Origin of the sequence: Butyricicoccus sp. AM32-19 (genome assembly GCF_003480365.1) — a bacterium.
Lineage (GTDB): Bacteria > Bacillota > Clostridia > Oscillospirales > Butyricicoccaceae > Agathobaculum > Agathobaculum butyriciproducens.
This window is the reverse complement of sequence record NZ_QUIX01000001.1, coordinates 1-115,343: the sequence shown is the minus strand read 5'-3', so window position 1 is coordinate 115,343 and position 115,343 is coordinate 1. Positions and strand designations below refer to the sequence as shown.

The following is a 115,343-nucleotide window of genomic DNA, read 5'->3' as shown; positions in this document are numbered from 1 at the left end:
CGGTGTCGATGATGGTGTATGCATAGTCACCCTTGGAACGGTTGCCCATATTCTCGATGTTGCAGCGAACAGCGGAGGTGATGGACGCGATCATATTCGGGATGTTCTTGTGGATCATGCAGATGCGGTAGCCGCCTTCGTACGGAACCTTGAGGTTCGGGAAGTTGACCGAATTGCGGATGGTGCCCTTCTCGAGGTACTCGGTGATCTCGTAAACGGCCATCTTTGCACAGTTGTCCTCGCTCTCCGGCGTGGATGCACCCAGATGCGGGAGCGTGATGGCATTCTCCTGCTCAAGAATCTCGTCGGAAGCAAAATCGGAAACGTATGCTGCAACCTTGCCGCTCTCGAGTGCCTTCGCCATTGCCTTGGTGTCAACCAGCTCGCCGCGCGCAAGGTTGATGACGCGAACGCCGTCCTTCATCTTCTCGATCGCCTCTGCGCTGATGGTGTTCTTGGTATCCGGGGTCAGCGGAACGTGGATGGTGATATAATCACAGTTTGCGAAAATCTCGTCCAGCTCGGTAACGTGCTTGACCGAGCGGTCGAGCTTGAGTGCGCCGTCAACCGACAGGTACGGGTCATAGCCCCAGACCTCCATATCCAGGCCAACAGCTGCGTTTGCAACCTTAACGCCGATCGCACCCAGACCGATGATGCCCAGCTTCTTGCCGGCGATTTCCGGGCCTGCGTAGGTGGCCTTGCCCTTCTCGGCAGCAGGACCGATGTCCGGCGTGCCCTTGAGGCCCTTAACCCAGTTTGCACCCTGTACCACCTTGCGGGAGGCCAGCAGCAGTGCACAGATAACCAGCTCCTTAACAGCGTTAGCGTTTGCACCCGGCGTATTGAAGACTACGATGCCTTCCTCGGAGCAGCGGTCGATCGGAATGTTGTTGACACCGGCGCCTGCACGCGCGATGCAGCGCAGGTTCTTCGGGAACTCGACGTCATGCAGCTTGGCAGAACGAACCAGAACGGCGTCATAATCGGTGAAATCCTCGGAGCAGGTGTACTTTGCCGGATCGAGATCGTCCAGACCTACCTTCGAGATCTTGTTGTAGAGTTTTACGTTATACATGGGATTATCCTCCAATGGAAAATGGAGAATTGAAAATGGAAAATGCCGCTATCCTTGCGCGATACCGCAATTTCCCATTCTCCATTATCAATTCTCAATTATTGTTACTTGTTTTCTTCAGCGAATTTCTTCATGAAGTCGATGAGCTTCTCAACGCCCTCGATCGGCATTGCGTTATAGATGGAAGCACGCATACCGCCTACCGAACGGTGACCCTTCAGATTGGACATGCCGGCTGCCATGGACTCCTTGGCAAACTTTGCGTCCAGTTCGTCGTTGCCGGTGCGGAAGGTTACGTTCATGCGGCTGCGGGAATCTTTTGCGGCTACAGTCTTGTAAAAATCCTGGGAATCGAGGTAATCGTACAGCATGGAGGAACGCTTCTCAGCACGCTCCTGCATAGCCTTTACGCCGCCCATGTCTTCAACCCACTTGGCAACCAGACCGAGTACATAGATGCCGTACGTGGGAGGCGTGTTGTACATGGAATCCTTGTCAGCCATGGTCTTCCAGTCGAGCATAACCGGATATTTCTCGAGCGGATAGTTGCCGAGCAGATCCTCGCGGACGATAACAACGGTAACACCGGCCGGGCCCATGTTCTTCTGTGCGCCGGCGTAGATGACGCCGTACTTGGAAACATCAACCGGCTTAGACAGGATGTTGGAGGACATATCCGCTACCAGCTCAACGCCTGCCGGGGTCTCGGGATCGTACTGATACTCGGTGCCGTAGATGGTGTTGTTGGCGCAGATGTAGAAGTAGTCGGCATCCGGACGGATATCCAGCTCATCCTGCGTCGGAACGTGGTCGAAGTTGGTCTCCTTGGAGGAAAATGCAGCGTGCATGTCGCCGAACTTCTGTGCTTCCTTGTAGGCCTTGGAAGCGAAGCTGCCGGTCAGCGCGTAGTCAGCCTTGCCGGTCTTCAGCAGGTTCATCGGGATCGCTGCAAACTGGGTGGTAGCGCCGCCCTGCAGGAACAGAACCTTGTAGTTATCCGGAATGGAGAGTACGCGACGCAGCGTAGCCTCGGTCTCCTTGATGATGCCGTCATATACCTTTGAACGGTGACTCATCTCCATGACTGACATACCGGAGCCCTGATAGTTCAGCATGTCGGCTGCACAGCGCTCAAGCACCGGAACCGGAAGCATGGAGGGACCTGCGGAAAAATTGTAGATACGATTGTCTGCCATAGTGAATAGCCTGCCTTTCAAATATAAGCGTAAAGACGTTCCCAGTTTACATATCACGGTCTGTCGCGGTGATATTACTTTTATGAATGGAACGTATTATTTATTATAATACAAAGCCCTTCCGTTGGCTACCGAAAAATGTCCCAAAAAATCCGCAATGAATAAACGAATGTCTGCACATTGTGGACAGTTCATGAAAATTAGTAATGCGTAATCAAAAATCAGTAATTTTTTGTGATAGGTAAATGCATACCTGTGAATCACGGCAATTCCTAATTCCTAATTCCTAATTATGTGTTATACTGTATTATAGCACAATAATGTAAGGAGCCAACTCAACTATGCACCACCGCCGACCGGCTGCGCCGCACAGCCACCGTCCCAACCACAGACAGATCAACCGCCTGATGCCGTTCACGACGGCGCCGCTGTTCCATGCTCTGCAGCTGCTCGAGACCGGCGACTCCGCGCGGTTTCACATGCCCGGGCACAAAGGTGAGCCGATTTTCAACACATACGCGGATATTTTTGCCATCGACTTTACCGAAACCTACGGCACCGGCAACCTGTACACCGGCGAAGGTCCTATCCGCGATGCGGAGGTTGCCGCCGCGCGGTATTTCGGCGCGGAGGACTGCTTTTTCCTGACCGGTGGCTCGACGCAGGGCATTCTGGCCATGCTCGGCACAGCGGTCGGACGCGGCGGCGCTGTCCTGCTCGACCGTGAGGTACACAAGTCCGTCTGCTACGGCTGTGCACTGCTCGGCATTACGCCGTATTTCTTTTCTGCACCGCTGATCGAGCCATTCGCGGTTTCCGGTGCGCTTCCGGTCAAGGATGCGGAAGCACAGCTGATCGCGCATCCGGAGATCAAGGCAATCCTTCTGACCTCTCCGACCTATTACGGCATCCGGCGGGCGATTCCCGAGTTTGCCGATCTGTGCCGCGCGCACGGCAAGCTGCTGCTCGTAGACGGAGCACACGGTGCACACTTTCCTGCCGTCGGCCTGCCGACGCCGGTCGCGGAAGGTGCGGATATGGCCGTGCTCTCCATGCACAAAACGCTGCCGTGCATGGGACAGGGCGCCGTTCTGCTCTCCGCGGCAGGCGTGGACCGCCGCGCACTGCGCGAAAACACCATGCTGTTCGGCACATCCAGTCCGTCCTATCCCATTATGGCATCCATTGACCTTGCGCGTGCCTACACCGAGGGGCCCGGTCACGCGGAGTACCGCCGCTCGGCGGAAACCTGCGCCGAACTGCGTACCTATGTGCAGCACCGAACCATGTTCACCGCACTGACCGAGGATCATTTTCCGGCGCTTGACCCATGCCGTCTGACGGTGTGCACCGCCGGAACCGACATCACCGGTCACCAGCTGGCCGATACGCTGTGGAGCGAATGCGGCGTGGCGTGCGAGATGGCGGACGACCGCAATGTTGTGTTCATCCTCACCGGCTCCGACCCGAACGGTGCGATCAGCCGTCTGAAACGCGGTCTGCGGCGCATTTCCAGACGGCGTGAGCTGATTCCCCTGCCGTCCCTGTCCGCACCGTTTCCGCCCGCCGAGCGCGTGATGAGCGTGCGCGACGCATGGTTCTCACAGACCGGTAGAGTCCAGCCTGCCGCTGCCGAGGGTCTGGTCTGCGCCCGTCCGGTCACGCCGTATCCGCCCGGTGTGCCGCTGCTCTGGCCCGGCGAGAAAATTACAGGAGCGCACATTGCACTTATCCGTGAAAGATGGTACAATACAATAGATGAAATAACCGTTGTTGTCCATCAATAACGCGTCTCATCCAAGCAAACGATATGTTTCCGCGCAGCAATGCGAATAGGGGGTTACTATTATGAAAATGGTACTGGCTATCATCAATTACGATGATTCGCAGGATGTTATCTCCAGCCTGATGAAAGCAGGCTTCTCCATCACCAAGCTGGCGACCACCGGCGGTTTCCTCAAAGCAGGCAACGTCACGATCCTGATCGGTCTGGACGAGAGCAAGCTGGATGAGTGCTTTGACATCATCCGCGAGCACTCCTCCTCCCGCAAGCAGATCATGCCGGCAACCGCTGAGCTCGGCATGGGCTTTTTCCCGTCCACGCCGGTGCAGGTCGAAGTCGGCGGCGCAACCGTATTTGTACTCAACGTCGAGCGTTTTGAAAAGCTGTGATTTCATTTGACGCACTTGCAGGCAACAATGCGCTCAAAAACAGCCTGAAGCATGCGCTGAACGAGCGGTTTCCGCAGACTGTGCTGCTGTCCGGTGACGATCCGGCGGCGCTCAAAGCCCTTGCGAATGTGCTTGCAGCCGGTATTTTATGCGAAGGCGCGGGCAGTCATCCGTGCGGAAGCTGTCTGCCGTGCCGCAAGGTGGAGCAGGGTGTGCACCCGGATCTGATGATCGTGGACGAAGGAGAGGCCGAACTCAAGGTCGATCTAGCGCGTCAGATCAAGGCGGAAAACGCCATTATCCCGAATGACGGCGAACGCCGTGTGACAGTCATTCACCATGCGCAGAATCTCAATCCCATGGCGCAGAACGCGCTGCTCAAGGAGCTGGAGGAGCCGCCTGCGTATGCGTTCTTCATTCTGACCGCCGAGCAGCCGGATTCGCTGCTGCAGACCGTGCGCTCGCGCTGCACTAAATTTGCGCTCGAGCCGTCGCATGCGGCGGTGTCGGACGAGGAGGCGGCAAGCCTGCTTGCACCCTATCTCTCTGCGGTTGCCGAACGGCGTGAGGACCGCATGATGCTTGGTGCAATGGGTCTGGAAAAGACGCCGCGCCGTGCACTGTTAGGTGTACTCGGCATTCTGCAGGCCGCTGTCCGGGACGCGATTTTCGTCTCGAAGGCTCTGCCGCAAAAGCCGCTGCAGCTGGCACTCCGCAAGCAGACGCAGGCACTTGCCGGCGCCGTCAGTACGGAACGCCTGCTGGCGGTCTACGATTTTATTGATGTGCTGATCGACCGTGTGTCGCGCAACGCGGCATCCGCGGCTGTCACCTGTGCATTAACAAGCGATATTTACCGCATCTGTTACGCTTCCTAAGCGTTTCCATCATACAGGAGGAAAACTTTTTGACAACAATAATCGGAGTTCGTTTCAAATCGAACGGAAAAATGTATTATTTCGACCCGCAGGGGCTGGAAATCGCACCCGGTACGGGTGTGATCGTCGAGACAGCACGCGGCGTGGAATACGGCGACTGCGTGCAGGGCAACACCGATGTGCCCGATCAGCAGGTCGTGCAGCCGCTCAAGCGCGTGGTCCGTGTGGCAACCGAGGCCGATATGAAAACGCTCGAGCGCAACAAAAAGCGTGCCGACGAGGCGTTTATTATCTGCAAGCAGAAGATCGAGGACCGCGGTCTGGAAATGAACCTTGTCACCGCGGAATGCACCTTTGACATGAACAAGCTGCTGTTTTACTTCACCGCAGACGGTCGTGTGGACTTCCGTGAGCTGGTCAAGGACCTTGCGAGCGTGTTCCGCACCCGCATTGAGCTGCGCCAGATCGGCGTGCGCGATGAGGCAAAGATGATCGGCGGTCTGGGCTGCTGCGGCCGCGAGTTGTGCTGCAGCTCGTATCTCGATGATTTCCATCCGGTCTCCATCAATATGGCAAAGGATCAGAACCTGTCGCTCAATCCGGCGAAGATTTCCGGTGTGTGCGGCCGTCTGATGTGCTGTCTCAAGTATGAGCACGAGGCCTACGCCGAGCTGCAGAAGGTCACGCCGCGTCAAGGCAGCGTGGTCGATACGCCGGAGGGCCGCGGCAAGGTAGTTTCCACCCAGATGCTGCGCGGCACCTGCAAGGTACAGCTGGACGACAGTCCGGAGCACTCGCTGACCGAGTTCCAGTGCACGCAGTGCTGCATGGTAAAGGGTGCGTGCCGCAACCGTCAGAATGCCGCCGCTATGGCCGAGGAACGCCGTAAGCGCGAGGAGCAGGAGGATGCTGCCGCTCCCGCACCCAAAAAGGATGCACCGAAAAAGAGCGAGGCTCCGCATCAGAAGCCGCAGCAGCCGCGTCCGCCGCGCAAGCCTGCCCCGCAGCAGACTGCCGCAGAAGAACTGCCCGAAGATGCTCAGAATGAGCTGTCTCCGGACGGTGAAGGTGCGCCGCGCCGTCGCCGCCGCAGAGGCGGAAGACGCCGCCGCAAGCCGAATGGCGAAAACGGTGCTCCGGAACCGAATTCCGGCGAAGAATGAGAAAAAGAGCGAAACCGCATGGTTTCGCTCTTTTTTTGCGCAAATACAGCCGCTCTCCTGTCTGCAAGCTCAGTGAAGAAAATCGGCTTCAATGAATCACGCTTTCTACCATTCTCCTGCTTATTTTGCCGTGGCAGCGTACTTATCAACCAGCGTCTGTGCCATTTCCATCGCCTTCTCGCCCTTATTCAGACGCAGCGACAGATACGGTGTCGAACCGGCGTTGAGCAGCAGGCGGCCCTTGAATTCACTGTCACCGCAGAGCGCGGACAGGCGCGCGAAATCGGTCTCGGAGAAGGTGAGCAGCAGCCGTCCGTCCTGCTGCTTGATCTCCGCAATCCCCTGCTCGCTGGCCTTAGCATGCAGCAGCGCGATATCCAGCAGCGCGATGGCCTCCGCAGGCGGCTCACCGAAGCGGTCGATCAGCTCATCGAGCATATCACTGCGCTGCTCGTCCGTGCGGATGAGCGCGATACGGCGGTACAGATCGACACGCTGCCCCGCATCCGCAACATAATCGGCGGGAAGGTTGGCAGAAATCAGCAGTTCGGCCGCACAATCGACACGCGGCTTGGGTGTTTCTCCCTTCTCCTCCTGCACAGCCTCTTCGAGCAGCTTGAGGTACAGATCATAGCCGACGCTCATCATGTGGCCGGACTGCTCGGGACCAAGCACATTGCCGGCACCGCGAATTTCCAGATCACGCATGGCAATCTTGAAGCCCGAGCCGAACGCTGCAAACTCACGAATCGCACCGAGCCGCTTCTGCGCGATCTCGCTCAGCGCCTTGCCGTGCCGGTAGCACAGGTAGGCGTAGGCGTGGCGCGACGAGCGGCCTACACGGCCGCGAATCTGGTGCAGCTGCGCCAGACCCATATTGTCTGCGTTCTCGATGATAAGCGTGTTCGCGTTCGGAATATCAATGCCGGTTTCAATAATCGTGGTGCAGACCAGAATATCAATCTCGCCGTCTGCCATCTCGTTCATAACCTTTGCAATCTCTTTCTGACCCATTTTGCCGTGAACGATGCCGATTCGCGCATCCGGAAGCCGCTGCTGCCACATGTTCGCACATCGCTCGATGGACTCCACGCGGTTGTGCAGGTAGTATACCTGTCCGCCGCGTCCCAGCTCACGCCGGATGGCATCAAGCAGCACGCCGTCGTTCTGCTCAAGCACGAACGTCTGCACCGGATGGCGGTTCTGCGGCGGCTCCTCGATGGAGGACATATCGCGGATACCGGACAGCGCCATGTTGAGCGTGCGCGGGATAGGCGTTGCCGACAGCGTGAGCACATCCACGTTTTTGCTCATTTCCTTGAGCGTTTCCTTGTGCCCGACGCCGAACCGCTGTTCCTCGTCCACAACGAGCAGACCGAGATCCTTGAACTTGATCTTTTTGTTGAACAGCTTGTGCGTGCCGATAACCAGATCGACCGAACCCGCCTCCAGCTTTTTGAGCAGCGCAGTCTGCTCCGAGCCGGTCTTGTAACGCGTGAGCAGCTCGATTGTGATGGGGTGACCCTGAAAACGCTGCATCGCAGTCAGGTAATGCTGCCGCGCGAGTACGGTCGTCGGTACGAGGATCGCCGCCTGCTTGCCCGCGAGAATGCACTTCATCACGGCACGCAGCGCGACCTCGGTCTTGCCGAAGCCAACGTCACCGCACAGCAGGCGGTCCATCGGCCGGTCGGACTGCATATCGTCCTTGATCTCGGCAATACAGCGCAGCTGATCATCGGTTTCCTCGTAGGGGAAATCCTCCTCGAACTCGCGCTGCCACGCGTCATCCGGCGGGAAGGCGTAGCCCTTGACCTTGGCGCGCTCGGCATACAGCTTGATGAGACCCTCGGCCAGCTCCTTTGCCGCCGCTTTGGCGCGTGCTTTCGCCTTACTCCAGTCCGCACCGCCGAGCTTGTTCAGCCGCACACGCTCGTTGTCGCCGCCGCCGATGTATTTGGAGATGAGGTCGAGCGAGGTTGCCGGAACATACAGAAAATCCGTTCCCGCAAACGCAATTTTGATGAAATCGCGCTCGGAACCGTCCACCGTCATGCGCTCCATACCGATAAACCGACCGATACCGTGGTGCTCGTGCACGACAAGATCACCCGGTGTCAGGTCAGTGTACGACTTCACCTTATCACGGTTGGACTTCTTGACCTGCGTTTTCTTTCGCCGGGCAAGAACCTGTCCCTCGGTCATGACAACAAGACCGAGATCGGGATACTCAAAACCGGCGGACAGCGTGCCTTCCATGATGTTGACGCAGCCGCCCTTGGGCAGCAGGTCGCTGATTTTTACGTTGAGACCGGTGTCGGTCAGCGCATCCAGCATGTTCCGGCAGCGCAGCGCACTGCCGCACACGACCGCTACCGCGCGTCCCTGCTCGGTGTAGCTGCGGATGTCGGCAGACGCCATGTCGAGGTTGCCGCCGTAGGCGTTCATCTGGTTGGCGATAAAGTTTTCCAGATGCTGCGGTGTCAGCTCGGCCACATTGTTGAGAAAGCTGTCCAGACGCAGAATCTGGCGTTTCATGCTGCATACGCCGACAAAATCGAGCGCATATTCTCCCAGATTCGGCGGCATTTCGCCGCGCTCGAGCAGCGCGGTTACGTCGTCGGCTACACGCGCGTGGAAATCGCGCACCGCGTCACGCAGACGCGGCGTGTCCTCGATGATGACGATGGCATTTTCGGGCAGATAGTCGAACGCGGTCGCCATTTCGGGATAAATGAGCGGCATATACTTATCCGCTGCGGGCAGCGAACCGGTCTCGCGCAGACGTTCTGCGTCCCGTTCAAGGTTAGTCTGCAAATCCGCATGCTGCTTCTTCCGGCGGGTCGAGGTGAGTGCCAGAACAGCCTTTGCCAGTCCTGCCGCACCGCCCTTCGCCAGTGCCGGAATGGATTCCATACACGGCAGACAGCGCAGGCACTCGCACTGCTCCAACCGGCGCTGACTGCCGACGTCGAACGTGGAGATTGAGTCAATCTCATCGTCCCAGAATTCCACGCGGTACGGGTGCTCCGCCTGCGGCGGAAACACATCGAGGATGCCGCCGCGAATGGAAAACTGACCGGTGCCTTCGACCTGTACGCAGCGCTCGTAGCCTGCGCGCGTGAGCGACTGTGCCAGCTCATCCAGCGGCGCGGTTTCACCGGTGGCCAGCGACACGATTGCCGCCTTGAGCGCCTCCGGCGGCATGGTGCGCTGGGCCGCCGCCTGCACGGACGCGACCGCGAAATGCGCATCACGCAGCTCGTCCAGTGCTGCCAGACGGCGCTGCTCGTAGCCGCGCGACACACCGACTACATCCGCCATCACCAGCTCACGAGAGGGCAGCTGTACAATGTCACGCTCGGAAAAACCGCGCAAATCAGCGGCAAATCGATTCGCAGTGTTGTCGTCGTCGGTCAAAACCAGTACCGGACGGCCTGTATCCAGTCCTAACGCCGCCGCCAGATGCGCCTTGTGGATGGCTGATAAGCCAACTGCCAGCACCGGAGTTTTGCCCTCATCAACGGCTTGTTTTAACTGTTTGTATTCTTTTAGAAAAGTTATACTTTTTGTAATTTCGTTCAAGAGGTTCACCTCCCTTTCATAATGGAAAATGGAGGAGTCCGCCTGTAAAGGCGGTTATTGAATCATCGCGCAAAGTGCGATACCAGCGCAGCGCGACTGAAGTCTGCGCAAGGATAGCGCTAATTCTCCATTATTCATTCTTAATTATTGAGACACCAAAAGGGCAGATTTCTCAATCTGCCCTAATGTTATGCGTATTTTTTGCGGAATATGCGTGTTAGTCTGCCTTGTGGCAGGTCTCGCAGTCTGCATCGCAGCCGAGAATCTCGGACGGATCCTTGCCCAGACGCTTGTAATAGTCGGAAATTGCAGAGCGCAGCGCTTCCTCTGCCAGCACGGAGCAGTGCATCTTTACCGGCGGCAGACCGTCCAGAGCCTCAGCAACGGCCTTGTTGGTCAGCTTGAGCGCTTCCTCCAGGCTCTTGCCCTTTACCATCTCGGTAGCCATCGAGCTGGTTGCGATTGCCGCGCCGCAGCCGAAGGTCTTAAACTTAACATCCTCGATGATGCCGTCGTCCGACACCTTGAGGTAAATCTTCATAATATCGCCGCACTTTGCGTTGCCGACCTCACCGACACCGTTTGCGTCCTCAATCTCGCCAACATTGCGCGGATGCGTAAAGTGGTCGAGCACCTTTTCACTGTACTGCATAAAATCTATCTCCTTTTTGTCCAATCAAATGAATATATTGCAGGAAAATCAATCGTAGGGCGTGACGACCCCGGCGCGCCGAGTCGTCGCGCCCTACGGGATACGTTTCCGCTTATCTTAATGTGCGTGCAGCTCGGTTGCAGCGGTCAGGTTAGGATGACCGTTCTCCCAAACCGGGCTCATCGAGCGCAGGGTCTTAACAACATCGGTGACCGTCTCGATGATATAATCAACGTCCTCCTCGGTGTTCTGCTCGCCAAGGGTCAGGCGCAGAGAGCCGTGCGCGATCTCGTGCGGCAGACCGATCGCCATCAGAACGTGAGACGGATCGAGCGAACCGGTGGAGCATGCCGAACCGGTGGAGCCGCATACGCCTGCGTTATCCAATCGCAGGATCAGGCCCTCGCCCTCAATCGCCTCAAAGACGAACGAAGCGGTGCCCGGCAGACGGTTTACCGGATCGCCGGTATAGTGGGAGTACGGAATGTTCTCCATGATGCCCTTAACGAGCTTGTCCGTCAGCTTCTTGACGTAGCCCATCTTCTCGTCCAGACCTTCAACGGCCTCCTTCATCGCTGCTGCCAGACCGATGCAGCCTGCGGTGTTCTCGGTGCCGGAAACCAGACCGCGCTCCTGACCGCCGCCGTATACCAGCGGCTCAAGGGTGATGCCCTTCTTCACATACAGCACGCCGGTGCCGCGCGGACCGCGGAACTTATGACCGGACAGGGACAGCATGTCGATGCCCATCTCCTGCACGTCAATGTGCATATGGCCGACAGCCTGCACCGCATCGGTGTGGAACTTTGCACCGACGGAATGTGCCAGCTCAGCAATCTGCTTGATGGGCTGGATGGTGCCGATCTCATTGTTGGCCGCCATAACGGAAACCAGTGCAGTGTCCTCGGACAGCTCTGCTTTCAGCTGCTCAAGATCTACACGGCCTTCCTTATCCACATTCAGATAGGTAACGCGGTAGCCCTCCTTCTCAAGCGCCTCGCAGGTGTAAAGCACTGCATGATGCTCGATCTTGGAGGTGATGATGTGCTTGCGGCCCTTGGAGGACGGACCGTGCATAAAGCCGCGGATCGCAAGGTTGTCCGCCTGCGAGCCGCCGCCGGTGAATACAATCTCACCCGGTGCATAGTCGTTCTTCTCGTTGACCGGCTCTGCCGCGTTCAGGCACTTGCCGACAACGGTACGCGCATCGTTGAGCGCTTCCTTTGCCGCACGGCCGATGCGATACAGAGAGGACGGGTTGCCGTAGTTCTCGGTCAGCCACGGCTTCATAGCGTTGAACGCAGTTTCGGACATCGGGGTCGTCGCCGCGTTATCCGCATATACAAATCTCTTTTCCATAGTATATCTGCCTTTCTTTGTCCAAAAAGGTTGTCTTAAACACAAGCTGAACAGGCGGTTTTCGACGCGCGAAAACCCGAGCAAAATGATAGGTTCAGCGGGTACTACTAATATACACCCGAAACGGGTATTTTAGCAAGTGAAAAACTGACGAAACAGCACGCGTATCCTGCTGTATTTTGCATTAGTTTGTGCATTTTGTGTAGTTTTATAAGGAGGTTAGCTGTGTTTTACCGGTGCGTGTGCGTATCGAGGCGCTTTTTCAGCCGTTCGAGCACCTCGGTATAACGCTCGGAGCGGGCGGTCGGGTTGCCGCGCAGCAGGCTTTTGCGGGTGCGGCCGAGTGCGGCTGCCCGCTCGTCAAAGCGGCGCTGCAGCTCGTCGAGCTTAGTCTGCAGCTGCTCGCGTGCAGCTTCGGTCTGCGCCCTGCGCTCGTCGGAGCGCATCTCATGCACGGCGGCAAGCTGTTCCTTCGCATCGTCCATTTTCTCGGAGAGCTGCGCTTTCGCGTCGGCAAGCTGCTCCCTGGCATCGTCCACACGCTCGGCAAGCTGTGCCTTCGCCTCGCCCACCTTCTCAGTGAATTCGCCGTGCGCTTCCTCTACACGGTAGGACAGGTTGGTCAGACCGACAAGCGCAGTCTCGGACAGCTGCTGTCGCAGCTCGGCTCCCTGCTCGCGCAGACGGTCGAGTTCCTCGAGCACCTTGGCAAGATCGAGTGCGCTGCGTACGGATACGATCACATCGCTGATAAATGCCGCCGAAAACAGAACGTCGATCACAATCAACCCGATAAACGGCAGACCGAGCACCAGCTTTTCAATCGGCGGATGAATGACGCTCGTCAGGATCAGGCCGAGAAAGCCCCAGCACAGTGACGAGCGCAGGCAGACATAGCCCTGAAACTGGAATCTCTGCTTGGAGTAATCCCAGTATTTTACCTTGAATATCTTTTCCATCACCACGCCGACGATGTATTCAAACACGGTCGCCGCGATCATGCTCGCCAGATACAGCCACACCGGATGCTGCTTTAACGGCAGAGAAACATGCAGCAGGATCACGGCGCCGAAGCCGTAAATCGGCAGCATGGGGCCGCGCAGGAAGCCGCGGTTGACCAGTCTGCGCTGTCCTACCGAGACCACGGTGGACTCAAAGCACCAGCCGAGCATACAGTACAGGTAGAAAACCAGCAGCCACTGGGCGGCGGAATAACTGTAATACACGCTCTCACTCCTCACGATTCGGATTTCGTATTTATCTATTTTATCGAATTTTTTGACTTTTTGCAAGGGGAACGATATAATAGAATCATACTATTTTAATAGGAAGGGCAGGAACGCCTAATGCTGAATTTTAATCTGCACACCACGACTGAGATTGTATTTGGTAAAGATATTGAGGAACAGATCGGCCCGCGTCTGAAAGAGCTGGGAGTGCACCGCATTTTAGTGCACTTCGGCGGCTCGAGCGCACGCACGACCGGTCTGCTGGACCGTGTAGAAAAGAGCCTGTTTGCGGCGGGTCTTGCCTTTGTTGAACTGGGCGGTGTATCGCCGAACCCGAAGGTATCGCTTGTCCGCAAGGGCATTGCACTGGCAGAGCGAGAGGGCATCGACTTTGTACTGGCAGTCGGCGGCGGCTCGGTAATCGACTCGGCAAAGGCCATCGCCATGGGCGTTGCCACCAAAACCGATCCGTGGCAGTTTGCATCCACCGGCACAAAGCCGGATACCACGCTGCCGGTCGGCACTGTGCTGACGCTGGCAGCCTCTGGCTCGGAAAGCAGCAACTCCTGCGTACTCACCAACGAGGAGACCAAGGAGAAGCGCGGTATCACGAGCGAGACCAACCGTCCGCTCATCAGCTTCCTTGATCCGGAGAACACCTATACCGTGTCCAAATTCCAGACCGGCTGCGGCATTGTGGACATCATGATGCACACGCTCGAGCGTTACCTCACGCCGGAAGGCGGCGAAAGCGACATTACCGACCGCATTGCCGAGGGTCTGCTCATTGCCGTGCGCGATGCCGGCCGCCGGGCAATCGCCAATCCGCGCGACTACGAAGCCCGCGCTTCCCTGATGTGGGCGGGCAGCGTTTCACATAACGATTACACCGGCTGCGGCCGCAAGCGCCTGTTCCCGGTGCATAAGCTCGAGCATGAGCTGTCCGCGTTCCGCGATGAGATTGCACACGGTGCCGGTCTGTCCGTGCTGTTCCCGGCCTGGGCGCTGTACGAAATGAAGAACGATTTTCCGCGCTTTGCTCAGCTGGCGAACCGCGTATTTGGCGTGGAGATGGATTTTCATCATCCCGAGCGCACCGCGCGCGAAGGCATCCTGACCATGAAGCGCTTCTTTGAGGAGATCGGCATGCCGACGCATCTGTCGCAGCTGGGCATCAAGCCGGAGAATTACGCACAGCTGGCAGCGAATACCGTCCGCACGGTCAAGGGTCCGGTCAAGAGCTATTCCGCACTCGACGAACAGGCTATCATCGAGATTTATAAGCTGGCGGAGTAAAACCGCCTGTGACAAAGGCAGTGCAATAAGCGTAACAGCTGCGAAGGGAAGGCTGTGCAGCAGCCGCCCCCTGTATCTCATCGCTATCGAGACCAAATGAAAGCAGGGATTTTATGCAAATTGTAGATACCGGCGTACTGACCCCGTCCTTCATGGACTTCTCACTGCCGTCCGAATTTGCGAAAAGTGCGCTGTATTACTGCCCGCAGTTCGGTCAGTTCATCTGTAACAGCGATTACCGGATTGAGCGAAACGGCATTGACCAATACCTGCTGATCTACATCAACAGCGGTTCGCTCTGCATCCGCACAGACGGTATGACCGCTGAGGCGCATGAGGGCGAAATAGCGCTGTTCGACTGCCGCAAGCCGCACTGCTACTGGTGTCCGGACAAGGTTGACTTCTACTGGTTTCACTTCAACGGTGCAAGCAGCAAGCAGTACACCGAATATCTGACCGAGCGCTTTGGCCTTGTGCACGAAAAGCAGCCGATGCTGTCGCTCAAGGACCAGTTCCGCACGGTTGTGCACTCGGCGCAGTACGGCATGAGCACGCAGTTTGCCTCCATGAACGAGCACCAGATTTCCATTGCCGTCCACAGCATTCTGGGCGGTCTGGCATCGCAGACCGTGCGAACCACCGTCATCAGCGAGCTGCTTGCACCGGCACTGGCGTACATTCACGGTCATTTTGCCGATGACATTTCGCTGAACGACCTTGCTGAGATGTGCGGCATCAGCAAATCCCACTTTATCCGCAGCTTCAAGCGATACGTCGGCTGTACGCCGCATGAGTATCTGCTGCAGTACCGTCTGCGTCAGTCCAAGCGTCTGCTGCTGTCCAGTGACCTGACCATTGAGCAGATTGCCGAGGATTGCGGCTTCAACAGTGCGTCGCACTTTGCGCGGGCATTCCGGCAGGAAACGGATATTTCACCAACGGCATTCCGGGCAATTTCCTTCTAAACGCACAAAAAAGACAGACCGCAAAACGGTCTGTCTTTTCTTCTTGTAAATCGTAATTCCGGCTGTCCGCAATGTGCTTCGTGCGGTAGCACGCATTCAATCGAATTTGCGAAGCAAATTCATAAAAAGGCGGGGCGTGTACGCGCAGCGCGACCGAGAAGTCGCGCAAGGATAGCGCCTGCCTTTTTATACAAGGGACGAAAAAATGTGTCCGCAGGACGCGGTTTTTCGTCGAAATTCGATTGAAACCGTGATTTCAATCGAGGCGAAGCCTTTAGCCGCCCAGACCCAGAGGAGAGAACAGCACATAAATGCCAACCAGCAGGATGAACGTAACTGCAATGACCGGCTTGCGGTACTTCCACGGGGTCATATCAACAACCTCAAGATCAGGCAGTACATAGGCTTCCTTGCGCGGTGCAGCCTTGGTCAGAATCGCCATCAGGATCAGGTCAATTACGAATGCGCCTACTTCAAAGTACAGGAAGTGGAACGGCAGAAGGTTCATCATCAGGCCATAGCATACGATATGGACAATGATGGCAGCCTTCGGTGCAAAGCTCGGCATGCGCGGAGCCAGAATACCCATAACAACAATGGCCAGAACCGGAACGCCGTAGTAGCCCCACATCTGATTGAGGAAGGTGCTGATGCCGGCCGGCAGATACAGCAGGAACGGTGCGATAATAGATGAACTGGATAACGCCGGGCGCTACCAGAAAGATCGGGCAGAATACGCAGGTAAGACCGGTCAGCAGAGAGCCCTTCTGTGCTTCCTTCAGGTTCTTAGCGCCGAGTACGCGCTGCATGATGGACTGGTTGGTGCACCAGTAAGAGATGTGGTTGATACCACAGCCAAGTACGATCATCGGCCACGGAATGTACGGCGGCTGTGCGTCAGCAGGCTGGATCGCATTCAGGTGCTCCGGAGAGGATGTAGCGAAAATGCGGATGCCTTCTGCGATGCTGCCGTCGCCCAGTGCGATAAATGCCAGAACCGGGATCAGGATGACCGCGCCGATGATAAAGATGATGCCGTTCAGAGAGTCCGATACGGCTACGGCCTTCAGGCCGCCGAAGATTGCATAGATACCGCCGATTATGCCGAGTGCAACGCACATTACGGTGGTTGCCATGAAACGGTTGCCGCCCATCAGTGCGGTAATGCCGAAGATACGCTCCATCGCTACCGAGCCTGCGTACAGCACCAGCGGCAGCATGGTTACAATATAAGCGACAAGGAAAATGAACGATACAATGACGCGGGTTGCGCGGTCAAAGCGGCTTTCCAGAAATTCCGGGATAGTGGAAATGCCGAGCTTGAAATACTTCTGGATGAAGAACAGTGCCATCAGCGTCAATGCGATCGGGCACATGGTCTCCCATCCCATTGCAGTCATGCCGGCTGCATAGCCCTGACCGTTGCGGCCTACCAGCTGCTCCGCAGAAAGGTTGGTCATCATCAGAGAACCAAAGATAACCAGACCGCTCAGGCTTCGGCCTCCAAGGAAGTAACCGTCTTTGCTGGTCTCGTCCGTTCCCTTGGTTTTAAGCCAGCTTACGAATGCCACCGCTACGGTGACAAGCACAAATGAACCCAGTGTAAATACCATTTTCTTGAAACCCCTCTTGTTTGCTGTGTAAATACGCTGCCATGGGTGTTTGCAGCAGCGTGTCCCTCTTTTTCTCTGCAGCCTGCAGGATAATCTGTACAGAATTGCTAATTTTGTCTATCTCATCCAACTTCATTCCATAGCAATGCCCCCTGATCCCGCTTGGGCAGGAGCAGGGGGCACCACCATATAGAGAAATAGAATGAGAGAAAGGATCTTTGAAATTTGCGTTTATCCATTACGGATTGGCAGAACGTTGGAGCGTTTTCCTGCCGATCCGGAGAGAGTATCTTGCGCATGAACATTATCGCACAATCTGCGTTTGTGCGAAATGCAGTTTTCTTAGTGGAGCTGCGTCTTCAGGGTATCCAGGCGCTCCTGCGCGTTGTCCGGGGTAACTACGTCAGAACCGGAGTCAACGAACTCGTCAACGGTCTCGCCGTCCAGAACCTGAATCATGGTCTCAACAGCCTTGTAGCCCATCTCGTAAGCCATCTGGGCAACAGACATCGTCATCTGGCCGGCCAGGATTGCTTCACAAGCAGCGCGGTCACCATTGAAGCCGAGGAAGATGGTGTTCTTGTATGCGTCATGGCCCTGCGCTGCACGGGCTGCTGCCATAGCCATATCGTCGTTGTTTGCGCAAATGATTGCGATGCCTTCCGGATGTGTCTGCATGATAGCTTCCATAGCGGTGGTAGCGCGGTCAGCAGTTGCGTCTGCGTACTGTACTTCGTCGCTCAGGAAGGTGCCGCCTGCTTCTTCAACGCCAGCCTTGTAGCCGTTCATGCGAGCGGTGTTGGTCTGGTCGCCCTGTACGCCTGCGATCTCAATGCACTTGATATCGGTCCAGCCGGCAGCCTTGGCAGCCTCTACAGCAGCCTCGCCGCCCTTCTTGGCAGCAGCTTCGTTGCCGGTACCTACGAAGGACTTAACCTCCGGTGCCGTGAAGTTGGTGTCGATCGCAACGATCGGCAGCTTGGTGCCGCTGACGAGCTGCGCCGCGGTATCCGACTGCAGCGGAGAAATAACAATGCCGTCATAGCTGCCGGAGCTGAGGTCGGTCTCGATCATGTTCTGCATTTCATCGAAAGCGGTCTCAGAGCTTGGACCCTTAACCTCTACTGTAACCTTGTCCGAATGCTCGGAAGCATAGTCCTCAGCGCCCGACTTTACATACTGCCAGTACTCGGCCGCCAGGGTCTTCAGGATAACGCTGACCTTGTAGCTGCCGCCGGAAGCGGATGCGCCACCGTCATTACTGCTGTCATCGCCCGACGAAGCACTGCCGCCGCCACATGCGGTCATCGACAAAGCCATCGCGCCTGCCAGCAACATCGCTAACACTCTCTTCTTGTTCATAATTTTTCTCCTCTCTTTTTTCCGGGCCCTGCTCTCTCAGCGCCCTTTTACGCTTGTGTATTTCACACTTGCGTGTACTCTTTATCAGCAGTCCCTCTTGATTTTCTGTTGGAGCGGAAATTCAAGAGGGACCGGATAACAAAATAATGAAAACGGGAATAGTGTAGATGCGATTGTAAAATGGGTATTGCGATTACTATTTCATTAGAAACCTGCCTTGCGGAGGTTCTCACGACCGATGGTCGCCTTCTCGAGCGGTACGTCGAAGGACTTTACCGGGAACAGATCCTGCTCTACGACGCACCAGCCGTCGTAGCCGCACTCGTCGAGTGCCTTATGCATTGCAGTGAAGTCGATGCTGCCCTTGCCCGGCTCAACCATGATATCCTCGGTTACAGCCTTGGCAAAAGACCACTTGTTTTCGTCCATCTTAGCCTTGACTGCCAGATCGCAGTCCTTGAAGTGGATGTACGGGATGCGCTTCGCCCACTTCTTGTAGAAGGAAATCGGCTCGCCGCCGCCGTATACATGGTGGCCGGTGTCGAAGCACAGATCTACATTGGTGTCGTTCAGGAAGCGCTCGATCTGCTCCTCAGTCTGAACGTGGCTGTCAACATGCGGGTGGAACAGACCGATAAAGCCGTTCGCTGCGCAGCGGTCCGCGCACTTCTGCACGTTCTTGCAGTAGGTAGCCCACTCCTCGTCGGTCAGCTCCGGGTTCATCTCCAGCTCGCCGGTAGCGAGGTTGGTGTACATCGGAGGCAGCAGAACGATATACTTTGCGCTCGGGAAAGCCTTCAACAGCTTGGAGATATCGTCGATGTCCTTGAGCATGCCTTCAACAGCCGCGTCATCAAGGAAGTTGCCGCCCTCGGTAGCGCCTACCAGAGTCAGGCCGCGCGCGTCCATAGCGTTCTTGAGCACCTTGGGATCATCGTTCGGCATGTAGCCCCACGGACCAATCTCGCAGCCCTCGTAGCCGGCAACCTTCATTTCGTCCAGACAGCGCCACCACTGGGGCTGCTTTGCATTGTTCGGATCACTTGCCGGAAACCAGACGCCCCAGGAGTCCGGTGCAATACCAATCTTGATAGCCATAATTTTATCCTCCCTGTCAAATTATTCAGGAAACTGTCAGCCTTTCCGGTCTCGGCGGAATCACTCCCGCCGGAGACCGTTTCGGCATTATGTTTTAATTGATGTAAACGGGCAACTTACTTAACGTCAACCCACTCGTGAGTCTTGGAGGACTCGATAACAGCAGCTACGGTGCGGTCGATCTTGTAGCCGAACTCGAAGTCGGTTACATAGTCAGCGCCATTGGTGATAGCGTCGAACAGAGCGTGAACCTCGAGGATCTTCATGTCGTTGTAAGCGATGGAGATACCGCCTGCCGGCTGGAATGCGGAGTAGCCCTTCATCAGCGGGTTGAGCAGTACGGTGCGGAAGCCGCGGTCGCGCTCGTTGTCAGACTGGAAGTAAACCTGAACTTCGCCCATGCGCTCCAGATCGTAACGAACAGAACCCTTGGTACCCTGAATCTCGTAGGTCAGGTAGTTCTTGCGGCCGGTAGCAACACGAGAGCAAGCAATCTGGCCGAGAGCGCCGTTAGCATACTCAGCCATGAAGGTCATGATGTCTTCGTTTTCAACGTCAACCATCTCGGTGGAGCCTGCAGACTTCGGACGCTTCGGGAATACGGTGGTAGCAACTGCGTTTACCTTGGTGATGTCGCCCATGATGAACTGAGAGATGGACAACAGGTGGGAACCGAGGTCGCCCAGAGCACCGCAGCCAGCCAGCTTGTTGATGTGGCGCCAGGTGATCGGGAGGGACTCGTCGAGCAGCTGGTCCTGATCGTAGGTGCCGGTAAAGCGCATGATCTTGCCGAGAGCGCCGGACTGAACCAATTCACGAACGTAAGCGTTTGCCGGGTTCTGGGTGTTGTTGAAGCCAACGTAGTTGACTACGCCCTTCTTGGCAGCCAGCTCAGCCAGCTCTCTGGACTCCTCAGCGGAGATGGACAGCGGCTTCTCGCAGTATACGTTCTTGCCGTTCTCCAGGGCAGCCTTAGCAACTGCATAGTGGAAAGCGTTCGGGGTAGCGATATCAACCAGGTCTACGTTCGGGTCGGTAACTACATCGTGCCAATCGGTGGAGATGCGCTTGAAGCCGATCTTCTTCTGAGCGGACTTTGCAGCCTCTTCGTTAGCGTCAGCTACGATCTCGAAGGATGCGGTGCCGTAGTCAGGGCCAAACAGCATCTCAGCGTCAGCCAGTGCAGAGGAATGAGCCTTGCCCATCCAGCCGGAACCTACCAGACCAATACGGATTTCTTTCATGATAATTTCCTCCTTGACATTTAAGTCTTAGACATACTCTTTTCACGATTTACCAGAAGTTTTTGTTTTGTTTTAACTTTCGGTGTTTTCGTTTGTTTGACTATATTATAGCCGCGAATAGGTTATATCACAATGCACTGGGTAACTCTGTTCTATACAAAAATTACTCTTTTATTTCCCCTCTTGTACAGCTTGCACAGAGCCGGATGTGTGCGTTTGCACACCTTGAACGAATACCGATTTAGCGTAGAAAAGTCTTTCAAAATAAGAAAATTTTCACATATGTCCTGTTCCCGCACCAGAGGAAATAATAAAAAAGAGGTGCACCGAAGTGCACCTCTGAGGCTGAAACAGTATGCGGTTTTACTTTGCCTTTACCGCGCCGTCCTTGATGAGATCCCAGTTCTTCTTGAGATAATCATAGCCGGAGTAAATGGTAACCAGCGTTACCACCCAGCCGACGATGGTCAGCAGCAGCGGCATACCATCCGCATGAGGGATGAACATAACAGCGGTAACACCATCGCCGTCCGCGAAGGCGATACCGTTTGCCAGCGCACCCATGATGATATAATACAGATAAATGACGATGATGCCGCCAATCTGCACACAGGTCTTGACCTTGCCCGTCCACGTTGCAGCCATAACAACGCCCTTATTGGCTGCAACCACGCGCAGAGACGTGATGATCAACTCACGCGCGAGGATAACGCAGACCATCCAGCCTGCCATTGCCTTCTGCTCCACGAACAGGATGAGCGCGGAGGCTACGAGCAGCTTATCAGCCAGCGGATCGACAAATTTGCCGAAATCCGTCACCTGATTGTACTTTCGCGCCACATAGCCGTCCAGAAAATCCGTGAACGATGCCACGCAGAACAGCACGAGCGCGATGACCGTGCTGGTCGGGAACGCGGCGAGATACCGGGTCTCATCGATGATCAGCATGGGCTGCGCCGCAAAATAGATGAAAAACGGAATCATCGCAATGCGGGTCAGCGTGATTTTATTTGCGGTTGTCATAGGAAATTATGCCTCCTTCTGACGGACACCGAGTAGGTCGGGTCCAAGGCTTTCGGTGATGAGAACGGACACGAACTCGCCTTCCGCCGGTTCGTTATCCGCCGCGTCAAAGTAGACGTGGCCGTCTACCTCGACCGAATCCGCGTAGGTACGGCCATACCACAGGCCCTGCTCCTCGTCAAAGCCCTCGCAGAGCACCTGCATGACCTCACCGTGGCGGGAGGTATTGTAGTCGTCGAGCACACCGGACTGCAGCTCTTCGACGATCAGACGGCGGTTCTGCTTGGTCTCGTCGTCGATCTGGTCGGGCAGCTCTGCGGCCTCCGTGCCTTCCTCCGGCGAATACTCGAACACACCGACACGCTCAATGCCGACATTCTGCAGGAACTCACACAGCTCGGCAAACTCGTCCTCGGTCTCGCCCGGCAGACCGACGATCAGGCTTGTACGCAGTACAAGACCCGGAATACGCTCGCGCATATCCTCGATCAGCCTGGTAAATTCCGCGCCGTCACCCGGACGGTGCATGGCACGCAGAATGCGCTTAGAGACATGCTGCAGCGGAATATCCAGATACTTTACGATTTTCGGCTCATCCGCAATCACGTCGATCAGCTCGTCCGTAATCTGGTCGGGATAGAGATAGTGCAGACGAATCCAGGTAAAGTCCATCTTGCACAGCTCGCGGAGCAGCTCGGGCAGCAGACGCTTATGCTCGGGCAGGTCCATACCGTACTTGGTGATGTCCTGCGCGATGACGATCAGCTCCTTAACGCCTGCGTCAGAGAGCGCACGCGCTTCCTCGAGCAGCGATGCCATCTCACGGCTGCGGTAACGGCCGCGCAGCTTGGGGATGATACAGTACGCGCAGGTGTTCGAGCAGCCCTCCGCAATCTTAAAGTATGCGGTGTACGAGGGTGTCAGGCGGTCACGGCTGCCGTCGAGTGCAGCAGAGGTCATATCGGCCATGTACGCCGCCTGCTGCCCCTTGAGCGCCGCATTGGCCGCGTCCACGATGTCATCATAGCTGCCCGTTCCGCAGAATACGTCGATCTCGGGCAGCTCAGCGCGCATCTCGTCAGCATAGCGCTGCACCAGACAGCCGGTCACGACCAAGCCCTTCATATTGCCGGTCTGCTTATTCTGGGCGGTCTCCAGAATGGTTTCGATAGCCTCGGTCTTAGCGGCTTCGATGAAGCCGCAGGTGTTGACAACGCCAACGTCTGCTTCGGTCATATCCTCGGTGATCTCCCAGCCTGCGTCCCGCAGCCGGGCCAGCATGTGCTCGCTGTCCACGAGGTTTTTCGCGCAGCCGAGCGAAATAAGTCCTAATTTCGGCATGAGATTCTCCTTCTTGTCCACATTATTATTCTATTTTATTATACCGCACAATTTCGGGTTTGTCACCACTGACTGACGGAAATTTTGGCATAGAAAAAGACGCAGAGCAAACACTCTGCGTCTTTGGAATTGCTTGATTGCAAGCAGTTGGTTCGGTAAGGAAACCTTACTTCAGCTCAACCTTAGCGCCAGCAGCCTCGAGCTTCTCCTTGATCTCGTTAGCCTCAGCCTCCGGAGCAGCCTCCTTGATGGTCTGCGGAGCGGTGTCAACCTTCTCCTTAGCTTCCTTCAGGCCCAGGCCAGTGATCTCGCGAACAGCCTTGATAACGTTGATCTTGGAAGAGCCAGCGTCAACCAGAACTACGTCGAAGTCGGTCTTAGCGTCAGCAGCAGCTGCGCCGTCGCCGCCTGCTACAGCACCTGCAACAGCTACCGGCGTAGCGGATACACCAAATTCTTCCTCGAGAGCCTTTACCAGCTCAGAGAGCTCCATAACCTTGAGCTCTTTTACAGCTTCCATAATCTCAGCAACAGTCATGGGATTAAACCTCCAATTTTAGATAATTTTTAAGTTAAAATGTGTTCCTGACCGAATAAATCAGTCAGTGCGGGGAAATTACTCAGCAGCTTCTTCTGCTGCAGCTTCCTTCGGGGCTACCAGTTCAGCAACCTTCATTTCCTCATTGCCCTCTGCCTTCTTAACGATAGCATCGCAAGCAATAGCGAGCTGCATAATGGGGTAGTTGAAGCTGTACAGTACCTGAGCGATAAGGGTTTCCTTGCTCGGCATAGCAGCCAGCTTCTTGACCTCGTCCTCACCGATGGCCTTACCTTCCAGGTAACCAGCCTTCAGGGTGAAGTTCTCGTGGGTCTTAGCAAAGTCAGCCAGGATCTTCGCCGGAGCGACAACGTCGTCGGTGGTGGAGATTGCCAGAGCGGTGGTACCGTGCAGGCACGCATCCAGCTCGTCAAAACCCAGTTCCTTAGCTGCAAAGCGGATCAGAGTGTTCTTGATGACAGCATACTCAACGCCAGCTTCACGGAGCTGCTTGCGGAGCTTGGTATCATCCTCTACGTTGATGCCCTTGTAGTCGACCAGTACACCTGCCGGAGAATTCTTGATCTTCTCTACCAGGGAAGCGACCAGAGCCTTCTTCTCTTCCAGAATCTTTGCGTTCGGCATCATTTTCACCTCCTGTAAAATAAAAGTACCCTCCCGGTGCAAAGACACAGGGAGGGTACACAGAAAACATAATCAAATATGATAATAAACATGTCTGTGTTGACCTCGGCGGGCGGCGAATAAATCGCCATTTAAGCCTTGCGGCGCCAGCTGTCTTTGACCAAGCTCATTTAGTATAACGCATATAGAGCAGGTTGTCAACACTTTTTTCAAATTTTTTATTAAATATCATTCCTTCAGGATTAGAGGTGCAGTGCCGGCTTTTGATACCCTCTGTTCCGCGGTATTCTCTGCGATATGACCATTGTTTTCAACTGTAATGGTAAATTCATCACCGCACATAAGCCGTTCAACGGGATCGTCCGATACATATTCCTCCGGAGACGCAGCACTGGCCAGTGAAATAATATGAGATTCAAAGGAATGTTCCCCGATAGTCACCGAAACGCTTTCCTGTTTAACGAATTTGGCATACAGCGATCTGACGTGCTCCTTGAATATCGGATTCACTTCCGCATCCGACTTGAAATATAGGATGATACGGTTTTCTTTATAAGATACCTGCGCATCTGTTAATAGGATATCTGCTAAGCTGAGCATTCCCATATAATTATCCTCTGCACAATATAAATAGAGCGGAGAGCACTATACCCTCCACTCCAATTACTAACTACTGATTACTAATTAAAAATCAGTCGTTGATCGGACCGTCATTCCGCTCATCAATATTAACATACTCGATATTCTTCGCAACAGGCTTATACGCCGGACGGATGATCTTACCGCCGGTGGTAACTTCCTCAAGTCGGTGTGCCATCCAGCCGACGATACGCGCGGTAGCGAACAGCGGCGTATACAGCGACTTGGGCAGTCCGAGCATTTTATAAACAAAGCCGGAGTACATATCGACGTTTGCACACATCGGCTTGTCGCTGCCCTTGATTTCGGCAAAGACACCCGGCGTCAGCTTTTCTACCAGCTCGATCAAATCCATCTCGTCCGAATAGCCGGTCTTTTCCGCCAGCGGACGAGCAGCCTTTTTCAGTGCAACGGCACGCGGATCGCTCAAGGTGTAAATTGCATGACCCATGCCGTAGATCAGGCCGGAGCCGTCGCCTGCTTCCTTATTCAGAATCTTGCGCAGATAATTGCCGACCTCGGTCTCGTCCTTCCAGTTGTGGATATTCTCCTTCATCTCCTCAAACTGCTTGACGACGCGCAGGTTTGCACCGCCGTGGCGCGGGCCCTTCAGCGAGGAAACCGCAGCCGCGATCGCCGAATAGGTATCCGTACCGGACGAAGAAGTAACACGCACGGTGAAAGACGAGTTGTTACCGCCGCCATGCTCGGCGTGCAGGATCAGACAGCGGTCGAGCAGCTTAGCCTCGTCATCGTTGAATTCGCCGGTCGGACGGATGAGGTGCAGAATATTCTCTGCAGTCGAACGGTTCGGATCCGGCACATGCAGGAACATGGAATCATTATCAAAGTAGCGGCGTTTTGCCTGATACGCATGCGAAATGATAACCGGGAACTTGGCCATCAGGCTGATACCCTGACGCATAATGTTCTCGACCGTGGTTTCATCCGGGTTCGCATCATAGGAATACAGTGCCAGCGTTGCGCTTGCCAGCTTGTTCATGATGTCGCGGCTCGGTGCACGCATGATCATATCCTCGGTGAAGTTGTCCGGCAGGGCACGCTCCAGACCGATGGTGTGCTGAAATTCCGCCAGCTGACGGCGGCTCGGCAGCTTGCCGCACATAAGCAGATAACCGATCTCCTCAAAGCCGAAGCGGTTTTCTTGCTCCAGACCGTGAATCAGATCGTATACATTATATCCGCGATAGGTCAGGCGGCCTTCGATCGGCTCGCGCTCGCCCTCGTTCAGAATATAGCCGTGTACGTTGCCCAGATGCGATGCGCCGACCAGAACACCGGTACCGTCCGCGTTACGCAAGCCGCGCTTGATGCGGTAACGCGTAAACAGATCAGGTGGGAGCTGGTTGTGCATACAAAAGCTCTCACTCAGTTCATGCAAAAGTTCTTCCTTTACATAATCAGGCTGAATCGTCATTCCGCCTTCTCCTTTCCGTCCCAATAAATCAGATAATGAATATATTGTACCGCAATCCTGCAAAAATGTCAATCAACGACACTTGTATAAACCGACAAAAACCGCTTTTTCGCAGGTTTTCCGCTTGTTCATCCTGATATCACGCAAGATTTTTATTTGCGGCGTGCAAAGATTTTATCAATTTGAAGTGAAAAAGTCGACTGCAGTGTTGCCTTAGCACCGGTTGACCGATACACGCGTGCTGCGTCAGCAAGATGCTCTGCCAGTGCGGAAACACGCAAAAAGTCCTCTATCCACACACGAACAGAGGACTTTCTCTATCAAATAGTCAGGATTTGCGATTTAATTGCGGCTCCACTGCGTGCCCTGACGGGTATCCTTAATGGTAACGCCCATATCAGCCAGCACACCGCGGATACGGTCTGCCTCAGCGAAGTTCTTCTCCTTCTTAGCTGCGGCGCGCTGCGCGATCAGCTCCTCAATCTTCTCTGCGTCCGGATCAACCGCATCGTCGCGGTTCTGCACCAGATTGAGCACACCGGTCAGCTCCATGAACAGGTCATGCGCTGCGGTCAGGAATGCCTTGGTGGCATCCTGATGAGAGCCGTTGTACGCGTTGATCTCGCGGGTCAGCTCGAAGATGGCGGACAGTGCGTCTGCGGTGTTCAGGTCGTCGTCCATTGCGTCGATGAACTTCTGCTTGTAACCCTTCAGAGCCTCCAGCTTCTCGGCCTCCTCGGCAGTCATGGTGTCGCCGGATGCCTTTTCGATGCGGAACTCCATATTATTGCGGGCCTCGTACAGACGGGCAAGGGAGGCCTTGTTCATCTCAAGCGACTCAGCGGAGTAGTTAAGCGGAGTGCGGTAGTGCGCGCTCAGCATGAACATGCGGATGGTCTCATAGCCGAACTGCTTTGCTGCGTCGCGGACCATGAAGAAGTTGCCCTTGGACTTGGACATTTTCTCATTGTCAATGGTCAGGAAGCCGTTGTGCAGCCAATAATGCGCAAAGGTGCAGCCGTTTGCACACTCGGACTGTGCGATCTCGTTCTCGTGATGCGGGAAAATCAGATCAAGACCGCCGGAATGGATGTCGATGGTCTTGCCGAGGTACTTGTTCGCCATAGCCGAGCACTCAATATGCCAGCCCGGACGGCCCTTGCTGCCCCACGGCGTATCCCAAGCCGGCTCACCCGGCTTTGCAGCCTTCCAGACCGCGAAGTCCATCGGATCTTCCTTTACCTCGCCGACCGAGATGCGGGCACCGGCCTGCAGCTCCTCCATCGGCTGGTGGCACAGCTTGCCATACTCAGGGAAGGACTTGGTGCGGAAGTATACGTCGCCGTTCTCAGCAACGTAAGCGTGACCGTTCTCGATCAGGCGCTCAACAATATCAATAATAGCGTCCATGGTCTCGGTCGCACGCGGGTGCACGGTCGCCTTCTTGACGCCCAGACCCTGTGCATCAACGAAATATTCCTTAATATAACGCTCAGCGATGGTGTTGAAGTCCACGCCTTCCTCGTTCGCCTTGTTGATTACCTTGTCGTCAATGTCGGTGAAGTTCTGAACGAACTCAACCTTGTAGCCGCGGTACTCGAAGTAACGGCGCAGCAGATCGAAAATGATGAACGGACGTGCGTTGCCGACATGGAAATAGTTGTATACCGTCGGACCGCAGGAATACATCTTTACCTCGCCCGGCGTGATCGGAACGAATTCCTCCTTCTGACGGGTCAGCGTGTTGTAGAGTTTCATGATTTTTATCTCCTTTTGATGGTTTTCAGGAAAGCTATGCGGAGTTTCGGGAATAAAAAAGCCTCCCAGGGGATATTCTTCCCTCGGGAGGCGTGCAAACGCGGTTCCACTCCGATTTTTCGCTCGTGCAGTGCGGTAACGGGCACTTCCCGCAAGGCGTTTGACCCTGTTGCTCGGCAGGCGCACTTCACCGTTTCCCGCGCAAAGCCCTTTCAGCCGAGGAGCCTCTCTCTTTCGCGCAAGGCGATCCGGTTACTTTTCCTGCGTCATCGCATAAATAACGATTATAATGATTTTATTATAACCATTTTATGAGGAGAAGTCAAGCCGACCGGTGCAGGCCACAGCTTTCCGCAAAATTAAATACACCGCAGAGAGCACCATCTTGACGAACAGCGCTTTCCGCGGTATACTATGGATATACAGGGACACTGTCTATGCAGTCAGCCCTTTATCGAATCAAAAGTTTTATGCTAATGACCGTTCGGGGACCAGCCGAGCGGTCATCGCGCTTTTACGAAGAAAATGTACAGTACAATGACCGCACAAATAAAAAGCTGAAGTGCTTTCTTCTTCATCTGCGCCCACCTCCTTTCCACCGCAGACCGCGGGGAAAGAAAGGGCTGACCGCCATACAAAAACAGCGTGTATATATCCTTAAACAACAGTATAGCAGATTAAGGCGTATTTTGTCTATGCGCTGTATGACTATAAAAACACCGCAGCGTGCACGATTTTAACAGTTCGTGCACCTGCGGTATATTTTTACACATGATGAAACGCGGTCAGAAAATCATACGCATCGAGCAGATTGCCGATATGAAAATCCATAACCTGTGCATCCATCGGCGAGCACCGGCAGTAATCCTTAAGGTTTTCCGGCGCGGTAAGACCATGTGCCTCCAATCGCTCTATACTCTCCTCTCCGGGCGCCGGATTGGAGTCCATATTGCACAGCGCCGCCAGCTCACCGCACATTTTGGCAAGCAGCTGCTCGCAGCCGCGCAGATAGGCGGCCTCCTGCCGTCGGGCGGCAACACGCACGGCATGCTGCCACAGCGCTACCGGCTGCTTCTCGAAAATACGCAGCTCGGACGCAAGCGAGGTCATTTTCTCTGTCAGCGGCGTCAGATCCGGATAACGATGCTCGAGCACGCGCGACTGCAGCAGCGGCAGAAACATTTTCTGAATCTCATCCATCGTATTGATGATCTTCTGGCGGTTGTTATACGGCCGAATCACCACATTGACGAGCAGCGCCACCACCAGACCGACCAGCGTATCCGTGAAGCGGTGGAAGCCATACACGATTGAATCTCCGCCGGTATACAGGCACACATCCGCAAACACGATACTCGCCAGCGGAATCGCAAAATTCAGCTTGAGACCGATACACAGCGAAATCACACACAGCACGCCGAGCGCCATCCACACGAAAAACGTTGGATTGGGCAGCACGGTAACAAACACACATGCGATCAGATAGCCGAGAAATGTACCCGCTATCTGATTGAGGCTCTCCTTGAGCGAATCCACCCAGGTACGGCTCATCACCGAAATTGCACCGATGGCTGCAAAAATAGGCAGGCTGGAACCCAGCACCATCGCCAGTGCAAGCGCCAGACCGACCGATACCGCAGTCTTGATGGCACGCTGACCTACCCGAAACCGTTTGATAAACTGCAACGTCCTATCCCCTTTACCCCTGAATACCGTATGTTTTTAAGTGTACCACATTCTATCGGTAAAAGCCAACACAATCCTGTCACACAAAGAAAAAGGCTTCCCGGCCATCTGTTCCGGGAAGCCTTTATAAATTCGGTTTGATTACCGCTTACTTAGCAGTGCGCTCTGCCTTGCGAGCCTTAGAGAAAGAACGGCCGTTATCCAGCTCCATCATGCGTGCGCTTACCAGACCATTAAAGAAACCCTTCATCATGATATATACAACTCCTTAAAAGTTAATGACTAAATTACGTTTTTGTGTTTGGATCATTTCCTGATCACAGGTATTATAATACACGATAACCGCCTCTGTTACAAGAGCCATATTTTATGAACCTTTACCAATCGAAGCGCCATCTTTTTGTGCATATTTAACAGTATCCGTTTGCGAAGTGTACAAATCAAGCTATTTCAGCTTGTACGTTTTACATAACAAAGCTGGCAAATCCTCCAAATCGAGCATCCTCCCCTCGAATTTCCCTGCTTTTTGCGAGCAGAATCTGCGTATCACCTTGACTTTTACGGCATTTCCCTATATTATTATATGATAAAAATTTGTTTGCTACAATATAGATATAGCGCGACCCCAAACCGAGCCTGACCCGCTCGGTTTGGGGCTGCTACCTGTTTGGGGAGAGTGATGAGGATTGAATCAAAATCTGGTCGATCTGCAAAACCTGAAAAAAGAATTTGACGGAACGCCTGTGCTGCGCGGCATTTCGCTGTCCATCAAGCGCCGCGAGTTTGTGACCCTACTCGGTCCGTCCGGCTGCGGCAAAACGACCACACTGCGCATCATCGGCGGCTTTGAGCAGCCGGATTCCGGCGATGTATTCTTCGACGGCAAGCGCCTGAACGATGTACCGCCGTATCAGCGCGAGATCAACACCGTATTCCAGCGCTATGCGCTGTTCCCGCACCTGAATGTTGCGGAGAATATCGCATTCGGTCTGCACATCAAAAAGCTGGACCGCGCAGACATCAAGCGCAAAACCGCAGAAATGCTCGAACTGGTTGGTCTGCGCGGCTTTGAAAACCGCGATGTGACCAGTCTTTCCGGCGGTCAGCAGCAGCGTGTTGCCATCGCGCGTGCGCTGGTATGCGAGCCGCGTGTGCTGCTGCTCGACGAGCCGCTCGGTGCCCTCGACCTCAAGCTGCGCAAGGACATGCAAATCGAGCTGAAGCGTATTCAGCAGCGCACCGGCATCACCTTTATCTACGTCACACACGACCAGGAAGAAGCGCTGACGATGAGTGACCGCGTTGTCGTTATGAACCACGGCGTTATCCAACAGGTCGGCAGCCCGACCGATATCTACAACGAGCCGGTCAACGCCTTTGTTGCGGATTTCATTGGTGAATCCAATATCATTGACGGCGTGATGCTCGAGGACTGCAAGGTCGAGTTCTGCGGCCGCACCTTCGAGTGCGTGGACAAGGGCTTCGGCCGGAATACGCCGGTCAATGTCGTTATCCGTCCGGAGGATCTTAAAATCGTTTACGCCGGTGACGGTCTGCTGCAGGGCGTTGTTGAGTCGATCGTATTCAAGGGCGTACACTATGAAATGATGGTGCGTACCCAGTATTTCACCTTTATGGTGCATTCCACCATGGCGGAGTCGGTCGGCAAGACGGTCGGTCTGTCCGTCATTCCGTTTGACATCCACATCATGCACAAGAGTGCGGAGGCGCAAGCGTGAAAAAGTCCTTTGCCTATCCCTACGGCGTATGGCTCGCCGTATTTATTCTTGCCCCGATTCTGATGGTCGTGGTCTACGCGTTCCACAATGCGGACGGCGGCTTTACCCTGCATAATTTCAGCTATCTGCCCGGCTACCTGCCGATTTTCGGACGGTCGTTCTGGCTGGCGTTTCTCTCAACGGTGGTGTGCCTCGTGCTCGGCTACCCGATGGCGTACCTCATGAGCCGCCTGTCCGCCAGCAAACAGAGCCTTTGCATGATGCTCATCATGCTGCCGATGTGGATCAACTTTCTGCTCCGCACCTACGCATGGATGTCCATTCTGGAGAACAACGGCTTCATCAACCAGTTTTTCCGCTCCATCGGACTTATCTCGTTCCTGCAGAGCCATTTCGGCTATTCGCTGGATTATATTCCGCTTATCAACACACAGGGCGCGATCGTGCTCGGCATGGTGTACAACTTTCTGCCGTTCATGGTGCTGCCGATCTATACCGTTCTCATCAAGCTCGACCGCAAGCTGATCGAAGCCGCGCAGGACCTCGGCGCGCCGACCCATCTGGTGTTCCGCCGCGTCATCTTCCCGCTGAGCATTCCCGGTGTGATTTCCGGCATTACAATGGTATTTGTGCCGTCTGTCTCCACCTTCGTTATTTCGCAGATGCTCGGCAGCGGCAAGAATCTTCTCGTCGGTGACCTGATCGACCTGCAGTTCATGGGAGGTGCGTACAACCCGCACCTCGGCTCGGCAATCGCGCTCGTCATGATCATCCTCATCTTCATCTGTATGTGGATCATGAACAAGTTCGATGACGGCTCCTCCGAGGAAGGAGGTCTGCTGCTGTGAAAAAATTTTTCAAAAACTTCTATCTGCTGCTGATTTTCCTGTTCCTGTACGCGCCTATCGTTGTGCTGATGATCTTCTCGTTCAACGATTCCAAGTCGCGCCGCCTGTGGAACGGCTTTACCACCCGCTGGTATGTCGAGCTGTTCCGCGATGCGGATATTCTCCATTCACTGTATGTCACGCTGCTCGTGGCTGTTGCCGCTGCCGCGATTGCAACCGTGCTCGGCACGATTGCCGCCATCGGCATCCACAACATGGGCCGCAGAGCCAAAGCGGCTTACCTGACCGTCAACAACATCCCGATGTCCTCCTCGGATACCATCATGGGCGTGACGTTCATGCTGCTGTTCGCCGCCATAGGTCTGGACAAGGGCTATCTGACGCTCATTCTCGCGCATGTTACATTCTGCACACCGTATGTCGTTCTCAACGTCATGCCCAAGCTGCGCCAGCTGGATAAAAACGCCTATGAAGCCGCACTCGACCTCGGCGCAACGCCGCATCAGGCGCTCCGCAAGGTCATCCTGCCCGAGATTATGCCGGGCATCGTCACGGGTGCTATCATGGCGTTCACCATGTCAATCGACGATTTCGTGGTGTCCTACTTTACCGCCGGCACGACTAGTCAGCCGCTGTCGGTCGTGATCTATTCGATGACCCGCCACCGCATGACACCGAAGATCAACGCCATCTCGACCATTCTGTTTTTGATCGTGCTGGCGCTGCTCATCGTCATCAATGTGCGTCAGTCCCGCGACGAAAAGCGCCGCGAGGCCGCCCGCCGGAAAGGAGCGATGCAGCCGTGAAAAAACGTATGCTTTCCCTGCTGCTGTGCGGCGCGATGTGCGCCGGCCTGCTCTCCGGATGCGGCAATGCGTCCTCAGCAGAGGTGCTCAACGTGTATAACTGGGGTGAGTACATCGACACCGACCTTATCGACCGGTTCGAAGAGGAAACCGGCATCAAGGTTATCTACAACACCTTTGATTCCAACGAAAACCTGTATTCGCGCATCCAGACCACGAGCTACGACGTCATTATCCCGTCCGACTACGCGATTTCGCGCTTTATCAACGAGGATATGCTCCAGCCGCTCAACTACGATCATATTCCGAATATGAAGCTGATTGACGAGAAATACACGCATCTGGACTTCGATCCGGAGCAGAAGTATTCCGTGCCCTATACCTGGGGCGTGGTCGGCATCGTGTACAACACCAAGTACGTTGATAAAGCGGATATCGGCTCATGGGATTTGCTGTGGAACCCCAAATACACCAACCGCACCGCGATGTTCAACAACTCGCGCGACGCGCTCGGCATTGCGCTGATGTACCTCGGCTATTCGCTTAACACCACCGACAAGGACGAGCTGCGCGAGGCGGCTGACCTTATCATCGCCGGAAAACCGGTATATCAGGGCATCTGGATGGACCAGATTCTCGAAAAGCTGCCGAGTGAGGAAATTGTGGCTGCACCGTACTATAACGGCGATGCCGTCACCATGATAGACGAGAATCCCGACCTCGCATTCTACGTTCCGAAGGAGGGTACCAACCTGTTTGTCGATGCCATGTGCATCCCGAAGAACGCGAAGAACGTTTCGGGTGCGGAGAAGTTCATCAACTTCATGTGCTCGACCGAGGCAGCGGTGGCAAACTGGGAGTATGTCGGCTATTCCAGTCCGCAGACTGAGGTCTATAACGAACTGAACGAGGAAATCACCAGCGACTCGCTGTATTTCCCGGATATTACGCAGTATCCGACCGAGGCGTATACCAATCTGCCGACGGAAATCAACCAGTATTACAACGACCTTTGGGTTGATATTTTAACGTGATTTAATATGTTTGCCGTAGGGCGTGACGACCTCGGCACGCCGTGTAAACCATCTGCAACCCGTTACAACGGCGCGCCGAGTCGTCGCGCCCTACAGATTTTGACATCTGCGGCAAAGAAAAAGAACGTATCCGATCGGATACGTTCTTTTTTGCACTTACTTTTGCTCCATCGCTGCCATCGCAATCTTTTCCGGCGTGATGGGAAGTTCATAGAACCGCTTGCCTACGGCATTTCGGATTGCATCCGAAATCGCCGGCAGCGGTGTGTTGATAACAACCTCGCCGATGGATTTTGCGCCGAACGGGCCTTCGCCCTCGTAGCTGTTCTCGAATTCCACGCGGATCTTGCCGATATCCACGCGTGCAGGAATCTTATACTGGAAAAGCGAATTCTCCATCGGATAGCCGCGGTCATCATAGGTAACGCTCTCAGTCAGCGTCATGCCGATGCCCTGCGCAATGCCGCCCTCGGCCTGCACGCGCGTCAGGTTCGGGTTGATGGGCGTACCGCAGTCCACTGCCGCAGCGTAATCCAGCAGGGTTACCTCGCCAGTTTCGGTATCCACCTCGATTTCAGCCGCACCGACCATATACGGCGGAGGCGAAATCTCGGACGAATGCGTAACCGTTGCCTGCAGCTCGATGCTGTTGCCGTTCATGGAAGCCGTCGCAATATCACTCAGGCTAATGGTCTTGCCTGCATTTTCGCCTTCCTCTACGCGGACTTCCCTGCCGTCGAAGCTGACCTGCGCCTTGTCGCAGCCGAGCAGCTTTGCGCCGAGCGCACAGATTTTGCCGCGCAGCTCAAGCGCGCACTTCTCGGTCGCCTTGCCGGTGACGTAGGTCGTGCTCGATGCATACGAGCCGGAATCATACGGCGACCAGTCGGTGTCCGCACTCAGCGTGGTGATGTTGTCAAGCGGACACTCAAGCACCTCTGCCGCAATCTGCGCAAGCGTGGTATCACAGCCGGTGCCCATGTCAGCCGCGCCGATGAGCAGCGTGTAAAAGCCCTCATCGTTGACCTTGAGCGTCGCACTGCCGACATCCATGCTCGTGATGCCCGAGCCCTGCATCGCCATGCCCATGCCGACCGCACGAATCTTGCCGTTTCCCATGTCCCGGCACGGATACTTGTTATCCCAGTCGATCATGTCGTGCACGCGCGCCAGACAGCGGTCGAGCGCACAGCTTGTGTTCATCTGACCGTAGTACGCGGGCATGATCTCGCCCTCATGCGTAATATTCATCTCACGGATTTTGAATGGGTCCATGCCGAGGATGTTCGCCAGCTCGTTTACCGCGCTCTCCACCGCGAACAGGCCCTGCGTCGCGCCGTAGCCGCGGTACGCGCCCGCCGACATGTGATTGGTATACACAACGTCACTCGTAAAGCGGAACGCCTCGGCCTTGCCGTACAGCGGAATCGACTTATGACCGGACAGACCGACCGTTGTCGGGCCGTGCTCACCGTACGCGCCGGTGTTGGACAGCGTGTGCAGGTCGATGCCGCGCACGATGCCGTCCTTGTTTGCGCCCAGACGGACGTGCATTTCCATCTCGTGGCGCGGCGAGGAGGCAATCTGGCTCTCCACGCGGCTGAAGATGATCTTGGACGGCTTCTTTGTCATCCAGGTGACAAACGCCGGATACACCGCGCTGACTGCGGTCTGCTTGGCGCCGAAGCCGCCGCCGATACGCGGCTTGGTGACGCGCACCTTGCTTTTCGGAATATGCAGTGCGTTCGCCACAATACGGCGGGTATGGAACACGATCTGGGTCGAGCTGATGATGTGCAGACGGCCGTAGGTGTCGATCTCGCAGTAGGTGCGGAAGGTTTCCATCATCGCCTGCTGACATGCCTGCGTGTGGTACACGCGGTCGATAACAACATCGCAGTCCGCGAGGACCTCGTCAATATCGCCGTTGCCGCACTCGTCATGCGCACACAGGTTGCGCCTGTTGTCCGCGCCGACCGGTGCAAGGCTCTCCCAGTTGTCCTCCGGATGCACGAGCACCGGATTGTCCTTTGCCGTGTGGAAATCGAGCACCGGTTCGAGCACCTCGTACTCCACCTTGACCAGCTTCATCGCCTTATCCACGCATTTTTCGTCCGCACCGGCAAGGATGGCAACCACATCACCGACAAAGCGCACATGACGGTCGATAACAAGGCGGTCATACGGACTGGCCTCCGGATAAGTCTGACCGGCCTGTGTATAGCGGCGGCCGTCCTGATCGACGTCCTCCCAGGTGAAGATGGCCTCCATGCCGGGGACTTTCATCGCGGCGGTCTTGTTGATAGACTTGACGATGGCGTTCGCGTGCGGCGAGCGCAGCAGCTTGACGCACAGGCAGTCGCGCGGCGTTACATCGTCCACATACACCGGCTGACCGGTCACAAGCTGCATTGCATCCTTTTTACGGAGCGGCTGATTGACTACCTTCACTGTGCGTCCTCCTCTCTCTGCTTTTTCCAGTCGAGATAGGCACGGATACCGCGCAGCTGTCCCTCATACCCCGAGCAGCGGCACAGATTGCCTGCCAGATATTCCTTGATCTCCTCATCGGTCGGGTCCTGCTTTTCGCGGAACAGCGCGATCGCGTTCATCATAAAGCCGGGATTGCAGAAGCCGCACTGCTCCGCACCCTGATCCGCGATGAACGCGCCGAATTCGGCGGCTTCGCCCTGCAAGCCCTCCAAGGTCGTGATCGTATGTCCGCTTGCACGCGCTGCCAGCACCGAGCAGGACAGCACCGGCTTTTCGTCCATAAATACGGTGCACAGACCGCAGTTCGCAGTCTCACAGCCGCGCTTGACGCTCAGGCAGCCATGCCCCCGCACAAAGTCGATGAGCAGCGTGTCCGCCGCCACATCGTCTGCTACTTTCTTTCCATTCAATGTCATTGTGATCAGCATATCCGTTCCCCCTTACTCTGCATCGAGCGCGTGTGCCGCGCGGCGCACCAGCACACCCGCGAGGTGTCTGCGATATTCCGCACTGCCGCGCAGACTGCTGCCGGTCTTAATTTCCGCCCGAACAACTTCCGCCATCTGCTCTGCCGTTCTATCCACAGGCTGTGCATAAATCTGTGCGCGTGCCGGACGGGCACCGATGGCGAACCGGTAGCCGTTTTCGTCCTTGACGGACGCACAGGTCAGCACCGGAATATCGGTCTGGCTGATGCGCACAGACTGGTAGTTGAATTTCGCATTTTTCTTGGGCACGATAATGCGCACCAGAATATCGCGGTCCTTGGGTCTTTCGGCGTACTCGGAAAGCGGCACAATGCCGCCCTTGTACAGCTCTACCTGTGCGTCCAGCACGAGGAACATGGTCAGCACATCAGAAAAGCCGAATCGGCTGTACAGGCTGCCGCCGACGGTCGCCAGATTGCGCAGCTGCACGCCGACAATATGGCGCACAGACTCGCGCATCGCACCGTTCGTGTAGGCTGCCAGTCCTTCGTGCAGCTCCAGCGCGCGCAGCGAGGCCATTGCACCGATCCGGAACTCGGTGTCGGTCTCCTCGATGGTGTCCAATCCCAGACCGGACAGGTCGATTGCCGTGCCGACATTCAGCGTCTCCATTTTGAGCCAGATCATGCCGCCGATCACGCGGTTGGACTTTTTCTGGTTGAGCGCATACGCTTCCTCGAGCGACTCGGCTTTTTTGTATTCCCGTATCGTCAACATACGTTATATCCTCTCTCTTTCAGGGGAATGTGTTATCTTTTCAGTATACTACTTTTATTTTACCACAAAATCTGCTATAATGCCGTTGTGAATATCAAAATACAACGGAAAAGAAAAAGTTGTGGGAAAGGAGCCGCTATGCAGCCAAATATCCGCGTGATGCTGTTCGATGAGAACGGCGAACGCTTTTTCGGTGAGGGACCGTGCCGCCTGCTGCATGCCATCGAGCAGACCGGATCGCTTCGCGCTGCCGCGCAGTCCATGCAGATGGCATACACCAAGGCGCTCGGACTCGTCCGTCATGCCGAGCAGGTGCTCGGTTTTGCGCTCACCGAGCGCAAAATCGGCGGCAAAGGCGGCGGCGGCAGCGTACTCACCGATGAAGCAAAGGAGTTTCTCTATCGCTATGAGCAGTATCGTGACGCCTGCAAACAAGCAGGAAAACAGCTCTACCCGCAGTTTTTCCCCGACGAAAAGTGAAATCGGATGTGTGATCATGGCATCCGGACTGGCAAAACGGTTTGGCTCCAACAAGCTGCTCGCCGAATTTGACCGAAAACCACTGCTCTGCCGTGCGTTTGCCGTGACAGAGGGGTTGCACCGCGTGGTCGTTACCCGCTCGACCGAGGTGCAGACATTGTGTGAAGAATGCGGCATTCCTGTCCTGCATCATGCCCTTCCCTTTCGCAGCGACACCGTGCGGCTGGGACTGGAGTACCTGCTGCCGCGGTTTCCGGCCATGTCCGGCTGCGTGTTTCTGCCGGGCGATCAGCCGCTGCTGACGAGGAAAACGCTCTGCGGTATGGTGTCGGCGTTCTGTGCGCAACCGAGGAAACGATCACGGATTTTTCGCCTGTGCGAACCGCAAAGCGGTACGCCGGGCAGTCCCGTGCTGTTCGGCGCAGATTATTTTGAGGAACTGCGTTCTCTTCCCGAGGGCAGGGGCGGCGGCGTAGTTGTCAAACGGCATGCAGAACAGGTTGCGCTGTTTCCCGTAAAGCATCCGGCGGAATTGATGGACGCGGATACGCCGGACGTTCTCGCAAAATTAAAAATGATTTTTCAAAACGATTCATTTTATCAGTAATGCCAACCATTTGATGTGGCGTTACATGGGCGTACCTTGTGCGCCCCTACGGTTACGTTTGTGCAGTCGGTTTACACGGTGCGCCGAGGTCGTCGCACCCTGCAGTATCATTTTACGCCTCTCTCAATCGGAATGGCGAATGGTTGACCGTTACAATCATTTTCCATCCTCAATTCTCCATTCGCAATTAAAAACCCCGGAAAGAACTTCTTTCCGGGGTTTTGCATTATGCTTCGGTTTTCTTATCCTTCGGGAGCACGATATTGAGCAGAATCGCAACAAACGCTGCCGGTACAATACCGGAACCGCCGAAAATCAGCTGAACCGCCTGCGGCGCCTGTGCCAGAATGGTCATATTGGCACCCATGCCGTAGCCGACACCCAGAGCAACCGACACTATGGTCAGGTTGCGCGGCGTCATCTCCTCCTTGGTGATCAGCTGGATACCGCTGATAACAATGGACGAGAACATCATAACAGCCGCACCGCCGAGCACGGACTGCGGCATAATGGACACGATCGCGCCCAGCTTCGGAATCAGGCCGCACAAAATGAGGAAGATTGCGCCGACGGACAGTGCACCGCGGTTGACAACCTTGGTCATGGTAACAAGGCCTACGTTCTGGCTGAACGAGGTGTTCGGCAGTACGCCGAACAGCGCCGCAAACGACGAGCCGATACCGTCGCAGGCTACACCGCCGGACAGCTCCTTGTCGGTTGCCTCACGGCCCATGCCGCCTTCCATAACGCCCGAAATATCGCCGACGGTCTCGACTGCGGTAACAATAAACATAACCAGTACCGGCAGGATGGCACGCAGATCAAACACCGGCTTTACCGGCATCAGCTTCGGGATGGCAAACCAGCTGGCCTGTGCTACCTTGTCCCAGTTGAGTACCCATGCCTTGGTGAATTCTATACCGTCCGCGTCAACTGCGGTGGTCGGCAGAACCAGACCCATGATGATTGCCGCAATGTAGCCTCCAATAATGCCCACAAAAATCGCAGACGAGCCAAGAAAGCCCTTGCAGCCGTGCTTGACGACCAGAATAACCACCAGCACGAACAGCGCCAGCAGCAGATTTTCCATCGAGCCGAAATCCTTCGCAGAGTTGCCGCCGCCGAAGGAATTGATGCCGACCGAGATCAGCGACAGACCGATACTCAGCACGACCGTGCCGGTAACGACCGCCGGAAAGAATTTGCGCAGCGGCTTGAGGAAAAAGCCAAGTACCGTCTCAAACAGGCCGCCGAGAATGGACGCACCCATAATCGCGCCATACGCAATCACACCGCCGCCCATGGTAGCCGCAACGCTGTTGAACACGCCGATAAAGCCCGAACTTGTACCCATGATGATCGGCACCTTGCCGCCGATCGGGCCGATGGAAAACAGCTGCACCAGCGTTACCACGCCGGCCACGAACATCGCGTTCTGCAGAACGCTTACCTGCAGGTCCGCGAACTCGCCGCCTGCAATGCCGCACGCACCCATGATGATGAGCAGCGGCGTCAGATTGCCGACGAACATCGCAAAAACGTGCTGCAGTCCCAGCGGAATCTTGCGCGACAAAGGCATTTTTGCCTCAAAATCGTGCGCTGCGTCCATAGAAATTTTCTCTTGCATACCCACACTCCTTTGTGTTGTCCTGTAAAGTGCCGTGCCATTCATTCCCCTTAGCAAAACACTTTCTGATTTCATGCAAATAAATTATAACAAAAACAAATTCCTATGTAAATGGATTGCGCGGACAGCCGCAGGATTTTGGAGGTATGCGCAAAAATTTACGTTCTGCGACCTGTTTCCTTAACAATTTCCCGAATCCGCGCAAAAGGAAAGGAACAACGCACACAGGCATTGTCCCTTTTCGTATCGTTTCGAATTTCTGATTAACCCAGTCTTTCCTTGCGCTCACGTCCGTCTCTCAGCAGAATGGTCAGTTCCTCGCGGTCTCCTGCTCGGATGGCCTTGCGGTATTCGTCAAGGTGCTTGATGACCTCATCAATCTCCTCCGCGAGCGGCTCTGCGTTGCACAGGAACAGCTCGCTCCACATGGTCTCATTCAGCTTGGCAACACGCGTCAGATCCTTGTAGCTGCCCGCCGAATAGCCGTTGTGCTTGTCCGCCTCCGGACTTTTGATGTACGCCGAGGAAACCACATGCGCCAGCTGCGAGGTAAACGCGATCATGTGATCATGCTGCTGCGCCGTGCAGCGCACGGTCTGACCGAAGCCGAGCGACATGAAGTACGCTTCCAGCTGCTCAAGCACACGCTCGGTGCTGCTCTTTGTCGGCACAAAGATCATGCTCGCACCGTCAAACAGGGTCGACAGGGCAAAATCCAGACCGGAGAACTCACGGCCCGCCATCGGATGGCCTCCGACGTAGTGCACACCGGCGTCGAGCGCCGCCTGCTCCAGACGATCGACCATAAACTGCTTGACGCCGACCATATCCACGATCACGCAGCCCTTTTTCATCTTCGGCATGTTCTCGAGCAGCCAGTCTACCGTTGCCTGCGGGTACAGACCGATGATAACAAGGTCAGCCTCCTTGTACAGCGCTTCGGTCGCAATCGCGTCAATCGAGCCGTCAGCCAGTGCCTGCTCTGCAGTTGCACGCGTGCGGTTCCAGCCCAAAACGCGGCTGAGCGTGCGCGCCTTGATGGTTTTCGCCATCGAGCCGCCCATCAGGCCCAGACCGGCGATGAGTACGGTATCAAACATGAATGGGTTCCCCCTGTCTTTTGTTTTTTATTCAGTTAAAGTTTATAACGGCAGACAGGGTTTGTCAATGAAAAACCGACTGCCTTTGCAGCCGGTTGTCATTTCATCATTTCTTCGGTCTTGGATTGACACTGCAAATCCGGTGCCACAACGGCGTAATCCGGCAGATAACGAACACAAGCAGCGCACCTGCCAGATTGAGGATAAGATCATCCACATCGCACGAGCCCGTTCCGGTGTACACCTGCAGCACTTCCACCGCCGTGATGCTCAGCGTGAGCGACGCCGTGAAAAAGAAAATGCTTCTCTGCCAGCGGAACAGTGCGGGCAGAAATACGCCCATCGGCGCAAACGCAATCAAATTGCCTGCCAGATTGAGTACCACAAGCCGCAGCGAGATATTGCCGTAGCCGTAGGCCAGCAGGTAATTTTTCACCGTGCGGAGCGGCTCCAGATTTACCATATCGAGCGAGGTATGACCAAATCCGCGGCCGAATGCGTTATCGAAAAACAGCACATTCAGCAGCACCCATATGTAGTACAGAAACAGCACCAGCATGTACAGCCGCCGCCGTGTCGGACGCGTATTGTCCGGCACGCCGCAGAACAGCGCAGCACGCAAAAGCACCGCAAAAATCGCTGCAAACATGAATTTCTGCTCGGGTGCAACGGTGATTCCGGGTGCTAACTCATAATAGATGTTGAAGCACAGAAATACCGCTGTCAGCAGTACCGCTATGCCGCGAATTAAATTCTTCAAAAGGAGATTCTCCTTTGTATTGGAATATCATAGGGCGGGAGTACCCGCCCTATGTCAAAAATTCTGTTACAGGCTCTCCGCTTCTCTGAGCCACAGCGCGGATACTGCGTCCGACGGCATACGCCAGTCGCCGCGCGGCGAAAGCGTTACGGTGCCGACCTTCGGGCCATCCGGCAGGCAGGAGCGCTTGAACTGCTGCGTAAAGAAGCGGCGCATAAAGGTCGTCAGCCACTTCTTGATGGTCGCGTCATCGTACACGCCCTCGAAGGTCTTGTGTGCGGCACGGAAGATCTTGCGCGGCGGATAGCCGAAACGCAGCATGTAATACAGGAAAAAGTCGTGCAGCTCGTACGGGCCGACCAGATCCTCGGTCTTCTGGCTGATTTCGCCGTCCTTAGGCGGCAGCAGCTCAGGTGATACCGGGGTATCGAGCACATCCTGCAGCACGTCGGACAGCTCCCCGAGGGTGCGATCGGCCTCATAGGCAACAAGGTAGCGCACCAGCGTTTTCGGGATAGAGCCGTTCACGCCGTACATGCTCATGTGGTCGCCGTTGTAGGTCGCCCAGCCGAGCGCCAGCTCGGACAGGTCGCCCGTACCGACAACCATGCCGCCGTTCTTGTTGGCGAGGTTCATCAGCACCAGCGTGCGCATGCGGGCCTGACCGTTTTCAAAGGTAACGGAAAGATCGTCCTTGGACTGACCGATGTCCATGAAATGCTGATCGACCGCCGCCTTGATATCCACGGTCTTGAGCGTAACGCCGTAGGCTTCCGCCAGTTTTTCTGCGTTGCCCTTGGTGCGGGCGGTCGTGCCGAAGCACGGCATCGTGACGGCCAGAATGCCCTTGCGGTCGAGTTCGAGCATATCAAACGCATGTACGAGCACGATGAGCGCGAGTGTGGAATCCAGGCCGCCGGACAGACCGACAACCGCCGTTTTCGCGTGCGTATGGCGCAGACGGGTCGCCAGACCGGTTGCCTGAAGCGTGAGAATCTCCTCGCAGCGTTCATCGCGGAGCGCCTTGTTCGCCGGAACGAACGGCGTGCGCGGGAACGTGCGGTCGGCAAGGTCGTTTTCCACCGGCTCGAGCGAGAACGAGAACACGCTGCCCTCGATAGACTCGAATGTGTTCATGCGCTGACGCTCGTGCGCCAGACGCTGGAGGTCGATATCCGCGTAAATGATGCCCTGCGAGAACATCTTGCTCTCAGCCAGCAGCGCACCGTTCTCCGCGATAAGGTCGTGACCCGCGAAAACAAGGTCCTGCGTGGACTCGCCGAAGCCGGCGTCCGCATACAGGTACGCGCACAGCAGTCGTCCGGACTGCTGACGAACAAGGTCGCGGCGATAGCCCGCCTTGCCGATGATCTCATCCGATGCGGACAGGTTGACGATAATGTGCGCGCCCATCTGCGCCAGCGTAGTAGACGGCGGATTCGGCACCCACAGATCCTCGCAAATCTCCACGCCGAAGGTGAACAGCGGCTGCTCATCGCACTGAAAAATGCTGTCGGTCACAATCGGTACATAGCGCGGCTCACCGGCTGTATCAGTAAGCGTTACGCTCTCGATCGAACCCAACGCATCTGCCGATACGAAATGGCGCTGCTCGTAGAACTCGGAGTAGTTCGGAAGATGGGTTTTCGGCACGAACGCCAGCACGTCACCGGCGTTTACGACAGCAGCCATATTGTACAGCTTACCGCGCACGCGCAGCGGCAGACCGACTACGATGACAGCCGCAAGCTCTGCGGTCTCGCGGCAGACCGTGTTCAGCGCCTCCAGTGCGCCCTCGAGCAGCGTTTCCTGCAGGAACAGGTCGCCGCAGGTATAGCCGGTCAGGCACAGCTCGGGGAATGTGATGAGCTTCGCGCCTTTGGCAGCGGCCTCCTTCGCCAGCTTTACGATCTCAGAGGTATTATATGCACAGTCCGCAGCGTGCAGATCAGGCGTTGCTGCGGCAATTTTGATAAATCCATCTCGCATCGGTGATGCTCCTTCCAGTGGGATAGTCCAGATAGAGTTAGTATACCTCTTTTTGCGCGTTTACGCAAGGGAAATGCCCTCAGAAGAAAACTTGTGCACCCACAAGACTGGGTACGCGAAGCGCGCAAGCGGTATGTTGTTTCCGAGCGAAGAGTTACCGCCTGCGGGCGGCGGGAGTTCGCCGTACCCACGGCGTGGGGGCAAAAGGGTAGACACCTACGGTTTCTACCCTCTTGACTCCCGTTTCCCTTTATTTTTTAATCTGACGCAGACCAGAGACCGGCGACCGCTTCGAAACGGGGAACGGCAGAGGAGCTTTTCTACCGTAGGGGCGCACAGTGTGCGCCCATTTCTCTACCTATACGCAGTGTCAGATACCATTCTGCTACACATATCGGCTACTCCACGCAAGTGCGACATACCCGTGTCGCGCAACTCGTTTATCTGGATATTACGGACGGCACCTGCGAATTGCATTTGTCCATGTTATTCATTCGTACATATGGTGGGCGAAAACGAATCGCAAAACGAAAAAATGGAGAATGAAATGATTTCATTCTCCATTTTCAATGACTTACCGATCGACAACCGGAATCTCGGACTCATCCTTTTCATCCAGATGCTTCAGATAATGCTTTGTCTCTGCCGCGATCACGCCGGAGAGCAGCAGCACAGCGATCAGGTTCGGGATGGCCATGAAGGCATTGAGTACGTCCGCAATGGTCCACACAAGGTCGAGCGCAAGCACGGGGGCACACACAACGACCGCGATAAACAGCACCTTATACGGCAGAATCGCCTTTTTGCCGAGCAGATACTCGGCGGCACGCTCGCCGTAGTACGACCATCCGAGGATGGTGGAGTACGCGAACGTAATGATGCTGACCATCAAAATCAGCGGACCGATATACGGAATCTGTGCGAATGCTGCGGTGGTCATCTGACCGCCGTTTGCCATATTTTCCGCATTGACCGCCGGATTTTTCATCATCGAGGAGACAAGCACCAGACCGGTCATCAGGCATACGACAACCGTCGTCCAGAAGGTGCCGGTCGCGGAAACGAGCGCCTGCCGCACCGGATTGCGCGTCTGCGCCGCGCTGGCAACCAGCGGCGCCGAGCCCATACCGGACTCATTCGAGAACAGGCCGCGTGCCACGCCGTACTGCAGCGCCAGACGGATACCGCCGCCGACCAGTCCGCCGGTCACCGCGCCCGGCTTGAACGCCAGCACGAAAATGGCCTTGAGAGCCGGCAGCAGAAAATCGTAGTTGGCGCATAGAATAACGATGCAGCCGACCACATAGAACAGGGCCATCAGCGGCACCAGTTTTTCGCACACAACTGCGATGGATTCAATGCCGCCAATAATGATAATCGCGGTGATAATGCCGAAAATAATGCCGATTGCGATACGCGGCAGGCTGATGGGAAGGTTGGTCTCCAGTACCTCGGCAATCGCGTTGATCTGCGTGCCGCAGCCGATGCCGAACGAGGCGAGCATAGCGAACAGCGCAAACAGCACCGCCATCACCTTGCCGAACTTCTTCCACTTGAGGCCGCGCTCAAGCGCGTACATCGCACCGCCCATCATGCGGCCGTCCGCGGTCTGCACGCGGTACTTGACCGCGATCAGGCTCTCCGCGTACTTTGTGGCAATGCCGAACACGCCGGTCAGCCAGCACCACAGCACAGCACCCGGTCCGCCGAGATAGATGGCCGTGCCGACACCGATGATGTTGCCCGTGCCGATGGTCGATGCGAGTGCAGTCGTCAGCGCCTGAAACTGACTGACGTCACCCGGCGAATCCGGGTCCTTTGTCACCGACAAGCGAATGCCAGTGAAGGTTTTGCGCTGGATGAAGCCCGTGCGGAACGTCATAAAAATATGCGTACCGCACAGCAGCACCAGCATGGGCAGCCCCCAGATCCAGCTGTCGATTTTGTTCATTAATGCAACAAATACTTCCATGTATCCGATTCCTTCCTCACTTTTCTTCTCTTTCGGACAAGAGAAGGCGCTTACCCGCCATTTTTGTTCGGATAAGCGTCGCAGGCTTATATTATATCGAATTTTCCGGAAATATGCAAGCATATTCGTGCGTATTCGACACTTTTCCGACATTTGACGGGATATTGCGCGTTCTCCTATCGTATGCTATAATCGTATAGAATCAAAAACTATCGAGGTGTTCCCTATGAACTCTGTGAATTATAAACGGCTGGAAAAGAGCCTGACCGACGTCATCCAGGAAGCACAGCTCAAGATTGGCTACGACCACCACCCGATCACGCTGTATTATCCCACGGAATCCGTGGCGCGTCTGCTCGGCACACCGGAGGAGGACGCGGACAACACCGAGCGTGCGCTCGCTTCCCTTTCCGCGCACACCGCCGGCACGCTCGGCGCAATCCAAGTCATCCGCGATGACAAGCGCTTCTGCTTCCACATTTCCGCAGAAGGCACACAGTATGTGCATGAACAGCTGCCGGAACCCGCGTTTCTGCGTGCATTTCTGCAGGTAATGCGCGGTCTGACGGTCAGCTTTGACGATATTCTTGCGGTGTTCCATCAGTTTTCCGACAAGGTGCACTGTGAGAAGCTCGAGGGCAACGAGGAGTTTGACTACCTCGTGTACTTCGAGGACGGCACACCGGACAGCTACCGCTACTGCATCAAGCTGGATGATGACGGTGATGCCGTCTATCACCGCTTTACGCCAGAGGATTATGCGGCGTTTGGCTTCTAAACCTCACGCAGACATGAAAAAGGACGCTCCTTGAGTGTCCTGAGACTGTCGAAAAACTACAGTTTTTCCGACAATCTGTGTTTTGACTTCGCAAAACACGGTCGTCCGAAAGTTCCCATGCGGAAACTTTCTCCCGCTTAAAGTATCAAAACCGAGGTACACGCCCCGGTTTTGATATATTTGCTTCGCAAATATTATTTCATGCGCGCTGCCGCGCAGCAGCGTCAGCATCGTGAAAACGGACTTTATTGACAGACAAAGGACGCTCCTTGAGCGTCCTTTCTGTTTTGCGGTTTTACTGAGCGGACTCGGTAGTAGCCGTCTGGGTCTCGTCCGTCGAGGACTGGCTGTCGGTCGCGGACTGGTCTTCGCTCTGCGCGTCCTCAGTCTGCGCATTACCGTCATCATCCGATGTATCGCTGTTCAGAACAGTCTGCACGTCAGCCGGCAGATAGTCCTTGGTGTTATCATAGGTGATCTTGTCGTAAGCATCGGTGGTCTGGATGTCAGCCTCGTCGATCCACTGCTGCATCATCTCGTCGATCGAGCCGGCAGTGCCCTTTTCGGAAGCAACAGCCGCAATGATGGAATCGCGCATGTTCTCGAACTCATCCTGATTCAGCTCGCAGCGCTTGATGATATGGTAGCCGTACTTGCTCTTAACCAGGCCGGAAACTTCGCCTTCCTGCAGCGCCTTGGCAGCGTTGTAGAACTCGTCTACCATCTGACCCTCGGTGAAGGTATAGCCCTTGGCATACTGTGCTTCGCCTGCATCCTCGTTCTTCTCGGTCAGCAGCGCGTCAAAGTCCTCGCCGTTGTTCAGGCGATCCAGAACAGCCTGTGCTTCCTTCTTTGCTTCCTCATCGGTGCGGGTGGTCTCGCCGGTGGACGGATTCGTAGTCAGAATGAGGATGTGCTTTGCAGTGATGTAGTTGTCATCGAAATACTTCTGCAGCTCGTCATCGCTCGGAACACTTACGCCGTTCTCGCCGAAGTAGTAATCCTTCAGCACCTGTGCGCATGCGCTGACATACTGGTAGTTATTGTAGTTGTCCATGTCAAAGCCGATCGAAGCCAGGCGCTGCAGATAAGCGTCCTCGCCGCCGAGCTGCTCCGCATTCTGCTTGTTTGCCGTAACAATGTTCTTCTTCTGGCTGTACGACAGGGACAGGCCCAGCTCATCCATCTTCTGCTTAACGATATGGATCAGAGCGACCTGCTGCTTTGCGGACTCCTTTGCGGCATCGCCGAATGTAGATGCCATATTCTTCTCCGAGAGACCGTACATAGCGTACATCTGCTGATAATTGATGATCTGGCTCATCATATAGCTTGCATACTCATCTGCGTGGATTTCCTCACCGTTGACCGTCATAACGACCGGTGCATCGCTTTTCAGCTCCTGATAATCCACCACAAAGGTGGATGCGCCGTATGCGGTTGCGCTCATAACGACAGCCAGCATAACGACCAGCGCAACGATGCGCTGCACTAACTTGCTCATATTACTATGCTCCCTTTTCTGTATTTTACGAACGCTATCAGTATAACACTATTTCGGAACAGGCACAAGCGAAAACACAGAAACATCACAAATTTCGCTGCCCGCTGGGGACGGCGTACCACGCCGCGGGGGCAAAAGGGTAGACACCTGCGGTTTCTACCCTCTTGACTCCCGTTTCCCTTTGTTTCTTAACCCGGCGCAGACCGGAGACCGGCGACCGCTTCGAGAAGGAGAACGGCAGTCGGGTTACTCTTGCGTATCTTTCGTGAAATATTCGCGGTTCACAGATAGCTTACTGCTACACAGGCGGTTTACTCTCCGCAGGCGCGACACGAGGTGAATTGCCCGAAAGGCAAGAGAAGGTCCCCTGGGGGATACCCGTGTCGCGCAACTCATTGGCCTGGCAGCTACAGACAGCACCTGCGAATTTCATCTGATGATAAATGTTATACCGTAGGGTGCGCCGACTCGGCGCACCTTTTCTAACGAAAAAACACCCGTAAAATGCAAAAATGGAGAATGAAAACCATCTGGTCAATTCTCCATTTTCCATTCTCAATTACTGCAAACAAAAAGAGAACCGCTTCCGCGGTTCTCTCAGTCTGTCGAAAAAGCCGCATTCAACTCTTTCGGATTCGTGCGGCAGCACGCATAAAGTAGAATTTGCGCAGCAAATTCATAAATTCCGGGAGCATGTATCTCGGAATTTATACAAGGGAAGAAAAAATGTGCCCGCAGGGCGCGGTTTTTCTTCGGTTTCGCTCGAAAGCATGGTTTCGAGCGAGAGGCTGCTCGGAAAACGATAGTTTTTCGACAGCCTCAGAGAACCGCTTCCGCGGTTCTCTTTGCTCATTTCGCGTCAAACCCTTGACAGATAACCTCAAACAGCTCATTAATACGCTCATAGCGTCCCTTGAGGTACAGCCAGCCGAACAGCGCCTCGAGTGCGGTCGCGTAGGCATACTCTGCCACGGAGGCCGACTTCGGCACGGATTTCGGCTTTGCGTTGCGTCCGTGACGCAGAACGGTCTGCTCGTCTTCATCGAGCATAGGCTGAATGCGCTTTACCGCTTCCGCCTGCGCGGACGCACGAACGAGCTGGATCGTACGGCTGTGCAGGTTTTTCGCGGTCTGAGTGCCGCCGCACGCCAGATGCGTGCGCACGAGTATCTCATAAACAGCGTCGCCCACATGGGCGAGTGCAAGACTCGTCATGCGGGCGATCGCAGCGTCATCCAGCACAGGGTGCAGATGATCGGTCATTACTTGTCCTCAGCAGCCTTTGCTTCAGCGGCCTGCTTTGCAGCCTCAGCCTTAGCCTTGGCAGCAGCAGCCTGCTTAGCCTGCATTTCCTTGAACTTGGCCTTCTCTTCCTCGGTCGGAACCGGCTCGATGCAGCCCTTCGGGCAAACCTTGGTGCACATCTTGCAGTTCTTGCACTTGTCGTAGTCGATCTTGGCAACGCCGTCTACTACGTGAATTGCATCGAACTTACAGGTCTTCTCGCACATCTTACAGCCGATACAGCCGTTGGAGCAAACCTTCATAACTTCCGGGCCCTTGTCCTTGTTCACGCAGTTAACGTGAACCTTCTTGACCTCGGATACCAGGTTAATGATCTTCTTCGGGCAGGTGGAAACACACTTGCCGCAGGCAACACACTTGTCGGTATCAACCTTTGCAACGCCGTCCACGATGTGGATTGCGTCAAACGCACAGGCCTTTACGCAGGAGCCGAGGCCCATGCAGCCAAAGGAGCAAGCCTTCGGGCCGCTTGCTACACGCATTGCAGCGTTACAGTCCTGCAGACCCTCGTAGTTTGCCTTATCCTTTGCGTTGCAGCCGCCGTTGCAGTAAACGTGTGCAACCTGACGGTCGCCGGCAGCAACCTCAACGCCGAGTACCTTGGCGACCTTCTCAGCCGCAGCAGCACCGCCGACCGGGCAGCCGTTTACCGGCGCACGGCCCTCTACGATTGCAGCAGCCAGACCATCACAGCCCGGAAAACCGCAGCCGCCGCAGTTAGCGCCCGGCAGGCACTCGCGTACCAGCGGGATGCGCTCGTCAACCTCTACAGCGAAAACCTTAGCGGCAACGCCGAGCAGGATTGCGAAAACGATACCCATGATGAACAGTACCGCTACCGCATAAATAACATTTTGCATATCCATTTCTTGTGTCCTCCCTTACCAAATCGACAGGCCGGAGAAGCCCATGAAGGACATAGCCAGCAGCGCTGCTGCAACCAGCGAGATCGGGAAGCCTTCAAAGCACTTCGGGCACTTGGAAGTAGCGTCCAGACGCTCACGGATGGAAGCGAACAGCACGATTGCCAGCGTGTAGCCGACACCGGCTGCAACGCCGTATACCAGAGAGCCGATGAAAGAATAGCTGTTGGAAATGTTGGTCTTAGCTGCGCCAAGCACCGCACAGTTGGTGGTGATCAGCGGCAGGAAGATACCGAGCGCAGAGTACAGCGACGGCATAGCCTTCTTCATGAACATCTCGACGAACTGAACCAGCGTTGCAATTACGAGAATGAACGCGATGGTCTGCATATAACCCAGACCCAGGGGTTCGAGAATGAAGTACTGTACAGCCCAGGATGCTGCGGAAGCGATCGCCATAACGAAGATAACCGCCATGCCCATGCCGAGCGCGGTGTCGGTCTTCTTGGATACGCCGAAGAACGAGCAGCAGCCGAGGAACTGAACGAGAATGTAGTTGTTGACCAAGATTGCCGCGATTGCGAGCGACAGGATATCGGTCAAACCCATAGAGGCAGGTAAATTAAACACTTACTTGTCCTCCTTTCGAGCCATGATCTTCTGGATCGCAGCCAGGATGAAGCCCATCATGAGGAAGCCGCCGGCCGGCAGGATCATCATGACCATCGGGTTGGAGTTGAAGAACGGAACTGCGATGCCGTTAACGCCGTTAACGTAACCGGACAGGATGGTGCCTGCGCCGAGCAGCTCACGGAAGAAGCCCATGAGTACCAGAGCGAAGGTGAAGCCTAGGCCCATTACAACACCGTCGAGTGCGGACGGCAGAACCTTGTTCTTGGAAGCATACGCCTCGGCACGGCCGAGGATGATGCAGTTTACTACGATCAGCGGCAGGAACAGACCAAGGGACGATGCCAGCGACGGCAGGAATGCCTGCATGGACAGGTCGATCATGGTTACGAAGGTTGCGATGATCGTGATGAATGCTGCGATACGGATCTTATCCGGGATAATTCTGCGCATCGCGGAAATAACGATATTGGAGCAGATGAGAACGACGGTAGCCGCCGCGCCCATGCCGATCGCATTCTGCAGAGAAGTGGTGGTTGCCAGCGTCGGGCAAAGACCGATCGTCTGCATGAAAACCGGGTTATCGAGGATAACGCCCGATTTCAGCTGTTCAGAAAATTTCATAGTGGCTTTTCCTCCTTAACCCAGAGTAGCGACATATGCTGCCGCAGTATTAACGCCGTCGGTTACAGCACGGGAGGTGATGGTAGCGCCGGTGATCGCATTGATCGTGCCGCCGTCCTTGGTCACCTTGAGCTGACCGTCAGCAGTCTGACCTGCAAACTGGGTGATCCAGTTCGGGTCTGCCTGGCTCTTCGCACCGAGGCCCGGGGTCTCAGCGTGAGAGGTTACCTTTGCGCCTGCAACGGTGCCGTCCGCATTGATGCCGACGATCATCGTCAGGTTGCCGCCGAAGCCCTTCGGCTCTACCTGTACGCAGTAGCCGATCTCTTCGCCGTCCTTGGTTGCCTTGTAAACGCCGTCGATCTGAGCAGCGGTACGGCCTGCCGGCAGGGTTACGCCAGCGGCTGCAACGTCCTCAGCGGACAGTGCGGTGCCGAGATCCTCGAAATCAGCGTCCGGGATGATCTCTGCCATTGCTGCGTTGCGGGTTTCGATACCGTTCTGGGTGATCTTATCCGCGGTTACACCGTTGATAACGCCCAGCAGCAGTGCACAGATGAACGTGATGAGGCCCAGTACGACGACAAGCTGTACGATGCCGCCTTCCTTTTTGCTGTTATCCATGATTTACTGCGCCTCCTTCTTAGCCTTGTCAAGCTGATAGCCGAACTTGCGCGGATGGGTCTTCTTGTCGATTGCCCAAACCAGCGTGTTCATGATCAGGATGGAGTAGGATACGCCCTCCGGCAGACCGCCGAAGTAGCGGATGAATACCGTCAGCAGACCGCAGCCAACGCCGAAGATGATCTGGCCCTTCGGGGTAACCGGGCTGGTAACGTAGTCGGTAGCCATGAAGATTGCGCCGAGCATCAGGCCGCCGGACAGTACCTGGCTGAGCATCCACTGTACGCGGGAAACATCGCCGGACAGCGGGAACAGGAAGGTGATGACAGCAACAGTAAGGATGTAAGCTGCCGGAATGTTGATGGTGATAACCTTGCGCCACAGCAGGTAAACGCCGCCTGCCAGCAGAGCCAGCGCGGAGGTCTCGCCGATAACGCCGCCGGTCTGACCGAGCAGCATCTCCAGCAGGCCGGTGTCAGCCGGTACAGCACCGGTCTTGAGGGTAGCCAGCGGAGTTGCGGTGGAAATCGCGTCGGTAACGGTTACGTTGCCGAACAGCGGCAGGTTTGCATGCGGAGCAGTCCAGGTGGTCATGAAACCGGCCCAGGATGCCATCATGAACGCACGGGCACCGAGTGCCGGGTTCATAAAGTTCTTGCCGATGCCGCCGAACAGCATCTTAACAACGATGATGCCGAACAGGGCACCGAAAGCGCTCAGCCACAGCGGAGCTGCAACCGGAATGTTGAATGCGATAAGTACACCCGTAACCAGGCAGGACAGGTCGCCTACGGTGTTCGGGTGATGAACGATTTTGTTGTAAATGGTCTCAAACACAAGGCTTGCCACCATTGCGATAACAACATGGATCAGCGCACGAGCGCCGAAGGTGTAAACTGCAACCGCCAGTGCCGGAACAAGTGCGATGAGCACATCGAGCATAAGGCTCCGGGTGTCATCATCCGCCTTGATATGCGGCGAGGAGGTTACGACTACTTTGCTAAGATCATAAGCCATTTTCGTTTTCCTCCTTACTTGTTCTCTGCGGGCTTTTCAGCCTCTGCCTTTGCAGCAGCCTCCGCCTCGGCCTTTTTCTTCTCAGCCTCAGCCTTGGCGCGCTCTGCAGCACGCTTTGCCTGGATCTTGCCCTTGGTCAGACGGAACTGTGCAACCAGCGGGATACGAGCCGGGCAGACGTAAGCGCAGGAGCCGCACTCGATGCAGTCCATCATGCCGCAGTCAACGGCGTTGTCCAGATCCTCCTGCTTGCCGTATACATTCATGTAGATCGGCAGGAGGTGCATCGGGCAGGCGTTGATGCACTTGCCGCAGCGGATACACTGGGGATCCTTAACGCGCTTATCCTCATTGCCTGCAAAGGCGAGGAATGCGTTGGTGCCCTTGACAACCGGGGCATCCAGAGAGAACTGGGCGTTGCCCATCATCGGGCCACCGGCAAGGAGCTTGTTCGGAGCTTCCTTGAAGCCGCCGCAGGCATCGATCAGCTTTTCGATCGGGGTGCCGATGCGTGCTTCGAGGTTCTTCGGCTCGGCAACAGCGGAACCGGAGATGGTAACGATACGGCGGATGACCGGCATACCGGTGGTGAAGCGGCGGTAAACCGCACCTGCGGTATCTACGTTGAATACCGCGCAGCCGGCGTCTGCCGGCAGCTTGCCGGACGGAACTTCACGGCCGGTGCAGGCATTGATCAGCTGCTTCTCAGCGCCCTGCGGGTACTTGCAGGTCAGCGGATACAGCTTGAGGCGGGAATCGTCCGCGATCAACTCCTCGATCTTGGCGAAGGTATCCTTCTTGTTTTCCTCGATCGCAATGATTGCGGTCTGTACGCCCATGATGTCGGCCAGCATCTTCAGGCCGCCGATGGTCTCTTCCGGACGCTCGAGCAGCAGGCGATGGTCGGACGTGATGTACGGCTCACACTCTGCAGCGTTGATGATGACCGTGTCGCACTTGCCGATACCGGACTGGATCTTGACATGGGTCGGGAAGGTTGCACCGCCATGGCCGACAATACCGGCAGAACGGATGCACTCGATACGCTCCTCATTGCTCATGGAAGCGAAGTCGTAGGGATGCACGGACTCGTGCTTGCGGTCCTCGCCATCATTTTCAATTACGATGGACAGAACCTTGCTGCCGTTCGGATGCAGGCGAGGCTCGATTGCCTTTACCTTGCCGGAAACGGTAGCATGGACAGGAGCGCTGACAAAGCCACCGGCTTCCGCGATAGGCTGTCCCAGGTCCACGGTGTCGCCAACCGAAACGATCGGCTTTGCCGGTGCGCCGATGTGCATGGAAACCGGCAGGATTACCTCATCGGGCAATGCCAGCTTCTCGATCGGCTTGGTGTTTGTCGCGGATTTATAGCCCGGGTCTGCGTGAGTACCCGGGTGTATGCCGCCACGGAACGAATACGCCATTTCTTTCACCTCTCTAATATTTTGCGCAAGAAGAACCGGACGCACGCCCGGCTTCCTCTTCTTCAGAAATTGGCTGGCTATGCGTGGAGCATAGCCTTACAGTATAGATTATACTGGTTTTTGTACAGTATTGGCAAGACCAAAAGCAAAAAAAAATCGAATAAAATACAGGGAAACTTTGTACATCTTGTTAAGTCTATCATTTTTATCCGCTTTTTCTTTGTGAATAACGCTCGGGTTCGGTCAGTTTAGACGGATGCAGGCATTCTCTTTCCGGCTTGCATTTTTCGCAAAACCGGCTGAAATGCGCGCAAAATGCGAAGTTTTGCCCTCTGCCTTTTGTGCACATTTTTCGTATACCGCTATTGACTTTCCCTTTCTCCAGTTATAATATGAATACATGAACATATGAGCAATCGTTCATATATTATTGACTATCACCGACAGGAGGCGATCCGAAATGGCAGACGAACACAAGCATGAGGATACCTTATTAAATGAAGAAGTGCATGAGCACGAACATCACCATCACGAGCACGATGATGACTGCGGCTGCGGCTGCGGTCACCATCACCACCACGATGAGGATGAGGAGCACGAGCACCACCATCATCATGACGATGACTGCGACTGCGGCTGCGGACACCATCATCACCACGATGAGGGCGAGGAGCACGAGCACCACCATCATCATGACGATGACTGCGGCTGCGGACACCATCACCACCACGATGAGGATGAGGAGCACGAGCATCACCATCATCACCACGATGACGATGACTGCGGCTGCGGCTGCGGACACCATCACCACCACGATGAGGACGAGGAGCACGAGCATCACCATCACGAGCACGCCGCCGGCGCGCACAGCGTCAAGCGCGTGTACACGCTGCAGAATGTCGGCTGCGCACACTGCGCGGCAAAAATGGAGCAGCGCATCAGCGAACTCGAGGGCGTGGAGGACTGCGTTCTCGTATTTGAGACCAAGCAGCTGCGCGTAACCGGCGAAAATCCGGATGCGCTCTTGCCTGAAATCCGCAAAATCTGCTCCGGCATTGAGAGTGAAGCCAAGGTCATCGCACCCAAGCCCAAGCACTACGGCAAGGACGGTCAGCGCGTTTACACGCTCGAAAACCTCGGCTGTGCGCACTGTGCCGCGAAAATGCAGCACCAGATCAGCCAGCTCGACGGTATCGATGACTGCGTACTGGTTTATGAGACCAAGCAGCTGCGCGTCAAGGGTGACAATCCTGATGCACTGCTCCCCGAAATCCGCAAAATCTGCTCAAATATCGAGAGTGACGTCAAGGTAATCGCTCCCGAGGAGGAAAAGGAAGAGAGCAGCAGCCATCCGCTTGCCGAAATGCTCATCGGTGCAGCGCTGTTCGTTGCCGGTCTGCTCATTCCGGCCATGGCTGTCAAGCTAGTGCTGCTCATCGCGGCTTACCTGCTGCTCGGCCGCCATGTCCTGCTGACGGCTGTCAAGAACATCGGCCGCGGTCAGGTATTTGACGAAAACTTCCTGATGGCCGTTGCAACCATCGGTGCATGGGCGGTCGGCTCGTTCGACGAGGCAGTCGGCGTTATGCTGTTCTACCGTGTCGGCGAATACTTTGAGGATCGTGCGGTTGACCGTTCGCGCAAGCAGATCATGGATGCGATCGACCTGCGTCCCGAGACGGTAAATCTGGTCAAGGACAACGGCGAAATCGAGGTTATTCCGGCCGAGGACGCACAGGAGGGCGACATTGTTCTGGTGCGCCCGGGCGACCGCGTTCCGCTGGACGGCGAGGTTGTCGAAGGCGAAAGCCGTCTGGATACCTCGGCTGTCACCGGTGAGCCGGTTCCGGTTCGTGTCGCTGCCGGCGACAAGGCAACCTCCGGCTGTGTCAACACCGACGGCGCAATCAAGCTGCGCGTCACCCACATTCTCGCTGAGAGCATGGTACAGCGCATTCTCGACAGCGTGGAGAACGCAGCGGCCCGCAAGCCGAAGATCGACCGCTTTATCACCCGTTTCTCCCGCGTTTACACCCCGGCTGTTGTTGCGATTGCCCTGCTGACCGCCATTATCCCGAGCCTTGTTACCGGCGAGTGGCACAAGTGGGTCTACACCGCGATGACCTTCCTTGTAATCTCCTGTCCGTGCGCACTGGTGCTCAGCGTACCGCTGACCTACTTCTCCGGCATCGGCGCAGGCTCCAGACGCGGTATCCTGTTCAAGGGCGGCGCTTCTCTGGAAGCACTGAATAACGTTAAAACCATTGTTATGGATAAGACCGGCACCATCACCAAGGGCAACTTTGTAGTACAGAAGGTCGTTCCGGCGCAGGGCGTTCCGCTCGATGAGAATGAGCTTCTGTGGCTGGCTGCCGCCTGCGAGGGCGCTTCCACCCACCCGATCGCCAAGTCCATCATCAACTCCTACGAGGAGCGCAAAACGTCCGCGGCAAAGGCCGGCGACTTTTCTCTTGTTGCCGTTGGTGCAACGGTTGAGAACATCCGCGAGCAGGCCGGCGAAGGCATTTCCGCCGAGTTGGAAGGCAAAACCATACTCTGCGGCAACGTAAAGCTGATGGAGCGCAATAACATCGACCTTTCCGGCTACCACGGCACCCCGGGCAGCACGGAAGTGCTGCTGGCGATGGACGGTCACTTCCTCGGTCATGTTGACATTGCCGATACCATTAAGGCAGATGCCAAATCCGCAATCAGCCGCATGAAGGCTCAGGGACTCACCACCGCCATGCTGACCGGTGACGGTCAGGCCAGCGCGGATGCAGTCGCACAGGAAGTCGGTATCGACGAAGTGCGTGCCCGCCTACTCCCGCAGGATAAGCTGTCGGCGCTGACCGATATCCGCGAGAAGTGCGGTGCGGTTATGTTCGTCGGTGACGGCATCAACGATGCCCCCGTACTCGCCGGTGCAGACGTCGGCGCGGCAATGGGCAGCGGCGCAGACGCGGCAATCGAGGCCGCAGATGTGGTGTTCATGAAGGCCGACCTGACTTCCATCCCGATCTCGATCAAGATCGCCCGCAAGGCGAATATCGTCTCCAAGGAGAACATCGTGTTTGCACTTGCGATCAAGATTCTTATTATGCTCCTCGGCCTGTTCGGCATCGCATCCATGTGGCTGGCCGTATTCGCTGATACCGGCGTGGCTATGTTGTGCGTGCTCAATTCGATCCGCATGCTGTATATGAAGACCGAATAATGCATACTCTTTGCACATTTTATATAGAAAGACTCCCGTCCGATTGGAACGGGAGTCTTTTGTATACCATATCGTCTGTGCTGATACGCAGGGTTTTCGCCCGAGAGGCGAACGGCAAACCACCGTTTACACCCGGCAAGCAAACTCATTTGTGGAAAACATACTCTTTTCTGAAAGTCCTCGGCGCCATACCCACCGCCTTGGAAAACTGCGCATTGAAATGGCTCGGGTTGTCATACCCCACCTGCGATGCAATCCGTGTTACCGGCAAATCAGTTGTGATAAGCAGCGTCTGCGCTTCGCCAATCCTGCGGCGCAGAACATACTGCAGCGGCGAATATCCGGTCACTTCCTTGCAGATATGCGCCAGATAGTACGGACTGACGTGCAGCGCATCCGCCATCTGCTGCAGAGAAAATTCGTCCGCAAAATGCTTGTCGATGTAGTCCTTGATGCGCTGTGCAAAAGCGTTGCCGCTGTGCGTACTGCCCTCGGCTGCGGTCGCGCGGAACTGCTGCACGAGCGTCAGGATCGCAAGTAGAAGATGATGCGCACCGTCGTCGTTGCCCTCGGTCAGCTCATCGTAAAGCACGTCGTACAGATGCTCCAGCCGCACGGTCTGCGGCTCGGTCAGGCGGCACACCGGACACGAATCCTCCGCGATCAGCGTATTTTCGCGCAGTCCGGGCACAGCCAGTCCGCCAAGCGCCAGACTTGAGGTTGCTACCGGACGATCCGGTCCGGACGGCTCATCGTGCACGACGCGGCTGTTGAAGATGAACAGATCGCCGCGGCGTGCCTCATACGGCGTGCCGCCGACAAAATAGCGGCTCTCGCCGCCTCGCACGAGCACGATTTCCACTAAATCGTCATGCGCGTGCATAACGCGCGGATGCGCCGATGCCTTTTCATCTGTGCGGCTGACCGAAAACAGACGCGGCATCTGCGTCAGGCCGAATGGCGCTTCATATTCCTTTTTCACAAAGCATTGAATCATAAAAACGCTCCTTTTTTCCTCAATTCTGCGGCAAAAGCGCCCTTCTGCGGCGGAGATAGTATCCGCAGCCCACAAAATCCGCGAGAAACCAGCCGATCGGGATAACAATCCGGATACCGACCTCACCGACCGGCCCCGCCAGCGCAAACCAGATCAAACCTTTGGCGATACTGCCTTTTGTCAGATCGCGGTACATAGAATCACCTGCATACTAAGATAAATTCATTATAGCGCTCCTGTGACGAAAACTCAATGCAGCGCTTCACCCGCTGCAGCCCGGCAGGGCTGCGGATAACAGAAAGCCTGCCACCTATGGTGACAGGCTTTCTCTATGCTGATTTTATCGAATCGGCAGCATCTTGCCGGTCTCAAAGGACTCCTTGCAGCGGTAAGCAGCCTCGGAAACGGCGGTGCCGTCATAAACGGTGAGGTCAGTCGGCTTGGTGTTGTCGCGGACATGGCCGGTGAAGGCAACCATCTCGGCTACGAAAGCCTCGTGCCAACGGCTCATGAAGTCCGGATAATACTCCTCGCGGGAGCCGTGCTCATCCACGATATTCAGCAGGTTCTTTGCGCCGACGTTTGCAATGCGCAGCGTGCCGTGGGTGCCGATAATCTCGGTCTCGACATTGCAGCCTGCGGCATGGGTGCGGTTAGTGAACATAAAGCCCATTGCGCCGTTCTCCATCTGGATGGTAGCAGCTGCGTTGTCCGCATCGTTCAGCTCCTTGTACAGGTCGAACTCGAATACGCCGCCGATTGCCCATACATTCTTGACATCCGAGCCGGTGAACCAGCGGATGAGGTCGATATCATGCACGCACATATCGAGGTACTGACCGCCGGAGTGCGGTGCAAACTTGAGGGTGGACTCGATAGTGGAGCGCGGGTCCTGCGTGTAGGAACGAACCAGAACTACCTTGCCGATATCGCCGTTGTCGATCTTGCGCTTTGCCTCGGCGTAGGACTTGTCAAAGCGGCGCATGAAGCCAAGCTGGAAGATCAGGTCGGGATGTGCCTCGATGACCTTCTCGGCAGCCTTGCACTGTGCAACATCCGTGCCGAGCGGCTTCTCGCAGAACACATGCTTGCCGTGGTTCATGGCAATTTCAATCTGCTGGCAGTGCAGGAAGGACGGGGAAACGATAACGATCGCGTCCAGCTCCGGATTCTTGCACATTTCTTCAAAATCGGTGTAAGTATTCGGCACGCCGAGCTCTGCCGCAACTTCCTTTACGCGGTTCGCATCTACGTCGCAGATGGCTGCCAGCCCACAGCCCGGAACCTGCGTTGCAAGGTTCTTTGCGTGCTCATAACCCAGACGACCCAGACCTACCGAACCAACCTTAACAGTTTTCATGGTATATTCTCTCCTTTTATATGTAACTCTCTCACTCTTACGCGGCGGTTTTGCCGCTCTCCATTTGATGATTTTATTGTAGCGTTTCGGGAGCTGAAAAAACAGAGCATTCTTGCGAAAAGAACGCCCCTATTTGCGGGATATGAGCGGGACTCCCGGGCAAACTTTCAAATTCTTGCGGTCGATGTAAAAAGGCAGACCCGACGGTCTGCCTTTACGCTTACGTTGTTCAGCTGACATGAATGACGGCCACCGGACAGCCGCCTGCAGCCTCCTGCGCGCCCGCCTGCTCCTCTGCGGTTTCCGGCTGATGATGGACTTCGGCAAGGCCGTCTTCCGCCATGCGGAACACGGAAGGACAGGTTCCTTCACACAGGCCGCAGGAAATACAGCCGCCTCGTTCGATTGTAACGTGCATACCGATACACTCCTTTCGGAGATTCAGTTTGCCCCGTTTCCGATGATTTATGCGTTCCTGCGCGCGAAACAGCGATGGCGGATGCCGCCGAAGCCGCCCGCAGCTACGGTGCAGTCCTTCGCGGTGATGGTCTGTCCCGGCCGGATAAACTGCTCCACCTGATATACCTTATCTATATTCAGCGAACCGAAATTGATGATACGCACAGCTTTGCTCTCCTTCTCTTTTCTGGCAGTATAGCATATCCGTCCTCCAGCTGCCACTGCAAGCAGCTTTTTATTGGTATTTTCTCCAAAATCACTGAGTTGCAATTGACTTATCCGCCAAAAAGTTCTATTATTTTTTATATGTTTTTACAAGAAAGGGAGGGGACTTTTTTGAGTCGTTTATCCATTGAAACGCCGGGCAAGGCTGAGACCGTCATTGCCGGCTTGTACCGCGATATCGAGCGGCGCATCAGCGCCAGTCCTCCGGGTCTGTGTCCGGTGGATATGTCGCTGTCGTTCCTGCGTCTGTGCCATGCACAGACCTGCGGCAAATGTGTTCCGTGCCGCATCGGTCTGGGACAGCTGACCACTCTGCTCGAGCAGGTGCTGGACTCCACCGCAACACCGGAGACCATTGACCTGATCGAGAAAACCGCCCGTGTCATTCAGGATACGGCGGACTGCGCCATCGGCTATGAGGCTGCCCGCATGGTTCTGCAGGGCGTGCAGGGCTTCCGCGATGACTACCTCTCCCATGTGGAGAGCGGCCGCTGTCTGTTCGGCTGGGATCATCCGGTACCGTGTGTAGCACTGTGCCCTGCCGGTGTGGATATTCCGGGCTACATTGCACTCGTGCGTGCCGGCCGCTACAACGACGCTGTGCGCCTGATCCGCAAGGACAACCCCTTCCCGACCGTATGCGGCTATGTCTGCGAGCACCCGTGCGAGGCACACTGCCGCCGCAGTATGGTGGACGATGCGGTCAACATCTGCGGCATCAAGCGTTTCGCGTGCGACCACGCAGACAACACCACGCCGCCGGATTCCGCACCCTCGACCGGCAAGCGCATCGGCATCATCGGCGGCGGACCGGGTGGTCTGTCAGCGGCGTATTTCCTGTCGCTGATGGGTCATCAGGTCGTAGTCTATGACCAGCGTCCCAAGCTCGGCGGCATGCTGCGCTACGGCATTCCGGATTATCGTCTGCCGCAGGACAAGCTGGATGCGGATATCGACTTCATCCTGTCCACCGGCATTGAGGTGCACACCGGCGTTTCCATCGGCCGCGATATTTCGTTCGCTGAGATTGAGAACCAGTACGACGCGGTTTACATCTCCATCGGTGCGCATAACGACAAGAAGATCGGCATTCCCGGCGAGGACGCAGTCGGCGTACACTCCGCGGTGCAGCTGCTCCGCGACATCGGCGAGGGCCGCGTGCCGGACTTCAAGGGCAAGCGCGTCTGCGTCATCGGCGGCGGCAACGTGTCGATGGATGCAACCCGAACCGCTATCCGTCTCGGTGCCTCCGCAGTAACGTGCGTCTACCGCCGACGTGTGACCGATATGACCGCGCTCGCTGAGGAGATCGAGGAAGCACAGAGCGAAGGCTGCCAGATTCTCTCGCTGCAGGCACCTGATCACATCGAAACCGATGAAACGGGCCGCGTTACCGCTCTGTGGACACGTCCGCAGGTCATCGGCTCCTACGGCAAGGACGGTCGTCCGCGTCCCTACGATGCCGATCAGCCGCTGCTCCGCACGCCGTGCGATGTCGTTATCGTAGCCATCGGCCAGTCCATCGACGCAAAGCCGTTCGAGCAGATCGCTCCGGTCGTACGCGGCAAGATTCAGGCTGAATCCGACGCATTTGTGCCGAACACCCCGCATGTATTCGCGGGCGGCGATGCCGTTACCGGTCCGGCGACCGTTATCCGCGCGGTAGCCGCCGGCAAGGTGGCTGCAGCCAACATTGACGCGCACCTCGGCTTCCGTCACGTTATCAAGAGCGATGTTGAGATTCCGGCACCGCATCTGACCAATATGCCGGCCTGTGGCCGCATCGAGCTGCGCAGCAGACCCGCCGAGGAGTGCGTCGGCAACTTTGATCTGGTAAAGTGCGGCATGACCGAGCAGGAGGTTCATCAGGAGACCTCCCGCTGCCTGCGCTGTGATCACTTCGGCTACGGTATTTTCAAGGGAGGGCGTTCTTCTAAATGGTAAATCTGACGATCAATTCTATCCCGGTGACTGTACCGGAAGGCACCACCATTCTGGATGCCGCCGCCTCTGTCGATATCGAAATCCCCAGCCTGTGCTACTTAAAAGAGCTGAACGAAATCTCCGCCTGCCGCGTCTGCTGTGTCGAGGTAGAGGGCGAGGGCAAGCTGGTTCCCTCGTGCAACAACGTCGTGCGTGAAGGCATGGTCATCCGCACCAATTCTCCGCGTGCACTCGAGGCGCGCCGTGTCAATATGGAGCTTATCCTCTCGCAGCACGACAACAAGTGCGCGACCTGTATCCGCTCGGGCACCTGCCAGCTGCAGAAGATTGCAAACGATATGGGCATTCTGGGTGTTTCCTACCCCACCGACCTCGCACGCGGCAAAAAGGCAGACTGGACGACCACGTTCCCGCTCTACCGCGATGTAAATAAGTGCATCAAGTGCATGCGCTGCATTCAGGTATGCGACAAGGTGCAGTCGCTGTCCGTCTGGGATATCAGCGGCTCTGGTGCGCGCACCACCATTGATGTTTCGGAAAACCGCGTGATCAAGCAGGCGGACTGCTCGCTGTGCGGTCAGTGCATTACGCACTGCCCGACCGGCGCTCTGCGCGAGCGCGATGACACGCAGAAGGCGTATGCTGCGCTCGGTGATCCGGACCGCGTGACCATTGTGCAGATTGCTCCGGCTGTGCGCGCTGCATGGGGCGAAGCCTTCGGCATGCCGACCGGCAAGGCAACCGTCGGTCAGCTGGTGTCCGTTCTGCGCAAATTAGGCGCGGATTATGTGTTCGACACCACGTTTTCCGCCGATCTGACCATCATGGAGGAAGGCACCGAGCTGCTCCAGCGCCTGCAGGCGGGTGATCTGGACAACCAGCCGATGTTTACCTCGTGCTGCCCGGGCTGGGTGCGCTTTTTGAAGTCGCAGTTTCCGGAAATGACCGGCCGCCTGTCCACCGCCAAGTCGCCGCAGCAGATGTTCGGCGCGGTCGGCAAGACCTGGCTGGCGCACAATCTCGGCGTAGACGCGGACAAAATTTACAGCATCTCCATCATGCCGTGCATCGCAAAAAAGGCCGAGCGTGAGCTGCCGAGCATGGATTCAGCCGGTCACGGCAGCGATGTCGATCTGGTCATCACCACCCGAGAGCTGGCGCGCATGGCGCGTGCCGAGCACCTCGATGTGGAAAACATCGCGGAATCCGCGTTTGATTCTCCGCTGGGTGACGGCACCGGCGCAGGCGTTATTTTCGGCGCGACCGGCGGCGTCATGGAGGCTGCGCTGCGTTCGGCGTACTTCCTCACCACCGGCGAAAATCCGTCGCCGGATGCGTTCCGCGAGGTACGTGACGACGGCACGATCTCTCCGCTGCCGTGGCGCGAAGCGACGTTCGAGCTGGCAGGCCGGACTGTGCGCTGCGCGGTAGCGAGCGGACTGGGCAACGCGCGTCAGCTTCTGCGCTCGCTGCAGCGCCGTGAGGTACACTATGAGTTTGTGGAGATCATGGCATGCCCGGGCGGCTGTGCCGGCGGCGGCGGTCAGCCGGTGGACGGCACCGACCGCGAAAAGGCCGCCGACCGCGGCAAGGTTCTGTTCCGACTCGATCAGAATGCACCGCTGCGTTTTTCGCATGAAAATCCGGCGGTTCAGGCGCTGTACCGCGAGTATCTGGATGAGCCGTGCTCGCACAGAGCGGAGGAGCTGCTGCATTGCGACCATTTCGCATGGCAGATGAACGCTGCCCGCTGAGGGCACAAGAGGATAACAACCTACGGTTTTTACCCTCTTGTGAATCTCCCATTTCCCTTATTTCTTAATCCGGTGCAGATCAGAGACCGGTGACCGCTCCGAAAAAGGGGAACGGCAGAGGATTTTTCGTATACTTCGGACGGACCGACAGGTCCGTCCTTTCTTTTACCTATAAGCAGTTCAGAAAGTTTACTGCTACACAGGCGGGTTAGTCTACGCAGTGTGCGGCACAAGGTGATTGAACCACCGGTGTAGCAACAAGGAATCCGGCACTGCGTAGAGGTAACGAAATGGGAGCACACTGTGCTCCCCTACAGCAGAAAAGATCCTCTGCCGTTCCCCTTTTTCGCAACAGTCGCCGCTCTCCGATTTTCGCCAGACTATCTAACAAGGGAAAGGCAGGAGTTCAAAGAGGAAGGGAAACCGCGGGTGTCCCTTCCTTTTTGTCCCCGCGGCGAGCGCCGCACTCTCCCGCACTCCGCAGAGCGCAACTCTTTCGTTGAGATTCAGTGAAAAACTCCCCGCCCATTAGGGACAAACACGCCTACTCAGTTCGTGTCCCCCATCTATTCGGTGCAAAAAGAGACAGAAAAACGGCACAGCCAACGCTGTGCCGTTTCGCTTATTTACTCGATATTCTGTGCGCAGATAATGGAAATTTCCGACCCCTTATTACTGTTTTCCGGCTGAATATTCTTCTGCAGCAGATCTGCGAGCAGGCGCAGCGGCTGGCTGCCCTGCCGGAACATATCCTGTGTGATGGTCAGATCAAGCGAGCCGTCGAGCAGCATTTGCTTGCGGCGCAACGACATATCATGTGCGATCACACGCACCTGCTGATCCATACCTGCAGCTTTGAGCGCGTCCACGCAGCCGGTAACGCTGCGGTTTGCCATATAGATGGCCGCCGGCGGATTGTCCGACTGCAGCGCCGCCGTGACTCGGTTATAGGTCAAACGGTAGTCGTTATAGGTCTCCTCAATCTCGATCTGCGAGGAAGAGAAGCCCTTTTTCTTAAGATGCTCGCAGAAGCCGTCTAAACGGGTTCGGTGGCCGTCGTACTCCAGATTGCCCGCCATCGCCAGCACACGCGCGTTTTTCGGCACGCACTTGCTGAGCAGCTCGGCGGCGATACGGCCGCTTTGTGCGTAATTTTGACCCACAAAGCACAAACGGCGGCTGTTCGGCAGATCCGAGTTGAACGTGATGCACGGAATGCCCTGTTCGGCCAATTCTCCGATGCGTGCTTCGATCGAAATATCATTTAATGCACACAGTGCGATGCCCTGCGCGCCCCAGCTTACCAGCTCGTCCAGCAGCTCGATGGTCTCGCGCGGAATATCTGTATCACAAGTGCACACACGCACCTCGACATCGCGCTTTTCCAGCTCAGAACGCGCAGCCTGAATGCCTCTCGGGACGTCCTCGTGGAACGGGCCGCTCCAGTTTGGCAAAAGCACACCCAAACGCACAGGTTTGAGCGGCAGCTTTGCCTCTGCGGCCTGCCGATGCGCCTCCTTCGGAGAAAGATAACCAGTCTCCTGAATGGCATTCAGCACGCGCGCACGCACATCCGCGCGCACATACGAACGATTATTTAATACACGGTCTACCGTGCCGCGGGAGACGCCCGCAAGCTCGGCAACCGTTTGAATGGTTGGTCTTTTGTTCATAATCCTTCACCTTTTCGCAATTGCTCTTTATACTATCCTGCATCTCTCTGCGATGTTTCTTTTCTCTGTGCTTATTATACCATATTTCTGTGCTTTGTGAAGACACAATCTGTGCTTTCCCTCTTTCCGTGCATTCGCACACACAATTTTCGGTACGAATTTTCCGATATATCCGGTGTTTTATGCTCTATTTTTTCATTTTTCCAAAACCATGTGCGATATTCTGTGTTTTTCACAGAATGTGTGCTTTGTGCGACATATACAATTGCACACACCAAACCTTGTGACCACCCTCGCTTTCCACATATTTGTTTTGTATTTCTCAGTTTATACGCATTTACACGCATTTTATCCATTTATTTTGACGTTATTTCCATTTTAACGATTTTCACACAGGCAAATTGCCTGTTGACATTCCCGTACCCGCTCGCTATAATAAGCACATAAACAGCACAGAGCACACAAACGCACAGTGCTGAAAGAGAGACACGAGAAGAAAAACGAGAAAAGAAAGGGAGACTCACTATGAAAAAGAGACTGTTAGCAGCCCTGCTCACCAGCGCCCTCGCACTCAGCCTGACCGCTTGCGGCGGCAGCACCGATTCTTCTGCAGCAAACGACGGCGGCGACACCGCCTCCACCCATGACGGCCCGTACAAGATCAGCATGGTGCTCAAGACCAACGCTGCCGAGTTCTGGAACATCGTTCAGGCAGGCGCAGAGGCTTATGAGGATGAGCATCCGGATCAGGTCAGCCTGGACATCAAGGGTCCTCCGGCTGAGACCTACTACGAGGAGCAGCTCAACACCATCCAGACCGACCTTGCGGTTGAGTCCTACGATGGCTACCTGATCGCTCCGCTGCAGTCCGAGGCTGTTGCAACCGCTATCGCAAACACCGACAAGCCGGTCGTAGCATACGATACCCGCATTGATTCCGACAAGTGCCTCGCATTCGTCGGCACCGGCAACAAGGAAGCAGCCAAGGAGGGCGGCAAAGCCGCTGTTGAAGCTGCAAAGGCAGCTGGCTGGACCGATATCAAGTGCATCGAGATCGCAGGCGTTCAGGGTGACGCAACCAACACCGCCCGCATGGAAGGCTACCGCGAAGGCGTAAACGAAGCCGGCGGCGAGTTCCTTGATAACGAAACCCAGTACGCTAACGCAACCGCTGACCTCGCTGTAACCGCGATGGAAGGCATCATGAGCAAGTATCCGGAAGGCGTTGCCATTATCTGCTCCAACAACGACGATATGGCGCTGGCAGCTGCCCGTACCGCAAAGGACAATCCGAACTACGCAAAAACCATCTTCCTCGGCTTTGACGGCCAGAAGTCCGCAGTAGAAGCCGTTCTGAACGGCGAGCTGACCATGACCGCTGCACAGAACAACTTCGACATCGGCTACAAGGCAGTTGAGACCATCGTGAAGATCCTGAACGGCGAGGAGTACGGCGACGTAGACACCGGCACCGAGATCATCACCAAGGACAACGCACAGGCTCGTCTGGACAACTTCGCAAACTGGCTGAAATAATTCCTTGAAATGCACGCATTTCAAGGAGATGGGAAACACCGCGGCTTTGCCGCGGATGATTCCCGGGCGAAAATCAGCGCGTCGCACAGCGGCACACCGATTTTCTTACTTGTAAAAAAACGCAGATACATGCTCCGCGTTTTTTTGTGAAGGCAACGCCTTCACGATTTAATACCGCCTGCGGCGGAAATTATGTATGGAAACGCGCTCCAACGCTTCATACAAACCTCTCTTTTTATTCCAAATGTTCATTTAAGGAGGAACACCCATGAAAGTAGGTATTATCGGTGCGGGTCGTATCGGTAAGGTACACGCAAAGAACATTTCCATGTTCGTACCGGAGATGGAGATCAAGACCATCGCTGACCCGTTTATGAATGAGCAGACCGAGGCATTTGCCAAGTCCTGCGGCATTCCGAACACCACCAAGGACGCAAATGACATTCTGAACGATCCCGAGATCGAGGCAGTTCTCATCTGCTCCTCTACCGACACCCATTCCAAGTACATCATCGAGGCTGCTCACGCAGGCAAGAACATCTTCTGCGAGAAGCCGATCGATTATGATCTGGAGAAGGTTCACGCTGCCATCAACGCAGCCAAGGAAGCCGGCGTAAAGCTGCAGATCGGTTTCTGCCGCCGCTTCGACCACAACCACCGCGCAGTTTACGACATGGTTCGTGACGGCAAGGTCGGCAAGGTCAACATCATCAAGATCTCCTCCCGCGATCCGGAGCCGCCTCCGGTATCCTATGTTAAGGTTTCCGGCGGTATCTTCTACGATATGATGATCCACGACTTCGATATGGCCCGCTTCCTCGCAGGCAGCGAAGTTACCGAGGTAAATGCAGTTGGTTCCGTTCTGGTCGATCCGGGCATCGGTGAGGCCGGCGACGTTGATACCGCGCTCGTTACCCTCAAGTTCGCAAACGGCGCGATCGGCGTGATCGACAACAGCCGCAAGGCAGTTTACGGTTACGACCAGCGCGTTGAGGTATTCGGCTCCGAAGGCTGTGCCGAGGACCAGAACGACACCCCGAACACCGCTGTTCTGTCCACCGCAGACGGCGCTGTACACGGCGTAGCCTACAAGGTAATGTGGGACCGCTACACCGGCGCATTCGTTGCAGAAATGCAGGCATTCGCAGATGCCGTTATCAACGACAAGGAGACTCCGGTTACCGGCGAGGACGGTCTGTATCCGGTACTGATGGCAGCTGCTGCTACCAAGTCTCTGCATGAGGGCCGTCCGGTCAAGATCTCCGAGATCGAGGCTTGATCACAACTTAATTTTCACACCACGCACACAGTCTAAGCAATGTGCTAAAACCGTTGGTGCGCTATGCACCAACGGTTTTTCTATGCAAATTTGAGGGAGTTAGAACAGAGAAAATGTTATTCACTTGCGTAACCTTCGCCGACGGCTGCTTTCTGGCAGGCCGCGATCTGCCGGGTGTCGTTATCGCCGGCTCGCTGCTGGCGTTGTTTGCCGCGCCGCACTACCTGAAAAGCGGCATCACCACCATCCCGCAGCTGCTCGGTGAGCGCTATGACAGACCCACTAAGCTGTGGTTCTCCATCGCATACATCATTCTGTACCTGTTCGTGCAGATTCCGGTAATCCTGTACTCTGGTTCGCTGGTGTTTGAAAACATTTTCAACCTGTCCGGAATCCTTGGCATTACCAAGTTCCAGTCCATCGTTATCCTGTGTATCCTTATCACTATCATCGGCTCGATTTACGCTATCTTCGGCGGTCTGAAGGCTGTTGCAGTATCGGACACCATCAACGGCGTGGGCCTGCTGATCGGCGGTCTGATGATCCCGTTTCTGGCACTCAACGTGCTCGGTCATGCCTCCGGCAGTGAAAGCAGCGTTGCCATCATGGACGGCGTGCGCTACCTGATCCACAACCACGCCGATATGCTCAACTCCATCGCACCCGCGCAGAGCGAAGCACCGGCGGTTCCGTGGCCGACCGTATTCCTCGGTCTGGTATTCCTCGGCTTCCAGTCCTGGTGCACGCATCAGTCGTTCATCCAGCGCGTGCTGGCTGCCGAAAACCTCAAGGAAGCACAGAAGGGTGCGCTCTACTGTGCATTCCTCAAGATTCTCGGCTTTATGTTTCTCGCGCTGCCGGGCGTTATCGCTTACGCGATCTTCAACATCGAGGGCACGCAGGTATCCATGATGGATGATGCCTACCCGGCACTCATCACCCGCGTTGTACCGCAGCCGGTCATGGGCTTCTTCGCCGCTGTTATGTTCGGCGCGATCCTGTCCTCGTTCAACTCGGTTCTCAACTCGGTCAACACCATGTTCACCATGGATATCTACAAGGAATTTATCAACAAGAACGCAAGCGAGAGCAAGCTGGTTTCGGTCGGCAAGAACATCGGCATCGTGTTCGCCATCTTCTCCGTGATCGTCGGTCCGATGGTTTACTTCTTCCCTGCCGGACTCAAGACCTTCCTCGATTCGTTCGTTATGCTGGTCGGTCTGCCGGTTCTGTCCGGCGTATTCGGCGGCTTCTTCTTCAACTGCCTGCCGAAGTACAGCGCGCGCTTCATCATGGTGTTCCACATTATCTGCTACGGCGGCTTCATGCTGCTGTCCCCGAGCTACTCGCTGTTCGGCGGCAATGAGGGCAGCATCCACTACCTGTACGCCGTATCTATCCTGTGGCCGCTCGAGATGCTCATCATGTACCTCATGCACCGCCGCAACAAGAGCAAGGGCGCTGAGGTTTGGGTGCAGCAGGATGTCGGCGCGGTAGACCTGACCCCGTGGAAGTACAGCAAGCTGGTCAGCGTGATCGTTATCGTGTGCGTGCTGCTGGTTTATCTGGCATTCTCTCCGCTCGGCATCGGAGCATAATTTTTGGAAAACAGCGTTGCCTATCCGCTGCGCTTGATGTATCATCAATTTAAAAGAGTAAGACAACCGAAACAAGAAAATTTGGAGGTAATTTATTATGGCACTGAGAAAATGCGCTTGCATTGATACCCTTTACACCGAGCTGGACTGGCTCGACCGTTTCCAGGCTGCAAAGAACGACGGCTTTGAGGCCGTAGAGTTCTGGGACTGGCGTATCCGCGATCTGGATGCGACCCGCGAGGCTGCTGAGAAGGCCGGCATTGCCATTTCCGGCTTCAACGGCGATGCGGACTACTCGCTCGTAGACCCGACCCACAAGCAGAAGTATCTGGACTACCTGAAGGAGTCCATCGCGGCGGCTAAGAAGGTTGGCGCAGCCAGCGTTACCATCCACTCCAACGCACTGGGTGATGGCGGCATTGTAGTAAACCACTACGATAACCTTTCCCACACCGTAAAGCTGTGCTCGATGTACGACACGCTGCTCGCCTGCGCTGAGCTGGCCGAGAAAGAAGAGATCAACCTCAACCTCGAGGCGCTGAACATCACCACCGACCACGTCGGCAACTTCCTCGCTACCACCCAGATGGGCGCTGAAATCGTTCGTCTGATCGGCTCTCCGCGTCTGAAGCTGCTGTATGATGTATACCATATGCAGATCAACGAGGGCTGCATCTGCGATACCATCTCCAACTACGGCGACACCTTCGGCCACATTCACGTTGCTGATGCTCCGGGCCGTCATGAGCCGGGCACCGGTGAGATCAACTATAAGAAGGTTATCCGTCACCTCGAGGAATGCGGCTACACCGGCCGTGTCGGCTATGAGCTGTTCCCGCTGACCGATACCGCAGCTGCCGTTAAGGCCATCATGGAAAACGCTTAAACTTCTCCTTTCTCTAACGTCCCTGCACCGTTTCGATGGTGCAGGGATATTTTTTGTGCTGTAATGCGTGCAGACCCTTATGGATTCCGATTCCAGAAAGGCGATCAGGCATCATGCATCCGTTTTCCGGTGCACACGAGTTGCACCAGAGAACAGATGCATAAATCAAACTTTCCGCAATAACAGAAAAGCACAAAGGACGAATGTCCTTTGTGCTTTTTACGCTTTAGAGGAACCCCAGCAAATGCTGCATTGCAATGCTGACGCACGCAATAGCGACCCAGCAGCAGAAGCCCATGAAAATCGGCTTGCCGCCGGTCTTGACCAGCTTTACGATATTGGTATTCATGCCGATAGCCGCCATCGCCATGACGATAAAGAACTTGGACAGCGTCTTGAGCGGCGTAAACACGCCTGCCGGTACGCCGACCGTGGTGCACACCGTGGTGATGATGGACGCGAGCACGAAGTACAGGATAAACATCGGGAACGCGCGCTTGAGCGAGAAGGCTTCGCCGCCCCTGCTCTGCTCGGTCTTGGCCTTGTGGGTGCGCCACAGCGCCAGTACGAGCGTGATCGGGATGATCGCCAGCGTGCGCGTCAGCTTGACGATGGTGGCGATTTCCAGCGTATTGCTGCCGTGAATGCCGTCCCACGCGGAAGCGGCTGCCGTTACGGACGAGGTATCGTTGACCGCCGTGCCCGCAAACAGGCCGAAACCGTGGTCGGTCATGCCAAGCATGCCGCCGAGCGTCGGGAAGGTCAGCGCCGCGATGACGTTGAACAGAAAAATGACCGAAATCGCCTGCGCGATCTCCTCATCGTCCGCACCGATGACCGGAGCGGTTGCCGCGATTGCCGAGCCGCCGCAGATGGACGAGCCGACACCGACCAGCGTCGAGATATTGGACGGCACCTTCATTGCCTTGCACAGCACGAACGACACGATCAGCGAGGTACCGATCGTCGAAACGATGATGGGCAGCGACTGTGCGCCGACCTTGGCAATCTCGGACAGGTTAAGACCGAAGCCGAGCAGGATAACCGCGTACTGCAGCACCTTTTTCGAGGTAAAGCCGATACCCGGCTGCACCTTGGTCTTGTCCTTCCAGAACAGCGTGAGCACCATGCCGATCAGGATGGAGAACACCGGCCCGCCGACCACCGGCACCGCCTGTCCCAGCAGCCACGCCGGAATCGCAATGCACAGGCATAGCAGCAGTCCGGCGCCGTTTTTCTTGATAAAATCCATTGTTTTACCCCCTTATTAAACCGAATATTAGTATACACTATTTCTGCCAGTCAGTTCAATACTCAGTTCGTGCAGAGGGCAAAAGAAATCAGCCTGCAGGCTCTTTGCAGGCTGATTGGGACTGTTTAGAACTGATACGGCGGATTTCCGGAGAAATCAGCGATGCTGCCGTGTGCATTCTCGAGATAGAACACCTCGAAGATCGGGTTGGTCGCCTCGCCGTACTGGCTCTTGACGATCGGATTTGCGATGCACATCTCCTTGGCAGCCATGTTGTTCTCGAAAACAGCCTTGCCGTGCAGGCGAATCCATGCGTACTCCGGGCTGGAAACCGAGATTTCGATCTCCGGATTTGCCTGCATATCCTTGTAAACGTCCTTAGTGTTGTTCGTGCAGAACCACAGCTTGCCGTCCATCTCACCCGAAAACATGAACGGGCGGCACTTTGCCTTGCCGTCACGGCCTACGGTTGCCAGATACTGTACCGGATTCGCCTGCAGAAATTCTACGACCTTGCTCATGATAAATACCTCCATGAAAATTTTATTTTCTTTTTCTATATTGGGATTGCTTTTCCCTTTCGGTGATTCTATAATAAAGCCGTAGTGACAATCTGTAAAGTAAGCACAATATTGTGGTGTAGTTACCCAAAAGATACTATTGGCGCAAATCGCGTTAACAAGGAGGTTTTTCTCATGGAACTGACCGAATCGACTGCAAAACAAAAACTGCCCGCCTGCCCTGTCGAGACCACGCTGACGCTCATCAGCGATAAATGGAAGGTGCTCATCCTGCGTGACCTGACGAACGGCACCATGCGTTTCGGCGAACTGAAAAAGTCCATCGGGCACGTCACGCAAAAGGTTCTGACCGCACAGCTGCGCCAGATGGAGGCCAGCGGTCTGCTGACGCGCAAGGTCTACGCCGAGGTGCCGCCGCGCGTGGAATACACGCTGACCGAACTCGGGTACAGCCTGAAACCCGTGATGGACGCCCTGTGGAAATGGGGAGAAAATTATCAGGCACAGTGCCGTTAATCCGGCTTTCTATCCGTAAAAACAACTTTCAGGAGGAAAATCATGCCTCATATTTTAATGATCGCCACCGGCGGCACGATTGCGTGCTGCGAGACCGAACGCGGTCTTTCCCCTGCTCTGGACGGCACCGCGCTGCTCGGCGCACTGCCTGAACTGTCTGCGCTGTGCACAGTCGAAACGCTCGATCTCATGCAGCTGGACTCGACCGACGTGACCGCCGCCGACCGTCAGCGCATGGCACAGGCGGTCTGGCAAAACCGCGAGAAATTCGACGGCTTTGTACTCACGCACGGCACGGATACGCTCGCATACACCGCCGCGCTGCTCACCCACCTGCTGCCGCATTTCGATAAGCCGCTCGTGCTGACCGGCTCCATGCTGCCAATGGGCGTGCCGGACTCGGATGCGCCGCGCAATCTGCTGGATGCGTTCCGCACTGCGGCAGACGGACGCGCAGGCGTGTACGCCGTAATGAACGGTCAGATTTTGCACGGCAGCCACGTTTTCAAGCAGCATTCGACCGAGATTGACGCATTTCTCTCGGCAAATGCCGCACCGGCCGGTGAAATCTGCGGCGGCAAAGTGCGCTGGAGCAAACCCGCGTCCACACCTTCCGGCGCGCCGCAGCTTATCGAGCAGATCGACACTCACATTTTGCCCGTGCGCCTGACACCTGATCTTGATCCGTCATTCTTCTCCGTGCTGCTCGGCTACCCCAAGGTCGTACTCGAAGCCTTCGGTGCAGGCGGCGTACCCGCCCGTTTGGAAGCCGCCGTGCGTGATCTGATCCAAAGCGGCACGCGCGTGTATATCACCACGCAGTGCCCGGAAGGCGGCGTACACCTGCACAAATACGAGGTTGGACGCCGTGCCGAAGCACTCAGTGCGATTTCTCTCGGCAGCCGTACCTTCGAGGACGCGCTCGGCGCACTCATGTGCGGTGAATTGTAAGATGTTCTGCCCGCAGCGTACAATTTAGAATACGCCAACCCGTCCGAAATAACACAAAATCCCGCCTTCTCACGCGAGAAAGCGGGATTTTTCTTTACTGTGCATTCTCCTTGCTGAACGGCAGAATGTGCATCCGATACTTATGCTTATCAACCAGCAGCGTTCTATCCGCGATCGGCATGATATCCGAAACCTTATCCGGCGGGGTGCAGATGATCGCCTGCAGACCCATTTTGCGCAGCAGACGCACGCTTTCGATGATGCGTTCGCTGTCCATCTTGTTGAATGCCTCATCGAACACGACCAGACGCACCGTGTTGCCGAAGCTGGACGTATCGCTCACGCGATACAGCTGCGCGAACGAGGCCAGAACCGCAATATAGAACGGCGTCTGCGTCTCGCCGCCCGACTTGGTGTTGAGCGTCTGCGACAGCAGCTGCTTGGAGCCGTTCTGATCGGTGGTCTCCAGATCGAACTTCAGATAGGTGCGGAAGTCGGTGTACCGCTCGATGTTCTCCTGCAGCTCACTCTGCTTGCGGGCGTTGAGCTGGGTATCGTCTGCCATGGTGATCTGGCTGAACAGCTTGTCGATCAGCGGACCGTATTTCTCCTGAAACTGTGCGGAAAACAGCGTAATATCGCCTTCCATCAGCTCCGGCGCCATAATCATGTCGTAATATTCGGCATAATCCGGATTGCGGTCCACGCGGAACTGGTAGCTGTCCGTGCCGAACTGCGCCTGCCGCAGTGCCCGATTGAGGTTCTTGACCTGATCCTGCACCTGCTCGATGCTGCTTTTCAGTCTGGACAGGAAGTCGTTCTGGAACTGCTCCATCGCACTCTCGCGTGCGGCACGGATTTTGGTGCGGTACTGCGGCAGCTCGCTTTCCTCGAGCACACGGCGTTCCGCATCGAACTCCGCATTGTCATCTGCCTCCACGTGGAACGAGCACGGCCCAAACCGCTCGACATATTCTCGGCGCGCCCGCAGGAGTGCCGCGCGGGCGTTCTCCATCTCGTTGACAACCTGTGCATGGTGGCTGCTGAAATTGCGGTACACGATATCCGGCCGGTGCAGACGCTCCAGCTCCTGCCGGTAGCGCGGCAGACCGATATCGTCGCGGTAGGTCTCCGAGAAGGTTTCCGCCAGCGTGCGCTCCATTTCGGTGCGGCTGCGGTACTGCTCGGGCAGGATTTCCTCGTCCAGCTGACGAATACGCTCCTCCAGCTTGGCCTTGTGTGCGATCTGCACCTCACGCTGACGACTCAGCGCCGCAATCTCGTCGCTGATCTCGGCGATCAGCTGCTTCTGCTGATCCAGCCACAGCAGGTCGAGATGGGAAACCTGCTCGTCGATCGCGTTGATCTCCTCCTCCAGTTCCGCGCGGTACAGAAAATCCGCCTGCCGCTGCGGTACGATATTTCGCACATAATATGGCGTCAGCATGGGCGTTTTCTGCTGAGAAACTGCCTGCCAAATGGGTTTCCTGTGCGAAATATTCTCCTGCAGACCGGCAGCTTCCTCTTCCAGACGAGAGATACGCAGCGTGAACGCATGACGGCCGATGAACGCATCCTCCATACGGTCTCTGCGGAGCGCACGCGCCACATAGCCCTGATACAGCATGCCCTCATCTGTGATAGCGGTTCGATGCCCGCGCAGCTGCTCAACCGTGTCACAGCACATCACGCGTCCGAGCAGATAATCCATGTAGGTTCGCGCAAGTGCGTTCCCAGTCTCCACCTTTTCCGCAAGACTGCCGCTCTGCGGGTCAATATGCTCACGCTCGCGCAGTGTGCCGATATCGACCAGACCGTAGGCGTTCAGGCTCTTTTCCCACTTAAGTTTGTTGTAAATACGCAAAGCCTGCTCGTAATATGCCGGTTCAACCAGAAAATAAAACTTCTGGTTGTTGAGATAGCCTTCCACAGCACCGCGCCAGCGCTCATCTTCAATTTCCAGCACATCCGCGAGAATATCTACCGCAACCAGCGTTCCCGCCTGCTGCTCCAGTTCCTCCGCCAGCTTGGCACGGAACAGCAGCAGTCCACGCGGATAATCCTTGATATTCCTGCGCAGATTGGCAAGCGCAGTCTGCTTTTCGGTCAGCTGCTGCTGCAGCTCTGCAACCTTATCGCCAAGCTGATGTGCCGCCTTCGCCAGCGCGTCCGACAGGGCCGCTGCCGCCTGCCGGGCGTCCTCGAATACGGTCTGCTCCTGCGAGAAGATTGCGCATTCGCCGCTCGACAGCCGTGCGTAGGTACGCTTCACCTGCTCTGCCGCCTGCTGCACCGGAACAAGCACCTCCTCGGCGTCCCATGCAAGCGCGGTCTCGCACAGGTGCGTCAGCCGCAGCGCCTCCCGCTTGATCTCAAGTGCGTCGCGCTCCATCTCCTGCACCAGCTTACTCTGCTCGGTCAGCAGCGACTGCTTCTGGTTGCCCAGCCGCTCGCGCTCCTGATAGGTGTCGCTCTGTGCATAATCGCGATCCAGCTGACGGCGGCGTTCCTCCTTCGCCTGCACCTGCCCGGCCAAATCCTCAATCGCGGTGTCCGCCGCGGTCAGCTCGGACAGACAGTTTCGCTTTTCCTGCTCGCGGCTGTCGATCCGCGCCTGCATGTCCTCCTTCTGCGCCCACTGCACAAGGAAGGACTGCACGCGCCAGCGGTCCACCGAGCGCGTCATTTCGCGGTACAGAGTGCTGATCTCCTGCAGCGCGGTCAGCTTTTCCTCCTGCTGCTGCGCCAGCTGCTCGTGCCGCTTGTAGTTGCGGATGTTCTGCTGCATGGCTTCGATATCCGGCTTATCCGGAATATCGCAGATATTTTCGGTGATAAACTGCTGAATATCCACGATTGGGCGGAACGACACCGCCTTTTTCATCATGCGGAGCACCTGCTCATTGTGCACGTTCCACCGCGAGAGCATATTGCGGCGGTACTCCCACTGGGTATCGTACACCTCGGCGCGAGAGAAATTCTGCTTGAGGAATTTGCGCAGATCGTGAATATCCATCGCCTCGCCGTCCTCGACAAAGCAGTTTTCCGGCAGTTTTCCGACATAGATAAAGAAATGATCGTGCTTGCTGCCGTCACTGCGGCAATCGAACATCACGCCGCACACGAAACTATTGTGCTCCACATCGTCCTCAAATTCACAGACAATATAGGTCGAAAAGTCCTTGCCTCGGCGGGAATACGGGTTATTCTCGTCCATGTCGGCACGCAGATAGCCGTCCAGCGTGCGCTGTGAGCGCTCATTCGCCGCCAGATTGAAGTTGCGCGCATTGGTCTCACCCAGGAGAACGATCTGCAGCGCGTCAATCACCGTGGACTTGCCTGCGCCGTTTTTACCGGTCAGAAAGTTCACGTCGCCGACCTCGATGATCTCCTTGCTGAAATACAGCCAGTTAATCAGCAGAATCTTCTTCAGTTTCTTCATCGGCGTTCTCCTCCTTTCGCAGCACGGCTGCGACCTCATTCAATCGTTCGCTCGAAACGGCAGTCTGAATGGTCGGCAGGATGGCAAATCTGCAGTCAGCCTGATTAAATTTTCCCTCGATGCGCTGCAGGATCGAGTGGTTTTCAAACACGGTCAGCGCCCGCTTGACCTCCTCCATATTCGGCTTGGCCGGCAGGATGGCGTAGTCGGTCACGATCTTTTCGAGCACCTCTCGCACGCTGCAGAGCGCATCCTGCTCGAGTCCCAGTCGCTCCTGGCTTTCGTCGTACAGCATGCGCAGGGCGAGCAGAATCGCGGTCTCGCGCTTGGACAGGATGCACCGGTTGGCTTCATCTGTGTTCAGCACATAAAAGTAGCCGTTTATGTCGTCGCGCCGCAAATCCCAGTCAAGCAGGCTGAGATACTCGCGCACGGACTCATAATGAATGGACAAAAAGGTGTAGTCCGGGTTGCTCACCCGTCCCCTGCCCGGACGGTACAGCGTGCGCACCACATAGGTGCGGCTGAGCAGCTGATTGCACACCGCTTTGAACTGCTCCAGCTCCTTTGCGGTAGCGGTATTCAGAAATTCCAAATTCATTCGTTGTTCTCCTTCCGGCTGATCTGCAGCTTCGGAATAGCATAGCCGTTTTCCCGGCGTTCGCCGTCCAGCTCCTGCACCGTGAAATCCGCCGAGCGGTCGCCGCCGGTCAGCACCGCCAGCAGGCTCATCACATAGTCCTTATCATTCTTGAGCGGAATATCCTCCGAGCGGCACACATCGCTTTCACCGAGCCAGCCCTGCACATACGCCGCGATGGCGCCGCGGCCATACTCCGAGCGCAAAAGTGCAGCCGCCTTTGCGGCGGCTGCCGTATCCGCTTCGATTTCCTGCACGAGCACAGGCGCGGCTTTTGTCCGCTTGCCCGGACGCTTGCGGTACCACAGGCTGCTCTCGGACAGGCAAGTCTGCTCGTACAGCCGGAATACCGGCTGAATCGTGTCCACCAGATCGGCGGCTCGCCGGTTGCGCGACAGCGCGTTCAGCACCGTGTGCAGGTTGCCGCGGATATTCTGATCTCGGTTGGTCAGGTTTTCGATCTTCTGCGTAGCCGCACGCGTGTAGCGGCGCACCTGTGCATCGATCTCATCCAGATAATCGCGTTCGAGATTGTCGTAGCATTCCTGTATCCAGTAAATTTTGCGAAGAAGATCGGCGCGGCAGTTCTCCGGCGTGTCACCTCGGCGGTCAGCCAAAGCGGCATTCGCCATGGCGATGAGCAGTTCATCGTTCTCCGCCCAGTCGTTTAATACATTCTGGATGGAAATGCGGTATTTCGGCACGGAATCCTTGATCTTGAGCGGACGGATGTACGCCTCCATCACCTTCTGCCCGAAATCATCAAAGTGCGATGCGAGCACTTCCCCGACATTGTGCATGTCGATCTGCATCTGGAAATAATGCTTGACGTTATGATACACCATCTGCAGCAGGTTGATGAGCGCGCGCGTGTTGTCATATGCGCCGTAGACAGCAGCCATTTTGTCATACACGCTGTCCGACTCATGCGCGACCTTGAGCGTGGAATAGGTGCCGAACACATACGAATAGCCGCGTGCAGGCGTGTCCTCGCGCAGCGCGTGGAACAGCTCGAGCAGACGGCTGCTGCAGCCCGGAACCGTAATGTATTCCCGAAAATCTGTGCCGCGCTCCTTTTCAAACCAGCCCTTGCTGCCCAGCTTGCGGATGAGGAAACGGGCACGGCCGGAAATATCGCGCAGCTCATCCTCGTCGATGTCCTCGCCCTCGAAGGTAGCCTCGGCCAGCTGCTGCTCGAGACGGCTCCGCAGCATGGAATACAGCATGTCCTCGGGCAGCTTCAGCTTTTCGCGGTACGCCGTGTACAGTACATCGAGCGCATCCGCGTACAGCACACGGTTCGGTGACGCCAGCGGTGAAAACAGCTCGTCCGGCACGGCTTCAAAAAATTTCATGTCCTCTATCCTCCTCTGCGGCGCAAAACGATAGATTCGGCACGCAAATTGCTTTTCTATACAAAAATATTATACAATTTTCGAGGAAAAATTACAATGATGAAATCCGTTTCCCGCGTATTGCGCCGCTGTCCGCCGCATGATAAGATAATGCCGCAGCTCTCATGCAAGGAGAATCATCGTTTCATGGCACAGACCAAACACAAGGGCGGTCTGGCGGACAAGCTGATTTTATTCGCGCTGCAGCTTGGTGTGGCCGGTGTGCCGATTGCGACCGTTATCTCCAATGTGCTGAGCGCAGGCATGGTTCTCACTCACCTTGCCCGCCGGAATGACGATTTTGCGTTACAATTAAGGCAACACCCGACAGGAATATCCTATCGGGTGTTTTTCTATGTCTAAGAGAGATTTTATCGCGGGTTTGGTGCTGAACACGCGGATATCCATCCGTTCACCTTTCGGGGCAACGCGCCAAGTCTGAGACGCACCCTTCTTCTCAACGGCAGCACTGCGAATCAGCTTGTCTACGTTCTTTTCTCCGAAAGTCATGGTAAATTTTCCTCTGCCGTTCCCTATATGGAAGCGGTCGCCGGTCTCTGACCTGCGGACTAAGAAATAAAGGAACCGGGATTCACAAGGGCGGAAACCTTGGTGTCCACCCTTGTGCCCTGCCGGGCAGGCAAGAGACCGCGATACCTTATCGCATAATAAGATACACCGTATAGACAGCATACATTGCCACCATGGCGATACCCGGTACACGTCCGAGCTTGCCCTTGCGCGCCGGCAGATAAAATACCGCGCTGATGGCAATCAGGAACAGGCAGTCAACGATAGAGGTCGCCTGCACCGGAATCGGCGTGATAACCGACGAAACGCCGAGAATCAGGAAAACATTAAACAGGTTCGAGCCGATAACATTGCCCATTGCAATGTCGTTCTGTCCCTTGCGTGCAGCCACGATAGAAGTGACCAGCTCAGGCAGGCTGGTGCCCATGGCCACAATGGTCAGACCGATGAGCGTTTCACTCAGGCCGAACATACGCGCAATGCCGGTCGCGCCGTTTACGGCCAGCTGACCGCCGATCACGATGCACGCCAGACCGAGCAGGATATTCACCCAGATCATCGCAGTGGACATGGGTGCTTCCGCTGCCTCGGCCTCAGCTTCTGCTGCTGCGGCAGCAAGCTGCTCGCGGTTCTGCAGTGCGGTGCGGATCTGGTGCGTCAGAATGAATGCGAATATAATCAGCAGTACAACGCCTTCCCAACGGGCGATGGTCAGGTCGGGTGCGATGGCGCCCAACAGCAGCACAGATGCGAGAATGGACAGCGGCCAGTCACGGCGGAGCAGCGTTTTATCCATCACAAGCGGACAGACAGCGGCGGACAGACCGGCCACCACCAGCAGATTAAAAATGTTCGAGCCGACAACATTGCCGACCGCAATCTCGTTTGCACCGCGCAGGGCTGCGGTGACACTGACCGCCAGCTCCGGCATGGACGTGCCGAACGCAACGATGGTCAGACCGATCAGCAGCGGTGATACGCCCAGCTTGCGCGCCAGTGCGGATGCACCCGCAACAAACTTATCCGCACCCCAGATCATAAGTGCAAAGCCGATCACCAGAAATACAAATGACAGCATACAGTTTCCTCCTTCGTTTCCGGAAAATCCCGGGCAGCACCGCACCTTCACGGCAATGCCCTTGTCCCCAACAGTGTACATGCTTACGAGGGAGTTTTCGCTCGATTTCCGGCTGCAGCGCACAAAAAAAGACTTTTACCGCATACTGCGGTAAAAGTCTTGCTGCTTACGGCTCGGTACGGATTGACTTTTCGTCAATCGGGCTTGTCGGCACCGACCACGCGCTCTTGCGTGAGCTACTCCCTTTTACAGTAACTATCATATGGGAAAAAAAGCGATTAGTCAAGCCGAACTTGTGGAAATGTACACAATCTTTACGGGACAACCCCTTATAGCAGTTCAGACAAATACTGCAACAAGTGCGCGCATACAGCACGCAAATAGCATCGTCAATTTCATTCGCCATGCGCCCAGCATGGCTTCATAAAATTTCCTTGCTCTTTGCGCGCTTTATACGCTACTTTTGCCGCATTATTTATCTAAACTGCTATAATTCACGAAAAAATCTTTACAAGTCCCTCGTGAACCTATATACTATAAGGTACTGAAATTTTGAACAATCTGAAAGTGAAGGAGCATTTTCATGCTGGAATTTGAGGAATACAAGGTCAAGCTGAACAACCTCAAGCCCGAGCTTGAGGAGCTGTACACCTCGCTCGGTCTGGAGCAGGCGAAGCGTGAGGTAGAGGAGCTGGAGATCAAGTCCTCTCAGCCGGGTTTCTGGGATAATCCGGAGGAGAGCCAGAAGATCGTCTCCCGCATGGGCTCGCTCAAGGGCAAGGTTGAAGCGTACAACAAGATGACCGAGCTGTGCGATGACCTGCTCACCATCTGCGAAATGGCGATCGAAGAAAACGACGAATCCATGCTTGAGGAGCTGGAAAGCGGCTACAAGGAGCTGGAAGACGGCATTGCCGAGCAGAAGCTGCGCACGCTGCTGACCGGCGAGTACGACAGCCACAACGCACTCGTATCCTTCCACGCCGGTGCCGGCGGCACTGAGGCACAGGACTGGTGCGCGATGCTGTACCGCATGTACACCCGCTGGGCAGAGCGTCACGGCTTTACCTATAAGATCATGGACTACCAGGATGGCGATACCGCGGGTATCAAGTCCGCCGATATTCTCATTGAGGGCGAAAACGCCTACGGCTTCCTCAAGGGTGAAAACGGCGTACACCGTCTGGTCCGTATCTCTCCGTTTGATGCATCCGGCCGCCGTCAGACCTCGTTCTCGGCGGTAGAGGTCGTTCCGGATATTCCGGATACCTCCACGGACTTTGAGATCAAGCCGGATGATTACGAAATGCAGGTTTACCGTTCGTCCGGTGCAGGCGGTCAGCACATCAATAAGACTTCGTCTGCGGTTCGACTGATTCACAAGGCGACCGGCATTGTTGTAGCCTGCCAGACCGAGCGAAGCCAGCTGCAGAACAAGGAAAACTGCCTGCGCATGCTGCGTTCCAAGCTGGTTGAGATCAAGGAGCGCGAGCATCTTGAGAAAATCTCGGACATCAAGGGCGTTCAGCAGAAGATTGAATGGGGCAGCCAGATTCGCTCCTACGTTTTCATGCCGTATACGCTCGCCAAGGATACGCGTACCGGCTTTGAAAATGCCAATATCAACGCTGTAATGGATGGCGATATTGACGGTTTTATCAACGCATACCTGTCTGCACTCGCTACCGGCGTGTGGGAAGGCAGCAAGGGCGGCAGCATGTAATTTGCCGCCCTTCGCGTTACCGCCGTACCCACGGCGGTGGGCACAAGGATGGACACCAAGGTTTCCACCCTTGTGAATCCCGTTTCCTTTGTTTCTTAGTCTGGCGCAGATCAGAAACCGGCGACCGCTTCGAAAAAGAGGAACGACAGAGGATTTTTCCTCTCATAAGGACGGACCTATTTCGGGTCCGTCCTTTTCTTTTACCTATTCGCAGTTCGGTTACCCTACTGCTACACATATCGGCTACTCTGCGCAGGCGCGACACAAGGTGAATTGCCCGAAGGGCAAGAGAGGGTCCCCTGGGGGATGACAGTGTCGCGCAATTCGTTAGCTTGGAAATTACAGACAGCACCTGCGAAGATAAATTGTGCCAAACAGACAGATTCGCAGGTGCCTTCCGGTATAACGTGCCCAAAAATTGCGCGACACGGTTATGTCGCGCCTGCGTAGATGAAACCGTATGCGTAGCAGTACGCTATCTGACACTGCGAATAGGTCGAGACATGGGAGCACACTGTGCTCCCCTACGGTAGAAAAAATCCTCTGCCGTTCCCCCATAGTCTCAGCTCTCTGGCAGGCAGACGCTAAGAGGAAACGGGGAGATTCACAAGAGGGGTGGAAACCTTGGTGTCCATCCCTCTTGTGCGCCCGCGCGGCGTCAGCGCACGTTCCCGCGCTCCGCAGAGCGCAACTCCCCCGCTTGATATAAGCAAAAAACTCCCCGCCCGTTAGGAACGAACACGCTCACGCAGTTCGTGCTCCCCGCCCAGCCGGTGCTGAAAAGGTTCCACCCGGAAAATCCCGCTTGCTGAAATTTCCATTTTGACAAATCCCGCGCATTCCGCGTGATACAATAACACTCCGCGGCACCGGCATGGAACCATTCGATTATCCACAAGTCTGTGGATAAATCCGTGCAAAATCACGCCGCAACGGAGGAGTTTTTACGCAGACAGCAGTTTTCACCGCAGCGGCTAAAACAAACGCGCTTCCGCTGCGATTTTACCCGTTACGCAACAATATCGCGCTGTGCACGCTCGGTGCAGACGAACGGCCGCTGACCGGTCACGATGAAGTCACCTCGGTGGACCGCAGTCTGGTGCTGAGCAGCACCGCCGTCCATCTCGGTGAGCACGGCAGCATCCACGACCTCGCTGAAAGCGAAATCTACCGCTGGGCCAACGTGCGCGGCTACGTTGCACTGCACCGCACCCAGCCCATCTATCTGAGCGAGAACCGCTGCATGATGCACCTGCGGCTGACCGGCGTGCGGCTCGGCATGGAGCAGGTGGTAGTCTACACCCGGCTTTCCGGCGGCATGGCGCGTGTAGACCGCCTGTGGCATCCCCTGTCCGAACGGGAAAACGACCCATCCGCCGCCGTGTTTGCCGCCACAGCCGCCGCTTTAACGGCTTTATAATATCAGCAATTTGCTTATTCACAAAAAATTTATTTATATTCTGTCCACTTTATGCTATAATACTATCGTATATGTAACAAATGGGGCTATTGCGCCCTTTTGAAAGGCTGAAGAAAAGTAATGGCTAATTTTTTGACCAAAATTTTCGGCACGCACTCGTCGCACGAGCTGAAAAAGATCTACCCCATTGCGGATAAAGTGGACGCACTCGAAGAGCAGTTCAAAAAGCTGACCGACGACGAGCTGCGCGCCAAGACAGACGAATTCAAGCAGCGCTACCAGAACGGCGAAACGCTCGACCAGCTTTTGCCGGAGGCATTTGCCACCTGCCGTGAAGCCGCATGGCGCGTACTCGGTATGCGTCATTACCGTGTACAGGTCATCGGCGGTATCGTCCTGCATCAGGGCCGTATCGCTGAGATGAAGACCGGTGAAGGCAAGACCCTTGTGGCTACCCTTCCCGCTTATCTGAACGCACTGACCGGCAAGGGCGTACACATTGTCACCGTCAACGACTACCTCGCCAAGCGAGACAGTGAGTGGATGGGCAAGGTATACCGCTTCCTCGGTCTCAAGGTTGGCCTTGTCATTCACGAGGTCCCGCCGCAGGCCCGCAAGGCGATGTACGCCGCTGACATTACCTACGGCACGAACAACGAGTTCGGTTTCGACTACCTGCGCGACAACATGGCGATCTACAAAAATGCAATGGTTCAGCGTGACCATGCGTTCGCCATCGTCGATGAGGTTGACTCCATCCTGATTGATGAGGCGCGTACCCCGCTGATCATCTCCGGTCAGGGCGAGAAATCCTCTCAGCTGTACGAGATTGCTGACCGCTTTGCCGCTCAGCTTTCCTGCCTGCGCGTCAAGGAAGTGGATGCCAAGGAGGAGCAGGACGACATCGATGCCGATTACATCGTCGATGAAAAGGCAAAGACCGCGACGCTGACCCCCCACGGTCAGAAGCGCGCCGAGGCTTACTTTAAGGTAGAAAATCTGTCCGATCCCGCGAATACCACGCTGCAGCACCACATTAACCAGGCCATCAAGGCACGCGGCGTTATGCAGCGCGATGTAGATTACGTTGTCCGTGACGGTCAGGTCATCATTGTTGATGAGTTTACCGGCCGTCTGATGTTCGGCCGCCGCTACAACGAGGGTCTGCATCAGGCGATCGAGGCCAAGGAAGGCGTAAAGGTCGAGCACGAGAGCAAGACGCTGGCAACCATCACCTTCCAGAACTACTTCCGTCTGTACGGCAAGCTGTCCGGCATGACCGGTACCGCGCTGACCGAGGAAGAGGAATTCCGCCACACCTATCAGCTGGACGTTATCGAGATCCCGACCAACAAGCCGGTAGCCCGTAAGGACAATCCGGATGCGGTTTACAAGAACGAACGCGGCAAGATCATGGCGACCATTGCCCGCATTGAGCAGTGCCACGCAAAGGGTCAGCCGATTCTGGTCGGCACGGTTTCCATCGAAAAGTCCGAGGAACTGAGCAAGATCCTGAAGGCCAAGGGCATCAAGCACACCGTCCTGAACGCAAAGTATCACGAGCGCGAGGCAGAGATCGTTGCACAGGCCGGCAAGCCGGGCGCAGTTACCATTGCAACCAACATGGCAGGCCGAGGTACCGATATCATGCTCGGCGGCAACGCCGAGACCATGGCGCTGGATGAAATTAAGAAGTATCTCCGTCACGAGGTCGAGGACCGTGTGCAGAAGGGCGAGATGGACGAGCGCGTTGCGCACGACTACATCGATCACATGATCTACGAGGCAAACGGCCATGCCGACACCGACGATCAGGAGGTTCTGGCTATCCGTGCCAAGTTTGAGGAACTGTACAGCAAGTTCAAGACCGAGACCGACGCGGCAGCCGAAAAGGTTCGTGCGGCAGGCGGTCTGTATATCCTCGGCACCGAGCGTCACGAGTCCCGCCGAATCGACAACCAGCTGCGCGGTCGTGCCGGTCGTCAGGGCGACCCCGGCGAATCCAGCTTCTACATTTCGCTGGAGGATGACCTCATGCGTCTGTTCGGCTCCGAGCGTATCCAGAACATGATGGACACCCTCGGCATTGCCGATGATGAGCCGATCGACCAGAAGATTCTGTCCGGCGCGATCGAAAATGCCCAGAAGAAGATCGAATCCCGCAACTTCGGCGTTCGTAAGCACGTCCTTGAGTATGACGATGTGCTGAACACCCAGCGTCAGACCATCTACGCACAGCGTCTGCAGGTGCTTGAGGGCAAGGACGTTAAGGACAACATCGTCAAGATGATCGACGAGACCATCGCCCATGCGGTTCATGCCGCCATCGGCGAGCATAACCTGATTTCGACCGAGATGGTTGAACAGGCGCGCCGTCCGTTCATCGGCGTATTCCTGCGTCCGGAGGACTGCACCTTCACGCCCGAGGAGTGCGACGATCTGACCGCTGACCAGCTGACCAACATTCTGGCAGATCAGGCGCACAAGGTTTATGACGCTAAGGAGCAGGCCCTTGGCTCGCCCATCATGCGTGAGCTGGAGCGCGTTGTACTGCTCAAGAACGTAGACAGCAAGTGGATGGACCACATCGACGCTATGACCGAGCTGCGCAACGGCATCGGCCTGCGTGCATACGGTCAGTACGATCCGGTGGTCGAGTATAAGCGCGAGGGCTTTGATATGTTCGACGCGATGATCGATTCCATCCGTGAGGATACCGTCCGCATGATTTTCCTTGCACAGGTTCGCACCCGTGAGGAACCCAAGCGTGAGCAGGTAGCCAAGGAGACCGGCGCAGCAGGCGCAACCGACGGCTCCGTCAAGGCAGAGCCCAAGCGTGCCGGCAAGAAGCCGGGCCCGAATGATCCGTGCCCGTGCGGCAGCGGCAAGAAGTATAAGAAATGCTGCTACCTCAAGCCGGACGACCCGTATAAATAAAACAAAAAGGACGCAATTTTGAACAGCACCCCATTTGTTAGACAGTGTGATATACTATCTAACAGATGGGGTGATTTTAATGTCAAAAGGAGTACCGAACAAACGATACACACCAGAATTCAAGAAACTGGTGGTCGAAACGATGCTCAATGAGAAATTGAGCTACAGTAATCTGGTCAGCTATACGATTTCGGATCGACCTGTACTAAGCATGGTGACCACGATGCTGGACAAGGCGCTTGCCAAAATCCCGGACAACACAAATCTAATCCTGCACTCAGATCAATGCTGGCAGTACCAACATAGCAGTATCAACGGATGCTCTGAGAGAAAGGCATCCGGCAGAGCATGAGCCGGAAGGGCAACTGTTTAGACAACGCTGTGATTGAGAATTTTTTCGGACTGCTCAAAAAGGCAAAATCGAAGGGCTTGCCGCCTGCGGTTCACAGACAACAAGCCCTTTCGGCAGCTTGAATAATTTTTACTTTGAAAGATTGTCTAACTTTTTTGGGGCAGTTCATTTTCGTCTCTTGCTTTTTCATTTTTCTATTCTGAATACGTTAGAAACCCGGTTGCAGCTTAATGTGCAACCGGGTTTCTCGACAAACTGAGACGCGGCGCATATTGCGCCGCGTCTTTAGTAGGGGGTCGTTTTTTAATAAGAAGAAGAAAGGTTATTTTGCTGCCAGTGCGGACGAGGTGTATTCATCCATATTATCAGCGTTCAGAGTGGTCATAGAAACGTTTACAAAATTCTTGGTCGGTGCATTATCCATGAATTCCAGCTCATCGGTGGTACCATCTACCATATGACGCATCATATCAAGTGCAGTGGTTGCCTCCAGATCCGGGTCCTGATACAGATCGCAGTATTCGGTGCCTTCCTTGATCCAGTCGCTGCTGGAGGCAGAGATACCGCCAAGGATAAAGTTGGTGTTGTTCAGGCCAAGAGCCTTCATGCTCTCTACGATGCCCTGCGTCTGCATGGAGCTCTGAGTTGCTACGCCGTCAAAGCCGCCGACACCATACTTCTGGATCCAATCCTCGAAAATACTCTGTGCGAGAGTAGCCTCGTTGCGCTCTACATAGTTGACCTCGAGAATTTCAATGTCCGGGCGGTTTGCTGCGAACCAGTCCTGCAGGCCCTTCAGGCGGCCTGCGGCGTTGTCCTGACCATATGGCAGACAGATAACACAGATTTTCGCGCCATCCTTCAAGCCGGAAGACATGGATTCCGCCAGCTGAGCACCGATTGCTTCCTCAGAGCTGCCTGCGTAGCAGAAATCAAGATCCTTACTGGAATCCGAAATCTGCGGTACGATGTTGACAAAGCCAACCTTAACATCCTTCTGCTGGAACTGCATCAGCATATCCGGCACGGAGAACAGCGGCTGACAGAGAATAGCGTCAATGTTCTTCTGGGCCAGTGCTTCAGTGGCTTCAATATAGCCGGTAACGTCCGCCATACCGTTCGGGCTGGCGTTCAGTGCCTCAACCTCAAAGCCATATTCCGGACCGTGCTCAACGATTGCGTCATTCAAGCGTTTGCAGTAATCGTCACTCCATGCAGCGGAGATATAACCCAGCTTGTTGAGCTTCTCGCCGCCGTCCGCGCTGTCACCGCCGCCGGAGGAGGAGCCGCCTCGCCCGCATGCTGCCATGGCCACTGCTACACTTGCTGCCAGTAAAGTCGCCAGTAATCTCTTTTTCATTCGTTTTTCCTCCAGTCTCTTTCTCCTTTGTTCTTTTCCTATCACAAAATCCAGCGTTGCGGCTTAGCGCTTCTTCGTGGATTTCATAATCGCATTGCGGGTAAATACGTCAAGCAGTACCGCAACCAGAATAACAATACCCTTTACAACCTGCTGCCAGAATGCGTTAACGCTGCACAGGTTCATTACATTGTTGATGATACCTACAACATAGATACCAACGATGGACATGGCCACGTTGCCGATGCCGCCTGCCATGCTAGTGCCGCCGAGTACGCTGCCGATGATCGCCTCAAACTCGAAGTTTACACCGCCTGCCGGAAGACCGCTGTTGGTACGGCCTGCATACAGAATACCGGCGAAGGAGCACATCAGACCCATAATGATGTAGTTGACAAATACCTGACGCTTAACATTGATACCGGATGCGCTTGCAGCCTCCGGGTTGCCGCCGATGGCATACAGATAGCGACCGTGCGAGGTACGGGTCATGACGAACAGCATGATCGCGGTTGCGACCAGTACAACGATCAGCAGCATGGGGAAGCCGCCGACATTGCCCTGACCGAGAAATACGACCGAATCGCTGACACCGTAGACCGGTGCGCCGCCTGCCACCAGATAAGCCAGACCGCGGACGGTCATCTGCGTCGCGAGCGTTACGATGAAGGGCATAAGACCGATGTAGCTTGCGAAGTAGCCATTGATTGCGCCGATGATCATGCCGGCGGCAAAGGTAACGACCACTGCCAGCAGCGTGCTGCCGGTCTGTGCGTAGATAACAGCGAGGATAACGCTGCAGAATGCTACGTTGGAGCCTGCGGAAAGGTCAACGCCGCCGCCGATCAGCAGACGGGTCATGCCCAGTGCGATGATCGCGTATACGCCGACATTTCGCGCCACACTCATCAGGTTGGAGCCGGTGAGGAACTCCGGCGAAAGAATGGTGCCTACGATCAAGCTGAGGATCAGAATCAGCACAACGCCGAATTTACTGTACAATTCCGCAATAGACGCGCCTTTGAAGATACTCTCTTTTCCTTTTTTCATTTTTGAACCTCCGATGCCAGAGCCATGATCTTTTCCTGCGTGATACCGTCCTCTTTACTCAAACAGCCGTTGATCTGTCCTTCGCACATGACCATTACGCGGTCAGACAGGTTGATGACTTCCTCCATTTCGGACGAAACAAGAATCACGCCTACTCCTTGCTTTGCCAGATCGATAATGATGTTGTAAATCTCCCATTTTGCACCGATATCGATGCCTCGGGTCGGCTCATCGAGGATGAGCACCTTGGGATCCATCAGCAGCCATTTGCACAGGATCAGCTTCTGCTGATTGCCGCCGGACAGGAAGTTTGCCATAGTGGACAGCGAACTGGTCTTAACCGATAGACGCTTGGAAGCAGAATCTGCGATTTCGTGCTCTTTCTTTACGTCCAGGATGCCGCCCTTGGAGCGGCGGTACAGCGATGGCAGCATGATGTTCTCCTCTACCGAGCGGCAGAGCACCAGACCATCATCCTTGCGGCTTTCGGTCGCCATTACGATATCGTGCTTGATGGCATCGCGTACACAGCGGATTTTGATTTGCTGACCTTCTAAGTATATCTCGCCGGACTCATATGGATCAAGTCCGAAAATCGAACGCATGGTCTCGGTACGGCCGGCGCCAACAATACCGGCGAAGCCGAGGATTTCGCCCTTGTGCAGCTGGAAGGAGATGTCCTTTACCTTGGAACCGTTATTGAGGTTTTTGACCTCCAGCAGAACATCGCCGTAGCCGGTGTCCTTGGACGGGAACAGGTTTGTCATTTCGCGACCTACCATCATCTTGATCAGCTCAGGACGGCTGAGTTCACCGATTGGCTTAGCGCCGATGTACTGGCCGTCACGGAGAACAGTAACTTCATCTGCGATGGTGTATACCTCATCCAGTTTGTGTGTAATGATGATAATAGTGATATTTTCACGCTTGAGAGCACGGATAAAATCGTACAGCATCTCGATTTCGTTCTGAGAGATGGAGGAGGTCGGTTCGTCCATGATAACAAGCTGTGCGTTAAACGAGATCGCCTTGATGATTTCGATCATCTGAATATCTGCAGTTTTGAGCATCTTGATCTTGGTGCGGGGATTATAATTGAGTCCCCAGCGGTCAAAGATCTTCTGACAGGAATCGTACATGGTTTTCCAGTCAATCGCACCCGCTCTGGTTTTCGGATAGCGGCCGACGAATACGTTTTCCGCAATGGAAAGTTCCTTGATTGGGCTGAGTTCCTGATAGATCATCGAGATGCCCGCGTTTACCGCTTCCTTTACTGATTTGAAGTGGACTTCCTGTCCGTTAAACAGGATCGTGCCGCTGTCGGGCGGCTGCTGTCCGAACAGGATTTTCATCAATGTAGATTTGCCTGCGCCGTTTTCTCCCATTAGTGCGTGGACAGTACCCTTTTCCACTTTCAGGTTCACGCCGTCGAGGGCTTTCACACCCGGGAATGATTTCGTGATGTCCCGCATTTCCAGTATCGTGCTAATAGGAATCCCTCCAATCTTTTTTCTCTAAAAGCGCTTAGTCTGTATAAATGATCGTTCCGTCGGATTTTCGGCGGAAGTGGCAGAAAAACGTATCCCAATAAAGCTGGGCAAATTCCGGAGTATAGGTATGCGGCGTGTCTGTGATGCCGGTGAACTTTACCAGCGGAACACGTTCTGCGTTCACAAAGGTGCGGGTATGATACTTGCCGTTTTCACGGTCAATGCCACCTGTGCGATCGAGATCGTTCAGTTCACACATCATATCGAGAAAACGGTCGTTGATCGAGCCGCAGTCCAACTTGTCCTGATCGCCGATATCCTCGGCACCCATCATCAGCCATACCGGACGGATGATGCCATCCTTGCGGATAGTACGATCAGCAGCAGTACCGTCCAATCCCATATGATAAGGTGCGCCCTGTGGTCCGAAGGCTGCAAATGCAAGCGGTCGTTCCTCCATCAGTCGCTGCGTCAGCAGAGAGCCATTGGAGTGACCGGAAACGTAAACACGTTCAGAGTCAACCGGATAGGAGTTTTTAACACTGCTCAATACATAGTCAATGTATTTCACATCATCGGTTTGCGCATGGATATTCAGCGCATTCCACGAAGGAAGAGGCACGGTGTGTCCGCCGCTGATGCCGTTATCGGGAAAAGCGGAAACATAAACCAGAAGAAAACCACGCCGTTCGGCTAACTCGTGCCAACTGCTGTTTTCTGCAAACAATTCGCCGGTGCAGCTGTATCCATGAATGGCCAGTACCAACGGCAGCAGCTTTCCGGTACGGAGTGCCGTAGGTTCGTATACGAACCATTCGCGCTGTCTGTTGTCTATCTCGGCGGTGAAGCGGTGAAGTCTCATGTCCTGCCATGTTCGAGCGGGTCGGAAATCGCCGTTGCCGATGCTCAACCACCGTTTGAAGCGAAGCACAAATTCTGCCATGCGGCGGTATTTTTCATCTGCTTCGGGATTCCATCGACCGGGTTCGGTGTGCCAGATTTCCACCATCGGCAGACCGTTCGGCTGGTCAAAATACTGCTTGAGATTTTGACGATAGATATATGCCGCATCGTTGTAAAGCTGTTCGTCGCTGGCATCGGCTGCACGTTTCAGGCTGTCCAACAGAGGAGTAGCTTTGCCAATCAGCCAGGCCGGCATCGCCACATCCAGTTTGGACTTGTTTGCTTCTCGGTCAGAGCGGATGCTGCGGAGCTGTGCCATTAAATCCGGATGCAGGTCGTAGTCTCCATCCAGAGCGACAGCTGCAATCAATGCCGAGTTGAGCATGGCGTATGCTGCTGCAACGTAAGCGCCGTTTCCGAAACCCATGCAGTAGTAGGTGGCTTCGTTCATGCTGAAATACACGCGGGCAATGGATTTTTTGAAAACCGCTTCGCTATAACTGATTTCGCTTTGAACATCTTTTTTATCCCAGCCACCGGAACGGGATTCAAGTACGATCAATGCGGCATTGGTCTGCTCGGCAACCGGCTTCCAGCCGCTGTTTTCCAGATAGTCTTCGGCAGATACGTTGTCATCCGGATACAGGAAGATGCCTGCGCCCGAAATTGGATAATGCTGAGGAATATACAGAAGGAATGAACGTGCTATGCCATCTATCTCGACTTCTTGCCGGATGCTTCCGGTAAAGAAGGGCTTAGTCGGATTCTGTGAGTCAACTGCCGGATAGGAAATTGGCTCCTTATTGTCAAGAAACATATTCAGATCACCAAGGGTATATACGTTGCTGTCGATATCCAGACAATATTCACGTTTCATCGTCTTCCCTCCCGTATTTCTTTTTGATGATATAAGCATACCGGTTTCTTACCAATTTTCCAATGCGGGTATTTTTTGATTTATGGGGGTGTTTTTTCGGAGTTGGCGGAGAGACGTAAAAATCACCCCATATTTGTTCGCACAAAGAAGAACCGCCGACCGGAGGACCGATCGGCGGCAGAGAAGAGAGATGAGTCGAAAGATGCGGAGAATGATTTCAAAGTATGGTTTTGATCTTTGGATCAAAACCGGGTGCATAACGCGGCGGATCCTGTTGTGTGTCGACATCGTACAGGAATTGCAGATTAGCTGCGGCCCAAATCGGGTCATGCCGCCAGTCACCCTCTACGGCAATAGAGCCGGAGCCGAATGACTCGGCTGCGCTGCGCAGAGAGGGAGAAAGACAGGCTGCACCGTTATCCACAGCGTTGTGCATAGCTTTGCGCAAGGTGGACAAATATTGTTGGGCGTCCATCATTTCTGCGTTGTGGCCAGTGAAAATGCGTTTGCATTTATTGCCTGCGGCATCAAGAAAAGTCTCCAGAGAGCGCAGACAGCTTTCCAGTGAGTATCCGCTCAGTTGGAGCCATGCACTGTCCGGAATTTCACGGCGGTTGCTGCCAAACGAATCGGATGCAAACAGATCACCTGTGTTTTCATCTAAAACAACAACGCTGCCAGGGGTATGTCCGGGCGTAGCATAGATTTGCAGTACGGTGCCGCCGAGATCAAAGCGCATGCCGCCTTTCAAATCCTCAATATGGGTAAAGTCCAATCCGCAGTCCAGTTGCTTCATAGATTTGTCAGCATAGGGAGCATAGACCTTACATCCGTATTCAATAAATTTTTCAGCTTGTGCAATATGGTCGGGATGACCATGTGCGATGAGCAGATCGACAGGAAGACCGCCGGTAAGTGCGTGACATAGCGCCGGAAGATCACCGTCATAGTCCCAGCCGGCGTCAATCAGTGCAGCGCGTTTTTGACCTATGATGAGATACATGCGGTCGAGATCGAAATCCTCAATACGGATGAGACCGGCAACCGTATCCGACGATTCGCGCAGCAGAGAATGGCGGAATACGCCTTTGGGGCGGCAGGCAAAACGGTAGGTAAACGCAACAGTATCGCTCGGCTGCAGACCATCTGCCTGCGCAAAAGCGCGGATGGTGACGGATTCCACTCCGTCGGTATGTTTGACCGGAATCAGACCTGCTTCTCGGTGATAGACCGGACTGTTCGATGTCGGCTCGGTGCCGTCTGTTGTGTAGCGAATCACGGCATGCGGTGCCGCGCAGGAAAGATTAACATGAAGTGTGGACAGTTCGTAAGTACCTTCCGCCGGAAAAACGGACGGGATAGCGGTTTTTCCCATAACGCAAAACTCCTTTGCCGTGTTGTAGGAGAGAAAATATCGGTGCCGGTTCTCTCACTGTAACCAGTATAGCAGACTGGCAGGCAGACAGAACAGGTCGTTTTTTAGATTCACAGGGGGTATCTTTTGAACCTGCCGTAAAAATTTGAATCATGAGAAGTTTTATGGTACTTTATTATTAGAAGAAGAGAACACCCGAGCAAAGAGAGGATGGGGAATAGCCGTGTTGAGAATTATCATTGCGGATGATGAATTTGATATTGTTGAGTTATGCCGTGCGCTGATCACCTATCCCGGCGCAAAGATAGTCGGTGAAGCGTGCAATGGCATAGACCTGTTGAAAAAGATAAGAGAACTCAATCCGGATGTTGTCATTACGGATATTTGTATGCCGGGCATGACCGGACTGGAACTGATCGAACGCGCCAAACAGGAATTTCCGGCCGTAAACTTTATTGTGATGAGCGGCTACACCGAGTTCCAGTACGCGCAGACAGCACTGCGTTTCGGCGTATGGGATTACCTGCTCAAGCCGCTCAAAAAAGCCGAACTGAACCGAGCGCTCGAAAAGCTGGATCATGAACTGGGCGATCGGGCCGAGCAGCGGCAGGAGGCAGCCCGTGTACAGAATGAACTGCAGGAGAGTATGGACATCCTGCGGGAGCAATACGTGCGTACTGTATGGGAGACCGGACATACGCCGACACGTTCCCAACGGCATGGCGGTGAGTTGTTTGTGCTGGATAACGCAAAACTGCAGTGTGTGACCTTCTGCATTGACAGCAATTTTACTGCATCGTCCGATGAGGCCGGTTCACTGGTCAATCAGGTGAGCGATACGCTCGAGCACATTCGGGCGCTTGCACAGGAGCACAGCACTCTGCTATCGGCGTTTTCTGATCATCTTGATGCCGTATGCCTGCTGTCCTATTCCGCAGAGCAGGCTGAATCCGAAAGCGAGACGCTGCTCCGTGCTATTAGACAGGAGATTCGCAGCCTGAACAGCGTCAATCATCTGATCCATTTGACCGGTGCAGCAAGTAAGCTGTTGGACGGCGATACTGAAAATATTCCGACTGCGGTAGAGCAATCGAAAACAGCGCTCAAGTGGCGTCTAGAAAAGCGGCAAAGCTCGGTACTGGTGTTCAATGAACAGACCGATGCTGCATTGCGGGAAATCGTCATGTTTTATACCGGCGAGTGGGAAAACTTGCTGAGTGATGCGGTGGAGCACATGAATACGGACAGCGCCGCTGCCCTCATTCGTCGGGTATGGAGCAAGTGGGAAAGCGAGAATATCGTACCAGGCAGCCGCTATTTTCTGCTGGAGCAGATGCTGTCCTGCCTCAATAATGCGGCAGAACAGCTGCCTCGTGATGAGCAGGCCCGGGCACCTCGGCTGCTGGAGCCGTTTGACGTACTGTGCAGCGGTTATTCCTGCGAAGAACTTGCAACACGTTTTGTGGAGCTGACAGCGCAGATGCTTGAGAACTGCCGTCAGTTTGTGCAAAATCGGGAGAATAATGTGATTCGACAGGCAAAAAACTTTGTGACACAGCATTATGCAGAGAGCATCTCTCTGGCGCAGGTAGCAAAGCATGTGTGCCTGAGCACATCGTATTTCAGCACGCTGTTCAAGACCGAGACCGGTGTTGGATTTGTCGAGTATTTGCAGCATATCCGCATTGAACAGGCGAAGAAGCTACTGAAGACCTCAAAAATGCGCATTGCAGATATTGCTGAGAAAGTAGGCTACCGCGATATCAAGTTTTTTAACAAGATTTTTGTAAAGGAAACTACGGTTACTCCGTCTGAGTACCGTAAATTCTATTCGTGAGGCTGGAAGCACCATGAAGTATTGGAAAGAGATTCGCAATCAACGAAGTGTATGGCTATTTGCGGGCGGCTTTGTGCTGTTGCTGGGTGTCATGACAGGAATGCTGTGCACGCTCGGCAGACGTGGCATTATACCAATATGCGGTATCACGACAGCTCTGCTGGCGATGACCATCAGCTATACAGCGGAACTGCGGTGTAATATTGGCAGACGACGTGCGTTGGAAAATATGCTGACAGACGGCGATCCGGATTATTTTGAACCGGAGGAAAAAGACCGTCTGCTACACATGGATGATCAGGAAATGCTTGAGCAGGTGTTTGACAAGCTGCATGAGGTATCTATTTCACGAGCGCTGAAGACCGAAGCTGAGTTGCACGCGCTGCAAAACCAAATCAATCCGCATTTCCTGTATAACACACTGGAAATCATCCGCAGCCGCGCTATGCGGCGAGGCAGCGAGGATGTAGCGGAGATGGCCGAAGCACTTGGCATGCTGTTCCGCTACTGCATTAACAGCCCGGGCGAACTGGCTACGCTGGCACAGGAATTGGACAATGTACATCACTATTTGCTCATTCAGCGGTATCGCTATGGCGATCGCTTCACCTATGAGGAGCATATCGAGAATGAAGACGTAATGGACAGCAGTCTGCCCGTTATGACACTGCAGCCGTTGGTGGAAAATGCGCTGTCACATGGTATTAACCGCCGGGTAGATGGCGGTAAGATCACCATGCGTGTGGAAAGTGTAGGAAGTCGTCTGCAAATTTCAGTAGAGGATAACGGTGTCGGTATTGCGGAAGATGAGCTACGTCGTGTGCGCAAAAGTTTGCGGGAACGCAGCGGCCCGATTGAACGCAGAGCAGACAGTTCTCGGTCAACAGGTATTGCGCTGCGCAATGTCAATCGCCGTATCCAGTTTTATTTTGGGATGCAGTACGGTGTGGATGTGGCCAGCACGCAGGATATCGGTACAACAGTTATCGTAACACTGCCGCAGATGAGGGGAAATTAAACCATGAAACAGGAGATTCTTTATCTGGAGCAGATTGTTACTGCACAGACATCCGGACAGAATCTGGAGTATGTTTCCCTGTCCCTTCGAGTGGGTGAAATACTGGGTGTTACGGGTATCAGCGAAAGCGGCGCCTCTGTGCTGGCGGATGTACTGTGCGGCAAGTTATGCCCGGCTTCGGGCACAATCTATCTGGATGGCGTTCCGGTCAGCTACCGTTCGGAGAACGAAGCCCGCAAGCTGGGAATTTACGAGATTACCCATCAAGCTTCCGTAGTGAATGGTATGACAGCGGCGGAAAATCTGGTAGTATTGCGCGGATTTTCGTGGAAAAATCTATTTTTGCACCGAAAGAATATAGATGAACTGTCCAAACAAGTGTTTGAACACTATGGCATCGGCTGTGAGCCGCACGCCCGCGGCAGCAGTATAACAAACGAGCAGCGGCTGGAAATCTCGATCTGCCGTGCACTGTTGTGCGGCGCAAAGGTGTTGATCTGCCGAGAGGCCGGTGAGGGTCTTGACAGGGACGAACTGATACGTTTTGCCGCCTTCCTACATCAACTGAGGGATGAAGGCGTATCGGTCATTGTATTTAATTCCAGTGTATCTAAGGTGCTGCAATATGCGGATCGTATCGCGGTGATGCGCGGCGGCATGATATGTTGGGAACGTCTGCGGAAGGATATGACGGCTTATGGTATTCATCAGCGCCTGCGTATTTCATCAACGGGGGTGTCTCCGAAGGAAAGGACCGTGCCGCGGCTGTATCTCTCGCTGCAGGAAATCTGTCTGATAGATAATGATATAGCGCCGTTTTCTGTGGATTTATACACCGGACGAGCCGCAGGAGTGCTGTGTGGCGGTTTAACTGGCAGGGGTATCATATACCGTATGTTTTCCGGGCAGGGGCAGACGGAAGGTATTGCAATGCAGGACGGCCGGATGTACCATTTAGCTGATTGGCGGCAGCGGCATGCAGATGAAATTTGCTGTATGGGACCGCGCTTTTGGGAGAAGGGCGTGTTTGAGAATCTGACAGCGGCAGAGAATATCGTATTCCGGTCGATGAATCGTTTTCGTGAACGCGGTGATGTGATCAATCGTCGAATGCTGCGGTTGGCGCTGCGTGATTTTGCAGCGGAGATGGGCTTTGATCCGGAAGGGTTGGACGTATATCCGCGTCACCTGTCCAGTCGTATGCGGGATCAGCTTGTGCTGCTGCGTGTCATGTTTGCACCGGTTGGTCTGCTGGTATTGGACTATCCCTTTTATACCATTGATGAGCAGATTAAAGCGGAATTGCTGCACTGTATTGCGGTACTTCGCGCACGAGGAACCGCCGTGCTGTGGAGCTCCAATGACCGCTCAGTGCTGCAGGATAACTGTGAAAGTGTTACGGTTTGTGAATAACGCATGCTTTATAAAAAACTGACCGTTTTTCAGCAATGTAACTAAGTTAATGTGAAAATGCCAGCACATTGAAAGAATTCAGTGTGCTGGCATCTTTGGTGTAAATATTTGAAGAAAATGCTTGACAAATAAGCTCGGGGCAGCTCTCCGGAACCAGGAGAAGAAAAATAAATATTCGCTGCCGGAACTTCTATCCGCATTAAACTGCCCGCGCAGTAGCTATTATTACCAGCAAACGCGAGTAAAGAAGCAGGATAACTACTTCCATGTCAAAGAGAAAATCAAGGATATTTTTGAAGCAAATCATTGCTGTTATGGATACCGGCGCATTCATGCTGCGCTGAAAAAAGAGGACTGACGGCTATCCGAAAAGGTAATTCGCCGTCTTATGAAGCAAGTAGGAGTGCAGGGAGCGAACAGAAAGAAGACACGCTACAGTTCCTATCGGGGAGAAATTACGCCAGCTGTCCCCAATCTTCTAAAGCGGGATTTTCACGTAAATCGTCCCAATGAAAAGTGGCTGACTACTATTACTGAATTTGCAATCCCTGCCGACAAGGTTTATCTTTCTCCAATCATCGATTGCCTTAATGGTATGTCTGTTTGCTGGCGCATTGGCACCAGTCCGAGCGCAGAGTTGACAAATGGAATGCTGGACAAAGCGATTTATCTTCTAAAGGTCGGAGAGCATCCGATTGTCCATACGGATCGTGGATGTCACTATCGCTGACCGGGCTGGAGCAGCCGTATGGATGCAGCGTATTTGCATCGATCCATGTTCAAGAAAGGGGGCTCGCCTGATAATTCAGCCTGTGAAGGTTTCTTTGGGCGAATGAAGAACGAGATGTTTTATGGGGTTTCATGGCTAAACGTTTCAATAGAGGAGTTTATTCATATAGTCGAAGAATATATGGTTTGGTATCAAAAAAACAAATCAAGATTTCTCCGGGCGGGCTTAGCCCTCTGGAGTATAGACAAAAACTCGGTCTATCGGCATAGTCCAAGATTTTGTCCGCAGCCCTCAGAAAGATTACACCAGAAACCGAAAGCTATCACTCAAAAAGACCATTTCGGCTGTCTTGACATTTCGAAGCGGAACGCTGACACGCGATATTGAGGATTTTTCGAACTGAGTCCGTCTGTTCCAACGTCTCCTGCATCCATTCAGCAGCGAGCTAAAATTATCCCAGAAGCGTTCGAATATCTCTTTCACAGATTTACAGCAAGCACTGACAAACATACAACCTGTCGAGGACTTCGACCTCTGGCGGTCGATAGATCTGATTTGCGATGCGCAACGAATCCTGATGACCCAGATTCTTTCCCGGAGCAAGTGGGAAACTTCTTTCCGCAATTAAAGTACATGCTGTCCTTACTTTACTTACACGCCAAAAAAGATGGACTTCATCTTTCAATAAATCTTTGCAAAACTGATGATATACAATTTTTGTCAACCAATTACCCGTTCTACCGTCATTGAATCGGCAAAAAAGAAATACACCTATAAGGTCAATTTCTCTGATGCTGCACATATTTGTCTGCAATTTTCCCTCGGCAGAGTCCGTCCACCAGAGCTTGAATCCTTGCTTATGAGATTCACTTCGCCTATTCGCCCGGGTCGAAAAGATACTCGTAAGACACGACAGAAATCTGCTGTCAACCTCATCTACAGAGCAGCATAATTCTTTTCTTTTGAATAGTCTTTTAAGCGGATTTTTTATACACTTTATTCTCATACCTTCGTGCTCGTAAAGTAGCGCACAGTTCGCTTTCGCTTTGCCGTGCGCTGTTCTCGCTTATTCGATTGTTTACATCTTTAGGGCTTATCTAAGTGACATTGAACTGAGGTTCTCTCCTGTTTTTAATTTAGTTAAACGCTTCATCATTTTGTTCGGCGAACATACGCTGCACACGGTCGAGCAGGATGGGATAGCCGGCGAGTGTCGGATCGGCAGCCAGCAGCGCTTCCGCTTCCTCGCGGGCGTTTTGCATGAGCGCAAGGTCAGCCGCCAAATCCGCAACGTGCAGTGCGGGCAGGCCGTGCTGCCGCTGACCGAAAAAGTCACCCGGACCGCGCTGTGCGAGGTCTGCGCGTGCGACCTCGAAGCCGTCACCGGTCCTGCACAGGATGCGCAGGCGCTCCCGCGCGACCTGTCCCTTATCCGCACCGAAGAACACGCAGTACGACTGCCGTGTACCGCGGCCGACACGTCCGCGCAGCTGATGCAGCTGCGACAGACCGAACCGGTCTGCGTCCTCGACCACCATTAGATTGGCGTTCGGCACGTCCACACCGACCTCGATAACCGTCGTTGCAACCAGAATATCGTATTTCTGCGCTGCAAAATCGCGCATGATCTGATCTTTTTCCGCGTTTTTCATCCGTCCGTGCAGCACAGCCACACGTCGGTGCGGAAGCAGCTTCTGCAGGTCTTTTGCGTGCTGTTCCGCACTTTTCAGCTTGGTTTCTGCATTTTCGCTGTCCTCGATGAGCGGACACACGACGTAAGCCTGCCCACCGAGACCGACCTGCTTGTCGATGAAGGCAGTAATACGCTTGCGCATATTTTCGCCCACGGCGTAGGTCTCGACCGGACTTCTTCCGGGCGGGATCTCGTCCAGCACGGACACATCCAGATCGCCGTACATGATGAGTGCGAGCGTGCGCGGAATCGGCGTAGCCGACATGACGAGCACATGCGGCGAGCCGCCTTTCGCGGACAGCGCGGCACGCTGCGCCACACCGAACCGGTGCTGCTCATCCGCGATAACGGCACCCAGCCGGTGGAACTGCACACTCTGCTGAATGAGCGCGTGCGTGCCCACGACCACCTGCGCCGCACCGGTCTCGATGGCGGCCAGTGCCGCACGTTTCTGCGCGGCAGTCATCGAGCCGGTGAGCAGCGTGCACGAGATGCCCAGCTTGTGCAGCATAGGTGCAAGCGTCTCCGCGTGCTGCGCGGCGAGAATTTCGGTCGGCGCCATGAAAGCCGCCTGCCAGCCGTTCTGCGCGGCCAGCGCACACAATCCGGCCGCTACCACTGTCTTGCCCGAGCCGACATCACCCTGCACCAGCCGGTTCATCGGCCGTCCGGAGGCGCAGTCTGCCGCGATCTCCATAATCGCACGCCGCTGTGCGCCGGTCGGTGTAAACGGCAGGGCTTCAAAGAACGAATCCAATCCATTCGAGGTAAAAACAATGCCGGAATCCGCCTTTCGACGCTCCTTCAGCTGCTGCAGGCCGCAGCAGAGCAAAAACAGCTCCTCGAATACCATGCGTCGGCGCGCCTGCGCCACATCGTCCTTGGTTTTCGGTCGGTGAATGGCAGAAAGCGCATCTACTGCGTCCGGCAGGCGGTATTTCGCCCGCAAAAGTTCGGGCAGCGGATCGGGCCATTCACCAGTCAGCGTGTCGAGCGCGGCAGCGGTTACACGCTCAAGATCGCGCTGGGTCAGTCCCGCCGTCAGCGGATAGACCGGCACGATGCGTCCCGGGTGGTCAGCGTCCGGTGCGACCTTCTCCGACTGCGGGGAGACCATCGTGCGGCCGCGTCCATAGCCCTGCACCTTGCCGTAGAACACATACTCCTGTCCGACGCGCAGCTGCGCCGCAGCATACGGATTGTTGAAGTAGGTGACGTTCAGCGTGCCGGTTTCATCGTAAATCGTACACTTGACCAGCGTCAGGCCCTTGCGGATACGGTTGACCTTGGGTTCGGTGCCGACCACAGCGCGCACAGCATACTTGTCCTCCATGCCGATTTCCGCAATCGGCGTGATGTGAGTGCGATCCTCGTAGTCGCGCGGGTAGGTCTCGAGCGCGTCACGAAGCGTGCGGATATGCAGTTTTTCGAGCAGCTTCGCCTTTTTCGGGCCGATGCCCTTGACGAACTGGATGCTGTCATCAACCGATGGCATGAGGATTCTCCTTTGGGAATTTTGATTTGCAAGGCACCCGCTTTACGGGGCGCACGAACCGCGCAGGCGGTTCGCCCATTCTGGGCGGCGCCCTTTTTTCTGCACCAATTGACCGGGGCGCACGAACCGCGCAGACGGTTCGCCCTAACGGGCGGAGCGTTTTTCGCTGAAGTTCAGCGGGAGTTCGCCTACGCGGCGGGCGCATAAGAGGGATGGACACCAAAGGTTTCCACCCCTCTTATGAATCTCCCCGTTTCCTCTTAGCACAGCGAAATTTGCAGAACTGAGACTATAAAGGAACGGCAGAGGATTTTTTCTTCCGCAGGACGACTGATAGCCGTCCATGTATCCGCGTATTCGCAGGGTCAGATACCTTTCTGCTACACATACGGGCAACTCTACGCTGGGTGCGGCATAACAGTGCCGCACCCTGTGTAGCAGCAATCTATCTGTGAACTGCGAACAGGTTGCGAAAGATACGCTGTGGTAACCCGACTGCCGTTCCCCTTTTCGAAGCGGTCGCCGCTCTCTGGTCTGCGCCAGACTAACAAACAAAGGGAAACGGGAGTTAAGAGGGTAGAAACCGTAGGTGTCTACCCTCTTGCCCTCGCTGCGGGCGCGGCAAATCCCCCGCTTGATTTCAAGCGAAAAACCTCCCGCCCGTTAGGGCGAACACGCCTGCGGCAGTTCGCGTCCCCCGCTCAGCCGGTACTGAAAAGGCTGCTCTTAATACTCGCGGTAAACCGCCTTCACCACGCCTAAAATCTGGCACCCGGTGCCGTTGATCGGCGGATACGCCGGATTCTCCGGCATGAGCCAGACACCGTCCGGCGTGATGTTGAGCGTCTTGCAGGTGGCCTCATCCTCGAGCAGCGCGATTACGATGTCGCCGTTGCGCGCCTGCACATCCTGCCGGATAATGACCAGATCATCATCCATAATGCCCACGCCGATCATCGAATCGCCGCGAATGCGCAGCGCGTAATACTCGCCGCCGCCCACTGCCGGTTCGAACGGCACATAGCCGATATGCTCCTCCACCGCGAGGATCGGCATACCGGCGGTGACGCGGCCCAGAATCGGCACGCGCGGCACCATGGAAGGGCCGCTGACCGGCGTCAGCGCACGCGATTTATGCTCATTCGGCTCCAGATAACCGGCCTCCTGCAGCTTTTTCAGGTGCGCATGCACGGTGGACGGCGACCGCAGTCCCATCTCTGCACCAATCTCGCGCACCGAAGGCGGATAGCCGTGTTCGAGGGAATAACTGCTTATATACTCCAGTATCTGCTGTTGTTTGGCGGAAATCTTCTTCATTTTCGGCACTCCTCGCTGTTTCCGTCGGAACATACGTTCGTAATTTTATCCTTATTATACCGCAATCCGCTGCAATAAGCAAACATTTGTTTGCATTAACCTGCACGAATTTTCCGCGTTATTCGACACTATCCTTCAATTTATCCATTTTCTGCCGCCGTGTTGAAAAATAACGCAGTTTCATCACCGCATTGCTTGTATTTTACATGATTTTGTTATATCATATAAACAGCAAAGGTATTGATTATTGCAAGGGGACCCGCATTCTGCACCCCTAACTCGCAGGGAGGTTTTTATATGACCATCAAGACCGATCTCGGATATATCGACATTACCAACGAGGTGCTGGCCGGCATTGCCGGTTACGCAGCATCCTCCTGCTTCGGTGTCAAAGGCATGACCATCCGCTCCATGTCGGACGGACTGGCGCATCTGCTCGGACTGGAAAACCAGTCGCGCGGTGTAAAGGTCACCGAGGCTGTGGACGGCGGTGTCAACATCGACCTGCACATTGCAGTCGAGCACGGTGTGAATATTGCCACCGTCTGCCGCTCTATCATCGGCGAGGTACGCTACAACGTTGAGCGTCTGACCGGTGTGGACGTGAAGAACGTCGATATCTATGTAGAGAGCATCAAGGCGGACTGACACCTATAGGGGACTTCGCAAGTCCCCTATATACGGAAATCAGTTCCGTAGAAACTGACTTCCGATACCCGAACGACGCGCCCCAAGGGCGCTGAGTCGGAGTAACAAAACCCACGCTCATGTCGCGGGTTTTGTTGCGGCGAAATACGCCGCTGATTGCATGCCGCGGCGTAACCGCGGACGTCTGCGGACGGGACCAATGGCTCGGATTGCCCTAAGGAAATCCTGCCATGCGGTTACGGTTTGCAAGCAAACCGAAATCTTATTACGCGCAACTGCGCGGTTACTTTTAGGGAGAGATTAAATTAAATGGCAGATCAGAAAATCAACGGTGCGCTGTACCGGTCCATGGTGATCGAGGGCGCACTCGCCATTGCCGAAAAGAAGGAACAGGCAAACGAACTGAACGTATTCCCGGTGCCGGACGGCGATACCGGCACGAATATGTCCATGACGATGGGTTCCGCGATGGCTGAGATGGAAAAGCTCGCTGAGCCGACCCTCGCCAAAGCGGCAGATGCGACCGCTTCCGCGCTGCTGCGCGGCGCGCGCGGCAACTCGGGTGTTATCCTGTCGCTGCTGTTCCGCGGCATGGCGAAAAAGCTGCGCGAGACCGACGAGGCCGACGGCCGCACACTCGCGCTTGCGCTGCGCGAGGGCGTAGACACCGCCTACAAGGCGGTTATGAAGCCCGCTGAGGGCACCATCCTGACCGTATCGCGCGTTGCGGCACAGCACGCGGTCGAGCTGTGTCAGGCCGAGCCGACGCTCACCGCAGAGCAGGTTCTGGCAGCGATCATCGAGCAGGGCCACACCGCACTTGAGGAAACCGTTCATCAGAATCCGGTGCTCGAAAAGGCAGGCGTGGTTGACGCCGGCGGCTTCGGCTTTATCACCATCTTCGAGGGCATGCTGGACGCGCTGCGCGGCATCCACAAGGAACGTGCTGTTGCGGCAGAGCCGACCAAGTTCACCGCAGACTTCGCTGCGATGAGCGACGAGGACATCACCTTCACCTACTGCACCGAGTTCATCGCATCCCGCAAGGACAAGGCACGCAATGTTGCCCGTCTGCGCTCTATCCTGAACGAAATCGGCGATTCGCTGGTTGTTGTCGAGGATGATGATATCGTCAAGGTACACGTTCACACCGACCAGCCGAACAAGGCGCTCGAGGAGGGTCTGAAATTCGGTCCGCTGCTGACCGTTAAGATCGAAAACATGCGCGAGCAGCACACCGCCAAGGTAATCGAGGGCACGGCAGACGCGCCCAAGGAGCGCGTAATCGTCCCCGCAGAGAAGAAGTTTGGCTTTGTAGCCGTTGCGGCCGGTGAGGGTCTCAAAACCCTGTTTACCGACCTCGGCGCGGACGTTGTCGTGCAGGGCGGTCAGACCATGAACCCATCCACCGACGACATTCTGCACGCTGTCGATGCCGTTCCGGCGGAAATCGTTTTCGTGCTGCCGAACAACAAAAACATCATCATGGCTGCCGAGCAGGCGGTTCATCTCTCCGAGGAGAAAAAGGTGATCGTCGTGCCGACCAAGACCATCCCGCAGGGTATTTCGGCCATGCTGGCGGTCGATTCGGAAGCCGAGCAGGACAGCGAGCTGGCGCTTGCTATGCTGGACGCGGCAAAGCACGTCCGCAGCGGTCAGGTGACGTATGCGGCCCGCGACAGCGAGTTTGACGGCAAGAAGATCAAGCAGGGTGAGTATCTGTCGCTGTGCGAGGGTAAGCTGTGCGCCAACGGCAAGGAAACCTCGGTCATCAAGAAGCTGGCGCGCGAGATGGTCTCCGACGACAGCGCGTTTGCAACCATTATCTTCGGCGAAGGCGTTACCGAGGAGCAGGCCGCTGAGGTCGAGAACCTGCTGCACAAGGAAAATAAGGAGATGGAGATCAACGTCATCGACGGCGGTCAGCCGGTTTACTACTACATCATTTCGGTAGAGTAAACCGTCCGGAAAGCATAAAAAAGCATCGAGAGAAGCTCTCTCGATGCTTTTTTCGTTAGGTTTTACTGAATAAACTCTGCCGCCATGCCGAACATCGCCTGTGCATCCAGACCGGTGTCGCAGCCGCTGATGAGGTACGTTACGCCGTCCTGCTCCCAGAGTACGGACTGGAACATTTTATCCTCCACCTCGTCCGAGCCGTAGCTGATAACGAGTTCGCCGTTCTTCTCCTGCTGCTTTTCCTCGTCGGACTTCTCGTAGTCGGGCGGTACGAAGCGGTAGTGCGCATCGCGGTAGGTCAGCGTAACGCCGTTTACCTCGGTGGTCGTTGCCGGTACCGGATTGTCCTGCTCGTCCTCGGTGAACACGGTGTAGCTCTTATGTGCGGACAGATTCAGCTCCGCGCCATCCTTCGTGTAGGTCGCGTCCACCTCGCTGACTTTTTCGGTCTCGCCCATGTCGTTCTGTGCGGTGGTATCCACATCAAAGCCGTAGCTGAACGTATACTCGCCAATCTTGTCCGGCAGCGTGAGCGCTACACCTGCATCAGCCAGATGCGCCTGCGTGCTCGACAGATCCAGCCGCTGGTCAGACCAGCCCTCACTGAAAATGCCGCCCATGCCGCCGGCGGCGAATGCGCCGGTCACCGCAATCGCAGCGACAGCGGCAACCGCGACAAAGCGTTTGCTCCACAGATGACGCTTGCGTGCCGGTGCATTGTTCAGTGCAAATTTGACGCGCGCCTGCATCGAATCCGGTGCATGCAGCTCATCTGCACACTGATGCAGCATTTCCTTGATTTCGCGTTCCATTTTGATTTCATCCATGATTTGCAGCCTCCTTCGGCTTCCGTTCTTCGGTCAGCGCCTGCCGCAGATGGCGGCGAGCGGAAAAAAGGCGGGATTTCACCGTTCCCTCGGTCACGCCGGTCGCCTGCGCGATCTCACGCACCGAGCGATCATCGAAGTAATACAGCACCACGGTCACGCGGCGTTTTTCGTCCAGTGTGTCGAGGGCGGCGTACAGACGGCGCTGCTCATCCGTCCGCAGCACGGCGGACAGTGCGCTTTCGCTCTCACCTGCATCGAAAAATTCGGATACCGGCGTTTCCCGTTTGGCTTTGCGGCAGTACTTCCATGCCGCGCGCGACAGCGTTCTGAGCAGCCACGGCCGGAATTTGCTGCCGTCCCGCAGGGATTTGATGGACTGTGCACAGGTGACAAAGGCCTCCTGCGCCAGATCCTCGCCGTCCGTCCTGCTGCCGGTGATCAGGCACGCAAGGCGATATGCATCGTCCTTGTAGCGCTCGTACAGCTCGTCGAACGCCTGCATATCGCCGTACTGCATGCGGCTGACAAGCTCTTTATCGTTCATAACTTTCTATCCTTTCCCTGGGTGCGTCTGTATATAAGAGCAGCCACTCCGGATTCGGTTCATTTTATTTTGGGTGAAATCCGCGTCCTTTGACGCACCCGAGTATAAGAGCCGCGAAGCGGCGGGCCGGTTCATTTTTATTTAACGGACACTTTGTACAGTTTTGACGGTTGCGTTTAACGTGTATGTATTCTATACTTAATTTATAAAATCTGGATTGTGCCGCTGTATCGTGTGGTCGCTTGCGAAGCGAACCTAACTCGCCTGCCTGGCGAGGGCACAAGAAGGAGACAACCTGCGGTTTTCTCCTTCTTGTGAATCTTCCTCTTTCCCTTAGAGGGCACGGCGAAAATCGGAGAGACGAGACCGCTCCGAAAAGGGGAACGGCAGAGGATTTTTTCTTCCGTTGGGGAGCACAGTGTGCTCCCATTCCCCTGCCTATACGCAGTGCCAGATACTCTGCTGCTACACATGCGGTTCCGTCTCCGCAGGCGCGACATACCCGTGTCGCGCAACCCTTTGGCACGTTGTAACGGAAGGCACCTGCGAATTTAGGTATTCGCTACAATTTATCTTCGTAGGCCCTGTCTATCATAACACGCTAACGAATTGTGCGGCACTGTCATGCCGCACTCTGCGTTGATTATACCACATGTGTAGCAGAACGGTATCTGACCCTGCGAATATACGGATACATGGACGCGCAAAGCACGTCCTGCGGTAGAGAAAATCCTCTGTCGCGTCCTTATAGTCTCAGTTCACTAATTTTCGCCGTGCTATCCCCAAGGGAAACGGGAGTCCCAAGAGGGTAGAAACCGTAGGTGTCTACCCTTTTGGTTTCCCCGGCGAAACCGCCGCAGTTCTTTCGCTTCACAAGCGACCATCCCCCGTTAGGGGAAAAGAAAGGAAGTGCTTCCATGAATCAGCACCAATTCTTCACAGGAGAAATTTTCGACGCCTACCGCTGGTTTGGCGCTCACATAGAGCAAAACGCTGTCGTTTTCCGTACCTTTGCACCCAATGCCAGCCGCATTACGCTGACCGGCGCGTGCAACGGCTGGACCGAAACCGATCTGGTACAGGACGGCCGCAGCGGCTTCTGGTCGGTCTCTGTGCAGGACGCCCGCGCAGGCCAGTTTTACAAATACCGCATCTACGGCCCGGACGGCTCTGTCACCGAGCACTGCGATCCCTACGGCTTTGCCATGGAGCTGCGGCCTGCCTGCTGCTCGATTATCACCGACCTTGACAAGTACCGCTTCACAGACGAAGCGTGGATGAACAGCCGCACAGCTTCGCCGGACGCACCGCTTAATATCTACGAGATGCACCTCGGCTCGTGGATGCGCAATCCGGACGACGCAAACGGCTGGTACACCTACGATGAAATCGCCCGCCGACTGATTCCCTATCTGCGGGAAAACGACTACACGCATGTGGAGTTTCTGCCGCTGTCCGAGCACCCGTTTGACGGCTCCTGGGGCTACCAGAACACCGGATTTTTTGCCCCGACCTCGCGCTACGGCACGCCGGCGCAGCTGAAAATGCTGATTGACAAGCTGCATCATGCCGGTATCGGTGCGATCATGGATTTTGTACCGGTACACTTTGCCGTGGACTCCTACGGTCTGGCGAAATACGACGGCACGCACCTGTACGAGTACCCGCACAGCGCGGTCGGTGAAAGTGAATGGGGCAGCTACAATTTCATTCATTCCAGACGGGAAGTACGCTGTTTTCTGCAGTCTGCAGCCGATTACTGGCTCACTGAGTTTCATTTTGACGGTCTGCGCATGGATGCGGTCTCGCGCCTGATCTACTGGCAGGGCGATCCCGCGCGCGGCATCAACGGCGACACGCTCGACTTCCTTAAAAATATGAACCGCGGTCTCAAAGCCCGCCATCCCTCGGCTCTGCTCATCGCTGAGGACTCGACTGCCTATCCCGGTGTCACCCGTCCGGTGGACGAGGGCGGCTTGGGCTTCGACTACAAATGGGATCTCGGCTGGATGCACGACACGCTCGAGTTCTGTCAGACCCAGCCGGATCTGCGTCCGCGCGATCATGGCAAGCTGCTCTGGTCGATGCATTATTTCGGCAACGAACACTATCTGCTGCCGCTCTCGCACGACGAGGTTGTGCACGGCAAGGCGGCAATCGTGCAGAAAATGTGGGGCGCGGACGAATGCGACAAGTATGCGCAGGCGCGTGTGATGTATCTGTATATGTTCACACATCCGGGTAAAAAGCTGAATTTCATGGGCAACGAGCTGGGTCAGCTGTACGAATGGAGCGAAGCCGGTACACTGGACTGGGCACTGGCAGAACGTCCGTTCCACCGATTTTTCCACAGCCTGTGCATAACTTATGTGGAGAATCCCGCGCTGCACGCAGATTATGCGTCGGATAATTTCCGGTGGGCGGAAAATCATGCGGATGCGCTCTGCGTATTCGGCATGGAGCGCCGTGCAAACGGAGAAACGCTGCTCGCCCTGTGCAATTTTGCGGACAGCGAACAGAAATTCACCGCTTTCCTGCCGAAGTTTACGATTCTGCTTGACAGCAATGCCGCGGAGTTCGGCGGCACCGGAGAGACGCTTGCCGTCTCCCGCAAGGATAGTCTGTGTACGGTTGCGCTGCCGCGATACAGTGCGGTTCTGCTCAAGCTGTAAAATCAAAAAGCGCTCTGTCAAAAACAGAGCGCTTTTCCTATTTATTCAACCGAAATCGGCTTTACCATCTGATAATGCAGTCCGTTCTCATCGCGGTACTCGCCGCGCTGCAGAAAACCGAATTTATGATAAAATCCCTGTGCACGCATGTTTTTCTCGGCAACACGAGCACACAGCTCGCGCTTGCCGAGCGCACGGTACACGCTGATGGCCTGACCGAGAATCTGTCCGCTCAGACCGCAGCCGCGGTAGTCACCGGCAATGCAGAAGCCGCCGACCAGACCGATCTCCGGCTGCTCGTCCCACCAGGTTTTCAGGTAAACGAGCGCGGCCTCTTCCCCGCTTTCCAGACAGCCGAAGGTGCATGCCCGCGGCGAAACCTTCTGTGCCCGCTCTACATCGCGGATGAGCGCATCCGGATCGAGGTTTGCATCCGTGCCGTAGGCATTCTTGTGCAGCTCGCGCATGAATCCCACAATTTTATCCACATCCTGTGGATTCTTTGGGTCAGCGCGGCGGAACCAGATCTGCGGCGACGCCGGAATGCCCTTGGTATTCGTCCAGCCAATGGACGCAAACGTGGAGTATTCCTGCGGCAAATGTGAGGCATCATTCTCGTAAACCACGTCGATATTGCCGTTTTCGTCAAATTCCAGCTTGGCAACACAGGTGTTGTCACCCCAGCCGATTTCGCCCATCTGTTCGGGTGCAAAGCCGTGTGCAATCGTCAGCATGCCGCGAATCGCACTGCCGTGCGTCACTACTGCGACCTCTTTGCCCTCATTTTCACGCACAATCGCGCGCACGCCGTCCAGCATGCGCTGACCGGCCTGCATGACCGTCTCGCCGTGCGGCGGCGCTGCTTCCCACGGACGGGCACACCACAGCGCGTACTGCTCAGGCCATGTGTGCGGCAGCTCAGCCCACGGAATGTCCTCCCAGTCTCCCATATCAATCTCGCGCAGCACCGGTCGGGTCTCCACCGAGAGATGGTGCGGCTCTGCCACAGCCTGTGCCGTTACGCGTGCGCGGAACAGGTCGGACGAGTAAACCGCCGCGAGCGGCACATTCTCAAACCGCTTTGCCAGATACGGCAGCTGCTTGTACGCCCGCGTGGTCAGCAGCGCGTTGTACTGACCATGACACCGGCGGTATACATTGCCCTCTGCCTCAGCGTGACGGATGATGTAGACCGTGGTTCTCATCAGCCTACCTCAACTGCACCGGACAGCTCAGTGACAGACTTCACGCCGTGTGCATCCAGCCACTCGTTCAGCTCGGCAAGCGCCTTGACCGGAGCGGTCGGGTCGTTGAACATCACCGTACCCATGGCAACCGCGTCTGCGCCCGCAAGCATCATTTCGACAATGTCGCGGCCGGTACGGATGCCGCCCATGCCGAGAATCGGCACGGAAACCGCCTTACGCACCTGATATACCATGCGAACCGCAACCGGGAACACCGCCGGACCGGACAGACCGCCCATTACGTTGGACAGGATCGGCTTGCGCTTTTCGATATCAATGCGCATACCGAGCAGTGTATTGATGAGCGAAAGCGCGTCCGCACCTGCGGACTCCGCTGCGCGTGCAATCTCCGCAATATCGGTGACATTCGGGGACAGCTTGACGATCAGCGGCTTCTTCGCCTTGGCCTTGGCTGCCGAAACGACCTCCTCAACCATCTTCGGCTGGGTGCCGAATGCCATGCCGCCGCATTTTACGTTCGGACAGGAGATGTTCATCTCGATGAGGTCAACATCCGCGTCCGAAATCTTCTCGACCATGCCCTCGTACTCCTCGACCGTGTTGCCGGAGACGTTGGCGATGATTTTGGTGTCGTACCGGCGCAGGAACGGAATCTGCTCCTCGATGAAACGGTCAATGCCCGGGTTCTGCAGACCGACACAGTTGAGAATACCCTGCGGGGTCTCCGCGATGCGCGGCGCCGGATTGCCGAGACGCTCGGTCGGTGTCAGACCCTTAACGCCGATGCCGCCAAGCTGGGACAGGTCAAAAAATTCGCCGTACTCATGGCCGAAACCAAAGGTGCCGGATGCGGTCGTGATCGGGTTTTTCAGCTCAACGCCGCAAAAGTTCACTCTTAAATCTGCCATTACCACTCGACCTCCTCAGCATTGAACACCGGACCGTCCTTGCAGACATGACCGTAACGGGTTTCGCCGTTTTCCGACTTGAGCGCGCAAGCGCATACCAGACAGGCACCGATGCCGCAGCCCATGCGCTCCTCCATCGAAACCTGACAGGGCACGCCGGCTTCCTTTGCAATCGCCGCAATCGCCTTCAGCATAGGCTTGGGACCGCAGGCAGCCACGCCGGTCGCACCTGCCGCCTGCTCCTTCAGCACATCGGTGACAAAGCCGTGACGCGCATAGGTGCCATCGTCGGTGGTGACAAAGGTCTCGCATTCATCACGGAAGTCGCCCTCAAGGATCACCGCACCCTTGTTGCGGAAACCGAGGATTGCGGCAGGCTGTGCACCCTTTTCTGCTGCCGTGCGAACACATCCAAGCATCGGCGGTACGCCAATGCCGCCGCCGATAAAAATCGGACGGTCGCCCAGTACCTGCACGTCAAAGCCGTGTCCGAGCGGTCCAAGCACGTCGAGCACATCGCCGACCTTGCGTTCGCTCAGCCACTTCGTGCCGTCACCCTTCACCTGAAAAACAATGCGCAGATGGCTGCCCTGCCAGGTGCAGATCGAAATCGGGCGGCGCAGCAGATGACCCTCACCGCATGCAATGTGGACGAACTGGCCGCACTGCGTCAGTTTAACGATTTCCGGCGCGTCCAGCACCATCAGATACAGACCCTCGCCCAGCCGTGTATTTTCTACAACACGGCAGTTTTCCTGAATCGACATAACACTTCTCCCTCCGTTGATCGGTCTGCCGACGAAACAGTAGATTTTTCGACAGCAGGCGAAAAATTTTTCGATAGTTCTATTGTACAGGAAAATCGGGAAAAAGAAAAGATTCTCCTGCATTTTATGCAAAAGAAAAAGCAGCAACTTTCGTTGCTGCTTAGATGTAGGCGT

Annotated in this window: 93 protein-coding genes, 1 pseudogene and 1 other annotated feature (1 of these 95 running past the window's edge); of the genes and pseudogenes, 35 read left to right on the top strand and 59 right to left on the bottom strand. The window is 55.4% G+C overall.

Features of this window, described 5'->3' with window-relative positions; genetic code table 11:
- Both DW806_RS00480 and serC read right to left on the bottom strand, forming a co-directional pair.
- Window positions 1-1,078: the 5' portion of a 3-phosphoglycerate dehydrogenase family protein gene (locus DW806_RS00480; protein ID WP_118728774.1), read on the bottom strand. It extends 74 nt beyond the left edge of the window; the window shows 1,078 of its 1,152 coding nt (coding positions 1-1,078); it begins with the start codon at window positions 1,076-1,078; its stop codon lies beyond the left edge, outside the window.
- A gap of 104 nt (window positions 1,079-1,182) precedes the next feature.
- Window positions 1,183-2,274 (bottom strand): 3-phosphoserine/phosphohydroxythreonine transaminase, encoded by a 1,092-nt coding sequence (serC, locus tag DW806_RS00475; protein ID WP_118728773.1) that lies wholly within the window; start codon window positions 2,272-2,274, stop codon window positions 1,183-1,185.
- A gap of 341 nt (window positions 2,275-2,615) precedes the next feature.
- On the opposite strand from serC, the gene DW806_RS00470 reads away from it, so the two are divergent.
- The 4 genes and pseudogenes from DW806_RS00470 to DW806_RS15860 all read left to right on the top strand — a co-directional run.
- Window positions 2,616-4,061, top strand: a complete 1,446-nt coding sequence (locus DW806_RS00470) for an aminotransferase class I/II-fold pyridoxal phosphate-dependent enzyme (RefSeq protein ID WP_118728772.1) — start codon at window positions 2,616-2,618, stop codon at window positions 4,059-4,061.
- A 61-nt stretch (window positions 4,062-4,122) separates the two neighbouring features.
- Window positions 4,123-4,446, top strand: coding sequence for a cyclic-di-AMP receptor (locus DW806_RS00465; protein WP_110435421.1), 324 nt, complete (start codon window positions 4,123-4,125; stop codon window positions 4,444-4,446).
- Complete coding sequence (locus DW806_RS00460) at window positions 4,443-5,324, top strand: hypothetical protein (RefSeq protein WP_118728771.1); 882 nt, start codon at window positions 4,443-4,445, stop codon at window positions 5,322-5,324. Before DW806_RS00465 ends, DW806_RS00460 begins: the two co-directional genes overlap by 4 nt.
- A 29-nt stretch (window positions 5,325-5,353) precedes the next feature.
- Window positions 5,354-6,226, top strand: a pseudogene (locus DW806_RS15860) (PSP1 domain-containing protein); the annotation flags it as partial.
- 381 nt (window positions 6,227-6,607) lie between these two features.
- On the opposite strand, the gene mfd reads toward DW806_RS15860, so the two are convergent.
- The 4 genes from mfd to DW806_RS00435 form a co-directional block, all read right to left on the bottom strand.
- Window positions 6,608-10,072, bottom strand: a complete 3,465-nt coding sequence (mfd, locus tag DW806_RS00450; RefSeq protein WP_118728769.1) for a transcription-repair coupling factor — start codon at window positions 10,070-10,072, stop codon at window positions 6,608-6,610.
- Between the two features lie 217 nt (window positions 10,073-10,289).
- The gene (nifU, locus tag DW806_RS00445) at window positions 10,290-10,724 is read right to left on the bottom strand and encodes a Fe-S cluster assembly scaffold protein NifU (protein ID WP_118477998.1); all 435 of its coding nucleotides are present in this window, start codon (window positions 10,722-10,724) and stop codon (window positions 10,290-10,292) included.
- 117 nt (window positions 10,725-10,841) lie between these two features.
- A complete protein-coding gene (locus DW806_RS00440) occupies window positions 10,842-12,083 on the bottom strand; it encodes a cysteine desulfurase family protein (protein ID WP_110435446.1) in 1,242 nt (413 codons plus the stop codon).
- Between the two features lie 230 nt (window positions 12,084-12,313).
- A complete protein-coding gene (locus DW806_RS00435; RefSeq protein WP_118728768.1) occupies window positions 12,314-13,309 on the bottom strand; it encodes a putative ABC transporter permease in 996 nt (331 codons plus the stop codon).
- Window positions 13,310-13,429: 120 nt separating this feature from the next.
- On the opposite strand from DW806_RS00435, the gene DW806_RS00430 reads away from it, so the two are divergent.
- Complete coding sequence (locus DW806_RS00430; RefSeq protein ID WP_118728767.1) at window positions 13,430-14,608, top strand: iron-containing alcohol dehydrogenase; 1,179 nt, start codon at window positions 13,430-13,432, stop codon at window positions 14,606-14,608.
- 113 nt (window positions 14,609-14,721) lie between these two features.
- A complete protein-coding gene (locus DW806_RS00425) occupies window positions 14,722-15,573 on the top strand; it encodes an AraC family transcriptional regulator (RefSeq protein ID WP_118728766.1) in 852 nt (283 codons plus the stop codon).
- Between the two features lie 274 nt (window positions 15,574-15,847).
- On the opposite strand, the gene DW806_RS00420 is transcribed toward DW806_RS00425, so the two are convergent.
- The 13 genes from DW806_RS00420 to DW806_RS00360 all read right to left on the bottom strand — a co-directional run bounded on the left by DW806_RS00420 (window position 15,848) and on the right by DW806_RS00360 (window position 29,958).
- Window positions 15,848-16,084 (bottom strand): hypothetical protein, encoded by a 237-nt coding sequence (locus DW806_RS00420; protein ID WP_118728765.1) that lies wholly within the window; start codon window positions 16,082-16,084, stop codon window positions 15,848-15,850.
- Window positions 16,047-17,186 carry a sodium:solute symporter family transporter gene (locus DW806_RS00415; RefSeq protein WP_118728764.1) on the bottom strand — a complete coding sequence of 380 codons (1,140 nt, stop codon included), beginning with the start codon at window positions 17,184-17,186 and terminating at the stop codon, window positions 16,047-16,049. Before DW806_RS00415 ends, DW806_RS00420 begins: the two co-directional genes overlap by 38 nt.
- 342 nt (window positions 17,187-17,528) lie before the next feature.
- A complete protein-coding gene (locus DW806_RS00410; RefSeq protein WP_118728763.1) occupies window positions 17,529-18,548 on the bottom strand; it encodes a sugar ABC transporter substrate-binding protein in 1,020 nt (339 codons plus the stop codon).
- Window positions 18,549-18,752: 204 nt separating this feature from the next.
- On the bottom strand, window positions 18,753-19,646 hold the full coding sequence (locus tag DW806_RS00405; RefSeq protein ID WP_118728762.1) for a TIM barrel protein: 894 nt from the start codon (window positions 19,644-19,646) through the stop codon (window positions 18,753-18,755).
- 116 nt (window positions 19,647-19,762) lie between these two features.
- Window positions 19,763-20,890 (bottom strand): Gfo/Idh/MocA family protein, encoded by a 1,128-nt coding sequence (locus DW806_RS00400; RefSeq protein ID WP_118728761.1) that lies wholly within the window; start codon window positions 20,888-20,890, stop codon window positions 19,763-19,765.
- Between the two features lie 363 nt (window positions 20,891-21,253).
- The gene (gene pgsA / locus DW806_RS00395) at window positions 21,254-21,913 is read right to left on the bottom strand and encodes a CDP-diacylglycerol--glycerol-3-phosphate 3-phosphatidyltransferase (RefSeq protein ID WP_117751027.1); all 660 of its coding nucleotides are present in this window, start codon (window positions 21,911-21,913) and stop codon (window positions 21,254-21,256) included.
- A 6-nt stretch (window positions 21,914-21,919) separates the two neighbouring features.
- Window positions 21,920-23,254 carry a 30S ribosomal protein S12 methylthiotransferase RimO gene (gene rimO / locus DW806_RS00390; RefSeq protein WP_118728760.1) on the bottom strand — a complete coding sequence of 445 codons (1,335 nt, stop codon included), beginning with the start codon at window positions 23,252-23,254 and terminating at the stop codon, window positions 21,920-21,922.
- Window positions 23,255-23,420: 166 nt separating this feature from the next.
- The gene (gene rplL / locus DW806_RS00385) at window positions 23,421-23,792 is read right to left on the bottom strand and encodes a 50S ribosomal protein L7/L12 (protein ID WP_116704748.1); all 372 of its coding nucleotides are present in this window, start codon (window positions 23,790-23,792) and stop codon (window positions 23,421-23,423) included.
- Between the two features lie 78 nt (window positions 23,793-23,870).
- Window positions 23,871-24,437: a 50S ribosomal protein L10 gene (gene rplJ / locus DW806_RS00380; RefSeq protein ID WP_110435457.1), complete on the bottom strand. Its 567-nt coding sequence runs from the start codon at window positions 24,435-24,437 to the stop codon at window positions 23,871-23,873.
- 10 nt (window positions 24,438-24,447) lie between these two features.
- Window positions 24,448-24,615, bottom strand: a sequence feature (ribosomal protein L10 leader region).
- Window positions 24,616-24,665: 50 nt separating this feature from the next.
- Window positions 24,666-25,043 (bottom strand): hypothetical protein, encoded by a 378-nt coding sequence (locus tag DW806_RS00375; protein WP_118728759.1) that lies wholly within the window; start codon window positions 25,041-25,043, stop codon window positions 24,666-24,668.
- A gap of 85 nt (window positions 25,044-25,128) precedes the next feature.
- On the bottom strand, window positions 25,129-26,514 hold the full coding sequence (locus DW806_RS00370; RefSeq protein ID WP_118645842.1) for a citrate/2-methylcitrate synthase: 1,386 nt from the start codon (window positions 26,512-26,514) through the stop codon (window positions 25,129-25,131).
- 342 nt (window positions 26,515-26,856) lie between these two features.
- On the bottom strand, window positions 26,857-28,272 hold the full coding sequence (gene cysS / locus DW806_RS00365; protein WP_118728758.1) for a cysteine--tRNA ligase: 1,416 nt from the start codon (window positions 28,270-28,272) through the stop codon (window positions 26,857-26,859).
- Window positions 28,273-29,037: 765 nt separating this feature from the next.
- A complete protein-coding gene (locus DW806_RS00360) occupies window positions 29,038-29,958 on the bottom strand; it encodes an FUSC family protein (protein WP_118728757.1) in 921 nt (306 codons plus the stop codon).
- Window positions 29,959-30,644: 686 nt separating this feature from the next.
- Here DW806_RS00360 and potA point away from each other — a divergent pair.
- From potA to DW806_RS00340, 4 genes are read left to right on the top strand one after another with little or no spacing between them, the layout of a single operon-like run.
- Window positions 30,645-31,697, top strand: coding sequence for a spermidine/putrescine ABC transporter ATP-binding protein (potA, locus tag DW806_RS00355; RefSeq protein WP_118728756.1), 1,053 nt, complete (start codon window positions 30,645-30,647; stop codon window positions 31,695-31,697).
- Window positions 31,694-32,545, top strand: a complete 852-nt coding sequence (locus DW806_RS00350; protein ID WP_243022597.1) for an ABC transporter permease — start codon at window positions 31,694-31,696, stop codon at window positions 32,543-32,545. The genes potA and DW806_RS00350 overlap by 4 nt, the downstream gene beginning before the upstream one ends.
- Window positions 32,542-33,351, top strand: a complete 810-nt coding sequence (locus DW806_RS00345; RefSeq protein ID WP_243022596.1) for an ABC transporter permease — start codon at window positions 32,542-32,544, stop codon at window positions 33,349-33,351. The genes DW806_RS00350 and DW806_RS00345 overlap by 4 nt, the downstream gene beginning before the upstream one ends.
- Window positions 33,348-34,385, top strand: coding sequence for an ABC transporter substrate-binding protein (locus tag DW806_RS00340; protein WP_118728755.1), 1,038 nt, complete (start codon window positions 33,348-33,350; stop codon window positions 34,383-34,385). Before DW806_RS00345 ends, DW806_RS00340 begins: the two co-directional genes overlap by 4 nt.
- Before the next feature lie 156 nt (window positions 34,386-34,541).
- Here the strand turns inward: DW806_RS00340 and DW806_RS00335 are convergent, their stop codons facing one another.
- The 3 genes from DW806_RS00335 to DW806_RS00325 are packed head-to-tail and all read right to left on the bottom strand — an operon-like array spanning window position 34,542 to window position 38,083.
- Window positions 34,542-36,836 (bottom strand): xanthine dehydrogenase family protein molybdopterin-binding subunit, encoded by a 2,295-nt coding sequence (locus tag DW806_RS00335; protein ID WP_118728754.1) that lies wholly within the window; start codon window positions 36,834-36,836, stop codon window positions 34,542-34,544.
- Entirely contained in the window at window positions 36,833-37,306 is a 474-nt protein-coding gene (locus DW806_RS00330; protein WP_118360063.1) for a (2Fe-2S)-binding protein, read from the bottom strand. Before DW806_RS00330 ends, DW806_RS00335 begins: the two co-directional genes overlap by 4 nt.
- 12 nt (window positions 37,307-37,318) lie before the next feature.
- Window positions 37,319-38,083, bottom strand: coding sequence for an FAD binding domain-containing protein (locus DW806_RS00325; RefSeq protein ID WP_118728753.1), 765 nt, complete (start codon window positions 38,081-38,083; stop codon window positions 37,319-37,321).
- A 138-nt stretch (window positions 38,084-38,221) separates the two neighbouring features.
- Between DW806_RS00325 and DW806_RS00320 the strand changes: the two genes are divergently transcribed.
- Both DW806_RS00320 and DW806_RS00315 read left to right on the top strand, forming a co-directional pair.
- A complete protein-coding gene (locus tag DW806_RS00320) occupies window positions 38,222-38,563 on the top strand; it encodes a winged helix-turn-helix domain-containing protein (protein ID WP_118360065.1) in 342 nt (113 codons plus the stop codon).
- Window positions 38,490-39,170 carry a nucleotidyltransferase family protein gene (locus tag DW806_RS00315; protein ID WP_243022595.1) on the top strand — a complete coding sequence of 227 codons (681 nt, stop codon included), beginning with the start codon at window positions 38,490-38,492 and terminating at the stop codon, window positions 39,168-39,170. The genes DW806_RS00320 and DW806_RS00315 overlap by 74 nt, the downstream gene beginning before the upstream one ends.
- A gap of 226 nt (window positions 39,171-39,396) precedes the next feature.
- Here the strand turns inward: DW806_RS00315 and DW806_RS00310 are convergent, their stop codons facing one another.
- From DW806_RS00310 to DW806_RS00290, 5 genes are all read right to left on the bottom strand, one after another.
- Window positions 39,397-40,797 carry a uracil-xanthine permease family protein gene (locus DW806_RS00310; protein ID WP_118728751.1) on the bottom strand — a complete coding sequence of 467 codons (1,401 nt, stop codon included), beginning with the start codon at window positions 40,795-40,797 and terminating at the stop codon, window positions 39,397-39,399.
- Between the two features lie 263 nt (window positions 40,798-41,060).
- On the bottom strand, window positions 41,061-41,897 hold the full coding sequence (locus DW806_RS00305; protein WP_118728750.1) for a prephenate dehydrogenase: 837 nt from the start codon (window positions 41,895-41,897) through the stop codon (window positions 41,061-41,063).
- Between the two features lie 106 nt (window positions 41,898-42,003).
- Window positions 42,004-42,657 carry a VanZ family protein gene (locus tag DW806_RS00300; RefSeq protein ID WP_118728749.1) on the bottom strand — a complete coding sequence of 218 codons (654 nt, stop codon included), beginning with the start codon at window positions 42,655-42,657 and terminating at the stop codon, window positions 42,004-42,006.
- A gap of 66 nt (window positions 42,658-42,723) precedes the next feature.
- The gene (locus DW806_RS00295) at window positions 42,724-44,646 is read right to left on the bottom strand and encodes an NAD(+) synthase (RefSeq protein WP_118728748.1); all 1,923 of its coding nucleotides are present in this window, start codon (window positions 44,644-44,646) and stop codon (window positions 42,724-42,726) included.
- Window positions 44,647-45,220: 574 nt separating this feature from the next.
- Complete coding sequence (locus tag DW806_RS00290) at window positions 45,221-46,618, bottom strand: alanine/glycine:cation symporter family protein (RefSeq protein WP_118728747.1); 1,398 nt, start codon at window positions 46,616-46,618, stop codon at window positions 45,221-45,223.
- A 226-nt stretch (window positions 46,619-46,844) separates the two neighbouring features.
- On the opposite strand from DW806_RS00290, the gene DW806_RS00285 reads away from it, so the two are divergent.
- A complete protein-coding gene (locus tag DW806_RS00285; RefSeq protein WP_118728746.1) occupies window positions 46,845-47,396 on the top strand; it encodes a DUF3877 family protein in 552 nt (183 codons plus the stop codon).
- Between the two features lie 295 nt (window positions 47,397-47,691).
- Here DW806_RS00285 and DW806_RS00275 read toward each other — a convergent pair whose 3' ends face one another.
- From DW806_RS00275 to rsxC, 8 genes are all read right to left on the bottom strand, one after another.
- The gene (locus tag DW806_RS00275) at window positions 47,692-48,900 is read right to left on the bottom strand and encodes a peptidylprolyl isomerase (protein ID WP_118728744.1); all 1,209 of its coding nucleotides are present in this window, start codon (window positions 48,898-48,900) and stop codon (window positions 47,692-47,694) included.
- An 849-nt stretch (window positions 48,901-49,749) separates the two neighbouring features.
- Window positions 49,750-50,163, bottom strand: a complete 414-nt coding sequence (locus tag DW806_RS00270; protein ID WP_110435483.1) for a Mini-ribonuclease 3 — start codon at window positions 50,161-50,163, stop codon at window positions 49,750-49,752.
- Window positions 50,163-51,065 carry an RnfABCDGE type electron transport complex subunit B gene (locus DW806_RS00265; protein WP_199667369.1) on the bottom strand — a complete coding sequence of 301 codons (903 nt, stop codon included), beginning with the start codon at window positions 51,063-51,065 and terminating at the stop codon, window positions 50,163-50,165. Before DW806_RS00265 ends, DW806_RS00270 begins: the two co-directional genes overlap by 1 nt.
- Window positions 51,066-51,086: 21 nt before the next feature.
- On the bottom strand, window positions 51,087-51,677 hold the full coding sequence (gene rsxA / locus DW806_RS00260) for an electron transport complex subunit RsxA (protein WP_110435485.1): 591 nt from the start codon (window positions 51,675-51,677) through the stop codon (window positions 51,087-51,089).
- A 21-nt stretch (window positions 51,678-51,698) separates the two neighbouring features.
- Window positions 51,699-52,322 (bottom strand): electron transport complex subunit RsxE, encoded by a 624-nt coding sequence (gene rsxE / locus DW806_RS00255; protein ID WP_118477953.1) that lies wholly within the window; start codon window positions 52,320-52,322, stop codon window positions 51,699-51,701.
- A 15-nt stretch (window positions 52,323-52,337) separates the two neighbouring features.
- A complete protein-coding gene (locus tag DW806_RS00250; RefSeq protein ID WP_118477951.1) occupies window positions 52,338-52,946 on the bottom strand; it encodes an RnfABCDGE type electron transport complex subunit G in 609 nt (202 codons plus the stop codon).
- A gap of 3 nt (window positions 52,947-52,949) precedes the next feature.
- On the bottom strand, window positions 52,950-53,963 hold the full coding sequence (locus tag DW806_RS00245) for an RnfABCDGE type electron transport complex subunit D (protein WP_110435488.1): 1,014 nt from the start codon (window positions 53,961-53,963) through the stop codon (window positions 52,950-52,952).
- Between the two features lie 14 nt (window positions 53,964-53,977).
- Complete coding sequence (rsxC, locus tag DW806_RS00240; protein ID WP_117750996.1) at window positions 53,978-55,390, bottom strand: electron transport complex subunit RsxC; 1,413 nt, start codon at window positions 55,388-55,390, stop codon at window positions 53,978-53,980.
- Between the two features lie 460 nt (window positions 55,391-55,850).
- Between rsxC and DW806_RS00235 the strand changes: the two genes are divergently transcribed.
- Window positions 55,851-58,607, top strand: a complete 2,757-nt coding sequence (locus tag DW806_RS00235) for a heavy metal translocating P-type ATPase (protein WP_118728743.1) — start codon at window positions 55,851-55,853, stop codon at window positions 58,605-58,607.
- A gap of 145 nt (window positions 58,608-58,752) precedes the next feature.
- Here the strand turns inward: DW806_RS00235 and DW806_RS00230 are convergent, their stop codons facing one another.
- The 5 genes from DW806_RS00230 to DW806_RS15335 form a co-directional block, all read right to left on the bottom strand.
- Entirely contained in the window at window positions 58,753-59,604 is an 852-nt protein-coding gene (locus tag DW806_RS00230) for a helix-turn-helix transcriptional regulator (protein WP_117491843.1), read from the bottom strand.
- A gap of 19 nt (window positions 59,605-59,623) precedes the next feature.
- Window positions 59,624-59,800 carry a hypothetical protein gene (locus DW806_RS15065; protein WP_158578246.1) on the bottom strand — a complete coding sequence of 59 codons (177 nt, stop codon included), beginning with the start codon at window positions 59,798-59,800 and terminating at the stop codon, window positions 59,624-59,626.
- 144 nt (window positions 59,801-59,944) lie between these two features.
- Complete coding sequence (locus tag DW806_RS00225) at window positions 59,945-60,964, bottom strand: Gfo/Idh/MocA family oxidoreductase (protein WP_118728742.1); 1,020 nt, start codon at window positions 60,962-60,964, stop codon at window positions 59,945-59,947.
- A gap of 229 nt (window positions 60,965-61,193) precedes the next feature.
- Window positions 61,194-61,382, bottom strand: coding sequence for a ferredoxin (locus DW806_RS00220; RefSeq protein WP_118728741.1), 189 nt, complete (start codon window positions 61,380-61,382; stop codon window positions 61,194-61,196).
- A 47-nt stretch (window positions 61,383-61,429) separates the two neighbouring features.
- Window positions 61,430-61,588 carry a hypothetical protein gene (locus DW806_RS15335; protein ID WP_188886293.1) on the bottom strand — a complete coding sequence of 53 codons (159 nt, stop codon included), beginning with the start codon at window positions 61,586-61,588 and terminating at the stop codon, window positions 61,430-61,432.
- 171 nt (window positions 61,589-61,759) lie between these two features.
- On the opposite strand from DW806_RS15335, the gene DW806_RS00210 reads away from it, so the two are divergent.
- Both DW806_RS00210 and DW806_RS00205 read left to right on the top strand, forming a co-directional pair.
- Entirely contained in the window at window positions 61,760-63,592 is a 1,833-nt protein-coding gene (locus DW806_RS00210; protein ID WP_118728740.1) for an NAD(P)-binding protein, read from the top strand.
- The gene (locus DW806_RS00205; RefSeq protein ID WP_118728739.1) at window positions 63,586-65,346 is read left to right on the top strand and encodes a [FeFe] hydrogenase, group A; all 1,761 of its coding nucleotides are present in this window, start codon (window positions 63,586-63,588) and stop codon (window positions 65,344-65,346) included. Before DW806_RS00210 ends, DW806_RS00205 begins: the two co-directional genes overlap by 7 nt.
- 626 nt (window positions 65,347-65,972) lie before the next feature.
- Here the strand turns inward: DW806_RS00205 and DW806_RS00200 are convergent.
- A complete protein-coding gene (locus tag DW806_RS00200; RefSeq protein ID WP_118477941.1) occupies window positions 65,973-67,019 on the bottom strand; it encodes a LacI family DNA-binding transcriptional regulator in 1,047 nt (348 codons plus the stop codon).
- Between the two features lie 525 nt (window positions 67,020-67,544).
- Between DW806_RS00200 and DW806_RS00195 the strand changes: the two genes are divergently transcribed.
- The 4 genes from DW806_RS00195 to DW806_RS00180 all read left to right on the top strand — a co-directional run bounded on the left by DW806_RS00195 (window position 67,545) and on the right by DW806_RS00180 (window position 72,318).
- Window positions 67,545-68,555: a sugar ABC transporter substrate-binding protein gene (locus DW806_RS00195; RefSeq protein ID WP_118728738.1), complete on the top strand. Its 1,011-nt coding sequence runs from the start codon at window positions 67,545-67,547 to the stop codon at window positions 68,553-68,555.
- Between the two features lie 268 nt (window positions 68,556-68,823).
- Entirely contained in the window at window positions 68,824-69,834 is a 1,011-nt protein-coding gene (gene iolG, locus DW806_RS00190) for an inositol 2-dehydrogenase (protein ID WP_118360080.1), read from the top strand.
- A gap of 113 nt (window positions 69,835-69,947) precedes the next feature.
- Window positions 69,948-71,432, top strand: coding sequence for a solute:sodium symporter family transporter (locus tag DW806_RS00185; protein WP_118728737.1), 1,485 nt, complete (start codon window positions 69,948-69,950; stop codon window positions 71,430-71,432).
- 97 nt (window positions 71,433-71,529) lie between these two features.
- Window positions 71,530-72,318, top strand: a complete 789-nt coding sequence (locus DW806_RS00180) for a TIM barrel protein (protein WP_118645790.1) — start codon at window positions 71,530-71,532, stop codon at window positions 72,316-72,318.
- Between the two features lie 226 nt (window positions 72,319-72,544).
- Here the strand turns inward: DW806_RS00180 and DW806_RS00175 are convergent, their stop codons facing one another.
- Both DW806_RS00175 and DW806_RS00170 read right to left on the bottom strand, forming a co-directional pair.
- The gene (locus DW806_RS00175; RefSeq protein ID WP_118728736.1) at window positions 72,545-73,570 is read right to left on the bottom strand and encodes a YeiH family protein; all 1,026 of its coding nucleotides are present in this window, start codon (window positions 73,568-73,570) and stop codon (window positions 72,545-72,547) included.
- A gap of 125 nt (window positions 73,571-73,695) precedes the next feature.
- Complete coding sequence (locus tag DW806_RS00170; RefSeq protein ID WP_118728735.1) at window positions 73,696-74,091, bottom strand: pyridoxamine 5'-phosphate oxidase family protein; 396 nt, start codon at window positions 74,089-74,091, stop codon at window positions 73,696-73,698.
- Window positions 74,092-74,265: 174 nt separating this feature from the next.
- Here DW806_RS00170 and DW806_RS00165 point away from each other — a divergent pair, with 174 nt between their 5' ends.
- Both DW806_RS00165 and DW806_RS00160 read left to right on the top strand, forming a co-directional pair.
- Window positions 74,266-74,607, top strand: a complete 342-nt coding sequence (locus DW806_RS00165) for a winged helix-turn-helix transcriptional regulator (RefSeq protein ID WP_118728734.1) — start codon at window positions 74,266-74,268, stop codon at window positions 74,605-74,607.
- Between the two features lie 42 nt (window positions 74,608-74,649).
- The gene (locus DW806_RS00160; RefSeq protein ID WP_118728733.1) at window positions 74,650-75,558 is read left to right on the top strand and encodes an asparaginase; all 909 of its coding nucleotides are present in this window, start codon (window positions 74,650-74,652) and stop codon (window positions 75,556-75,558) included.
- A gap of 94 nt (window positions 75,559-75,652) precedes the next feature.
- Here the strand turns inward: DW806_RS00160 and DW806_RS00155 are convergent, their stop codons facing one another.
- From DW806_RS00155 to DW806_RS00145, 3 genes are read right to left on the bottom strand one after another with little or no spacing between them, the layout of a single operon-like run.
- Window positions 75,653-79,000: an ATP-binding protein gene (locus tag DW806_RS00155; RefSeq protein WP_118728732.1), complete on the bottom strand. Its 3,348-nt coding sequence runs from the start codon at window positions 78,998-79,000 to the stop codon at window positions 75,653-75,655.
- Entirely contained in the window at window positions 78,969-79,601 is a 633-nt protein-coding gene (locus DW806_RS00150; RefSeq protein WP_118728731.1) for a DUF4194 domain-containing protein, read from the bottom strand. Before DW806_RS00150 ends, DW806_RS00155 begins: the two co-directional genes overlap by 32 nt.
- Complete coding sequence (locus DW806_RS00145; RefSeq protein WP_118728730.1) at window positions 79,598-80,995, bottom strand: Wadjet anti-phage system protein JetA family protein; 1,398 nt, start codon at window positions 80,993-80,995, stop codon at window positions 79,598-79,600. The genes DW806_RS00150 and DW806_RS00145 overlap by 4 nt, the downstream gene beginning before the upstream one ends.
- Window positions 80,996-81,181: 186 nt before the next feature.
- Here DW806_RS00145 and DW806_RS00140 point away from each other — a divergent pair, with 186 nt between their 5' ends.
- On the top strand, window positions 81,182-81,397 hold the full coding sequence (locus DW806_RS00140; protein ID WP_147358057.1) for a hypothetical protein: 216 nt from the start codon (window positions 81,182-81,184) through the stop codon (window positions 81,395-81,397).
- A 295-nt stretch (window positions 81,398-81,692) separates the two neighbouring features.
- Here the strand turns inward: DW806_RS00140 and DW806_RS00135 are convergent, their stop codons facing one another.
- On the bottom strand, window positions 81,693-82,643 hold the full coding sequence (locus tag DW806_RS00135) for a calcium/sodium antiporter (RefSeq protein WP_119214615.1): 951 nt from the start codon (window positions 82,641-82,643) through the stop codon (window positions 81,693-81,695).
- A 583-nt stretch (window positions 82,644-83,226) separates the two neighbouring features.
- On the opposite strand from DW806_RS00135, the gene prfB reads away from it, so the two are divergent.
- From prfB to secA, 3 genes are all read left to right on the top strand, one after another.
- Window positions 83,227-84,366: a peptide chain release factor 2 gene (gene prfB, locus DW806_RS00130; protein ID WP_117491877.1), complete on the top strand. Its 1,140-nt coding sequence runs from the start codon at window positions 83,227-83,229 to the stop codon at window positions 84,364-84,366.
- Window positions 84,367-85,450: 1,084 nt separating this feature from the next.
- Window positions 85,451-85,786 (top strand): hypothetical protein, encoded by a 336-nt coding sequence (locus DW806_RS00125; protein WP_116704759.1) that lies wholly within the window; start codon window positions 85,451-85,453, stop codon window positions 85,784-85,786.
- Window positions 85,787-85,906: 120 nt separating this feature from the next.
- The gene (secA, locus tag DW806_RS00120) at window positions 85,907-88,723 is read left to right on the top strand and encodes a preprotein translocase subunit SecA (protein WP_118728728.1); all 2,817 of its coding nucleotides are present in this window, start codon (window positions 85,907-85,909) and stop codon (window positions 88,721-88,723) included.
- A gap of 674 nt (window positions 88,724-89,397) precedes the next feature.
- Here secA and DW806_RS00110 read toward each other — a convergent pair.
- The 5 genes from DW806_RS00110 to DW806_RS00090 all read right to left on the bottom strand — a co-directional run bounded on the left by DW806_RS00110 (window position 89,398) and on the right by DW806_RS00090 (window position 96,130).
- Window positions 89,398-90,435: a substrate-binding domain-containing protein gene (locus DW806_RS00110; RefSeq protein WP_118728727.1), complete on the bottom strand. Its 1,038-nt coding sequence runs from the start codon at window positions 90,433-90,435 to the stop codon at window positions 89,398-89,400.
- Between the two features lie 63 nt (window positions 90,436-90,498).
- Window positions 90,499-91,485 (bottom strand): ABC transporter permease, encoded by a 987-nt coding sequence (locus tag DW806_RS00105; RefSeq protein WP_118728726.1) that lies wholly within the window; start codon window positions 91,483-91,485, stop codon window positions 90,499-90,501.
- Window positions 91,482-92,957 (bottom strand): sugar ABC transporter ATP-binding protein, encoded by a 1,476-nt coding sequence (locus DW806_RS00100; RefSeq protein WP_118728725.1) that lies wholly within the window; start codon window positions 92,955-92,957, stop codon window positions 91,482-91,484. The genes DW806_RS00105 and DW806_RS00100 overlap by 4 nt, the downstream gene beginning before the upstream one ends.
- 52 nt (window positions 92,958-93,009) lie before the next feature.
- Window positions 93,010-94,755: a PHB depolymerase family esterase gene (locus tag DW806_RS00095; protein ID WP_158578245.1), complete on the bottom strand. Its 1,746-nt coding sequence runs from the start codon at window positions 94,753-94,755 to the stop codon at window positions 93,010-93,012.
- Between the two features lie 217 nt (window positions 94,756-94,972).
- Entirely contained in the window at window positions 94,973-96,130 is a 1,158-nt protein-coding gene (locus DW806_RS00090; RefSeq protein ID WP_118728723.1) for an MBL fold metallo-hydrolase, read from the bottom strand.
- Window positions 96,131-96,353: 223 nt separating this feature from the next.
- Here DW806_RS00090 and DW806_RS00085 point away from each other — a divergent pair, with 223 nt between their 5' ends.
- The 6 genes from DW806_RS00085 to DW806_RS16015 all read left to right on the top strand — a co-directional run bounded on the left by DW806_RS00085 (window position 96,354) and on the right by DW806_RS16015 (window position 101,515).
- On the top strand, window positions 96,354-97,967 hold the full coding sequence (locus DW806_RS00085; protein ID WP_158578244.1) for a response regulator: 1,614 nt from the start codon (window positions 96,354-96,356) through the stop codon (window positions 97,965-97,967).
- 13 nt (window positions 97,968-97,980) lie between these two features.
- Entirely contained in the window at window positions 97,981-98,985 is a 1,005-nt protein-coding gene (locus DW806_RS00080; protein ID WP_118728721.1) for a sensor histidine kinase, read from the top strand.
- A gap of 3 nt (window positions 98,986-98,988) precedes the next feature.
- A complete protein-coding gene (locus DW806_RS00075) occupies window positions 98,989-100,398 on the top strand; it encodes an ATP-binding cassette domain-containing protein (RefSeq protein WP_118728720.1) in 1,410 nt (469 codons plus the stop codon).
- Window positions 100,399-100,519: 121 nt separating this feature from the next.
- Window positions 100,520-100,756 carry an IS3 family transposase gene (locus DW806_RS00070; RefSeq protein ID WP_118728719.1) on the top strand — a complete coding sequence of 79 codons (237 nt, stop codon included), beginning with the start codon at window positions 100,520-100,522 and terminating at the stop codon, window positions 100,754-100,756.
- Between the two features lie 30 nt (window positions 100,757-100,786).
- Window positions 100,787-101,128, top strand: coding sequence for a DDE-type integrase/transposase/recombinase (locus DW806_RS00065; RefSeq protein ID WP_118728718.1), 342 nt, complete (start codon window positions 100,787-100,789; stop codon window positions 101,126-101,128).
- An 18-nt stretch (window positions 101,129-101,146) separates the two neighbouring features.
- A complete protein-coding gene (locus tag DW806_RS16015) occupies window positions 101,147-101,515 on the top strand; it encodes an IS3 family transposase (protein WP_118728717.1) in 369 nt (122 codons plus the stop codon).
- 749 nt (window positions 101,516-102,264) lie between these two features.
- Here DW806_RS16015 and recG read toward each other — a convergent pair.
- Together recG and lexA are read right to left on the bottom strand one after the other, a co-directional pair.
- Entirely contained in the window at window positions 102,265-104,316 is a 2,052-nt protein-coding gene (recG, locus tag DW806_RS00055) for an ATP-dependent DNA helicase RecG (protein ID WP_118728716.1), read from the bottom strand.
- Between the two features lie 726 nt (window positions 104,317-105,042).
- Window positions 105,043-105,633: a transcriptional repressor LexA gene (gene lexA, locus DW806_RS00045; RefSeq protein WP_118728714.1), complete on the bottom strand. Its 591-nt coding sequence runs from the start codon at window positions 105,631-105,633 to the stop codon at window positions 105,043-105,045.
- Window positions 105,634-105,930: 297 nt separating this feature from the next.
- Between lexA and DW806_RS00040 the strand changes: the two genes are divergently transcribed.
- Window positions 105,931-106,281 carry an Asp23/Gls24 family envelope stress response protein gene (locus tag DW806_RS00040; RefSeq protein WP_118360094.1) on the top strand — a complete coding sequence of 117 codons (351 nt, stop codon included), beginning with the start codon at window positions 105,931-105,933 and terminating at the stop codon, window positions 106,279-106,281.
- Between the two features lie 309 nt (window positions 106,282-106,590).
- A complete protein-coding gene (locus DW806_RS00035) occupies window positions 106,591-108,240 on the top strand; it encodes a DAK2 domain-containing protein (RefSeq protein WP_118728713.1) in 1,650 nt (549 codons plus the stop codon).
- A gap of 62 nt (window positions 108,241-108,302) precedes the next feature.
- On the opposite strand, the gene DW806_RS00030 is transcribed toward DW806_RS00035, so the two are convergent.
- Window positions 108,303-109,067 (bottom strand): hypothetical protein, encoded by a 765-nt coding sequence (locus DW806_RS00030; RefSeq protein WP_118728712.1) that lies wholly within the window; start codon window positions 109,065-109,067, stop codon window positions 108,303-108,305.
- Entirely contained in the window at window positions 109,060-109,614 is a 555-nt protein-coding gene (locus DW806_RS00025; protein WP_118728711.1) for an RNA polymerase sigma factor, read from the bottom strand. The genes DW806_RS00030 and DW806_RS00025 overlap by 8 nt, the downstream gene beginning before the upstream one ends.
- Window positions 109,615-110,531: 917 nt before the next feature.
- Here DW806_RS00025 and glgB point away from each other — a divergent pair.
- Complete coding sequence (gene glgB / locus DW806_RS00020; RefSeq protein WP_118728710.1) at window positions 110,532-112,286, top strand: 1,4-alpha-glucan branching protein GlgB; 1,755 nt, start codon at window positions 110,532-110,534, stop codon at window positions 112,284-112,286.
- Between the two features lie 41 nt (window positions 112,287-112,327).
- Here glgB and DW806_RS00015 read toward each other — a convergent pair whose 3' ends face one another.
- From DW806_RS00015 to DW806_RS00005, 3 genes are read right to left on the bottom strand one after another with little or no spacing between them, the layout of a single operon-like run.
- Complete coding sequence (locus DW806_RS00015; RefSeq protein ID WP_117491886.1) at window positions 112,328-113,491, bottom strand: bifunctional histidine phosphatase family protein/GNAT family N-acetyltransferase; 1,164 nt, start codon at window positions 113,489-113,491, stop codon at window positions 112,328-112,330.
- Window positions 113,491-114,402: a dihydroorotate dehydrogenase gene (locus tag DW806_RS00010; protein WP_110435524.1), complete on the bottom strand. Its 912-nt coding sequence runs from the start codon at window positions 114,400-114,402 to the stop codon at window positions 113,491-113,493. Before DW806_RS00010 ends, DW806_RS00015 begins: the two co-directional genes overlap by 1 nt.
- Window positions 114,402-115,169: a dihydroorotate dehydrogenase electron transfer subunit gene (locus DW806_RS00005; protein ID WP_118728709.1), complete on the bottom strand. Its 768-nt coding sequence runs from the start codon at window positions 115,167-115,169 to the stop codon at window positions 114,402-114,404. Before DW806_RS00005 ends, DW806_RS00010 begins: the two co-directional genes overlap by 1 nt.
- Window positions 115,170-115,343: the final 174 nt, after the last annotated feature.

Coding starts and splice junctions, on each gene's coding strand:
- serC (WP_118728773.1), bottom strand. CDS start 2,274: ATGGCAGACAATCGTATCTACAATTTTTCCGCAGGTCCCTCCATGCTT.
- DW806_RS00470 (WP_118728772.1), top strand. CDS start 2,616: ATGCACCACCGCCGACCGGCTGCGCCGCACAGCCACCGTCCCAACCAC.
- DW806_RS00465 (WP_110435421.1), top strand. CDS start 4,123: ATGAAAATGGTACTGGCTATCATCAATTACGATGATTCGCAGGATGTT.
- nifU (WP_118477998.1), bottom strand. CDS start 10,724: ATGCAGTACAGTGAAAAGGTGCTCGACCACTTTACGCATCCGCGCAAT.
- DW806_RS00440 (WP_110435446.1), bottom strand. CDS start 12,083: ATGGAAAAGAGATTTGTATATGCGGATAACGCGGCGACGACCCCGATG.
- DW806_RS00430 (WP_118728767.1), top strand. CDS start 13,430: ATGCTGAATTTTAATCTGCACACCACGACTGAGATTGTATTTGGTAAA.
- DW806_RS00425 (WP_118728766.1), top strand. CDS start 14,722: ATGCAAATTGTAGATACCGGCGTACTGACCCCGTCCTTCATGGACTTC.
- DW806_RS00420 (WP_118728765.1), bottom strand. CDS start 16,084: ATGATGAACCTTCTGCCGTTCCACTTCCTGTACTTTGAAGTAGGCGCA.
- DW806_RS00415 (WP_118728764.1), bottom strand. CDS start 17,186: ATGGTATTTACACTGGGTTCATTTGTGCTTGTCACCGTAGCGGTGGCA.
- DW806_RS00410 (WP_118728763.1), bottom strand. CDS start 18,548: ATGAACAAGAAGAGAGTGTTAGCGATGTTGCTGGCAGGCGCGATGGCT.
- DW806_RS00405 (WP_118728762.1), bottom strand. CDS start 19,646: ATGGCTATCAAGATTGGTATTGCACCGGACTCCTGGGGCGTCTGGTTT.
- DW806_RS00400 (WP_118728761.1), bottom strand. CDS start 20,890: ATGAAAGAAATCCGTATTGGTCTGGTAGGTTCCGGCTGGATGGGCAAG.
- pgsA (WP_117751027.1), bottom strand. CDS start 21,913: ATGACAACCGCAAATAAAATCACGCTGACCCGCATTGCGATGATTCCG.
- rimO (WP_118728760.1), bottom strand. CDS start 23,254: ATGCCGAAATTAGGACTTATTTCGCTCGGCTGCGCGAAAAACCTCGTG.
- rplL (WP_116704748.1), bottom strand. CDS start 23,792: ATGACTGTTGCTGAGATTATGGAAGCTGTAAAAGAGCTCAAGGTTATG.
- rplJ (WP_110435457.1), bottom strand. CDS start 24,437: ATGCCGAACGCAAAGATTCTGGAAGAGAAGAAGGCTCTGGTCGCTTCC.
- DW806_RS00375 (WP_118728759.1), bottom strand. CDS start 25,043: ATGGGAATGCTCAGCTTAGCAGATATCCTATTAACAGATGCGCAGGTA.
- DW806_RS00370 (WP_118645842.1), bottom strand. CDS start 26,514: ATGACGATTCAGCCTGATTATGTAAAGGAAGAACTTTTGCATGAACTG.
- cysS (WP_118728758.1), bottom strand. CDS start 28,272: ATGAAACTCTACAACACGCTGACCCGTCAGAAGGAGGAATTCGTTCCG.
- DW806_RS00330 (WP_118360063.1), bottom strand. CDS start 37,306: ATGCTGATCACAATGACATTGAATGGAAAGAAAGTAGCAGACGATGTG.
- DW806_RS00325 (WP_118728753.1), bottom strand. CDS start 38,083: ATGTTGACGATACGGGAATACAAAAAAGCCGAGTCGCTCGAGGAAGCG.
- DW806_RS00320 (WP_118360065.1), top strand. CDS start 38,222: ATGCAGCCAAATATCCGCGTGATGCTGTTCGATGAGAACGGCGAACGC.
- DW806_RS00315 (WP_243022595.1), top strand. CDS start 38,490: ATGAGCAGTATCGTGACGCCTGCAAACAAGCAGGAAAACAGCTCTACC.
- DW806_RS00310 (WP_118728751.1), bottom strand. CDS start 40,797: ATGCAAGAGAAAATTTCTATGGACGCAGCGCACGATTTTGAGGCAAAA.
- DW806_RS00305 (WP_118728750.1), bottom strand. CDS start 41,897: ATGTTTGATACCGTACTCATCGCCGGTCTGGGCCTGATGGGCGGCTCG.
- DW806_RS00295 (WP_118728748.1), bottom strand. CDS start 44,646: ATGCGAGATGGATTTATCAAAATTGCCGCAGCAACGCCTGATCTGCAC.
- DW806_RS00290 (WP_118728747.1), bottom strand. CDS start 46,618: ATGGAAGTATTTGTTGCATTAATGAACAAAATCGACAGCTGGATCTGG.
- DW806_RS00285 (WP_118728746.1), top strand. CDS start 46,845: ATGAACTCTGTGAATTATAAACGGCTGGAAAAGAGCCTGACCGACGTC.
- DW806_RS00275 (WP_118728744.1), bottom strand. CDS start 48,900: ATGAGCAAGTTAGTGCAGCGCATCGTTGCGCTGGTCGTTATGCTGGCT.
- DW806_RS00270 (WP_110435483.1), bottom strand. CDS start 50,163: ATGACCGATCATCTGCACCCTGTGCTGGATGACGCTGCGATCGCCCGC.
- DW806_RS00265 (WP_199667369.1), bottom strand. CDS start 51,065: ATGCAAAATGTTATTTATGCGGTAGCGGTACTGTTCATCATGGGTATC.
- rsxA (WP_110435485.1), bottom strand. CDS start 51,677: ATGGGTTTGACCGATATCCTGTCGCTCGCAATCGCGGCAATCTTGGTC.
- rsxE (WP_118477953.1), bottom strand. CDS start 52,322: ATGAAATTTTCTGAACAGCTGAAATCGGGCGTTATCCTCGATAACCCG.
- DW806_RS00250 (WP_118477951.1), bottom strand. CDS start 52,946: ATGGATAACAGCAAAAAGGAAGGCGGCATCGTACAGCTTGTCGTCGTA.
- DW806_RS00245 (WP_110435488.1), bottom strand. CDS start 53,963: ATGGCTTATGATCTTAGCAAAGTAGTCGTAACCTCCTCGCCGCATATC.
- rsxC (WP_117750996.1), bottom strand. CDS start 55,390: ATGGCGTATTCGTTCCGTGGCGGCATACACCCGGGTACTCACGCAGAC.
- DW806_RS00235 (WP_118728743.1), top strand. CDS start 55,851: ATGGCAGACGAACACAAGCATGAGGATACCTTATTAAATGAAGAAGTG.
- DW806_RS00230 (WP_117491843.1), bottom strand. CDS start 59,604: ATGATTCAATGCTTTGTGAAAAAGGAATATGAAGCGCCATTCGGCCTG.
- DW806_RS15065 (WP_158578246.1), bottom strand. CDS start 59,800: ATGTACCGCGATCTGACAAAAGGCAGTATCGCCAAAGGTTTGATCTGG.
- DW806_RS00225 (WP_118728742.1), bottom strand. CDS start 60,964: ATGAAAACTGTTAAGGTTGGTTCGGTAGGTCTGGGTCGTCTGGGTTAT.
- DW806_RS00220 (WP_118728741.1), bottom strand. CDS start 61,382: ATGCACGTTACAATCGAACGAGGCGGCTGTATTTCCTGCGGCCTGTGT.
- DW806_RS00205 (WP_118728739.1), top strand. CDS start 63,586: ATGGTAAATCTGACGATCAATTCTATCCCGGTGACTGTACCGGAAGGC.
- DW806_RS00200 (WP_118477941.1), bottom strand. CDS start 67,019: ATGAACAAAAGACCAACCATTCAAACGGTTGCCGAGCTTGCGGGCGTC.
- DW806_RS00195 (WP_118728738.1), top strand. CDS start 67,545: ATGAAAAAGAGACTGTTAGCAGCCCTGCTCACCAGCGCCCTCGCACTC.
- iolG (WP_118360080.1), top strand. CDS start 68,824: ATGAAAGTAGGTATTATCGGTGCGGGTCGTATCGGTAAGGTACACGCA.
- DW806_RS00185 (WP_118728737.1), top strand. CDS start 69,948: ATGTTATTCACTTGCGTAACCTTCGCCGACGGCTGCTTTCTGGCAGGC.
- DW806_RS00180 (WP_118645790.1), top strand. CDS start 71,530: ATGGCACTGAGAAAATGCGCTTGCATTGATACCCTTTACACCGAGCTG.
- DW806_RS00175 (WP_118728736.1), bottom strand. CDS start 73,570: ATGGATTTTATCAAGAAAAACGGCGCCGGACTGCTGCTATGCCTGTGC.
- DW806_RS00170 (WP_118728735.1), bottom strand. CDS start 74,091: ATGAGCAAGGTCGTAGAATTTCTGCAGGCGAATCCGGTACAGTATCTG.
- DW806_RS00165 (WP_118728734.1), top strand. CDS start 74,266: ATGGAACTGACCGAATCGACTGCAAAACAAAAACTGCCCGCCTGCCCT.
- DW806_RS00160 (WP_118728733.1), top strand. CDS start 74,650: ATGCCTCATATTTTAATGATCGCCACCGGCGGCACGATTGCGTGCTGC.
- DW806_RS00155 (WP_118728732.1), bottom strand. CDS start 79,000: ATGAAGAAACTGAAGAAGATTCTGCTGATTAACTGGCTGTATTTCAGC.
- DW806_RS00150 (WP_118728731.1), bottom strand. CDS start 79,601: ATGAATTTGGAATTTCTGAATACCGCTACCGCAAAGGAGCTGGAGCAG.
- DW806_RS00145 (WP_118728730.1), bottom strand. CDS start 80,995: ATGAAATTTTTTGAAGCCGTGCCGGACGAGCTGTTTTCACCGCTGGCG.
- DW806_RS00140 (WP_147358057.1), top strand. CDS start 81,182: ATGGCACAGACCAAACACAAGGGCGGTCTGGCGGACAAGCTGATTTTA.
- DW806_RS00135 (WP_119214615.1), bottom strand. CDS start 82,643: ATGCTGTCATTTGTATTTCTGGTGATCGGCTTTGCACTTATGATCTGG.
- prfB (WP_117491877.1), top strand. CDS start 83,227: ATGCTGGAATTTGAGGAATACAAGGTCAAGCTGAACAACCTCAAGCCC.
- secA (WP_118728728.1), top strand. CDS start 85,907: ATGGCTAATTTTTTGACCAAAATTTTCGGCACGCACTCGTCGCACGAG.
- DW806_RS00110 (WP_118728727.1), bottom strand. CDS start 90,435: ATGAAAAAGAGATTACTGGCGACTTTACTGGCAGCAAGTGTAGCAGTG.
- DW806_RS00105 (WP_118728726.1), bottom strand. CDS start 91,485: ATGAAAAAAGGAAAAGAGAGTATCTTCAAAGGCGCGTCTATTGCGGAA.
- DW806_RS00100 (WP_118728725.1), bottom strand. CDS start 92,957: ATGCGGGACATCACGAAATCATTCCCGGGTGTGAAAGCCCTCGACGGC.
- DW806_RS00095 (WP_158578245.1), bottom strand. CDS start 94,755: ATGAAACGTGAATATTGTCTGGATATCGACAGCAACGTATATACCCTT.
- DW806_RS00090 (WP_118728723.1), bottom strand. CDS start 96,130: ATGGGAAAAACCGCTATCCCGTCCGTTTTTCCGGCGGAAGGTACTTAC.
- DW806_RS00080 (WP_118728721.1), top strand. CDS start 97,981: ATGAAGTATTGGAAAGAGATTCGCAATCAACGAAGTGTATGGCTATTT.
- DW806_RS00075 (WP_118728720.1), top strand. CDS start 98,989: ATGAAACAGGAGATTCTTTATCTGGAGCAGATTGTTACTGCACAGACA.
- DW806_RS00065 (WP_118728718.1), top strand. CDS start 100,787: ATGAAGCAAGTAGGAGTGCAGGGAGCGAACAGAAAGAAGACACGCTAC.
- DW806_RS16015 (WP_118728717.1), top strand. CDS start 101,147: ATGGATGCAGCGTATTTGCATCGATCCATGTTCAAGAAAGGGGGCTCG.
- recG (WP_118728716.1), bottom strand. CDS start 104,316: ATGCCATCGGTTGATGACAGCATCCAGTTCGTCAAGGGCATCGGCCCG.
- lexA (WP_118728714.1), bottom strand. CDS start 105,633: ATGAAGAAGATTTCCGCCAAACAACAGCAGATACTGGAGTATATAAGC.
- DW806_RS00040 (WP_118360094.1), top strand. CDS start 105,931: ATGACCATCAAGACCGATCTCGGATATATCGACATTACCAACGAGGTG.
- DW806_RS00035 (WP_118728713.1), top strand. CDS start 106,591: ATGGCAGATCAGAAAATCAACGGTGCGCTGTACCGGTCCATGGTGATC.
- DW806_RS00030 (WP_118728712.1), bottom strand. CDS start 109,067: ATGGATGAAATCAAAATGGAACGCGAAATCAAGGAAATGCTGCATCAG.
- DW806_RS00025 (WP_118728711.1), bottom strand. CDS start 109,614: ATGAACGATAAAGAGCTTGTCAGCCGCATGCAGTACGGCGATATGCAG.
- glgB (WP_118728710.1), top strand. CDS start 110,532: ATGAATCAGCACCAATTCTTCACAGGAGAAATTTTCGACGCCTACCGC.
- DW806_RS00015 (WP_117491886.1), bottom strand. CDS start 113,491: ATGAGAACCACGGTCTACATCATCCGTCACGCTGAGGCAGAGGGCAAT.
- DW806_RS00010 (WP_110435524.1), bottom strand. CDS start 114,402: ATGGCAGATTTAAGAGTGAACTTTTGCGGCGTTGAGCTGAAAAACCCG.
- DW806_RS00005 (WP_118728709.1), bottom strand. CDS start 115,169: ATGTCGATTCAGGAAAACTGCCGTGTTGTAGAAAATACACGGCTGGGC.